The organism is Flavobacterium frigidimaris (genome assembly GCF_002217275.1).
GTDB classification, from domain to species: domain Bacteria; phylum Bacteroidota; class Bacteroidia; order Flavobacteriales; family Flavobacteriaceae; genus Flavobacterium; species Flavobacterium aquidurense.
In genome coordinates this window covers 1-115343 of record NZ_MUGV01000022.1, presented here as the reverse complement: position 1 = coordinate 115343, position 115343 = coordinate 1, and the positions used below count along the sequence as shown (strand labels likewise).

Annotated in this window: 102 protein-coding genes (1 of these 102 running past the window's edge); 34 read left to right on the top strand and 68 right to left on the bottom strand. The window is 33.5% G+C overall.

Features of this window, described 5'->3' with window-relative positions:
• Positions 1-451 carry the 5' portion of a DUF4198 domain-containing protein gene (locus B0A65_RS14110; protein ID WP_074656624.1) on the bottom strand. 275 nt of this gene lie to the left of the window's left edge, so the window shows 451 of its 726 coding nt (coding positions 1-451); its start codon is at positions 449-451; the stop codon falls past the left edge of the window.
• A 213-nt stretch (positions 452-664) separates the two neighbouring features.
• Between B0A65_RS14110 and B0A65_RS14105 the strand changes: the two genes are divergently transcribed.
• Complete coding sequence (locus tag B0A65_RS14105; RefSeq protein ID WP_074656628.1) at positions 665-1825, top strand: MFS transporter; 1161 nt, start codon at positions 665-667, stop codon at positions 1823-1825.
• Positions 1826-2021: 196 nt separating this feature from the next.
• Here B0A65_RS14105 and B0A65_RS14100 read toward each other — a convergent pair whose 3' ends face one another.
• The 15 genes from B0A65_RS14100 to B0A65_RS14025 all read right to left on the bottom strand — a co-directional run bounded on the left by B0A65_RS14100 (position 2022) and on the right by B0A65_RS14025 (position 13022).
• Positions 2022-2453, bottom strand: coding sequence for a hypothetical protein (locus tag B0A65_RS14100; protein WP_123890358.1), 432 nt, complete (start codon positions 2451-2453; stop codon positions 2022-2024).
• A 47-nt stretch (positions 2454-2500) separates the two neighbouring features.
• Complete coding sequence (locus B0A65_RS14095) at positions 2501-2977, bottom strand: DUF6265 family protein (RefSeq protein WP_074656632.1); 477 nt, start codon at positions 2975-2977, stop codon at positions 2501-2503.
• 111 nt (positions 2978-3088) lie between these two features.
• Positions 3089-5398 carry a type IA DNA topoisomerase gene (locus tag B0A65_RS14090; RefSeq protein ID WP_074656635.1) on the bottom strand — a complete coding sequence of 770 codons (2310 nt, stop codon included), beginning with the start codon at positions 5396-5398 and terminating at the stop codon, positions 3089-3091.
• A 106-nt stretch (positions 5399-5504) separates the two neighbouring features.
• Positions 5505-6584, bottom strand: a complete 1080-nt coding sequence (locus B0A65_RS14085; RefSeq protein WP_074656638.1) for an acyltransferase family protein — start codon at positions 6582-6584, stop codon at positions 5505-5507.
• Positions 6585-6679: 95 nt separating this feature from the next.
• Positions 6680-7111 (bottom strand): copper resistance protein NlpE N-terminal domain-containing protein, encoded by a 432-nt coding sequence (locus B0A65_RS14080; RefSeq protein ID WP_074656640.1) that lies wholly within the window; start codon positions 7109-7111, stop codon positions 6680-6682.
• Positions 7108-7551: a hypothetical protein gene (locus B0A65_RS14075; RefSeq protein ID WP_074656642.1), complete on the bottom strand. Its 444-nt coding sequence runs from the start codon at positions 7549-7551 to the stop codon at positions 7108-7110. The genes B0A65_RS14080 and B0A65_RS14075 overlap by 4 nt, the downstream gene beginning before the upstream one ends.
• Positions 7552-7580: 29 nt before the next feature.
• Complete coding sequence (locus B0A65_RS14070) at positions 7581-7967, bottom strand: hypothetical protein (RefSeq protein ID WP_083370353.1); 387 nt, start codon at positions 7965-7967, stop codon at positions 7581-7583.
• Position 7968: 1 nt separating this feature from the next.
• Entirely contained in the window at positions 7969-8832 is an 864-nt protein-coding gene (locus tag B0A65_RS14065; protein WP_074656643.1) for a hypothetical protein, read from the bottom strand.
• Positions 8833-8911: 79 nt separating this feature from the next.
• Positions 8912-9427, bottom strand: a complete 516-nt coding sequence (locus B0A65_RS14060; protein ID WP_074656645.1) for a hypothetical protein — start codon at positions 9425-9427, stop codon at positions 8912-8914.
• An 11-nt stretch (positions 9428-9438) separates the two neighbouring features.
• The gene (locus B0A65_RS14055; RefSeq protein WP_083370354.1) at positions 9439-9705 is read right to left on the bottom strand and encodes a hypothetical protein; all 267 of its coding nucleotides are present in this window, start codon (positions 9703-9705) and stop codon (positions 9439-9441) included.
• Positions 9706-9715: 10 nt separating this feature from the next.
• Positions 9716-10084: a hypothetical protein gene (locus B0A65_RS14050; protein WP_074656647.1), complete on the bottom strand. Its 369-nt coding sequence runs from the start codon at positions 10082-10084 to the stop codon at positions 9716-9718.
• Positions 10085-10730: 646 nt separating this feature from the next.
• Positions 10731-11048, bottom strand: coding sequence for a hypothetical protein (locus B0A65_RS14040; RefSeq protein WP_074656654.1), 318 nt, complete (start codon positions 11046-11048; stop codon positions 10731-10733).
• Complete coding sequence (locus B0A65_RS14035) at positions 11035-11583, bottom strand: REP-associated tyrosine transposase (protein ID WP_074656656.1); 549 nt, start codon at positions 11581-11583, stop codon at positions 11035-11037. Before B0A65_RS14035 ends, B0A65_RS14040 begins: the two co-directional genes overlap by 14 nt.
• 298 nt (positions 11584-11881) lie before the next feature.
• Entirely contained in the window at positions 11882-12244 is a 363-nt protein-coding gene (locus tag B0A65_RS14030; protein WP_074656659.1) for a lysozyme inhibitor LprI family protein, read from the bottom strand.
• Between the two features lie 229 nt (positions 12245-12473).
• Entirely contained in the window at positions 12474-13022 is a 549-nt protein-coding gene (locus B0A65_RS14025; protein ID WP_074658271.1) for an REP-associated tyrosine transposase, read from the bottom strand.
• A 794-nt stretch (positions 13023-13816) separates the two neighbouring features.
• On the opposite strand from B0A65_RS14025, the gene prfA reads away from it, so the two are divergent.
• The gene (gene prfA / locus B0A65_RS14015) at positions 13817-14893 is read left to right on the top strand and encodes a peptide chain release factor 1 (protein WP_026981929.1); all 1077 of its coding nucleotides are present in this window, start codon (positions 13817-13819) and stop codon (positions 14891-14893) included.
• An 818-nt stretch (positions 14894-15711) separates the two neighbouring features.
• On the opposite strand, the gene B0A65_RS14010 is transcribed toward prfA, so the two are convergent.
• From B0A65_RS14010 to B0A65_RS13965, 11 genes are all read right to left on the bottom strand, one after another.
• Positions 15712-16083 carry a hypothetical protein gene (locus B0A65_RS14010; RefSeq protein ID WP_074656664.1) on the bottom strand — a complete coding sequence of 124 codons (372 nt, stop codon included), beginning with the start codon at positions 16081-16083 and terminating at the stop codon, positions 15712-15714.
• Positions 16084-16098: 15 nt separating this feature from the next.
• On the bottom strand, positions 16099-16470 hold the full coding sequence (locus B0A65_RS14005) for a hypothetical protein (RefSeq protein ID WP_074656665.1): 372 nt from the start codon (positions 16468-16470) through the stop codon (positions 16099-16101).
• Positions 16471-16505: 35 nt separating this feature from the next.
• On the bottom strand, positions 16506-16790 hold the full coding sequence (locus B0A65_RS14000; protein ID WP_074656667.1) for a YtxH domain-containing protein: 285 nt from the start codon (positions 16788-16790) through the stop codon (positions 16506-16508).
• Positions 16791-16838: 48 nt separating this feature from the next.
• Positions 16839-16991 carry a lmo0937 family membrane protein gene (locus B0A65_RS23135; RefSeq protein ID WP_123890356.1) on the bottom strand — a complete coding sequence of 51 codons (153 nt, stop codon included), beginning with the start codon at positions 16989-16991 and terminating at the stop codon, positions 16839-16841.
• A gap of 31 nt (positions 16992-17022) precedes the next feature.
• The gene (locus B0A65_RS13995; protein WP_074656669.1) at positions 17023-17664 is read right to left on the bottom strand and encodes a porin family protein; all 642 of its coding nucleotides are present in this window, start codon (positions 17662-17664) and stop codon (positions 17023-17025) included.
• Between the two features lie 41 nt (positions 17665-17705).
• On the bottom strand, positions 17706-18272 hold the full coding sequence (locus B0A65_RS13990; protein WP_074656672.1) for a DUF4142 domain-containing protein: 567 nt from the start codon (positions 18270-18272) through the stop codon (positions 17706-17708).
• A 201-nt stretch (positions 18273-18473) separates the two neighbouring features.
• Positions 18474-20258 (bottom strand): sensor histidine kinase, encoded by a 1785-nt coding sequence (locus B0A65_RS13985; RefSeq protein ID WP_074656674.1) that lies wholly within the window; start codon positions 20256-20258, stop codon positions 18474-18476.
• Between the two features lie 12 nt (positions 20259-20270).
• Positions 20271-20720 carry a response regulator gene (locus B0A65_RS13980; RefSeq protein WP_074656675.1) on the bottom strand — a complete coding sequence of 150 codons (450 nt, stop codon included), beginning with the start codon at positions 20718-20720 and terminating at the stop codon, positions 20271-20273.
• A 20-nt stretch (positions 20721-20740) separates the two neighbouring features.
• A complete protein-coding gene (locus B0A65_RS13975) occupies positions 20741-21292 on the bottom strand; it encodes a helix-turn-helix domain-containing protein (protein ID WP_074656678.1) in 552 nt (183 codons plus the stop codon).
• Positions 21293-21450: 158 nt separating this feature from the next.
• Positions 21451-21636 (bottom strand): CsbD family protein, encoded by a 186-nt coding sequence (locus tag B0A65_RS13970; RefSeq protein ID WP_026981939.1) that lies wholly within the window; start codon positions 21634-21636, stop codon positions 21451-21453.
• Between the two features lie 108 nt (positions 21637-21744).
• Complete coding sequence (locus B0A65_RS13965; RefSeq protein WP_074656679.1) at positions 21745-22218, bottom strand: Dps family protein; 474 nt, start codon at positions 22216-22218, stop codon at positions 21745-21747.
• Between the two features lie 237 nt (positions 22219-22455).
• Between B0A65_RS13965 and pyrF the strand changes: the two genes are divergently transcribed.
• The 3 genes from pyrF to B0A65_RS23660 all read left to right on the top strand — a co-directional run bounded on the left by pyrF (position 22456) and on the right by B0A65_RS23660 (position 25003).
• Positions 22456-23283 (top strand): orotidine-5'-phosphate decarboxylase, encoded by an 828-nt coding sequence (gene pyrF, locus B0A65_RS13960; protein ID WP_074658272.1) that lies wholly within the window; start codon positions 22456-22458, stop codon positions 23281-23283.
• 179 nt (positions 23284-23462) lie between these two features.
• Positions 23463-24263 carry an ABC transporter substrate-binding protein gene (locus B0A65_RS13955; protein ID WP_074656681.1) on the top strand — a complete coding sequence of 267 codons (801 nt, stop codon included), beginning with the start codon at positions 23463-23465 and terminating at the stop codon, positions 24261-24263.
• 605 nt (positions 24264-24868) lie between these two features.
• Positions 24869-25003, top strand: a complete 135-nt coding sequence (locus tag B0A65_RS23660; RefSeq protein ID WP_394335685.1) for a hypothetical protein — start codon at positions 24869-24871, stop codon at positions 25001-25003.
• 762 nt (positions 25004-25765) lie between these two features.
• Here B0A65_RS23660 and purU read toward each other — a convergent pair.
• The 5 genes from purU to B0A65_RS13920 all read right to left on the bottom strand — a co-directional run bounded on the left by purU (position 25766) and on the right by B0A65_RS13920 (position 30292).
• Complete coding sequence (gene purU / locus B0A65_RS13940; protein WP_074656686.1) at positions 25766-26620, bottom strand: formyltetrahydrofolate deformylase; 855 nt, start codon at positions 26618-26620, stop codon at positions 25766-25768.
• Positions 26621-26722: 102 nt separating this feature from the next.
• Positions 26723-27442, bottom strand: coding sequence for a DUF4197 domain-containing protein (locus B0A65_RS13935; RefSeq protein WP_074656688.1), 720 nt, complete (start codon positions 27440-27442; stop codon positions 26723-26725).
• Positions 27443-27703: 261 nt separating this feature from the next.
• Positions 27704-28156 carry a hypothetical protein gene (locus tag B0A65_RS13930; protein ID WP_123890353.1) on the bottom strand — a complete coding sequence of 151 codons (453 nt, stop codon included), beginning with the start codon at positions 28154-28156 and terminating at the stop codon, positions 27704-27706.
• A 5-nt stretch (positions 28157-28161) separates the two neighbouring features.
• Entirely contained in the window at positions 28162-28581 is a 420-nt protein-coding gene (locus tag B0A65_RS13925; RefSeq protein WP_074656694.1) for a cytochrome c oxidase assembly factor Coa1 family protein, read from the bottom strand.
• A 106-nt stretch (positions 28582-28687) separates the two neighbouring features.
• Positions 28688-30292: a L,D-transpeptidase family protein gene (locus B0A65_RS13920; protein ID WP_074656696.1), complete on the bottom strand. Its 1605-nt coding sequence runs from the start codon at positions 30290-30292 to the stop codon at positions 28688-28690.
• Positions 30293-30589: 297 nt separating this feature from the next.
• Between B0A65_RS13920 and B0A65_RS13915 the strand changes: the two genes are divergently transcribed.
• The 3 genes from B0A65_RS13915 to B0A65_RS13905 all read left to right on the top strand — a co-directional run bounded on the left by B0A65_RS13915 (position 30590) and on the right by B0A65_RS13905 (position 37005).
• Positions 30590-34030: a methylmalonyl-CoA mutase family protein gene (locus B0A65_RS13915; protein WP_074656699.1), complete on the top strand. Its 3441-nt coding sequence runs from the start codon at positions 30590-30592 to the stop codon at positions 34028-34030.
• A gap of 526 nt (positions 34031-34556) precedes the next feature.
• The gene (locus B0A65_RS13910) at positions 34557-35174 is read left to right on the top strand and encodes a hypothetical protein (protein ID WP_123890351.1); all 618 of its coding nucleotides are present in this window, start codon (positions 34557-34559) and stop codon (positions 35172-35174) included.
• A gap of 631 nt (positions 35175-35805) precedes the next feature.
• On the top strand, positions 35806-37005 hold the full coding sequence (locus tag B0A65_RS13905; protein ID WP_123890349.1) for a hypothetical protein: 1200 nt from the start codon (positions 35806-35808) through the stop codon (positions 37003-37005).
• A 237-nt stretch (positions 37006-37242) separates the two neighbouring features.
• Here B0A65_RS13905 and B0A65_RS13900 read toward each other — a convergent pair whose 3' ends face one another.
• The 5 genes from B0A65_RS13900 to B0A65_RS13880 form a co-directional block, all read right to left on the bottom strand.
• Positions 37243-37623 (bottom strand): flagellar motor protein MotB, encoded by a 381-nt coding sequence (locus tag B0A65_RS13900; protein ID WP_074656709.1) that lies wholly within the window; start codon positions 37621-37623, stop codon positions 37243-37245.
• A gap of 226 nt (positions 37624-37849) precedes the next feature.
• The gene (locus B0A65_RS13895) at positions 37850-38236 is read right to left on the bottom strand and encodes a secretion protein (RefSeq protein ID WP_074658273.1); all 387 of its coding nucleotides are present in this window, start codon (positions 38234-38236) and stop codon (positions 37850-37852) included.
• Between the two features lie 380 nt (positions 38237-38616).
• Positions 38617-39024: a T9SS type A sorting domain-containing protein gene (locus B0A65_RS13890; protein ID WP_074656711.1), complete on the bottom strand. Its 408-nt coding sequence runs from the start codon at positions 39022-39024 to the stop codon at positions 38617-38619.
• A gap of 474 nt (positions 39025-39498) precedes the next feature.
• Positions 39499-39900 (bottom strand): secretion protein, encoded by a 402-nt coding sequence (locus tag B0A65_RS13885; RefSeq protein WP_074656714.1) that lies wholly within the window; start codon positions 39898-39900, stop codon positions 39499-39501.
• Positions 39901-40384: 484 nt separating this feature from the next.
• Positions 40385-40798: a T9SS type A sorting domain-containing protein gene (locus B0A65_RS13880; protein WP_074658274.1), complete on the bottom strand. Its 414-nt coding sequence runs from the start codon at positions 40796-40798 to the stop codon at positions 40385-40387.
• A gap of 450 nt (positions 40799-41248) precedes the next feature.
• Here B0A65_RS13880 and B0A65_RS13875 point away from each other — a divergent pair, with 450 nt between their 5' ends.
• The 4 genes from B0A65_RS13875 to B0A65_RS13860 all read left to right on the top strand — a co-directional run bounded on the left by B0A65_RS13875 (position 41249) and on the right by B0A65_RS13860 (position 46083).
• On the top strand, positions 41249-42121 hold the full coding sequence (locus B0A65_RS13875) for an AraC family transcriptional regulator (RefSeq protein WP_074656718.1): 873 nt from the start codon (positions 41249-41251) through the stop codon (positions 42119-42121).
• Between the two features lie 112 nt (positions 42122-42233).
• Entirely contained in the window at positions 42234-44270 is a 2037-nt protein-coding gene (locus tag B0A65_RS13870) for a M13 family metallopeptidase (protein ID WP_074656721.1), read from the top strand.
• 329 nt (positions 44271-44599) lie between these two features.
• On the top strand, positions 44600-45469 hold the full coding sequence (locus B0A65_RS13865) for an alpha/beta hydrolase (RefSeq protein WP_074656726.1): 870 nt from the start codon (positions 44600-44602) through the stop codon (positions 45467-45469).
• 92 nt (positions 45470-45561) lie between these two features.
• Positions 45562-46083, top strand: coding sequence for a hypothetical protein (locus B0A65_RS13860; protein WP_074658275.1), 522 nt, complete (start codon positions 45562-45564; stop codon positions 46081-46083).
• Between the two features lie 71 nt (positions 46084-46154).
• Here B0A65_RS13860 and B0A65_RS13855 read toward each other — a convergent pair whose 3' ends face one another.
• Positions 46155-47123 carry a TerC family protein gene (locus tag B0A65_RS13855; protein WP_074656729.1) on the bottom strand — a complete coding sequence of 323 codons (969 nt, stop codon included), beginning with the start codon at positions 47121-47123 and terminating at the stop codon, positions 46155-46157.
• A gap of 194 nt (positions 47124-47317) precedes the next feature.
• Complete coding sequence (locus B0A65_RS13850; protein ID WP_074656732.1) at positions 47318-48334, bottom strand: glutamine synthetase beta-grasp domain-containing protein; 1017 nt, start codon at positions 48332-48334, stop codon at positions 47318-47320.
• A gap of 427 nt (positions 48335-48761) precedes the next feature.
• On the opposite strand from B0A65_RS13850, the gene B0A65_RS13845 reads away from it, so the two are divergent.
• The 9 genes from B0A65_RS13845 to B0A65_RS13805 all read left to right on the top strand — a co-directional run bounded on the left by B0A65_RS13845 (position 48762) and on the right by B0A65_RS13805 (position 58677).
• Complete coding sequence (locus B0A65_RS13845; protein ID WP_074656735.1) at positions 48762-50951, top strand: glutamine synthetase III family protein; 2190 nt, start codon at positions 48762-48764, stop codon at positions 50949-50951.
• A gap of 391 nt (positions 50952-51342) precedes the next feature.
• A complete protein-coding gene (locus B0A65_RS13840) occupies positions 51343-51960 on the top strand; it encodes a hypothetical protein (RefSeq protein ID WP_074656737.1) in 618 nt (205 codons plus the stop codon).
• 65 nt (positions 51961-52025) lie between these two features.
• Positions 52026-52511 (top strand): hypothetical protein, encoded by a 486-nt coding sequence (locus B0A65_RS13835; protein WP_074656739.1) that lies wholly within the window; start codon positions 52026-52028, stop codon positions 52509-52511.
• A gap of 4 nt (positions 52512-52515) precedes the next feature.
• A complete protein-coding gene (locus B0A65_RS13830) occupies positions 52516-53250 on the top strand; it encodes a CsgE family curli-type amyloid fiber assembly protein (RefSeq protein WP_083370356.1) in 735 nt (244 codons plus the stop codon).
• Between the two features lie 69 nt (positions 53251-53319).
• Positions 53320-53796 (top strand): curli assembly protein CsgF, encoded by a 477-nt coding sequence (locus tag B0A65_RS13825; RefSeq protein ID WP_074656742.1) that lies wholly within the window; start codon positions 53320-53322, stop codon positions 53794-53796.
• Between the two features lie 54 nt (positions 53797-53850).
• Entirely contained in the window at positions 53851-55227 is a 1377-nt protein-coding gene (locus B0A65_RS13820; RefSeq protein WP_074656744.1) for a CsgG/HfaB family protein, read from the top strand.
• Between the two features lie 73 nt (positions 55228-55300).
• Entirely contained in the window at positions 55301-56803 is a 1503-nt protein-coding gene (locus tag B0A65_RS13815) for a carboxypeptidase-like regulatory domain-containing protein (RefSeq protein ID WP_242670286.1), read from the top strand.
• A 152-nt stretch (positions 56804-56955) separates the two neighbouring features.
• Positions 56956-58134 (top strand): AIR synthase related protein, encoded by a 1179-nt coding sequence (locus tag B0A65_RS13810; protein WP_074656748.1) that lies wholly within the window; start codon positions 56956-56958, stop codon positions 58132-58134.
• Positions 58135-58320: 186 nt separating this feature from the next.
• Positions 58321-58677, top strand: a complete 357-nt coding sequence (locus tag B0A65_RS13805) for a hypothetical protein (RefSeq protein ID WP_074658277.1) — start codon at positions 58321-58323, stop codon at positions 58675-58677.
• 161 nt (positions 58678-58838) lie between these two features.
• Here the strand turns inward: B0A65_RS13805 and B0A65_RS23295 are convergent, their stop codons facing one another.
• On the bottom strand, positions 58839-59003 hold the full coding sequence (locus B0A65_RS23295; protein ID WP_207556437.1) for a hypothetical protein: 165 nt from the start codon (positions 59001-59003) through the stop codon (positions 58839-58841).
• A 602-nt stretch (positions 59004-59605) separates the two neighbouring features.
• On the opposite strand from B0A65_RS23295, the gene B0A65_RS13795 reads away from it, so the two are divergent.
• Entirely contained in the window at positions 59606-60214 is a 609-nt protein-coding gene (locus B0A65_RS13795) for a GNAT family N-acetyltransferase (protein ID WP_074656753.1), read from the top strand.
• A gap of 277 nt (positions 60215-60491) precedes the next feature.
• Here the strand turns inward: B0A65_RS13795 and B0A65_RS13790 are convergent, their stop codons facing one another.
• On the bottom strand, positions 60492-61115 hold the full coding sequence (locus B0A65_RS13790; RefSeq protein WP_074656754.1) for a M949_RS01915 family surface polysaccharide biosynthesis protein: 624 nt from the start codon (positions 61113-61115) through the stop codon (positions 60492-60494).
• Between the two features lie 178 nt (positions 61116-61293).
• On the opposite strand from B0A65_RS13790, the gene B0A65_RS13785 reads away from it, so the two are divergent.
• Together B0A65_RS13785 and B0A65_RS13780 are read left to right on the top strand one after the other, a co-directional pair.
• The gene (locus B0A65_RS13785; protein WP_074656757.1) at positions 61294-63627 is read left to right on the top strand and encodes a GH92 family glycosyl hydrolase; all 2334 of its coding nucleotides are present in this window, start codon (positions 61294-61296) and stop codon (positions 63625-63627) included.
• A gap of 66 nt (positions 63628-63693) precedes the next feature.
• The gene (locus B0A65_RS13780) at positions 63694-64137 is read left to right on the top strand and encodes a hypothetical protein (RefSeq protein ID WP_074656760.1); all 444 of its coding nucleotides are present in this window, start codon (positions 63694-63696) and stop codon (positions 64135-64137) included.
• A gap of 158 nt (positions 64138-64295) precedes the next feature.
• Here B0A65_RS13780 and B0A65_RS13775 read toward each other — a convergent pair whose 3' ends face one another.
• The 14 genes from B0A65_RS13775 to B0A65_RS13710 form a co-directional block, all read right to left on the bottom strand.
• Positions 64296-66155, bottom strand: coding sequence for a M61 family metallopeptidase (locus B0A65_RS13775; RefSeq protein ID WP_074656763.1), 1860 nt, complete (start codon positions 66153-66155; stop codon positions 64296-64298).
• 98 nt (positions 66156-66253) lie between these two features.
• Positions 66254-66532 (bottom strand): DUF2805 domain-containing protein, encoded by a 279-nt coding sequence (locus B0A65_RS13770; RefSeq protein ID WP_042563191.1) that lies wholly within the window; start codon positions 66530-66532, stop codon positions 66254-66256.
• Between the two features lie 120 nt (positions 66533-66652).
• Positions 66653-67480: a sterol desaturase family protein gene (locus B0A65_RS13765; protein WP_074656764.1), complete on the bottom strand. Its 828-nt coding sequence runs from the start codon at positions 67478-67480 to the stop codon at positions 66653-66655.
• 110 nt (positions 67481-67590) lie between these two features.
• Positions 67591-68298, bottom strand: a complete 708-nt coding sequence (gene aqpZ / locus B0A65_RS13760; RefSeq protein WP_074656766.1) for an aquaporin Z — start codon at positions 68296-68298, stop codon at positions 67591-67593.
• A gap of 24 nt (positions 68299-68322) precedes the next feature.
• The gene (locus tag B0A65_RS13755) at positions 68323-68679 is read right to left on the bottom strand and encodes a DoxX family protein (protein WP_074656769.1); all 357 of its coding nucleotides are present in this window, start codon (positions 68677-68679) and stop codon (positions 68323-68325) included.
• An 86-nt stretch (positions 68680-68765) separates the two neighbouring features.
• The gene (locus B0A65_RS13750; protein WP_074656771.1) at positions 68766-69662 is read right to left on the bottom strand and encodes an EamA family transporter; all 897 of its coding nucleotides are present in this window, start codon (positions 69660-69662) and stop codon (positions 68766-68768) included.
• Positions 69663-69884: 222 nt separating this feature from the next.
• Positions 69885-71024, bottom strand: a complete 1140-nt coding sequence (locus B0A65_RS13745) for a peptidylprolyl isomerase (RefSeq protein ID WP_074656772.1) — start codon at positions 71022-71024, stop codon at positions 69885-69887.
• 40 nt (positions 71025-71064) lie between these two features.
• Positions 71065-72141 (bottom strand): peptidylprolyl isomerase, encoded by a 1077-nt coding sequence (locus tag B0A65_RS13740; protein WP_074656774.1) that lies wholly within the window; start codon positions 72139-72141, stop codon positions 71065-71067.
• Positions 72142-72156: 15 nt separating this feature from the next.
• Complete coding sequence (gene gldI / locus B0A65_RS13735) at positions 72157-72858, bottom strand: gliding motility-associated peptidyl-prolyl isomerase GldI (RefSeq protein WP_074656776.1); 702 nt, start codon at positions 72856-72858, stop codon at positions 72157-72159.
• Between the two features lie 6 nt (positions 72859-72864).
• Positions 72865-73869 (bottom strand): DHH family phosphoesterase, encoded by a 1005-nt coding sequence (locus tag B0A65_RS13730; protein ID WP_074656779.1) that lies wholly within the window; start codon positions 73867-73869, stop codon positions 72865-72867.
• Positions 73870-74000: 131 nt separating this feature from the next.
• A complete protein-coding gene (locus tag B0A65_RS13725) occupies positions 74001-75236 on the bottom strand; it encodes a voltage-gated chloride channel family protein (protein WP_074656781.1) in 1236 nt (411 codons plus the stop codon).
• A gap of 106 nt (positions 75237-75342) precedes the next feature.
• Positions 75343-75726: a RidA family protein gene (locus B0A65_RS13720; RefSeq protein WP_056186290.1), complete on the bottom strand. Its 384-nt coding sequence runs from the start codon at positions 75724-75726 to the stop codon at positions 75343-75345.
• A 165-nt stretch (positions 75727-75891) separates the two neighbouring features.
• Positions 75892-76197 carry a chaperone modulator CbpM gene (locus B0A65_RS13715; protein ID WP_083370357.1) on the bottom strand — a complete coding sequence of 102 codons (306 nt, stop codon included), beginning with the start codon at positions 76195-76197 and terminating at the stop codon, positions 75892-75894.
• The gene (locus B0A65_RS13710; protein WP_074656787.1) at positions 76190-77107 is read right to left on the bottom strand and encodes a DnaJ C-terminal domain-containing protein; all 918 of its coding nucleotides are present in this window, start codon (positions 77105-77107) and stop codon (positions 76190-76192) included. Before B0A65_RS13710 ends, B0A65_RS13715 begins: the two co-directional genes overlap by 8 nt.
• Before the next feature lie 324 nt (positions 77108-77431).
• Between B0A65_RS13710 and B0A65_RS13705 the strand changes: the two genes are divergently transcribed.
• Positions 77432-78145: a hypothetical protein gene (locus B0A65_RS13705; protein ID WP_074656789.1), complete on the top strand. Its 714-nt coding sequence runs from the start codon at positions 77432-77434 to the stop codon at positions 78143-78145.
• 54 nt (positions 78146-78199) lie between these two features.
• Here the strand turns inward: B0A65_RS13705 and B0A65_RS13700 are convergent, their stop codons facing one another.
• The 3 genes from B0A65_RS13700 to B0A65_RS13690 form a co-directional block, all read right to left on the bottom strand.
• A complete protein-coding gene (locus B0A65_RS13700) occupies positions 78200-79462 on the bottom strand; it encodes an MFS transporter (protein WP_074656791.1) in 1263 nt (420 codons plus the stop codon).
• Between the two features lie 151 nt (positions 79463-79613).
• The gene (locus B0A65_RS13695) at positions 79614-81350 is read right to left on the bottom strand and encodes a thiamine pyrophosphate-dependent enzyme (RefSeq protein WP_074656793.1); all 1737 of its coding nucleotides are present in this window, start codon (positions 81348-81350) and stop codon (positions 79614-79616) included.
• A gap of 345 nt (positions 81351-81695) precedes the next feature.
• Positions 81696-82223 (bottom strand): hypothetical protein, encoded by a 528-nt coding sequence (locus B0A65_RS13690; protein WP_074656795.1) that lies wholly within the window; start codon positions 82221-82223, stop codon positions 81696-81698.
• 236 nt (positions 82224-82459) lie between these two features.
• Between B0A65_RS13690 and guaA the strand changes: the two genes are divergently transcribed.
• The 4 genes from guaA to B0A65_RS13670 all read left to right on the top strand — a co-directional run bounded on the left by guaA (position 82460) and on the right by B0A65_RS13670 (position 88542).
• Positions 82460-83989 (top strand): glutamine-hydrolyzing GMP synthase, encoded by a 1530-nt coding sequence (gene guaA, locus B0A65_RS13685; RefSeq protein ID WP_026981989.1) that lies wholly within the window; start codon positions 82460-82462, stop codon positions 83987-83989.
• 61 nt (positions 83990-84050) lie between these two features.
• On the top strand, positions 84051-85970 hold the full coding sequence (locus B0A65_RS13680) for a LysM peptidoglycan-binding domain-containing protein (protein WP_074656798.1): 1920 nt from the start codon (positions 84051-84053) through the stop codon (positions 85968-85970).
• A gap of 92 nt (positions 85971-86062) precedes the next feature.
• Positions 86063-88141 carry a PBP1 and LysM peptidoglycan-binding domain-containing protein gene (locus B0A65_RS13675; RefSeq protein ID WP_074656800.1) on the top strand — a complete coding sequence of 693 codons (2079 nt, stop codon included), beginning with the start codon at positions 86063-86065 and terminating at the stop codon, positions 88139-88141.
• Positions 88141-88542 carry an OsmC family protein gene (locus B0A65_RS13670; protein WP_074656802.1) on the top strand — a complete coding sequence of 134 codons (402 nt, stop codon included), beginning with the start codon at positions 88141-88143 and terminating at the stop codon, positions 88540-88542. The genes B0A65_RS13675 and B0A65_RS13670 overlap by 1 nt, the downstream gene beginning before the upstream one ends.
• Before the next feature lie 60 nt (positions 88543-88602).
• Here B0A65_RS13670 and B0A65_RS13665 read toward each other — a convergent pair whose 3' ends face one another.
• The 9 genes from B0A65_RS13665 to B0A65_RS13625 form a co-directional block, all read right to left on the bottom strand.
• Positions 88603-90462 carry a glycoside hydrolase family 35 protein gene (locus tag B0A65_RS13665; RefSeq protein WP_074656804.1) on the bottom strand — a complete coding sequence of 620 codons (1860 nt, stop codon included), beginning with the start codon at positions 90460-90462 and terminating at the stop codon, positions 88603-88605.
• A gap of 86 nt (positions 90463-90548) precedes the next feature.
• Positions 90549-91871 (bottom strand): Gfo/Idh/MocA family protein, encoded by a 1323-nt coding sequence (locus tag B0A65_RS13660; protein ID WP_074656807.1) that lies wholly within the window; start codon positions 91869-91871, stop codon positions 90549-90551.
• Between the two features lie 289 nt (positions 91872-92160).
• On the bottom strand, positions 92161-94335 hold the full coding sequence (locus B0A65_RS13655) for a M1 family metallopeptidase (RefSeq protein WP_074656810.1): 2175 nt from the start codon (positions 94333-94335) through the stop codon (positions 92161-92163).
• Between the two features lie 37 nt (positions 94336-94372).
• Positions 94373-97468: a DUF5107 domain-containing protein gene (locus tag B0A65_RS13650; RefSeq protein WP_074656814.1), complete on the bottom strand. Its 3096-nt coding sequence runs from the start codon at positions 97466-97468 to the stop codon at positions 94373-94375.
• Positions 97469-97769: 301 nt separating this feature from the next.
• Positions 97770-100778 carry a glycoside hydrolase domain-containing protein gene (locus B0A65_RS13645; protein WP_242670284.1) on the bottom strand — a complete coding sequence of 1003 codons (3009 nt, stop codon included), beginning with the start codon at positions 100776-100778 and terminating at the stop codon, positions 97770-97772.
• Between the two features lie 42 nt (positions 100779-100820).
• Positions 100821-101810, bottom strand: coding sequence for a c-type cytochrome (locus B0A65_RS13640; RefSeq protein ID WP_074656817.1), 990 nt, complete (start codon positions 101808-101810; stop codon positions 100821-100823).
• A 99-nt stretch (positions 101811-101909) separates the two neighbouring features.
• Positions 101910-103319 carry an aryl-sulfate sulfotransferase gene (locus B0A65_RS13635; RefSeq protein ID WP_074656820.1) on the bottom strand — a complete coding sequence of 470 codons (1410 nt, stop codon included), beginning with the start codon at positions 103317-103319 and terminating at the stop codon, positions 101910-101912.
• Between the two features lie 99 nt (positions 103320-103418).
• Positions 103419-104930, bottom strand: a complete 1512-nt coding sequence (locus B0A65_RS13630) for a RagB/SusD family nutrient uptake outer membrane protein (RefSeq protein ID WP_074656823.1) — start codon at positions 104928-104930, stop codon at positions 103419-103421.
• 37 nt (positions 104931-104967) lie between these two features.
• Positions 104968-108069, bottom strand: coding sequence for a SusC/RagA family TonB-linked outer membrane protein (locus B0A65_RS13625; protein WP_074656825.1), 3102 nt, complete (start codon positions 108067-108069; stop codon positions 104968-104970).
• Positions 108070-108780: 711 nt separating this feature from the next.
• Here B0A65_RS13625 and B0A65_RS13620 point away from each other — a divergent pair.
• Entirely contained in the window at positions 108781-109419 is a 639-nt protein-coding gene (locus tag B0A65_RS13620) for a sugar-binding protein (RefSeq protein WP_074656828.1), read from the top strand.
• A 65-nt stretch (positions 109420-109484) separates the two neighbouring features.
• Here the strand turns inward: B0A65_RS13620 and B0A65_RS13615 are convergent, their stop codons facing one another.
• Positions 109485-110525 carry a LacI family DNA-binding transcriptional regulator gene (locus tag B0A65_RS13615; RefSeq protein WP_074656830.1) on the bottom strand — a complete coding sequence of 347 codons (1041 nt, stop codon included), beginning with the start codon at positions 110523-110525 and terminating at the stop codon, positions 109485-109487.
• 232 nt (positions 110526-110757) lie between these two features.
• Between B0A65_RS13615 and B0A65_RS13610 the strand changes: the two genes are divergently transcribed.
• From B0A65_RS13610 to nagB, 4 genes are all read left to right on the top strand, one after another.
• On the top strand, positions 110758-111849 hold the full coding sequence (locus tag B0A65_RS13610) for a mevalonate kinase family protein (RefSeq protein ID WP_074656834.1): 1092 nt from the start codon (positions 110758-110760) through the stop codon (positions 111847-111849).
• Between the two features lie 10 nt (positions 111850-111859).
• Positions 111860-112735 carry a sugar phosphate nucleotidyltransferase gene (locus B0A65_RS13605; RefSeq protein WP_074656837.1) on the top strand — a complete coding sequence of 292 codons (876 nt, stop codon included), beginning with the start codon at positions 111860-111862 and terminating at the stop codon, positions 112733-112735.
• A gap of 172 nt (positions 112736-112907) precedes the next feature.
• A complete protein-coding gene (locus B0A65_RS13600) occupies positions 112908-114281 on the top strand; it encodes a sugar MFS transporter (RefSeq protein WP_074656838.1) in 1374 nt (457 codons plus the stop codon).
• A 34-nt stretch (positions 114282-114315) separates the two neighbouring features.
• A partial coding sequence (gene nagB, locus B0A65_RS13595) for a glucosamine-6-phosphate deaminase (protein WP_089069636.1) occupies positions 114316-115343 on the top strand: 1028 nt, incomplete at its 3' end.

Sequence of the window (115343 nt, the reverse complement as noted above, 5' to 3'; positions counted from 1 at the left end):
TAGAAAATAAACTGATAATATTTGTGTTTGCAACAGCCTCATTTCCTTTTGCAGCATTACCAACAGTAACAGTTGCACTTGAATTATAATCTAAAACCATAGTTCCGTAAACATCTTTTACTTTATGGTGCATTACAATCGTATAGACTCCATCTTCTTCTGGTGTAAAAAAGGCTTGGTATTTATTGTCTAAAGCTTTTGATGAAAGTTTAGTTTCCTTTTTTGACGGACTAATCACAATCAATGAAAAATCTTTTAAATCCGAGAACCATTTGTCAGCTTTTGTGATATCATTATCTGAGAATTCTCCAAAATAGATTGAAATTTCCTGTGCTTTTCCTTTTGTTCCTGTTGCTTTAGTTTCAATCCAAAGGGCATGAGCGAATAATTGCGGACTTGCCACTAACATGAAAAGGAAAAAGGTGATTTTTTTTAAAGTATTTGATTTCATAAGATCAGGTTTAAATATTGTTAAGTATGATATTTTTACAAATCTAAAATTTATTTAGAATAATTAAAAATAAAACATTGAGAATTATAATTTTTTATTCTGATTTGAAATTAACTTTAAGTACATAATCAATGACTTGAAAATTTAAGAGATTATCGTAGAATAGAATATGTTTAAAAGCCTTAATTTTGCGTTCTGTTAAAAGAAAACTTCATGATTTTACCCTTCTTCAAGAAAATACAAAATACTCCACAAGGATTTCGTTTAGCTAACACTGTCTTTTTTTTCCTATCCGGATTTGGCTATTCTTCCTGGGTATCCCGAATTCCACATATACAGGCAGAATTACATTTATCCGAAGCGGAGTTTGGAGCCGTTTTATTTGCATTTCCAATTGGTTTAATGCTTACAATGCCTTTTACCGGAATGCTATTAAACAAATACAGTAGCCGCTATATTATGCTTTTAGGAGCAGTCCTGTTTAATATCGCTTTGTCTTTACCTGGTCTGGTTGCTTTTGTATGGCAGTTGGTAATTGTTCTTTTAATTTTTGGAGCTTCGCGTAATATTTTTAATTTATCTATTAATGCGCAATCGCTGGAGGTTCAAAAATTGTATCCGAAATCGATCATAACGCGTTTTCATGCGGTTTGGAGTATTGCTGTTTTTTCGGGAGCGGGTTTAGGTTATGTAATGGTGACACAACATATTGCACCATCATACCATTTATTGGGAGTGAGTGTTTTTATGATGGCTCTTACTTTCTGTTTTTATCCCATGAGTATTCATAATCAGCCGGTGCCTGTTAAGAAGAAGTTCTTTTCGATGCCGGAAAAAAATCTGGTGAAGTTTGCCCTGATCTGTTTTGTGTCTATGGCTTGCGAAAATACTATGTACGATTGGAGCGGAATTTATTTTAAAAATATATTGCATGCTTCTCCAAAGTTAACCAGTGCGGCCTTTGTATTTTTTGCAACAGCGGTAACTTTAGGACGTTTGTTTGGCGATTATGGTGTAATGAAATTTGGTACAAAACGAATTCTGTTTTATAGTGGTATTTTAATCACAGCAGGATTTGGTATCTGTTTTATTCTGCCTTATGCTTATCCCACTATTTTTGGTTATGTTTTGATTGGAGTAGGGGTTTCCTGTGTGGTTCCGCTAGTATTTGCTATTGCCGGCAGATCATCCAAATTAAGCAGCGGTTCTGCCTTAACTTCTATATCTACTGTTGGTTATCTTGGGTTTTTGCTTGTTCCGCCAATGGTGGGTTTTATTTCCGAATATCTAAGTATGAAATGGGCGTTTTTAATAATGGCGCTTTTAGGAATGATGATGATTTTTATGGTGAATAAGATTGGGGAGAATGAGTGATTTTTGAGTTGCTAAGATTCTAAGGTTCTGAGGTTCTAAGATTTTTGTTTCTGTGGCAATTTGTTAACGCTATTTTTCTAGACTGGACTGAAGTCCAGCCCTACAAAATAGATCGAACCGATGGTTCGTTTTTGATGTTTTAAAATTCTGGAGGAACGATATATTTTTTATATCTAATTTATTGATGTACAGTAGTTTATGTATGATATTCAAAGAGGTAGCTGAAAAATATTAAAACAGGTAATGCTAGCCAGCCTGTAAAAGCAAGTTCAATTCCGTTTTGACCATCGGAAACATAACATAGAGTATTCGCTTTTGTGAAAAGTAAACTAAGCCCAGCTTGAAGAAAAATATATTCAAACAGGTTAAAAAAAATCAGATTTGTTTTTATTTTTTCAGAAGTTTCGGTTTCTTTCTTCTTTAATTTTTTATAAAATAAAACTGGAAGAAGAATCATTCCAATCCAGGAAATCCCCCAAATTAATTTCCATGCATTTGTACAGTCAATTCCTATCTGAGTCAGGAACATCTGAATGCCAAGTAAGAGAATAGCAGTAAAGCCAGGAATAAAAACACCAACAATGCAAAAAATCATAGTAGATCTTATGTAGTTATATTTGTATTTCAAATTCTTAATTTTTTTACTTCTTACTTTTAACTGTTTACAAAAAAAATCTACTTCTTAGTCATAACAAACTTCTCCTTTGTCATCTTTCCTTGTAAATTCCCGGAAATTTCAGCAGTCAAAGTATTATTAGCGCCTTTTGAATACGTGATTTTTTGAGGATAATCGTGAGATGGATTTTCGAAAACCAATTTGTTTTCGCTTTCTGTAGTCGAACCAAAATCGATGGCTTTGTCATTGTTCTGACCATTTACTGCAGCACTGTACAATAACATTTCGCCTTTTTGTGCTAAGGTTATTTTTTCAGCATGCAAAGTGTCGTTGTTTTTAATGAAATAGGAAGTTGCTGTAAAAGTACTGTCGTTTAGTTTTTGCCAGTTTTCTGTCAAAACACCGTCTTCTGATTTATTTTCCCAGGTTCCAATAAGCCAGTCGGCCAGTTTGATTTTATCTTTTTCGACAGTTTCTTCTTTTTTACAGGAAACAATAGCCAATAAAACAAGTAGAAGAGTGGTTTTTTGAAACATATTTTTGGTTTTAGGTGTTAAATAGTACTACTAATGTAAGAATTAATTGTGAATGGTGAATTGTAAATTGTGAAATGTGAGTTGTGAAAATTTATTTAAAACATTTAACATCTAACTACATAAAATAGCATAAACCAACTCTTTGCTAGGTTTTTGATCTTTTAGTTTTGCTCTTACCTCATCAAAAGTAACTTTAAAATCACAACCCAATTTATAATCGCTGCAACCATAAGCCGTATTTCCTTTTAGCACTGTACCTTTTTTGCATTTAGGGCATGCTAATACATCTGATACTGTATTTGCTTTTGTTTCAGGTTTTGCTTTTGAAGCTGTTTTTTTTGCTTCTAATTTAAGCTTGTAGTTTTCTTCAAAACGAATTAAACCTTCTACGGCACCAGCTTCGGTTTTAAAGCCTTTTATGTTTACGGTTGAACCTTTTTGAAGCAATCGCATATATTGACTCTCCGTTATCTTTTTATCTGAAAAAACATAAGGCAATACAAAGTCACAACCCGATTTATATTCAGAACAGCCATAAGCCGATTTTCCTTTTATCAGATTTCCTTTTTTGCATTTCGGACAGGCTTCTGCCAAAATTCCGGCCGCTTTCTTTTGTTCTACTTTTACTGCTTCTTTCTGCACATTTCCTGCATGAGAAATATTGGCGTGCCGGGTTTCACTTCGCACTTCGGTGACCAAAGCTTCCACCATGCGTTTCATGTTTTTTATAAAGGCGCCAGCGGTGTAAGTTCCTTTTTCTATATCCTTCAATTGCTTTTCCCAGGAACCTGTCAATTCCGCCGATTTGATTAATTCATTCTGAATCGTTTCAATAAGCTGAATTCCGGTTGGCGTTGGCAAAACTTGTTTTTTGTTTCGAACGATGTACTGACGCTTAAAAAGTGTTTCAATAATATTCGCACGCGTTGACGGACGGCCAATTCCGTTTTCTTTCATTAATTCACGTAAATCTTCGTCGTCTACCTGTTTTCCGGCAGTTTCCATGGCACGCAGTAAAGTCGCTTCGGTAAACTGATTGGGTGGTTTGGTTTCCTTTTCTAAGAACGAAGGTTCATGTGGACCTCTTTCACCCACAACGAAACTTGGTAATATATCAGCTTCTTTTTCTTTCGCATTCGGATCTTCAAAAACTACGCGAAAACCTTTTTTCAAAATCTCTTTTCCAGTCGTTTTAAAGAGTACATCGGCTGCTTTTCCAACTACTGTCGTATTGGCAACCAGACAATCATCATAAAAAACAGCAATAAAACGTCTTGTAATAATATCGTAAACCTGTTGTTGATTGTATTGTAAATTGCTTTCTATTCCGGTTGGAATAATCGCATGGTGATCTGTAACTTTTTTATCATTGAAAACTTTAGGTGATTTTTTTATTTTTTTACCTAAAAGCGGCTGCGTTAATTGGGCATATTTACTTAATTTTTGCAGAATTCCCGGTACTTTCGGGTAAATATCATTGGGTAAAAACGTAGTATCAACTCTCGGATAAGTCACTACTTTTTGTTCGTACAAAGTTTGTACAATTTTTAGTGTTTCATCTGCCGAAAACCCAAATTTGGTATTGCAATAAACCTGTAAACCTGTTAAATCAAATAGTTTTGGAGCAAATTCGTTTCCGTTCTTTTTATCTACCGAAACAATTTCGAAGTCACTTTCTTTAACCTTATCCGCCAAAAGCTGTCCGTCTTCTTTATTCAAAAAGCGGCCTTCTTCATAACTAAAAAGTGTTTCTCTGTATAAAGTCTGCAATTCCCAATAGGGTTGGGGTTTAAAATTCTCAATTTCTTTAAAACGATCCACAACCATCGCTAAAGTTGGCGTTTGCACACGACCGATAGACAATACTTGTTTGTAACCGCCATGTTTTACGGTATACAAACGGGTGGCATTCATGCCGAGTAGCCAATCGCCAATCGCTCTTGAAAATCCGGCGTAGAATAAATTATCGTAGTTCGCAGATGGTTTTAAGTTGTCAAAACCTTCCTTTATGGCTTCTGTTGTTAAAGAGGAAATCCACAAACGCTGCACTTCTCCTTTATAATTGGCTTCGTTCATGACCCAACGCTGAATCAATTCTCCTTCTTGCCCGGCATCCCCGCAGTTTATGACTACTTCGGCTTTGTCGAATAAGCTTTTTACAATTTTAAATTGTTTTTGGATTCCCGAATTCTCCACTACTTTGGTCTCGAATTTCTCCGGAAGCATGGGCAGGTTGTTCAAATCCCAACTTTTCCAGTGTGGTTTGTAATCGTTGGGTTCTTTTAAGGTACATAAATGTCCAAAAGTATACGTCACCGCATAACCATTGCCTTCGTAATAGCCGTCGTGCTTGGTATTGGCTCCCAAAACGGATGCGATTTCACGTGCTACACTTGGTTTCTCGGCAATACAGACCTTCATTTTCTCTTTCTTATTTGAGAGCGAAATTAGTTATTTAGAAATTGGTATCGAAATTTTTTGCCACTAAGACACTAAGGCGCGAATTTTTTTTGTTTGTTCTCGCAGATTAAGCCTTCTTTCTTCTCTCCGTTAAATACTTTCGGATTGGAGTATCATAAAAAATCATTGTTAAATAAGCGAAACCAAGTAAAAGAAGTGTTCCGATTACGATGATAAGAGCCAATTGCCCCGTTGCCGGTTTGTATTTCGCATAATAGCCCGCGAATATCCACATCACGGCATAATGCGTCATGTATAACGGATACGATATTTTTCCGAAGAAGATGCACAGTTTTCTTAAACCTTGTGTTAGTGTAGCTCCCGCTCCCAATGCAATTAGTAACGGGAAATAAACTAGCACAACTAGAGGTTCTGTCAGCCAGTTCCAATCAGTAAAAGGCAATAAAAAAGCTAGCAACATTAATATAGATAAAGTAATAAAACCGAGTTTTGTTTTGATGACCCAATTAGAACGATAAATCAACATACCGGCTAAGAAAGAAAACGAGATACGACCGCATCCATCCCAAAAGGTTTCTCCACTCCATCCGCCCATTAAAGAACCTCCCGCACGATGGCTAACAAAACAAATTCCTGCTGCAGCAAAAAGGGTCAATACAAAGAGCGCACGACGACTCAGTTTGTGAAGGAAAAGGGCATAAAAAATATTGGCAATATATTCCCAAAACAGAGACCAGGCTGGCGCATTTAGACCAAAAATATTGAAATAACGATCGGGCATTGCCGGAAAAGGAATTAGAAGAAGTGTGCTCAAAATTATCAGAATCAATTTTCCGGTTTCATAACTTGCGGCATGATTGCTAAACGGATCAAAAAGAAAAGTCAGCAAGCCTAAGACCGAACCAAAAATGACCAACGGATGCAATCGAATTAATCGTAATTTAAAAAATTCAGTAAGGCTCATTTTCTCCATACGATCATGATAAGCGTAGGCAATAACAAATCCGGAGAGGCAAAAGAAAAAGTCAACAGCTAAAAAACCGTGAGCGATAAAATTTTCAGCAGGCGGATAAACGATTTCCATAAAATGGAAAACAACAATGGCTAAAGCGGCTATTCCTCTTAAACCGTCAAGGATTTCAAAATGTTGTTTTGGTTTTAAAACTTCGGTAGTGATAGTGGTCATTTGTAAATTCTGATTTTGAAGATGCAAAATAGGAATTTAGAAATTAGGAACGAAATTTTTTGTTGTTAAGGAGTTGGCATTAAGTCTTTTTATTTTCAGATTTTAAAAATATCAATTCTCTCCATCCAGAAGATTCCCGACTCCAAAAAAGTAAGTCTGGTTTTAACAATTTTGTCCGACTTATCTCTTGGATTTTTAGTTACAAATCTCGCCGTAGACTTATTAAAATCTAAAGTATATTTTTCATCAAAATCGTCTTGTTTATTTGAAGAAAAAGTAATCAGATTGTCTTTTGCAGTCCATTTTCCTTTTCCGTATTTATTTACTTCTGGTGGAACACCGCCATTAAGGTTTGAATAGGAATGAAACACAAATGTTCCGTCCTGATTTAAAGTCAATTTATATTCGATTACATGTTTATTTTGTGTGTCTTCAAGTTTGCGCTGATATTCGCCAGCAAATTGATTGGATTGCGCGAATAGAGTTAGACTGAAAATTAAAAACAGGAAAGTAAGGAGTCGTTTCATTTTACCATTTTTTTGTTTTGCTTTTTATAATATGGAAAAACCCATAAAGCGTATCCATCAGGAGCATAAGTAGAACATTTCTCTACTTTACATATTTTGAAGGAACGAATTACATTTTCATATGTAGTTTTTTTGCTAAATTTTAGATGAATACCTTTATTTGCATCCTCTTCCTTCATTATTTTTTGAATTTCAAACTGAAAACGATTTAGAATACTATCATCATATTTTTCATTTCCGTTAAGTTGCATAGTAATTATGGATTTTGTTTTTGCATATTCTTCAAAAGAAAACCCTAATTGCTTTTCAATGTCTTTATCCCGATAAGCGATAAACGTCGCTTTTTCTGAGAAAGTTTCATTTATTATCATCCATAAAAAACATGCAGCAATAAAAACGATAAAGAATCCTCCATACATATAAAAGGGTTTTGCCTTCATCTATAATGTTTTAGATCATAATATTGTAGTTACTCTATCTCGATATATTCAGATCTTCCTTTATCGTTTCCGTTTGTTAACCATTCCCAATCTAAACTCAATTTAATTTTGCCACTTTCTGATAAAGTAATTTTTGCTAATGCCTTACCGGCTTTTAATTCATTGTCTACGGTTAAACATTGATAGAGCATATGTAATTTATCCTCTTTTAAGTCGGCAATAATTTTTCCGTATTTTATTGTTCCGCCAAAATAGTCAGCCGTTACAAGATTGTCTTCTTGTTTGTACTTAAAAATAGTTTCGGTGTTTACTTGTCCGTTATCGGAATTTTGAATAACGGCAAATCTTTTATTATTGAAGTTGAATTTTGTCATTTCTACTTTTCGTTTGGTTATGTGATCCTTTTGATGAGACATTTTATTGAAATGTCTTCCATATTCTCGTTGTATCTCTCACAAATTTCAATTCCATTTTATCTTTTTTTAAAATAAACTCATTTTTGTTAAGTGAGATAAAATCTAATGTATCGGTTTTAATTTTCGGAATTAGTGCTGTTTCTTTTTCAACAGCATCAATTTCGTAACATATCATTTTGTTGTTATTGCTAATATACCAATCAAATATGTATTTATTTTTTCGTTTCCATTTTGAATAGATGTCAAAAACAGCTTCTTTTTCTATGAAATATTCTTTGTCGTTTTTTGTTGCCATTAATCCACCTCCTGTATACCCTAAATAGACATAATTTTCATTGTTTATGGACTTGTCGAAAATAGTGATGTTTCCGGTAGTTAACCAATAACCATCCTCAATAGAGTCGATTTTTTGTTGATTAATATCCTTATGATCTTCTGAAAAATAACTTAAGTGGTATTCTGTTTCTGTAAATAAATGTTTGTACGGTAACTCGCCCTCCTGAATGTCAAAATTGATCGCCCTGTAAATTTCCTTACCCTCGTCATTTGTGCTGATAATTGTAGGATAGTATTCAATATGAAACTTCTTTTCTAACTCGGCAACAGTTTTACATTTTGCGTTTTTATTAATAATTATAAAATTATAGCCCTCTTTTATTTCTTTCAAAAAAGCTTCATCTTTCAAAATATTTACTTTGGTTTCGTTGTCGTCGACAAATAAAATTACAGACTTAGAATAATTAAATTTTTCAATTTGAGAACAAGAAGGATTCGCTATAAATTCTGTTGGTACATGTTTACAGCTTATTAATACAATAAGTAATAAGGGAATTAATTTCTGTAAACTTTTATTTGGTCTTAACATTCTGTATTGTTTGGATAATTATCGATATTTTTATATTACTTGATTCTTTGGAAAGCTATGTAATTACGTTGTGGGTTTATTAATCGTATAATTCTCCGTTGTCGTCAACATGGATCAAATCATTATCTCTAAATTTCACTAAGTTTCCTTGTAAGGTTTTGTAATCGCCTTTGATGTCGACTGTTTTCTTAGTATTTAAATCAATTATTTTGACGCCAATATTTACTTTTTCACCAACAGCGAAGTAGGAATAATAAATGACGTATTTAAAATTTTTATTTGTAAAAGCCACATAATTCAAATCCATTCCTTCATTCATTTTTCCGCCACCACGCAAATAAAAGGAGTAAGTAAATTTCTTCCAGCTTTCTTTTGTTTTTTCTGGATATTCAAATTCAATTTTAGATTTTGTTCCAAATCTGTAAATCATATACTTGTCATTTTTATCTTTTGCCAAGATCATTTTTTTACCACTTTTTGTTTCAAATGAATAAAGATTTACTTCATTGGGTAACAAGTAATCCTGACTGTAAGATAAGCCAGAGAGTAACAGAAATAGAAACAGAATGACAGGTTTAAGATTTTTGATATTCATAGAATTATATTTTAAGAAAGTTTTACTAGTCTAATAATTTGATAAATAGCATGATTTTTTAAAGATAAAGAACGGGCAATTTCTGGAATGCTTTGCATGTTGGCTTCACATATATAACCAAATTCTAGTTCTGAAACAATCTTACAATGTTCTGCTATTATTTTGGCCAACTCTTCATCTGCTTTATAAAGTTCCAAATAAACCAAATACATACTATCGGAATACTCTTTTGGAGTACCAATGTTTGTGATGTATTGTTCGTAATCCATATTTTCCATTTGTTTGAAATTAATCTAACTTTTCTAAACCGAAATTTACATACTTTCCTTCAAACAAAGCCTTTCCTTTTGCTATATTCCCATTTATATTAAATATTTCGACAGACATCGTTCTTCCTATAAGCTCTGGTACAGGGCCTTTCGTAAAAATAAATTCATAAGTGCAATTTGATTTCCAAACGATTGTCCCTTGAATAACTTCTGGCGATTCTTTAATAGTTTCGGTTTGAGTGGTTTTGGTTCTGGTTACGGTTATGTCTGGAAGACCTTCGCTGGTATAGAGAAATTTTCCGATTTTGAATTTTTCGCAAATAGATTCCTGAGAAAAACCGATGTTAAAAAGTAAACCGAAGAAAAATAGTAGAGATGCTTTTTTCATAATGTGCTTTATTGTTTGTAATTGTGGAATGGAATTTACCTGTCGTTATTCTCTATTAATTTCAATACTATAGTTTTATTAGTCATTAAAACAAGCAGCCAAATTACTGGTAAGATTAAATTACGAATTGAGAAAACAGGTTCAAACTTTAAATTCTGACTAATGGAGAAATTTTGATTTTTTGCTATTTGATAAGAAACAATAAAGGAAATCACAATTAGAAATAGATAAGCGATTGTCAAACTTTTTGTAATAGAAATTAATTCTTTTTTCTGATTTAAGAACAGTATTACCAATGTTGTTAAAAAATTTAATCCGAATGTCAAATTATTCATTTTGAATGGGTAATAGTTATTATAAATAAGGAAATACCCTGTAACAACCATAATTAAACTAATGTTCAAATTCATTTTTTTAGAAATGTTTTTGGATTTCGAAAAAGTAAATATTGAAATGTTTAATACTAGTAAAAACAACTTTTTAAGAAGTGAACCACTCGTTAAATCAAAATCAGAGTAAATGTCTTTTTCTGATAATAAACTTATTGTCAGTGAGAGAATGTTTAATAATAAAAAAATTCTAAAATATTCTTTTTTGAAATTCATTTTATTTTTCTTTTATAAAAGCAGCATTTTTTTAAGCTGAATTATTTATTTAATTGATACAGATTTTCTAAAAATAATACCTTTTTAGCTTCATCCCAAATAGTGGAGTAAACAAGCAGATTTAAAAAATTATCTTTAGCAGAGCCGAATAGAAATACATTATCAAGTTTTCCATCATTGTATTTCCAAATGATGTATTCTGCTTCAGGATTCTCTTTGATCTTGTCGGTTTTGAGTTTGTTTTCTTTCATATAATCGGAATCCCAGGCATAAAATAATTTTACGTTTTCGAAACCAGATTTATCTCCGCTAGCGCGAGCGTCCCGCTCGTGCCCGCAATCAAAATCAATTGATGTCAATTTCTAAGACAGTTTGATCATCATTTCCATAATTTCTTGCCGAACTATATTTCCAATCTACTGGATTAGTTACAAAACCTGTTTCTAGTGGATTGTTATGGATGTAATTTAGTTTTTGCTCAAAAACTTTTAGTGACCAAATCTCAATAGGTTTATTATTTTGCTGCCAAAATTGCCTGAATTTTACATTGCTGTTTTTCTTTCCAGCTCGCTCAAACATCCATAACATCCATTCTTTTCTACTTTCTTGTGGATTCTCTTCAATTGATTTCAACATTTTTTTTGATGTAAATCCTTTAAAATCTCTTATTAGTCCAGAAGGATCTTTGTTTTCTGATCTAAAAATTAAATGGATATGGCTAGGCATAATACAATATCCGTAAATTTCCATTCCTTTATTTTTTCGACAATAGTCTAATGAGTCAATAATATTTCCAAAATACTCTTCTCTTGTAAAAACATCTATCCAATAGACTGTGGCAAAGCTGATAAAATATGCTCCAGCGATGTCATTAAATTTATATTTTCTGCTCATTATTATATTTTGAGCTAAAGTAAGAAAAAACCTGTATTTTGAAGCGAGATGTTTTGGGTACGCTTTCTTACGCTAGCGCGAGCGTCCCGCTCGTGCCCGCAAAGTTTTTTGTTTGTCTTTGTGTTGATATAGCTTGTGTTCACGAGCGGGACGCTCGCGCTAGCGGGGGAAAAGTAGAAATGTAATTTTTTTAATCATGGTTTTGGTTTGGATTTTTTTTAAAGATTGGTGGTCTAAAATTTTGGTCTCGTTTATACTGTATTCACCAGCATAACGTTCCCGTTAGTGACTGATTTCGTTATCTGTTTCGATCTTCTAAGTTTCTTTTAAGATCTTCAGTTCTATCTTCGGTACATTCAGCGAGGCAGGTATAATAAATTAAGGGCTGAATACTTCCTCCGTCATATTGTTGCTTTTCAAATTCACATTTTGCATCTCTAAATTTAATCCAGTTTTTCTGAGCTGTAATCAATAAATTTTTCTCTTTTTCATCTAATTTTTTCACAAGCTTTTTATAAACTTGGTTAAGTTCATTATCCGCTTTTGTAAAATTATCAATAGCAGTCTGATTCATTTCAGCTTGTGTCTGCGCAAGCAAATTAGTGCTAAAAATAAATAGAAATAATATCGAAAGATGTAGAAATGTAATTTTTTTGATCATGGTTTTGGTTCGGATTTGTTATATCGGCTGCAAATGGCTAATTTATAAAAACTGCTGATTAAACGATAAAAATCATTTCTCAAACATAATCTCTTTTAATTCCAAAACCTTACGGGAAGCCATAATTATAATATTTGAAGGAATTAGTAAAAAGTCAGGAGACTTTTGAGAGGTTTGAACCTTCTAAGAGCGAAAAAAAATACGCAAAGTCTCGTGCCCGCAATCAAAATCAATTGATGTCAATTTCTAAGACAGTTTGATCATCATCTCCATAATTTCTTACCGAACTATATTTCCAATCTATTGGATTAGTTACAAAACCTGTTTCTAGTGGATTGTTATGGATGTAATTTAGTTTTTGCTCAAAAATTTTTAGTGACCAAATCTCAATAGGTTTATTATTTTGCTGCCAAAATTGCCTGAATTTTACATTGCTGTTTTTCTTTCCAGCTCGCTCAAACATCCATAGCATCCATTCTTTTCTACTTTCTTGTGGATTCTCTTCAATTGACTTCAACATTTTTTTTGATGTAAATCCTTTAAAATCTCGTATTAGTCCAGAAGGATTTTTGTTTTCTGATCTAAAAATTAAATGGATATGACTAGGCATAATACAATATCCGTAAATTTCCATTCCTTTATTTTTTCGGCAATAATCTAATGATTCAACTATATTTCCAAAATATTCTTCTCTCGTAAACACATCTATCCAATAGACTGTGGCAAAACTGATAAAATATGCTCCAGCCTTGTCTTTAAATTTATATTTTCTGCTCATATTATATTTTGAACTAATATAAGAAAAAACTTTCATGTTTAGACAAGAACGCTTAATGAACAGTCCATTATGCTAGCGCGAGCGTCCCGCTCGTGCCCGCAAAGTATTTCATTGTTTTTATGTTGACATGGCTTGTGTTCACGAGCGGGACGCTCGCGTCAGCGGGGGGAGACGTTCGCAATAGCGGAGGTAATTTTACATTTTTAGCTTCCTAGGCTAGCGCGAGCGTCTCGCTCGTGCCCGCAAAGTATTTCATTGTTTTTATGTTGACATGGCTTGTGTTCACGAGCGGGACGCTCGCGCCAGCGGGGAGCTGGGAATTTGATTTATCTGCTAAAGTTTGGATTACAAAAAATAAATCAAAACTAAAAGACAAAGAATTGGAGATACTTCGGTTATATGCTCAGAAGTTGTGTTCACGAGCGGGACGATCGCGCTAGCGTGGGATTATTATTGATCTAAAGAGTAAATGTTTGTTTATTGAATCAAAAGTAACTGCTTTTAATTCAGAAAGTTTACGGAAATCCGTAAAGCCCTCTTTTGAAAACAATTCCCATAGCCCTGATAGCAGCGGCATCCTTTTTAGGCAAACGAAAAGATCTAATCCTAACGAAAATGTTCTGCCTAAAAAGATATAGCGGATAGACAGTCCCGATAGCTATCGGGATCCAAAAAAAACATCATAATTCCACCAAACAATCTTAAGAAACAAGCCCTAAAAAACTCAAAAAGTTAATGATAGAATTTTCAACAAAAATTTCGTAATTTTGCAGTCCAATAAAAAGGAATTAAAAATGTTAGATAGACTTCAAATAGTAAAACAACGTTTCGACGAGATTTCGGACTTAATTATCCAGCCGGATGTTATTTCTGATCAGAAACGTTATGTGCAATTGAATCAAGAGTACAAAAACTTAAAAGCATTGGCTGAAAAGCGTGATGAATATGTGCTTTTGATGGCTAATATAGATGAGGCAAACGAAATTATTGCGGATGGAAGTGATGCAGATATGACCGAAATGGCCAAAATGCAACTTGACGAAGCAAAAGAAAGATTGCCAGAACTGGAGGAAGAAATCAAGTTTATGCTGATCCCAAAAGATCCTGAAGATGCTAAAAACGTGATGGTCGAGATTCGTGCCGGAACGGGTGGGGATGAAGCGAGTATTTTTGCCGGAGATTTGTTCAGAATGTATACTAAATATTGTGAGAATCAAGGTTGGAGAACTTCGGTTGTCGATATGAACGAAGGAACTTCCGGAGGTTTTAAAGAGGTTATTTTTGAGGTTTCAGGAGAAGATGTTTACGGAACTTTGAAGTTTGAAGCGGGTGTTCACCGTGTACAACGTGTTCCTCAGACTGAAACACAAGGTCGTGTGCATACATCGGCAGCTACGGTTATGGTTTTACCAGAAGCGGAAGAATTTGATGTTCAAATCGATATGAACGATGTTCGTGTAGATTTCTTCTGTTCGTCTGGACCTGGTGGACAATCGGTTAATACAACGAAATCGGCTGTACGTTTAACGCACATTCCAACTGGTTTGGTGGCGCAATGTCAGGATCAGAAATCACAACATAAAAATAAAGATAAGGCGTTGAACGTTTTGCGTTCTCGTTTATACGAACAAGAATTGGCTAAGAAAGAAGCTGAAGATGCTACAAAACGTACTTCTCAGGTTAGTTCTGGTGACCGTTCGGCTAAGATTCGTACATACAACTACGCTCAGGGTCGTGTAACCGATCACAGAGTTGGTTTGACACTTTACGATCTAGGAAACATCATGAATGGAGATATTCAGAAAATTGTAGCTGAGCTTCAGTTGGTGAATAATATGGAGAAATTGAAGGAAGCGAGTGAAGTATTCTAAAATTAGAGCAAAAATATAGAATAAAGAGAATAGATTAGAGCCGAACTTACGTTCGGCTTTTTTTATGAATATAGCCCACGGTTTCAACCTTGGGAGACGTGTTGTGATCTAAGATGCTAAGATATTCAGATGTTGAGCCGATTTTTTTAAAATTAGTACAAAGAATAAAGAATAAAGAAAATAGAGAAAGCTGGACTACTTTGTGATTCGGCTTTTTTGTTTTTAATGCTATAGCCCGAGGTTTCAACCTTGGGGACGTTTTTTTTAGAGAATAGAAGCAAGAAGATAGAAGCAAGAAGATAGAAGCAAGAAGATAGAAGATAGAAGATAGAAGATAGAAGATAGAAGATAGAAGATAGAAGATAGAGAAAAGAATATTGAATATAGAATATTGAATATAGAAAAAGCTGGACTACTTTATGGTTCGGCTTTTTTGTCTTGTTGGCATAGAGTCTTAGCAACTTATCATCTCAGAAACTTAGTATCTTAAAAAGTAAAAAGTAAAAAGTAAAAAGTAAAAAGAGACTATTTCACCAATGTGAAATAGTCTCTTTTGTTTAAAGTTTAGGTTTTACCTAGGAATTTAGAACCAAAAAAAAACTTAGCATCTTAGTCCCTTAGCACCTCAGAACCTTAAGATATATAGTGAAGTATTAACTGTTTAACCGTTGTTAAAGTAAAAACGTATAAACGAGTTAGATACCTAGAAATACTCTCGTAAATTCAAAACATTTATATAGATTAGAGTACATGTACACACCATTTTTTATAATTATTTCTTCTATCTTTTCCATAATACATAATATTAAGTTAGACAATTACTCTTCTGACGATTCGTGTTGTGATGATTCCTGCGATGAAGATTCATGATGTGGTTTTGAAACTATAGTGGTTACAGCAAGTTGTAATAGAGATCCGAGGATATTTTTGAATACCGAATCTGTTTTTCCTATTACTAATTTCTTTGCTAGGAACCCAATTCCGATACTGATCGCTGATTGCGCCAGATCGCTTTTAAAACCAACTGTTTCATTGATTTCTTCAACCGTATTTCGAATAAGATTAAGAGGTTTTAAATTCTCTTTAATTTCATCGATTTCATCTTTAATTGCAATCCATTCCGCATCTTGTTGTGCTTCTAATTGCCTTATTTTCTGATCTAATGCATCAATAGTATAAACAGCTTCCATAACAGTATTTATTTATTAATTAGTTAAATCAGTTTTTGTTTCTTTTAATATACTGGAAACAATCATGTTTCCGATAGGCGTTTTAATCAGTTTATGTTGTGCTGTGTGTAAAACAATAGCAACAATAAGATAAAACAGCGCCATGATAAAAAAGCCATAGTAATACTCACCAAGTTCTTTTCCAATCCATAAACTAAGTCCGATATTCAGGAACAAAGTAAAAAATGCAACAACAGCGCCAATCGCAATTTTGGATGTTAGTGATGATAAAACATCTGCTGATGCGGATACTGTTTTCAGCTTGATTAACTCAAGGCTGGTTTTAGTATAGTTCTCAGCTTTTTCATACATATTAAGATTCTCGGTAGTTGTTGCATTTGGTTCCATGATAGGGTATTTTTATGGTTGAAAAATTTCACTATTTAGTAGTTCGTTTTTACAGTTTTAGCTTCATCTTTAATTGCATTGTAATCTTCTTTAACCTGATTGAATTTTGCTTTTCCTTCATCAATGATGTCTTTTCCATTTGAAGAAATTGTGCTTAAAATTCCATCTACTTTACCTTTTAGGTTATCTCCGTAATCTTTTGATTTATCTGAGATTTTTTTTCTTGTGTTTGATCCTTTATCCGGTGCAAATAATACACCTAAAAATGCTCCTGCCGCTGCAGCTCCTAAAATTCCTAAAATTGTGTTACTCGTTTTCATAATATTTGATTTAGTGATTAATATAAATTTGTATAATTTTTAATATTTTTAAATTTCTCGACCTTTAATAAGTCTGAATATGATTGCGATAATTGCAATTACTAATAAGATGTGTATAAGACCTCCGGCGCTATAGTAAAAGAACCCAAGAGCCCATAGAATTACTAAAATAACTGCGATTGTGTACAATAAATTTGACATGGTTTTTATTATTTAGTGGGTTAATATTCTTTTAATTTAACTTATATGATAAGTATAAAGTTAAGTTGCTGTTTTTTGCATCTGGAAAAGTATAAGTTGTTCCTGCAACAGTTCTTTCTTTACCAACAGTTGTTAAACCGTAATTGTAACGTAATCCAACACTAATTGGGCTAAAATCTACTCCAATACCAGCTGCAAGACCGGCATCAAATTTGTTTAAATCGTCAGTATCAACTGTGTCATCAAAATTAATATCTCCGTCACCAGTAACTTTTGAACTTACCAGGTAAGATGCGTATCCACCTGCGTGAACATTAAAGTTTTTGGTGATGTTAACTCTAACTAACAAAGGAACTTCGATGTAATTTAATTTGAATTTCGCATTTCCGTCTACAAAAGCGTTGTTGTAATCTAGTTCGGCTCCTTTTGTAGTAAACAAAATCTCTGGCTGAATTGCGATAAAGTCTGAAACTGGTAAAGTAGCATAAACACCGGCATTGAATCCGTAAATTACGTTGTTATCATCAGCTTCACTTTGATATAAGTTAGACATGTTGAATCCTCCTTTTACACCAAACTCGGTATTTACATTATTGTCCTGAGCGTGTAGCATTCCAAATGAAGCTGTCATAAAAAGGGTTAAGGCGCATAAAAAATTTGATTGCATTTTCATTGTTAAAAATTTTAGTTGTTAAAAAATAGATATAAAGGCATTTAATTAAATTCACTCTTAATTTGTTCTGTTTCTCGTAAAAGTTGGTATTGTTCCGGCAAATACTGAAGGACTAATTTTAAAATCAACTGATCATTTGTTCTTTTTGAAATTTGTTCAAATAATTTGATTTGTTGGTCCAGTGCTGTTGTCATCGAACTTAAATAAGCTTTATTAAAACTGGAACCATTTGTATTATTCAATTCTAATAACTCATCTTTATGAGCTGCGCTGATGTCAGTAATGATAATGAGCTTTTTATTGGCCATTTCGTTTACCTGCAGCAATAATTGATTTTGATGATCCGCAATTTTTTTGCTTACTTCCACTATTTTACTTTCAGAACTTTTTTGTTGTGCAATTTGACTTTGTGAAATCATTGAATTCATTGCGTTTCCCATTTCTATAAAAAAGGAAGTTTCGATTTCTTCATTTTTACTTTTATTAAAAGCTTCTTTTTTAGAATTTTCCCGTTTGCTTTTTTCTCCACAAGAAGAAAAAGAAACTGTAAAAATCAATAAAAAAAGAACTTTAAAAATTGCTGCTTTTATAGGGGGCATTGTTTTCATTATTACTTCATAAAGTATTACATTACAAAGATGCTAACGAATAGAAGGTTTTGCTTTACAGCATAAAAAAGAAACGTTATATAATTCCCATAACGGCTTTATACAACGTTTTTTAAGGAGTTTTCAGGAAATAAAAAAGCGTTTACTGCAAATGAAATCATATCATTTTTCAGTAAACGCTCTCTTACATAATAGTGTGTCTTATTCGGGTAGAAAAACACTAAAAACAGATCCAATATCAGGAGTACTGTCGGCAAGAATATGTCCTTTATGATTTTCAACAATCTTTTTGCAAATGGCTAAACCAATTCCGGTTCCTGGATAATCTGTTTTAGAATGCAAACGTTGAAAAAGTATAAAAATGGTTTCTTTAAATTGAGGATCAAATCCCATTCCGTTATCTCTAAAAGTTATTTTATGGAATTTTTTAACCGATTGTTCTAAAAGATCAGGATAATCTGCGGATGATACTTTTTCACTTTCAATAAAAATTTCAGGTACAATTCCAGGTTTGTTATATTTTAAAGAATTTCCAATCAGGTTGATGAAAAGCTGTTCGATCTGATAAGGAATAACATTAAGTTTAGGCAATTTTGAAGCTGTAATAACCGCCTTTTTTTCCTGAATTACTTCAGCTAATTCAGTTTCGGCATTTTCAAGCAATTCATTTAAATTCAATTTTATAAACTCTTTTTTCGTAGTGTTTGTTCTCGAGAATAAAAGTAAGTCATCAATTAAAACACGCATCCTTTTTGCTGAAACCGCTATTTTAGACAGATAATCACGTCCGCTTTCAGACATCACAGCTCTGTCTGCCTCAGAAACCCTTGAAATAAAAGTTTGAATTTTTCTCAGTGGTTCCTGTAAATCATGGCTGGCCACATGGTTGAAAGAAGCTAATTCTTTATTGCTTTTTTCTAATTCGTTATTTCGTTCCTTTAATTCAATATTAAGTAAATGCTCATCGGTAATATCAAAATTAATTCCGAGTAAAATTTTACCTCCTTGCTGATCTGTCAATAATTTTCCGGTCGATTTAAAATATCGGATTTCATTATTTGGACGTACAATTTTATAATATATAAAAGGAAGGTTTTTTTTCTCGACTATTTTGTCCATCGAATTAGAAACAGCTTGTTTGTCATCAGGATGAACAAAATCTAGAAAAGTTTCTCTGACTGGTACAAAAGAATTTGGCGGAACTCCTAATAATCGAAACTGATTATCAGAATAGGAAATTTTATTAGAATCTAATTCCCATTGCCAGGTGCTGAATTTTCCAATAATTTCAGATTCGGCCATTAGACCACCGGAAATTAAAAGTTGCTTATTAAATACTTTCAAACGCTGAAAATCACGACTGATTTGTCTGTAGGCCAATAAAATAAAAAGTAAAGCAGTTAGAAACAGAGAAATGGAAAAAAGGGGGCTAAGTGAAATCTCCTGATCGTAAATTTGCAGTCTGTTTTTGAGATAATTTTTTTCGATATCATTCATTTTATCCACCTGAAAACGTATGTTTTCCATTAATATACGCCCGCCAAACATATGATTGTCCAGTTTTCGTTTATCGTATGTTTTTGGTTCGCTGTACTTCAGGCAATTTTCAAATGAAACAAATCGCTGAATAATTAATTTGAATAAATTTTCGAGATTTTTCTGCTGAACAGGATTGTCAGCAGTTAATTTTTTGAGAGTAACAAAGGAAGCATTTACTTTATCACGCGAATAAAGATACGGAGTCAAAAACCTGTTGTTTCGTGTGATAATGTATCCACGCTGGCCAGTTTCCGCATCTTTAATCGCCGACATTAATCGTTCTAATTGTATGTTGATTTCATACGTATGCATTACCACCTTACTGGATTCGTTTAAATCCTGATTGTGTTTGTAAGCAATAGAAGACAGAAATAACAGAATGAAAACTGCGATGACAAAAATAACTCTCAAAGAGTTTGAAGAATTAAAATTTGGTATCCATTTCATTTAGCATGCGTATTATTTTAGTCGTAACAAAAAGTTATCACGATTTAAACCTGATGTATGATAGTGCCAGTTGACTGTCACGACTTCGTTGATAATTTTTTTAAGCGTATTAAAATCGCTTGGTTTTTTTATGTAAATATTAGCTCCTTGTACAAATGTATCTTCAATATCTTCTTCAGATGATGAAGTGGAGTAAATGGCAATAATAATGTTTTTTAGATGATCTGTTTTTTTAATTTCGATCAAACATTCCTTACCTGTTTTTTTTGGCATATTCAAATCCAGAAACAATATATCCGGCAATTTGTTTTCAGGATCCAATAAATGATCCATTAACTGCATTCCATCATGAACAAATTGTACTTTGGTTTGAATTTTGATTTCTTCAAATGCGTCTTTGAAAAAAAGACGATCATCTTCATCATCATCAGCCAATAAAATATTTAATGCGTTTTTTTGCATTTTAGTATAGTATTTAGGTTTTATTTTAAATTTTCTCTTCGTTTTTTAATGATTCTCTGAAAAGCCGATGGCGTAATTCCGGTAGTGTTTTTAAATTGTGTACTTAAATGCGCAACACTTGAGTAATTTAGTAAAAAAGCAATTTCCGTCAAACTCATTTCATTAATAATAATTAATTGTTTGGCTCTTTCAATTTTTTGTAAAATGATAAAATTTTCGATAGACGAATACGTTACTTCCGAAAAAACATTCGATAAGTAACCGTAACTATGGTTTAGTTTCTCAGCTAAAAACACAGAACTTTTATAATTATTGCTGTCTTCAAGGAAAACAAGCTCAATTATGGCATCCTTAATTTTTTGTACTAAAACACTTTTTTGATTTTCAACAACTTCAAAACCATGAGGAGCTAAATTTTCTTTTAAGGCTTCAAGTGCTTGAACGTTCAGATTATCTTCAATTTCGATCTCACCAAAACCTAAAGTTTTAAAGTTTACATTTTGTTCGTCCAGATTTTGCTTTAAATAAAGAGAACAAATGGTGTTTATGTCGAACTTTATAAATAGTTTCATTTTATAAAAATTTGGTTAAAGATAATTAATTTATTTTTGGTTCCGGGCTTAATATCTATCGGACACTTCAAGTAATTCATGAATATACTAAAAAAAATCAAAAAAATACCGTCTAATGTTTTTTTTATTAGACGGTATCCTGGCTGACCTTGAAAATTTTACAAATCTGAAATGATTTGTTGAACCTCTTCTTTGGTCTTGCCTAATTTTTGTTGAACTTTTCCATAAAGTTCATCTTCTTTTCCTTCTTCGTAAAGCAAATCATCATCTGTAAGATCTGCGTATTGTTGTTTAAGTTTTCCTTTCAGCTCGTTCCAGTTCCCTTTTATTTGAGTCGTATTCATGATATTTTTATTTGTAAAATTAATAGTAATGTAAAATTGCAAATTATCGCTTAGGTTTTTGTTACATTAATTCTGCCGCCTGTTGTATAATTCACATATGTTTAATTTTTATGCGTGATAGCGTCTTAAAACCCACGCCATTTTTTCGTGTTGTTGCAATAAACCAGTAATAAAATCTGCAGATCCTATATCGTGGTTATCATTCTCGAAAACCGGAATATAATCTCTAAATTCTGTTACCAATTGCTCGTGATTTTCTAAAAGTTCCTCCAGCATATTTTTTTGTGATGCGTATTCTTTTGGAGATTCTTTTAAGGTAGAATTTTCAATAAATTCATTCATTGTCCCAATTGTTTTTTCTCCAAGCTGACTAATGCGTTCTGCAACTTCATCAATATTAGCTTCCAAAATTCGGTATTGCTCTTCAAACAATTTATGTAATTCCATAAAGCTGTTTCCTGAAATATTCCAATGAAATTTTCGGGTCTTAACATACAAAGTCATTTCGTTAGACAAAATTGTGGCTAATATGTTCGTGCTCTTTTTTAAATTCTTTGGACTAATTCCGATATTTGGGCTCATAATTGCTTGATTTAAGGTTGTTTTACAAAAATAGTTCAGGAGTCTATTTTTTCTCTTATATAATTTTGGGAAGATGTTATAGGAATTCAATGTTTAAAGAAATTGAAGACAAAACGAATCGGTATAATTTCAAATATGATCAATTTTGAATGATTTAATTCGTGAATGTTCATGGTAGAAAATCATTCGAAAACCAATAATATTATTTGTAATTTTGCTGCACTAGTAAAATACAATATGACAACACAACAACTACACAATCAAATTCTTCAAAAAAAATCATTTTTATGCGTTGGCTTAGATCCTGATTTAGCCAAAATACCGCCTCATTTATTAGAAACAGAAGATCCCATTTTCGAATTCAATAAAGCTATAATTGACGCGACACACGATTTGGCTGTTGGATACAAACCAAACACCGCTTTCTTCGAGGCATATGGAATAAAAGGGTGGATGTCATTGCAAAAGACAATCAATTATATCAATGAAAATTTTCCTGAAATGTTTACAATTGCCGATGCAAAACGTGGTGACATTGGGAATACCTCAAGTATGTATGCGAAAGCTTTTTTTGAGGATTTAAATTTTGACAGTGTAACCGTTGCACCTTATATGGGAAAAGATTCAGTTGAACCTTTTCTGGCTTTCGAAAATAAACACACCATTATGTTAGCCTTAACGTCTAACGAAGGAGCATTTGATTTTCAAACCTTAACTACAAACGGAACAGAATTATACAAACAAGTTTTAGAAACCTCTAAAACATGGAAAAATAGTGAAAATTTGATGTACGTTGTAGGCGCTACCAAAGCCGAATATTTTGCAGACATCAGAAAAATTGTGCCGGATAGTTTCTTATTAGTTCCTGGAATTGGTGCTCAGGGCGGAAGTTTATCTGAAGTATGCAAATACGGAATGAACGATAACGTTGGTTTATTGGTAAACTCAGCGAGAGCGATTATCTATGCCTCAAAAGGAACAGATTTTGCTGAAAAGGCCAGAGAGGAAGCATTGAAAGTGCAACAGGAAATGGAAGAGATTTTAAATTCCAGGTTTCAGGTTTAAAGTTTCACGTTGCCTTACTTTGAACATAATTTAACCGCAAAGTTCGCAAAGTTTTTTCGCAAGGCTCGCAAAGGGAATAACTTTGCGTTCATAGCGTAAACCTTAGCGAACTTTGCGGTTAATAAACATTCCAACAAAACTTGAAACCTGAAACAAAGAAAACCTGAAACAAAAATAAAATGAAACAATTAAAAGATCAGCTTGGTACTTTACATTCTTTTGAGACGGCTCCAAAGCGTATTATTTCGTTGGTTCCTTCTCAAACCGAATTATTATTTGATTTAGGTTTAGAAGAAAAAATCATCGGGATCACGAAGTTTTGTGTGCATCCTTATCATTTAAAATCTACGAAAAAAATTATTGGTGGCACCAAGAAGATACATTTTGAGAAAATAAAATTATTGCAGCCCGATATTATCATTTGCAATAAAGAAGAAAACACACTCGAAATCGTGGAGCAATTAAGTACAATTTGTCCGGTTTGGGTAACGAACATTATTTCTGTTGAAGATAACTTTCAGATGATTTCAGATTTTGGTCAATTGTTTAATTGCAGAACAGATGCCCAAAAATGGAATGACAAATTAAATTTTGCCCTGAGCGATTTCAAAAAATACGTTCAGGATATTCCACCAAAAAAAGCAGCTTATTTTATCTGGAAGAATCCATACATGGTAGCAGGAAAAGATACTTATATTAATGAGTTATTAAAGTTGAATCATTTTGAGAATATCTACGAAGAGAAAGGACGTTATCCTGAAATCGAACTAAAAAAAATGCGATTGGAAGGCGACCCTGATTTGGTTTTCCTTTCATCAGAACCGTATCCTTTTAAAGAAGAAGACGCTTTCGAAATAGGTCGCTTCACCCATCACGCCAAAACCGTTTTCGTCGACGGAGAAATGTTCTCCTGGCACGGCAGCCGACTTTTAAAAGCCTTTCCATACTTCAAATTACTCCACGAAAGATTGAGAAGTTAGTTTTAGGCTGGCTTGCTTTGTGTATAATTTTACCACAGAGATACACAAAGGTTTTCGCAAAGTTTCGCAAAGTTTTTTTAAAATAAGCTTTGTAAACTTACTGTTTCAAACAAACTATTTAAATTCTTTGTGTATCTCTGTGAATAACTTTGTGTGCCTCTGTGGTACAATTAATTTATTCAAAAGTGCACAAAAAAAGAATGCCGGCATCTCGAAGACGCCGGCATCATTTAACTAACCAAAACCAAAATAATAAATAACCAGTTTATTACACTACAAAGATCCAACATATATCAATGTTTTGCTGTTAAGGTTTTGTTATTACTTTGTTGGACATAAGTTAAGATTTTTTAAGAGCTCATTTTGAGTATTTTATTGCTATATGTTGTTTTTGATTATTAAAATATAATAACAATCAATTTTGCTTATCAATATCATAACCATTAGTTTGTATACTTAAAAAATATTAAATATCAATAAGATAGATTTGAGCAAAAAATTAACAACCGCAACCGGAACTCCTGTCCCAGACAATCAAAACATGACGAGAAAAAGCAATTATTGTTTAAAATTCGGCCGGACAAGTACGAGGTGCTCAGAAATTTATTCAGGTTCGTCATATTCGAAATTGCTGTAAAGCCGATCCCGACTACGGAGAAGGAGTAGCAAATGCCCTAGTATTAACAATGGAGCAAGTTAATAACTTCGATGATCCAAGATTGTTAATAGTGGTTAGGTAAGGTTTTGAGATACTAAGGTACTAAGCTTTTTTTCTGAAGCAAACATATAAACCCGACAGGTTTTAAAACCTGTCGGGTTTATATGTTTTTATGTAACACAATTTAATTTACTATTAAATATTCTATTAGACTGGATTAAAGTCCAGCCCTACAATATAATTTGTTCCTCCGGAACTTTTGAAGAACTTTTGGTTTATGTTTTATAGGCGAATTTCGTTGCTGTTAAATTTTCTATAGACAAAGCTTTGCGAACTTTATAAAGTTTCAGTAAAGACAAAGAAAAATAACCTTAGCGCACTTTGCGATTAAAAATCTTACCGCAAAGAACGCAAAGGGATACGCAAAGCTCGCAAAGTTATAACACGCAGCTTTGCGAACTTAATAAAGACAAACACAAACACAAAGAAAAAAAAATCTTTGTGCTCTTTGCGGTAAAAAATCTTGCGGTAAAAAACTTAGAACCTTTGGATCATGGTTATGAGCAGATTTCATGCGGTTTAATTTCTATAGACAAAGCTTTGCGAACTTTATAAAGTTTCAGTAAAGACAAAGAAAAATAACTTTAGCGCACTTTGCGATTAAAAATCTTACCGCAGAGAACGCAAAGGGATACGCAAAGCTCGCAAAGTTATAACACGCAGCTTTGCGAACTTAATAAAGACAACCACAAACACAAAGAAAAAAAAATCTTTGCGCTCTTTGCGGTAAAAAATCTTGCGGTAAAAAAACCTTAGTACCGCTAGTATATTAGTACCTCAGCACCTAAGAAAAAACAACCGTCTTATTACTATAAACCATAGTCTTACGTTCAGCATGCAATTTAATAGCGCGAGCCAAAACAATACGCTCCAAATCACGTCCTTTCATAATAAAATCATCTACGGAGTGGATATGAGAAACTCTTGCAATATCCTGCTCAATGATAGGACCTTCGTCTAATTCGGCAGTAACATAATGACTTGTTGCACCAATAATTTTAACTCCACGCTTAAAAGCAGAGTGATAAGGTTTGGCACCCGGAAAAGCCGGTAAAAACGAATGGTGAATATTAATGATTTTATTTTCGTAAAGTGAAATCAATTTTGGCGTAACGATCTGCATGTAGCGAGCCAACACAATAAAATTGATCTGATATCTTTTAAGGAGTTCAATTTGTTTCGCTTCACCTTCTTCTTTATTCTCTTTTGTAAAAGGCACACAGTGATACGGAATATCAAAGCGTTCTGCAATCGATCTTAAATCATTATGATTACTGATGATTACCGGAATTTCGACATTCAATTCTCCGGCACTGTAACGCCCCAAAATATCAAACAAACAATGATCATACTTAGATACAAAAAGTGCCATTTTTGGTTTTTGTTCCTGATTGTATAAATCCCATGACATAGTAAAGTCTGATGCAATAGTTTGGTCGAAATCAGTTTTTAGTCCATCAATAGTGATATGGTTATTGGTTAATTCACATTCCAATCGCATAAAAAACACATTTTGCTCTACATCAACATGCTGGTCGATATAGGTAATATTTCCTTCTACTTTGGCGATAAAAGTCGTTACTGCTGCTATAATTCCTTTTTGGTCTTTACAGTGAATCAGAATGGTGATTTTTTGCATTTTTTGGTTGGTTTTTTGGTTAGTGACAAAGTTGCAAAGGCTCAAAGTAACAAAGGTTCACTCTGCACCTTGTTACTTTGTCCCTATGAACCTTCAAAAAAATTATTTTCCGTCCTGCATTGCAAAAACACTTTTTAACAAAGGTGTTGTTCTTGCATTGATATTATTTCGGATGTCTTTTTCTTCAACGGCAATCATTTTGAAAACACCAGACAAGGCTTGTGTTGTCGTATAGTCAGTCAAATCAGGATTAACCTTTTTTACTAACGGAATTGTATTGTATTTTGTAATAATCTTTGTCCAGACAACATCGGCACCTACTTTTTCAAACGAATTTTTAATCACTGGATTAAATTTTCCGTATAAAGCTGTTGTTGTGCTGTTTTGCAAATAACTTGTTGCAGCGCTGTCGTTGCCTAACAAAATATTTTTAGCATCTGTAAAAGTCATATTCTTTACAGCCGAAACAAATATTGGAGTGGCTTCTTTTACTGCATCTTCAGCAGCACGATTCAGCATTTTAACACCCTCATCGGCCAATGAACTAAGACCTATTTTTCGTAAAGTAGCATCTACTTTTTGTAATTCGGCCGGCATTAAAATTTTTACAGCCTCATTTTTATAAAAACCATCAACAGCAGTTAATTTACTAACTTGTTGAGTAATTCCTTTATTTAGAGCTTCTTTTAATCCAGAAGCAATATCTACACCACCCACTCCTGGTATTTGCGAAGATAATTGTGGTAACTGATTTAATGTTTGTTGTACCTGAGCACAAGAGGTTAGAGAAAATGTAACGGCTAATAATAAAATCTTTTTCATGTTTGGGGTTTTACAAGTTTCAAAAATACTACTTATTCAAAAACAAAGCCACAATTTTATTTTAGGTGCAGAAACAATTTGTTTCATTATTAACTTTTTTTGAGTTGCGGAGATTCTGATTTGCGGAGATTCTCAAATTTTTTAGAATATAGAGGAAAGAAGAAAGAATATAGAAGTAAGATTCAAGGATAACTTATATAGCTTTGCGGAGATTATCCGTTTAGTATAATGAAAAATGAGAAAAATAGAAAGTTCTAAAGATCAATTTTTCCTTTTTCGCCATTCCTGAATTGCGCGTTCAAAAAATAATTTGATTTCTTTTTTTTTACCTTCTACATTAAGCTTAAAGGTATTTCCATTTTTTGTTGTAACAAGAAGGTAGGGGCAATAGGTTGCTCCAGCTTTATAAATGGTGTCAATTTTTGAAATATCGCGATAGTAAGCAAAGACTATTTCATTTTTTGTTGGATCTCTTTTATCAATCCAATAAGATGCCAGTCTTTTATTAGTAAAGAAATTTCCAGCATATTTTATTTTAAATTCACTATAGAATTGATAGATAGTTTCATTATCATCAAGTATTTTCAGGCTTTTTATATATTGAATATCTTCTTTACTTAATGTTCTGTGATTTTCAATCTTGTTACAAGAGAAGAATAGGAATACGATAATAAACAAAAATTTTGGCATAACTTTATTTTTTAAAATCGTCACACAAATCACTTCGATATCAATTCAATTTGCTCATCCGTTGCGTCAACGTGAACAGATATTTCGCGGTATTTCCATTCTCCTTTTTTTTCTGCAACCACAAATAAAGTGGCTTTTCCTTTAGGGCCTTTGATCGGAATTTGTAAATCACAGTTTCCAACCTCATTGTTTATACTGATATTTCCACTCACCAGTCCGTCATTCTCAATAGGACTTCCTAGAATTTTATTCATGTATTTATCGTTTTGCACTATGGTCATCGCGCCTTTATAGGAATCAGAATCTTTCATCATCGAAGTGGCTCCAAAGAATATTGCGGCTATAAATAATCCAAAAAGCACTAAAAGGCTTAAACATCCGGTTGGCACAAACCATTTCCAGTTTCTGTCCCACCAATTTTTTTTAATTTCCTGGTAATTATCGTCCATAAAAAAGGGTAATTTTAGATTTGATTTTAGGTTAGAAAGATATTGTTTTTCTTTCAAATTCTAAATCAAAATTCTAAAATTACCCTGAGTCTAAAAAAGTTTTTTATTAATTGCTTACTACCGTTTCATCAGGAAGAAGACTTTTATTTAAATCACCATCTCTGTCATAAACATCCTGAAAAAAGCTTACTTGACCTGATTCGTTTACCCATGTTGTAAAATAAGTAATGTAAATTGGCACTTTGCTAGGCAATTTAAAAGTTGTTTCCGCGCTACCATCCATCGCCTGATCAATTCTGTCAGTTGTCCATTCCGGATAATCTTTCAGCATTGCAATAGCAAGTTCTTTTGCTTTGTTAACATTAATACAACCGTGGCTAAAAGTTCTTTGTTCAAAATCAAACAAGGTTTTTGCAGGCGTATCGTGCATGTAAATATCATCTGGATTTGGAAAAATAAATTTTACTAAACCTAATGAGTTATCAGGACCTGGTTTTTGTCTTACCTGACCATTTACCATTTCCATATTGTGTTCTGCCAAATAATTAGGATCAGAAGCTATTTTCATTTTCAATTCATTTTCAACAATACTTTGAGGAACTGTCCAATAAGGGCTAAAAACTACTTTATCAATATTTCCACTGAAAATTTTAGTTTTAGTTAAAGGAGCTCCAACAAAAACTTTTGACACCAATTCGATTTTTCCATTTTTAACATAAACTAATTCGAAAGAAGGAACATTAACCATAATATATTCTGTGTCGGTTAATAGCGTTGGATAAATCTCTTTGCAACGTTCCATGTTAAGGCTGATCTTTTTAATTTTTTCCTGTATCGATTCGTTCATGTCTTTAATGTTGGCTTCAGAAATAATGTAATTTGGTTTTAAACCATTACGTAGTTTATATTTCATTACGCCATCCATAAGTTCCTGATCATAAAAATCACTTTTCGAGTCATTTTGTAAATCTCCCATCACAAATAACCTATTTCTAATCTGAGCAACTGTAACTGATTTTGCATCAGGTCTAATATTTTTATAAGGAGTTTCTACAGTTATAGGTGTCCAGGTATTATCTTGTTCTATTTTTTTATATTTTTTGAGAACATCCTGAAGCTTGTTGTATTGATCAAATTTTACGACTTTATTTTTATCCATTATAGGTTTTGCCACTGTAGAAGAAGATAAAGTGTCGCCAGAAACTTTTTTCTTAGGCAACAACCATTCTGATCTTTTAACTGTTTCAATATCAACTCCATTAAAAGCCTTATTGGCATATATAATGTAAGCTGCACTCAATAACATATCAGAATCGGTTTTTGAAGGTTTTTCTGTAGTTTGTTTATTGAAAATCTGATCAATTTCATTTTTATACGGAAACTCAATTTGTATGCCTTCATAACCAGCGTTATTCAATTTTGAATACAATAAAAGTCCGTATTGCGTTATTTTTCCATTTTCATACCAGATAGTTCCGTACGATCTGTTTTTGTACAAAGAGATAACATCACTTTGATATTTTTTCAAGTCAGCATATCTTTTGAAAAAATCGGTTAAAAGTTCACTGTCTACTACATCATCATTTTTAGCAGAAGTGTAATTATTAGACAAAGTTTCCTTTTTGTTTAAATCATTTTTGTCAAGGCTATTAAAAGATGAAATAAAGAAACTTGTAACTAAAATTATGGCGATTGGATATAATGTTTTCATTTTATTTTAAATTTTTACGTTATTGCTTGAATAAGTAAGTTTTGGTAAAAATTTGGGGCTTTTCTACGATGTAAAATTACTTTAGGATGCTGGTAAACACGTTGTTAGATTATATTTTAATGTTGCGAAATTGCCATGTCTTGTAGGTTTATATATACTATATCAGTCAGGGACTCAAATTGTTACCCTATTCTATTAAAAAAAACTATTCTTTTTTTTGTTAACATAAAGCCAGGGAGAGAATCAAATATTAAAATAATTTGTAAATTGCTCCCTTAAAATTATCATATTCATAAAATGGAACAACAAATACCATATATTCCTAAAAATAAAGTAAGAATTGTTACTGCAGCTTCTCTTTTTGACGGACACGATGCCGCAATTAATATTATGCGTCGAATTATTCAGTCAACAGGCGTGGAGGTAATTCATTTAGGTCACGACAGAAGCGTTGAAGAAGTGGTAAATACCGCTATTCAGGAAGATGCAAATGCCATTGCAATGACATCATATCAGGGTGGGCATAATGAATACTTTAAATATATGTATGACTTGCTTCACGAAAAAGGAGCGGGACACATCAAGATTTTTGGTGGAGGTGGAGGAGTAATTCTGCCAAGCGAAATTTCTGAATTACATGAATATGGTATTACCAGAATTTATTCTCCGGATGATGGCCGTTCTTTAGGTTTGCAGGGAATGATTAATGATTTAGTACAACGTGCCGATTATCCAATAGGAGATAAATTAAATGGAGAAATTGACCATATCGAAAATAAAGTTCCAACAGCAATTGCACGTTTGATATCGGCTGCTGAAAATTTTCCGGAGATTGCAAAACCGGTTTTCGATCAGATTCATACTAATAATGCCAATTCTAAAATTCCGGTTCTTGGAATTACAGGAACTGGTGGTGCCGGAAAATCATCTTTGGTTGACGAGTTAGTTCGTCGATTTTTGATTGATTTCCCGGAAAAAACAATCGGATTGATTTCTGTCGATCCTTCCAAAAGAAAAACCGGAGGAGCACTTTTAGGAGACAGAATCCGTATGAATGCGATTAATAATCCTCGTGTTTATATGCGTTCATTGGCTACACGTCAGTCGAATTTGGCTTTATCTAAATATGTTGCCGAAGCGATTCAGGTTTTAAAAGCTGCAAAATACGATTTGATTATTCTTGAAACTTCAGGAATTGGGCAGTCTGATACCGAGATTATGGATCATTCTGACGTATCCTTATATGTAATGACACCAGAGTTTGGAGCTGCAACACAATTAGAGAAAATCGACATGCTTGATTTTGCTGATTTGGTGGCTTTGAATAAGTTTGATAAAAGAGGCGCTTTAGACGCGATCCGTGACGTTAAGAAACAATACCAGCGCAATCATAATTTATGGGATAAAAATCCGGATGAAATGCCAGTTTTCGGAACCATTGCTTCACAGTTTAATGATCCGGGAATGAACACGCTTTATAAAGCGATCATGGATAAAATTGTCGAAAAAACGGATTCAGATTTAAAATCGACTTTCGAAATTACGCGCGAAATGAGCGAGAAAATCTTCGTGATTCCGCCACACAGAACGCGTTATTTATCTGAAATTGCAGAGAGCAACAGAAGTTATGATGAAATCGCACTTTCGCAACAAAAAGTAGCACAGAAACTATACGGAATCTTCAAAACGATAGAATCCGTTTCTGGGAAAATTCCACAAATCAATAAAGCAGGAATCGATGATTCGACTGTTTTACCAAGCGGAATTCAGGAATACGACGAAAACAGAATCTTTTTAAACCTTTTACTAAATCAGTTTGATAAAGTAAAAATGGACTTAGATCCTTACAATTGGGAAATTATCCTGAATTGGGATGATAAAGTAAACAAATACAAAAATCCGGTTTACTCGTTTAAAGTTCGTGACAAAGAAATTAAAATTGCGACACATACAGAGAGTTTATCGCATTTGCAAATTCCAAAAATAGCTTTACCTAAATACGAAGCCTGGGGTGATATTTTACGTTGGAGTTTACAGGAAAATGTTCCTGGAGAATTTCCGTTCGCTTCAGGATTATATCCTTTTAAACGTGAAGGCGAAGATCCGTCAAGAATGTTTGCTGGAGAAGGCGGACCAGAAAGAACCAACAAGCGTTTTCATTATGTGAGCGCAGGATTGCCGGCAAAACGTCTTTCGACGGCTTTTGACAGTGTTACTTTATACGGAAATGATCCAGATTTACGTCCGGATATTTACGGAAAAATTGGAAATGCAGGAGTTTCGATTTGTTGTCTTGATGATGCTAAAAAACTGTATTCAGGTTTCGACCTAGTTCATGCTTTAACATCTGTAAGTATGACCATCAATGGACCGGCGCCAATGTTGCTAGGTTTCTTTATGAATGCGGCGATTGATCAACAATGTGAATATTACATCAAATCAAACGATTTAGAAAAAGAAGTTGAAGCTAAAATCAACAAAATATACAAAGAAAAAGGAACGGAACGCCCGAAATACCAAGGCGATTTGCCGGAAGGAAACAACGGTTTAGGATTAATGCTTTTGGGTGTTACCGGAGACGAAGTTTTGCCTTTGGATGTTTATAACGAAATTAAAGTCAAAACATTATCGCAAGTTCGTGGTACAGTTCAGGCCGATATTTTAAAAGAAGATCAGGCGCAAAACACTTGTATTTTCTCAACCGAATTTGCTTTGAGATTAATGGGAGACGTTCAGGAATATTTTATTACCAAAAACGTTCGTAATTTCTATTCTGTTTCGATTTCTGGTTATCATATTGCAGAGGCGGGAGCGAACCCAATTACGCAATTGGCTTTCACGCTTTCTAATGGTTTCACTTACGTGGAATATTATTTGAGCCGTGGAATGAGCATCAACGATTTTGGACCGAATTTATCGTTCTTTTTCTCGAATGGAGTAGATCCTGAATATTCAGTAATTGGTCGTGTGGCGCGTAAAATTTGGGCGAAAGCCATGAAAAATAAATACGGAGCCAATGAAAGAGCACAGATGTTGAAATACCATATTCAGACTTCCGGACGTTCATTACACGCTCAGGAAATTGATTTCAATGATATTAGAACGACTTTACAGGCTTTATATGCGATTTACGATAACTGTAATTCATTGCATACGAATGCTTACGATGAAGCTATTACAACACCAACAGAGGAGTCAGTACGTCGTGCCATGGCGATTCAGTTGATCATCAATAAAGAATTAGGTTTGGCGAAAAACGAAAACCCAATTCAGGGATCGTTTATTATCGAAGAACTAACAGATTTGGTAGAAGCAGCTGTTTTACAGGAATTTGACAGAATCACAGAAAGAGGTGGAGTTTTAGGTGCCATGGAAACCATGTACCAACGTTCTAAAATTCAGGAAGAAAGTTTGTATTACGAAACCTTAAAACACAACGGAGATTTCCCAATTGTGGGTGTAAATACGTTCTTGAGTTCAAAAGGTTCTCCAACGGTAATTCCGGCAGAAGTAATTCGCGCCACCGAAGAAGAAAAACAATATCAAATTACGATGCTGGATAACTTACACCAATTCCACGAAGCAAAAGTAAACGAGCATTTAAACAAACTACAGGAAGCAGCCATTAAAAACGAAAACTTATTCGATCATTTAATGGAAGCTACTAAGGTTTGTTCTTTGGGTCAGATTACTTCAGCTTTGTTTGAAGTGGGTGGGCAGTATAGAAGGAATATGTAGAATCTTTTGGATTTTATTTTATGGAAAAACCTCTCAGAAATGAGAGGTTTTTTTGTGGGGTAAATTAAATTTTAAAATTATTGTTTTCCATTAGAAAACTTATATTTTGAAATAGTTTTTTGTAATATTTTCCCCCGCTAGCGCGAGCGTCCCGCTCGTGCCCACAAAGTAATGCACGAGCGGGACGCTCGCGCCAGCCAATGGGATTTAGGTCAGGATATAAGAAATATGAGTACTCCAAGCGGAGTGAGTAAAAATATAACTAAAGGGAATGCCTCCGCTAGCGCGAGCGTCCCGCTCGTGCCCACAAAGTAATGCACGAGCGAGACGCTCGCGCCAGCCAATGGCGGCGTTTGCTTCAGGCTGAAAAAGATAAAATCGAATATTTAGAAAAGTTGCTCAAAGGAAAATAATTTCCTCCAGAAGTTTATTCATAAAAAGCATCAGCCACGGTTGGTGCTTTTCTATTTTAATGCAAATGTTTCAGAGCATTATTGTATATTTAAAATCAAATCGTGAAGTTATAATGAGTATTGTACTGGAAAATAAAGGAATCCAAACAGATTATTTTTATGTGCCGCCTTTTGTTTTACAAGAAGGTGAAGTTGTTGTTTTGTTTTTATATAATGGAGGTTATTATTATGATACAGAGGTATTTCTCAGGGATATTTTTTGCGGTAAAATCAAGCACGAAAATGTGATCCTGAATCGAAAAATGAGTTTTGTTGATTATTTTCGAAGATCATACTTTAGAGATACTTTTTTTCCTCTAACAGTTGGAAGATATCTTAAGAAAAATGCAGATCTTAAAAGTCCTTTTTCTAATAAAATATATGAAGATGAATGTATTAAAAAAGAAACCAAAATAGAGAAGTTGCCCGGAACTCTAAGAAAGCTTTTAAGTTTATATGTGACGCTTTCAAAAACAAAAGATATAGTATTTGACTTAGCAGGACTTGATCCGCAAGGAGCTGAGTTTACTTTTAAGATAGTAAAAGATGCAGTAAAAGAAGGAGGTTCAGCGATTCTGCTCGATCATTTTGAGGATATGAAAGATCATGCATCAAAATACATTGAGGTAGAATGGAATAAGGATATGTTACCTCCTCTAAAAGAATTTAAATTAAACTTATACAAAAAATAATTAGAGACTGCTTCGGTTTAAGGTTGATGGACAATATAGAAGTAACATGTGAATTTTACTATTTTATAGATTTAGAAAACCTCTCAGAAATGAGAGGTTTTTTTGTTTAAAAATTTAAGTAATAAAATATAAATCAACATTCATACTTGAGATTTCCAAGAGTATTTAAACTGCTTAGAGTTATAATAAAAAAGTTAGTATTAAAATGTCTGATATTAATGTTTTTTTAGTCTTTTGGTGTTAGGTGTTTGTTTTGTAGAGTGATAAATTGGTTTTAATTCTAGGATAAAATAAAATTGTATTTATGGAAATGGTAATAATAGATGATTTTAATATTATGTTATTTATATGGCAGATATTATGTCTTATATTTTGGATAGCAGTAATATATTTATTGTATAAAATTTATAAAAAAAATAAATAGATTTTAACTTAAAAAAATGGGAATGCACTTTCCCATTTTTGCTTTTACTTATTGCAATTAAAATGTTATTTCATTAGACTTTCTCCCGATTGCGCGAGCGTCCGCTCGTGCACGCAAAGTTTGGAATATAGAAAAAACATGCAATTTTTATTTTTTAATTATATAGAAAACCTCTCAGCAATGAGAGGTTTTTTCTATTTTAGTGTCATGAAAAATACCATCTATTCTATTCTGTTTCTTTTTGTTACGGTTTTTGGTTATACTCAGGATAAGGTATTACAAACGGGAGTTATTATAGATTCGATTAAAATTGCAAATACTCCAACAGAATCCTATGCAATATATTTTCCTAAAAAATATGATGGTAAAACCTCTTTGGCAGTGGTATTTATTTTTGAACCAGCCGGTAGAGGTAAAAAAGGAATAGCACCCTTTATTCTGGCTGCAGAAATGTATAATTATATTTTGGTATGCTCGAATACTTCAAGAAATGGATCAACCCAAACTAATGTTGCTATTGCCAATAGATTATTTGATGATGTATTGCAAACCTGTGCTATTGATAGTTCACAACTTTATATAGCAGGTTTTTCAGGTGGTGCAAGATTAGCAAGTTTTTTTGGGATATCAACTGGCGTTTTCCAGGGAGTTATTGCTTGTGGCGCTTCTTTTAATGGTATGGATAAGTTTATACCTCCTGCTAATAATTTCTCCTATCTAGGTATGATTGGAAATAAGGATATGAATTACCTGGAAATGATCGAAAATAAACATTGGCTGGATAACGCGAAGATTGTAAACACACTATTTATTTCGCATGAAAACCATGTCTGGCCTAAACAATCTGAAATGCTTCGGGCATTTGACTGGTTGGAAATTCAGGCCTATAGAAAAAACATAAGGCCAAAGAACGATACAATTCTTAAAAGAATTTACAATACCAATTTACGAATAGCCGATAGTTTAAAAGCGAATAAAGAAATGGTTCTTTCGGTAAATGCCTGTGAAAAGGGAATTACTTTTTTTAATACAAATGAAGACAATCTTCTAAGAGCTAAGATTGCCGAAATCAAAAAATCGAAAGAATATAAAGATGAAATAGGAAAAATGGAGAAGATAAAGGTTTTGGAAAATGAACTTTTAGATAAACTATCGCTTCGCTTTGACCAGGAATTAAAATCGGCAAAGAGTACTAGTAACTTTAAGTTTTGGAAATCTGAAATTAAGAATCTGAAAGTTATGAAATTAGATGACAAAAATCCTTTAGCCCAAAATATGGCGATTAGGGTATTAGATTGGTTTCAGGTTTCGGTTTATGAAACTGGGCAGGAATATAAAAGAAACCAGCAAAATGACAAATTTACTTATTGCGAAGAATTGTATAAAATTGTTACTGAAACAAACTAAGATAAAAAACTCCTTCTGAACTACCGTTTGGACATAAATATTGCAAATCAATTTTAAACACAAATTTCACCGATTTGCATCAATTTTAATAGTTGGCGTAGTTTATGAAATTAATTTCGCAACCGAAAATTAGTGCCAATTAGTGGAATTAGTGTTTGTTTTATACTTGTGTGCAGACGTTAGCGTTCTGAGAGCTGTTTTTTACAGACATAAAAACATGTCAATATTGTAGATTGTTTATTTCTTCTTAGGTAGTATTTTAGATTTTCGTTTTAGACTTTCAATCAGCGCATCGGCTTTTTCATTTTGAGAAATAAATCGCAAAGATTCTGCATAACGGTAATAATACATCGGTTCAAGATCGTATGTCATAGCAAACAACTCGCCATACCATTTTGCTGCTTTATCCAGATTACAAATTGCATACGATGAATTTCCAAGTTTCTGAAACAGATCTATGGACTTATAACCTTTTGCGGCAACTTTTTCATAAGTTTTTGTTACATCAACATAAGCGTATTTCTCGCCTATTTTATCGGTTACGTAGTTTTCATTTTGAGCAGAAAGCTCTAAACAAAAAATAGTTAAGAGTAATAAAATGGCCTGTTTTTTTTTCATGCGCCTATGAGATTATAAATAACGTAGTGGTACAAATGTATTTAAAACTATTGATGTTTTATTTGTTTAACGGTTAAACGTGAATTTAACTATCATAATAACAGTTTGTTATGATGGTAATAACAAAACGTAAAAATCGTATTATATTGTGTAGGTAAAATAAAATAACAAAAAAAAAGCAGCTCCTGGAACGAGCTGCTTTTAACTTTTTGGGCAAAAAGAGTGATTAACGACGAAATGCAGGACTTTCGTTTACAGATTCATCTAATGCAATTTTCTTTACTTTCTTAGCTACAACTTTTATTTCATGTTTAGCAACTTTACCGCTTTCTTTTACTTCTAAAACGTAAGTTCCGGCTGGAAAACCTTCTAAACTTATTGTTTTTGAAATTTCTAATTTGTCTGCAGCAGAATCTCCACTGTATACCAAATTATTACTTTCATCATAAATAGAAAAAATTGATTTTTCTACGGTGTTTAAAGTAAAACTAACTACTTTTCCGTTTCCGGTAATTATATTTAAAATATAATCTCCTTTTCCATCAATTGCGTAGGTAAAAATTGTTGTTAGAAATAAGGCAACAACTAAGCCCATTTGGGTAAATTTTGTCATGTCTTTTTTAATTGTTTTTAAATTGTTTAATACTAAATAGTGGAACGGTAAAACTAGCAAAAAAATTTAATTTTGTGCAAAAAAATACCGTTTTCAAACGGATAAGTTGCTGAATTAAAGATGTTTCTATGTTTTTCTTAAACTATGTACGTAAAAACCTAAAGATTGGATGTTTTTTTGCTGCTTTTTTTAAAAGTGTAAAAACCAGACTTTTAAAATTATTAAGAATAGTTTTTCAAAAATATCAGAGAAAGGAATTTTTCTAAAAATAAGGCACAAAAAAACAGCTCAATAACCACAAAGAGCTGTTTTAAAACAATTACGTTTTTATTTTTCTAACTATCTAACCTCATTTTTATACTTTATAATAGTATAACTTTTTAGCGTGTTGCAACGCTTGTATTTTTGTTGTAGAAACCTGCTTTGTAAACTGATGAAACTGCTTTTTTTGATAAAACAGAAGTTTCATCAGTAATAATAATTTCATGTTTTACTTTTTTTACATTATCTTCAACTTCCAGATAGTAAGTTCCTTCCGGAAATTCTTCTAAGCTAAAAGTTCTCAAAATTCCATCTTTACCTGAAGCATTTTCAGAATAAATTAGATTACCATCTTTGTCATAAATAGCCAAGCTTGCCTTTTTCACCTGATTAAGGGCAAATGTGATCAGCTTTCCATTTGTTTTTAAAACATGAAGGTTAAAATCTTCATTCCCGTCGATTGCATAAGTACTCATTCCTGTGAAAAGCACCGCACATACTAAACTTAATTTTAAAATCTTTTTCATGGCATTAGTTTTTAAATTAATAGTTCTAATTCTCTGATGCTAAATTACTTAAGTTGTAGGGTTTTTTACACAACTCTATTCTCCAATTTAGATGCTGTATTCTCATTTACGAAACCGTTATAGGTTAAAAATTGAATTATTTTTATCGTTTTAGTTAATTCACTTATTATTTTTTAATGTTTTTCCTTCTTTAACTAAATGTAAAATCTTCTGTATTTCTTACAAAAAGTTACTTTAAAATTAACCGCAAGGAATGCCAGGTTTTTATATTTCAAGCTTTATAAAAACGAAAAAGTTTGCAAAGCTTTATCAATAAAACTTTGCGAACTTTGCATAATTCTTTGCGAACTTTGCGTTAAGTAGGAAACAAAAAAAACAGCTCAATAACCACAAAGAGCTGTTTATAAACAATCACGTTTTTACTTTACTAACTATCTAACCTCATTTTTATACTTTATGAGAGTATAAACTTTTTTAGCGTACTGCTACGCTTGTATTTTTTGCAGCATCTTTATATACTGATGAAATTGCTTTTGATGATAAAACCGAAGCATCATCAGTAATTGTAATTTCATGTCTCACTTTTTTCACACTGTCTTCTACTTCTAAGATGTAAGTTCCTTCTGGAAATTCTTCGAAGCTGAAAGTTCTTAAGATTCCATCTTTACCAGAAGCATTTTCAGAATATAGTACAGAACCATCTTTGTCATAAATAGTTAGAGTTGCTTTCTTAACCTGGTTAAGTGCAAAAGTCACTAGTTTTCCATTTCCTTTTAATACATGAAGGTTAAAATCTTCATTCCCGTCAATTGCATAAGTACTCATTCCTGTGAAAAGCACTGCACATACTAAACTCAATTTTAAAATCTTTTTCATGGCATTAGTTTTTTAATTAATAGTTCTAATTCTCTGATGCTAAATTACTTCTCATTTACGTTTTTCAGCACAACTCTATTTTCCAATTTCGATGCTGTATTCTCATTTACGAAACCGTTATAGGTTAAAATTTGAATTATTTTTAGCGTTTTAGCAAAATAGCCTATTATTTTTCAACGTTTTGTAGTGTTTAATAAAATGTAAAATTATCTGTATTTCTTACAAAAAGGTTGGCTTTGAGATTTAACTGCAAAGTGCGCAAGGTTTTTTTTATATACCGGATTTTATACAAACGAAAAGTTCGCAAAGCTTTATCAATAAAACTTTGCGAACTTTGAGTAACTCTTTGCGAACTTTGCGGTTAAGTACGAAACAAAAAAAAACAGCTCAATAACCACAAAGAGCTGTTTTTAAAACTTTTCAGTTTTTAAACTTTACTAACTATCTAACCTCATTTTTATACTTTATGAGAGTATAAACTTTTTTAGCGTACTGCTACGCTTGTATTTTTTGCAGAAGAATCTGCTTTATAAACTGATGAAACTGCTTTTGATGATAAAAATGAAGAATCATCAGTAACTGTAATTTCATGTTTTACTTTTTTTGAATTGTCTTCAACTTCTAAGATATAAGTTCCAGCTGGAAATTCTTCGAAGCTAAAAGTTCTTAAAATTCCATCTTGACCTGTAGCTTTTTCAAAATAAAGTACAGAACCATCTTTATCATATATAGTTAAACTTGCTTTTTTAACCTGGTTAAGAGCAAAAGTTACTGTTTTACCGTTTCCGTTTCCTTTTAATACATGAAGGTTTAAATCGTCATTACCATCAATTGCATAAGTGCTCATTCCTGTAAAAAGTACTGCACATACTAAACTTAATTTTAAAATCTTTTTCATAATCATTATTGCTTTAAATTATTAGTTCCTTTTTCTGATGCTAAATTACTTCAGTGGTTGCTTTTTTTTCACAACTCTATTTGCCGATTTATGTGCTATATTCTCATTTACGAAACCGTTATAGGTTAAAATTTGAATTATTAGAGGTGTTTTGGTTAATTCGGTCGTTATTTTTCAATGATTTTTTATTTTTTAACATTTTTCAAATATTCTAACATTCTTACAAAAATGCTTTATACATATAAAAACAGGAGATTAAATACGATATATTGAAAAAATCTGTCATAAAAATACGGGTCTGAAAAAAAATAGCGAAATCAGCACTTTTTTGACTTACAAGCAGAGTAGGAAATCGTGATAAATTCTCAGTTGCGAAACCGTTATAGGTTAAAATATGAATTATTTTAGGTATTTTTGTTAAATTTGCTATTATAATTTAAAGATATTATCATGAAGACTATAGCCCCAGCTCTTGAAGTGATATCAAACTCATACGGAAGTTCTTTTACCTACACTAAACACGCCGAAAAGACCAATAGTAAAGCTCATTTATGGCATTATCATCCCGAAATTGAGTTGGTTTATATTAACGGTGGGGCAGGAAAAAGACAGATAGGAAGCCATGTTTCTTATTATACGAATGGTAGTTTGATGCTGATAGGTGCTAATTTACCTCATTGCGGTTTTACCAATGAGTTGACAGGAAATATAAATGAAACTGTTATTCATATTAAACCTGAATTTTTAGGGAATGACTTTTTTGTAGCTCCGGAGATGCGAAGAGTTCAAAATATTTTGACACAGTCTAAAGGAGGAATTGCTTTTGGAGGTAAAACTAAAAAGCAAATTGGAGAGAAAATTGAAAAGATGGAAAACCAGCTTCCGTTTCAACGTTTGCTAACTCTTTTAAGTATTTTAGATGAACTTGAAGCATCAGAAGAATACACGGTTCTTAATGCAGATGGTTTCTCACTAGAATTGAACACGCAGGATAATGACCGAATGAAAATGATTTTTAATTTTGTGAAAGATCATTTTCAGGAATCAATTGCTATCGATGAAGTTTCTAGCATGGTTAGTATGACGACACCATCATTTTGCAGGTATTTCAAGAAAATTTCGAATAAAACATTTACTGAATTTGTCAATGAATATCGTTTGGTGCATGCTTCTAAACTTTTGGCAGAGAAACCAATTAGTATTAATGAGGTTTGTTACGAAAGTGGTTTCAATAATTTCAGCCATTTTAGTAAATCATTTAAACAATATACTGGTGTAAGTGCGTCGCAATACCGTCACGAACACAAGATTATAATTAGTTAAGCCATTCTTTTATAAGGTTAAAAAACATATATTTACGTTGTTATTAGTTGCGAATTGTACTAATAATATCGTAAATATTTGCTTTTAATATAACCACCAAATTTATAACTGAATGAATTTATTTAAAAAACCTGCCGTATTTCTTATCATTGGAATTACCTTTTTAAGCTGCACCAAAAAAGAAGCAGCATTTTCAGATCCGTTAATTACGAATCGTGATACTACAATTAGTCCGGCAACGGATTTTTTTAATTATGCCAATAATGGCTGGTTTAAAAAACATCCAATTGCAAATACAGACAGTAGTAATGGTATCATGAGAAATGTTGTTGATACAATCAACGCACAAATTAAAAGTATTTGCGAAAAAGCAGCAAAAGATGAATCTGCCGTCAAAGGAAGCAACAAGCAAAAAATTGGTGATTTTTATGCTTCAGGAATGGATACTGTTGCCATTGAAAAAGCAGGTTTGTCTCCACTAAATTCCGAAATCCAAAAAATAAATGAAATTACCAATGTGGATGGCATTGTAAATACAATTGCCCATCTACATACGGTAGGATTAACTCCGGTTTTTTCATTTGATGTTTATCAGGATGATAAAATAAGTACAAAATATGCATTGTACTTTTCACAAGATGGTCTTGGTATGGGACAGCGGGATTTTTACCTCGAATCAGATAAAAGAAACACAGAAATAAGAACAGCTTATACATCACATCTTAAAACGATGATGCGATTTATGGGAGAAGATGAATCGGTTGCGGGAAAAAGCGCAGCAACTGTTCTAAAATTGGAAACTGAATTAGCAAAATCATCGAGAAAATTAGAATTGCTTCGTGATCCTGCAAAGAACTACAACAAACTTACAGTTGATCAGTTTAATGCACTTACACCAAATATTGACTGGAAAAAAGTGCTTCCTATTTTAGGAATAGCAAAAGCTGATACTGTTATTGTTGGTCAGCCGGAATTTTTTAAGGCATTTAACAGCACTTTAAAAAATTACACAATCGAGGAATGGAAGACCTATTTAAAATGGAATCTCATCAATTCTTATGCGCCATATTTAAATGCCGCAATAGAAAAAGAGAATTTCAAATTTTATTCTACTGTAATGATTGGTGTCTCAACTCAAAAGCCTCGATGGAAAAGAGTAGTGGGAAAAACAGATCAGTATCTGGGAGAATTGGTTGGTCAGGTTTATGTTACTGATTATATGCCAAAAGGTGTGAAAGAAAAACTATTGGAAGTTGGTAATAATATTCGCGATGTATTCGCTTCTCACATCAAAAAATTAGATTGGATGAGTGAAGCCACTAAGCAAAAGGCATTGCATAAACTGAGTAAAATTGTAATGAAATTAGGCTATCCTGATAAATGGAAAGACATGAGTTCCTTAGTAATAGACAGAAAATCGTATTGTAGAAATGTAATGCAAACCAAAATTTGGGAATATAAATATATGATTAACAAATTTGGCAAACCTGTTGACAGAAACGAATGGATCATGCAGCCACAAACGTATAATGCCTATTATAATCCGAGTAATAATGAAATTGTTATTCCGGCTTGTAATATTATAGTGCCAGGTTATGAAGGTCGTTTACCAGACGATGCTATATTATATGGTGTAATTGGTGGTTCTTTCTTCGGACATGAAATTACACACGGATTTGATGATCAGGGAAGTCAATATGATGAAAAAGGAAATCTGAATAATTGGTGGACAGCAGAAGATTTGAAAAAATTTAAAGCTAAAACCAAATTGATTGTTTCGCAATACAATAAATTTACAATTCTTGGTAAAAATGTAAACGGAGAAGCTACTCAGGGTGAAAATATTGCCGATTTAGGTGGAGTGGTTATGGGCTACGAAGCGTTTCAAAAAACCGAGCAATATAAAAAGAATGAAAAAATAAGTGGACTAACTCCTGATCAGCGTTATTTTCTGGCGTATGCTTATTCGTGGATGGTAAACAGAAGAGATGAATCAAAAATTAATCTAATTACAACCGATGTCCATTCTCCGGAACAATTTAGAGTAAACGGACCAGTAAGTAATATTCCTGAATTTTACAAAGCATTCAATGTCAAAGAGGGAGATAAAATGTATCAGCCAGATAATTTGCGTGTCACAATCTGGTAGAAAAATAAATATTCATAAAGTAAAAACCATTCGTGACAGCGAATGGTTTTTTATTGCCACAGATTTTAACTGTTTTTTGCCATGAATTTCATTAATTAATTTTAGTATCGTCTGAGATAAAAAAGATACAGATTTGAAATGATTGTAAAGATTAAGTAAAACAATTTAATTCGTGAAAATTCGTGGAAACCTTTAATAATCTATATAATCATTTTTATCTGTGGCAAAAAAAATATAGGTAATAGTACCAATAAAAAACGGGTCGGATTTTTCATATAATTTATTCGGAAAAAAGTATATTTACAATCCCTAATCAAAAAAAGATCAATATGAAAAACCTTAAAATTTTAGTATTTACAGCTTTTTTGTGTATCTCGTCTCTGAGTTATGCGGCAAAAGTTGATACTTTACAAATTGCCAGTACAGCGATGAGCAAAACCTACAAAGCTGCAGTTGTATTGCCAAATTCTTATGCAAAAAGCAAATCGGCATTTCCTGTTATGTATTTGCTTCACGGTGCTTATGGGCATTTTAGTGATTGGTTGAAAAACACACCCAATAAAAAATTAGTTCAGGGATTATCTGATCAATACAATATAATTATTGTAATGCCTGAAGGCGAGACTTTTAGTTTTTATCTGGATAGTCCGGTAAATAAAGAAAGTCAGTTTGAGACATTCATTACACAAGAAGTTATTCAGAAAGTAGATAAAACATACAGAACAATTAGCAATAGAAACGGAAGAGTAATTACCGGCCTTTCGATGGGTGGACACGGTGCACTTTATTTATCAGCCAAGCATCCGGATTTATTTTGTGCGGCCGGAAGCATGAGCGGAGCAGTAGATATGAGTACAATGTTAAATCGCGAATCATCAGCCCAGGTTGTCAAATTAATGCAGCCTGTTTTTGGAGATAAAAGCGACAGCTCAGAAATGTATGCAAAATATGCTGTTATGAATATGCTAGATAGAATAAAGGAAAATAAATTGCCTTTAATTATCGATTGTGGTGTTGATGATTTTTTAATAGAGCCAAATCGTGAATTGCACCGAAGATTAGTTTATAATAAAGTAGAACACGATTATACGGAACGCCCAGGAGCGCATACATGGGATTATTGGGAGAACTCGCTTCCGTATCATGCCTTATTTTTTAATAAAATACTCCTTAAAAATCAGCTTGTTGCTAAAAAATAATTATTTTTTTTGCAAAGAGAAGACCAAATTATTTTTTTGGTTTGGTTTTTGGGAGTACCTTTATATATAAAACCTTTAAAAATAAAATTGTTATGAAAAAGATACTTACCCTTTTTGCACTTGTTGGATTAATTGTATTTTCAAGCTGTGAAGGACCAGAAGGGCCTCCGGGACAAGATGGATTACTGGCAGAAGCTTTTGAAATTAAAAATGTTAATTTGACTAGAATTACAAATACTCATTATGAGTATGCTAATAACTTTAAACCATTTGTTGGAGGTAATTTGTTTGATGATGAAACTGTTTTAATCTATAGATTAACAGATTTAACTAACTCAGGTGCTCCAGTCTGGCAGCTAATACCAAAAACAACTAATTATGACAATGGAGATGTTGCTGATTATTTCTTTGATTTTAGTAAAGAGGATTTTGTGATTTCAGTTATAGCTTCTTTTAATTTGGCTACACAAACAGATTTGATAAATAATCAAACTTACAGAGTTGTAATTATTCCTTCGGCTTTAGCTAAATCAGTTACTAATAAGAATAATTATTTAGAAGTGATGAACACTTTGAAATTAAATGAAAGTGAAATAAAAACAGTTAAGTTCTAATCTTAGAAATAAGTAATAAAAAAAGGAGATCATTTGATCTCCTTTTTTTTATTACTATATGTTCCGAAAAATTAATCCAGATCTAAATCTGTAAGTTCTTTCTCTTTTCCAAATTTAAGAGAAACCAAAATCCCCACTAAAAGCGAAAGTGCAATAAATCCTAATGAAGCCCATTCAGGAACAATAAAGAAATCGTGTAGAAGCATTTTTAATCCAACAAAGGCTAAAATAGCAACTAAGCTGTATTCTAAATAGCTGAATTTTGCCAGCATATTGGCAAGGAAAAAGTACATAGAACGTAATCCAAGAATCGCAAAAATATTAGAACTAAAAACTAAAAACGGATCAGAAGTAATTGCCAGAATTGCCGGAACACTGTCTACAGCAAAAAGCACATCCATAACCTCAATAACAATTAAAGCTACAAATAAAGGCGTTGCGGCTCTTTTTGCAGTTTTGGTTGAAATGAAAAAATTCTCTCCATCCATTTCAGCTGTAATCGGAATAACTTTTCCTAATGCTTTGTATACGAAAGAATCTTTTGGATGAAAATCTTCATCTTCGCCAGAAAACAACATTTTTACAGCGGTAAAAAGAAGGAATAAACCAAATATATAAGTAGTCCAGGTGAATTTATTGATTAACATTACTCCAAAGAAAATCATTAAACCACGGAAAACGATTGCTCCTAAAATTCCCCAGAATAAAACGCGATGCTGGTATTTTTGCGGAATCTTAAACGAAGCAAAAATAATAGCGATCACAAATATATTATCAACACTCAATGAAAGTTCAATTAAATAACCTGTGATAAACTTCATGGAAGCAACAGCAGGTTTCAATTGATCCGGATTTGCGATATAATCTGTAGTATATAGCCAATAAATAACTCCTGAAAATGCAAATGATAGTGTCACCCAAATCAAGGTCCATTTACTTGCTTCTTTGGTACTTATAATGTGAGGTGTTTTGTTAAAAACGCCCAAATCTAAAGCAAGAATAATTATGACGGCTAATAAAAATAAAATCCAGACCATTATGATATTTTTTAAATGATTTACAAAGATAAGTTTTGCAGTTTAACTTAAAAATTAAATTATTAGAAAATTACCTTCAAAATTTAGAAACCTAACAGGTTTTAAAAACCTGTTAGGTTTGAGTTAGTCATAATATTATTATATAAAAAAAGTGCCATCAATAAAGATGGCACTTTGAATATAATTTGAGCTTTGAATTATATCGCTGATTTTACAGTTTTGATAATTCTAGCAGCAATTTTGTATGGATCACCGTTTGAAGCTGGTCTTCTGTCTTCAAGATATCCTTTCCATCCTTTTTGAACGGTATATAAAGGAATTCTGATTGAAGCTCCTCTATCAGATACTCCATAAGAGAAATCGTGAATAGAAGCAGTTTCATGTTTACCAGTTAAACGTTGGTCGTTGTAAGCTCCGTAAACTGCAATGTGTTCTGCAACAACAGGACGGAAAGCTTCGCATATTTTTTCGTAAGTTTCTTTAGAACCACATGTTCTTAAGATCTCGTTAGAGAAGTTAGCATGCATACCAGAACCATTCCAGTCTGTATCACCAAGTGGTTTTGGGTGATATTCTATATAGTAACCATATTTTTCAGTCAAACGATCTAATAAGTAACGAGCAACCCAAATTTCGTCTCCGGCTTTTTTAGCACCTTTAGCGAATAATTGGAATTCCCATTGTCCGCAAGCAACCTCTTGGTTAATACCCTCAAAGTTAAGTCCGGCAGCGATACATAAGTCAGCATGTTCTTCTACTAATTTTCTTCCGTGAGTGTTTTTTCCACCTACAGAGCAGTAGTACATACCTTGTGGAGCAGGATATCCTCCAACAGGGAAACCTAATGGCAATAAAGTTTTAGTATCCATGATGAAATATTCTTGTTCGAAACCAAACCAAAAATCATCATTATCATCATCAATTGTAGCTCTACCGTTAGAAGGATGTGGTGTTCCGTCAGCATACATAACTTCTGACATTACAATGTAACCGTTGATACGAGTTGGATCTGGGTAAATCGCAACAGGAACCAATAGACAGTCTGAAGATCCACCTTCAGCTTGTTTTGTTGACGAACCATCAAATGACCAATTTCCAAGTTCTTCTAATGTTCCTTTGAAATTTTCGTGCTCTTCAACTTTAGTTTTACTTCTAAGATTTTGAGTTGGTTCATATCCATCTAACCAAATGTACTCTAACTTAATTTTAGCCATAATAATATAAATTTATTTTTTTGTTTTTTTCGCTGGGTCAAATATAGATTTATTTTTTTAGTCCTAAAAATTAGGGGGCTATTTTGTTTTACGGACTATTATTTTTTAGAGAAGCGCAATTTAGATGGGGGTATATTTTTAAAAAAGCAATTTTTAACACTATAAAAAAATAAATTCGTAATAATTACGGAAGTTTTTTGAATTTATGAGTTAAGGAATTATGAAAAAATGTTTATTTAATGAATAATACCGGGGTATTTTGTTACATTTCTTTAAAATGAATTAATTATTCTTTGAAAAAACGACCTTCTATTGAAATATTACCACATAAATTTCTAAAATATATCTTTTAAACAGGCTGTTTTATTGTTTATATTTGTTCCTCTTTTTTTAATGAAAATTAGTACGAATCTTTAAACTTATATACATGTCAACATTACGTTTCCAAGCTTTAAAAGAAGCTTCTACAAGAAAGCCAGTACATTTTGAAGAAATTGATAGAAAGTCTAACATTTTTGGTTCAAATGTATTTAATGAGAAAGCAATGAAGCAGTACTTAACTTCAGATGCTTTAAAAGGAGTTAGAGATGCCATCCAGCACGGAACTAAAATAGACAGAAAATTGGCAGATTATATCGCCATGGGAATGAAAGAATGGGCTTTGGCCAAAGGTGTTACACATTATACGCACTGGTTTCAGCCACTTACAGGAACAACAGCAGAAAAACATGATGCTTTTTTTGAAACATCTTATGACGGAAGTGATCCTGTAGAAAAATTTGGCGGAGCACAATTGGTTCAACAGGAGCCTGATGCATCAAGTTTCCCAAATGGCGGAATCAGAAATACTTTTGAAGCCAGAGGTTATACGGCCTGGGATCCAACATCTCCAGCGTTTATATATGGTACAACTTTATGTATTCCAACCGTTTTTATTGCTTACACAGGCGAAGCTTTAGATAATAAAATTCCGTTATTAAGAGCATTATCTGCAATGGATGAAGCAGCGACGGAAGTATGTCGCTATTTTGATAAAAATGTAAAAAAGGTAACCGCAACTTTGGGTTGGGAACAAGAATACTTTCTTATTGATAAAGCCTTGGCTAATTCGCGTCCGGATTTAATGATGACAGGAAGAACCTTATTAGGACACACCTCTGCAAAAGGACAACAATTAGATGATCATTATTTTGGATCTATTCCTACTCGTGCTCTAACATATATGAGAGATTTAGAGCAGGAATGTATGTTATTGGGAATCCCGGTGAAAACACGTCATAATGAGGTAGCACCAAACCAATTTGAGTTAGCTCCCATTTTTGAAGAAACAAATCTTGCTGTAGATCATAATTCCTTATTAATGGATGTGATGCAAAGAGTAGCAGAACGTCATGATTTTAAAGTGTTATTCCACGAAAAGCCTTTTAAAGGTGTAAACGGTTCAGGAAAACACAACAACTGGTCACTGGCAACCGATACTGGAGTTAATTTATTGAGTCCGAGTAAAACACCAATGAGTAATTTACAATTCTTGACTTTCTTTATTAATACCATTAAAGCGGTTAACGATTACGAAACTTTGTTAAGAGCTTCTATCGCAACAGCAAGTAATGATCACAGGTTAGGAGCCAATGAGGCGCCGCCGGCTATTATTTCTGTTTTTATTGGAGCACAATTAACTAAGGTTTTATCAGAATTAGAAAGTGTAACAACAGGAAAATTATCTCCTGAAGAAAAAACCGATTTAAAACTGAATGTTGTGGGGAAAATTCCGGACGTTCTTTTAGACAATACAGACAGAAACAGAACTTCGCCTTTTGCTTTTACAGGAAATAAATTTGAGTTCAGAGCGGTTGGTTCCAATGCAAACTGTTCTAATGCAATGACTACTTTAAACGCAATTGTCGCTAAACAATTGAAAGATTTTAAAATAGAAGTTGATAATTTGATTGACTCTAAAGACATGAAAAAAGATGACGCCATCTTTAATGTTTTGAGAGAATATATCAAACAATCTAAAAAAATACTTTTTGAAGGTGACGGTTATAGCGATGCCTGGGAAAAAGAAGCAGCGAAAAGAGGTTTGAGTAATTTTAAAACTACACCTGAAGCTATTAAAGCGAAAGTTTCTAAACAAGCATTGGATTTATTCGCCGAAATGGGAATTCTAAATCATGTTGAAGCTGAAGCGCGTTATGAGATAGAATTAGAGGAATATACGAAGAAGATTCAGATTGAGGGAAGAGTTTTAGGAGACATTGCCAGAAATCATGTTATTCCGACAGCGATTCGTTACCAAAATACATTAATCGAAAACGTAAAAGGTTTAAAAGAAATCTTCGGAAAAGAATTCGAAACCATTGCCAAAGAGCAAATTGTTTTGATTAAAGAAATTTCAGGTCATATTGAAGGAATCAATTCTAAAGTATTGGCGATGACAAATGAAAGAAAGAAAGCCAATCAATTGACTGATGCTCAAAAAATGGCAGAAGTTTACTGTAATAATGTAAAACCTTATTTTGAAGATATTCGTAATCACTGCGATAAATTAGAATTATTAGTTGACGACGAAAGCTGGACATTAACTAAATACAGAGAATTGTTATTTACAAAGTAACATTTACAAAACATTCAATTAAAGCCTGTCTCAAAAAGACGGGCTTTTTTTGTGATTATGTTAAAATAAGCGTTCTGCTGTACCAATTTTAACAATTGTTTGGCTTTAAATGTAAGGAAATTGTAAGAAGTAGTTTTTTTCTTACTATCAAAAAAAACGAAACAAGCAGTTCATCGAGATAGTTTCACATTTCATCGAAAAGACATTAAGATCTTGTAAAATAGGTATTTATACCTGATTCGAATTTCGATAAGTTTTCTAATTTTGAATATGAAATTGAGAAAATAAGGAAAGATTTTTATTTTCAAATGATAATTAAGGCCCCAGCTTTTTCCCCAAATTGCGAACCTACATAATAACTTGTATTAATAACCAATTAAATATATTTATTATGAAAAAAGTAATTTTGAGCATCTCCGCGATGCTGTTTGTAGGTGTAGCTTTGGCACAAAACACTAGTAATGTAGACCAAACAGGTTTATTAAATGGAGCATTAGTGGTTCAGGTTGGATCAAATGATTCAGATGTTAACCAAGACGGTTTTTTCAATTCAGCAACTGTTCTTCAAATAGGTGTTGATAATGAATCAACTATTGATCAATTAGGTATTGCAAACTCTGCTTCAGTTACACAAATTGGATGGGGAAATACTTCTGATATTGACCAAGGTCCACTATTAGGAAATAGTGCTACAGTTTTTCAATTTGGAATTGGCAATGATGCTGATCTAACACAAATCGGATTCTTTAATAGTTCTAGTGCAACTCAGGTAGGTTGGGGCAACGATGCTACTGCTTATCAATTTGGTTGGGGCAACGAATCTGAAACTTATCAAGAAGGATTATTCAATTCAGCTTCAACACTTCAAATTGGAATTGGAAACTCTTCTAGTATCGATCAATACGGAGTTGCTAACAATGCTTTGACAGCACAATTAGGATGGGGAAATGTTAGTACAGTTACTCAGTCTGGGTTCTTAAATAACAGCGTAGTGCTACAGGCAAACTAAAAAAAAACCAAGGAAAGGAAGAACTAGATATATCAGTTCTTCCTTTTTTTATTATTAAAAAAATTATGAAAGGTATTGTTATAATCATTTTATTTCTAAGTATTGGAAATATGTTCTCGCAATCTATTGATGGGAATGTAAATGATTATGTTTTAGCCTCAAATGAAATAAACAGCCGCAATCAAAACCAGAATACAAATCAATATATTATAAGTCATAATATAGTCAAAATTGCACAAATTGGAAATTATAATCAAGCCAATTTGACGATTATTAGCCCTAACGCCTATGTAACTGCACAGCAAACGGGTAATAATAACTACATGAATGTCTACAAAAATGCAGACGAAATAAACCAATCCTATATACAGTCAGGTAATAATAATTATATAAGTGATGTTTCATTGTATTCGCGTAATGCAGAATCAATGAAGATCAATCAGGAAGGCAATAATTTAACGGTTTTCAGCTCAGGATCAAATTCAATATCAAAGGATATGATCATTAATCAATCTGGAAATTCAGGAATAATATACGTATTCAATCGCTAAGATTATGAAAAAGTATTTAAACATAATTGTTGTATGTTTTTTTGTTTTTTTTTCTGAAAATGGTTTTTCGCAAGCCGTCTACAAAGAGGTAAAAGCGAAAATTGAAGTTAAAGAAGTAGAGAATTTATTATTAATAACCGGAACTGTAGAAAATTTAAAATCAGAGTTTAAGAATATTTCATACAAACTGAGTGTATTCAAAAAAAACAAATCAAATTCAAATAAATCAACTAATGCGCAAGATGGCAGAGTAACATTAGAACCCATTCAAAAAGTTGAATTGTCTAAAACGCAGGTCAATTATTCAAAAACGGATGAAGTTATAATAATGCTGTTGATTTACGATGAAAGTAATGCCATAATAGGTAAAGACCGAATTGTTTTTGGAGAAGAAACAGAATCAAACGAAGGGAAATCTGTCCCTGTTGACGGAATCGAAATGATTGGTATTGTGGCTAATGATACTAAGACGAAACTGGGAAATGATTACTATGATATGTTTTATGCTCAATATTCTAAACTAAAAATTCATACTTCTAAAATTGTAACCGTTCAGGAAGAATTGACTTTTGGACGTACAACAAAAATTACAATTTTAGTCGATAGTGATATTATAGAGGAGTTTATTTCACGTCCTGACGAAGATTTTTTAAAATACATGGCTGAATCAGCCTCATCAAAGTTATTCAAGTATTTTAAAGACCTCGAAAAGCAAAATAAAATAATTACTCAATATTGAAATTCAAATTGAGTATATTTTTTCGGTAAGAAGTTTTACTATTTTAATTTTTTAAATAAAGATATCTATATGAAAACTATAGCGTTACTCGTTTGCCTATTTGGTTTTAGCACAATATCATTATCGCAAAACCTTACTTATAAAGCTGCAAATCCAAATTTTGGAGGAGATACTTTCAATTATCCGTGGCTCCTTAGCTCAGCTCAGGCACAGAATGATTACAAGGATACTTCGAATACAGGCTATAAGCAACAAACAGATTTAGAGCGTTTTAAAAGCAATTTGAATAATCAATTGCTAAATAGACTCTCAAATTCATTGTTTGGTGATCAATTTGGAAACGGTACAGGAAGCACTGGTACAGGAACAGGAACAGGCACAGGAACCGGCACAGGCACAGGAACCGGCAACGGCACACTTACACCGGGAACGTATGTTTTTGGAAGTTTATCAGTTGATATCTACCATTCTAATTTAGGATTGGTGGTTGATGTACTTGATACAGACACAGGTGAGCAAACACAAGTAATTTTACCAGGTCAATAGATTTGATGTTTTATAGTAGTTAGGTTCATGTATTATTGTAAATAATTTAGAATTATGAATAAAAGTCCCCTTTTTCTATTATTAGTAACTTTCCTTTTTACAGGATGTGGAGCTTATTTCAATCAGCCTGTTGGGGTGCAGAAAGCGGTATATGGAGAACATACTCCTGCAACCACAGCATTGGTAGAAATGCCAAAACCCAAAGAACAGGTAGTCGTAGGTGTTTATAAATTTAAAGATCAGACCGGACAGTATAAACCTACTGAACTGGGAAGTACATTTAGTACCGCCGTTACACAAGGTGCAACATCTATTTTAATAAAAGCTTTGCAGGACTCAAAATGGTTTATACCTATAGAACGTGAAAATTTGGGTAACCTTTTAAATGAACGAAATATTATTCGTTCTACACGTCAGGAGTATGCGGCAAAAACAGAACCTAATGAAGCTGTTTTAACCCCTCTTTTATTTGCAGGAGTTTTATTGGAGGGTGGAATTATCTCTTACGATACCAATATTATTACAGGTGGTTTTGGAGCAAGGTATTTTGGAGCAGGAGGCTCAACACAATACAGACAAGACCGTGTTACTGTTTATTTAAGATTGGTGTCAACTTCAAACGGAAAAATATTGAATACTGTGTATGTTTCTAAAACTATTTTATCGCAAAGTGTCGACGCTAGTTTGTTTCGTTATGTAAACTTAAATAGACTTTTGGAAGTTGAAACTGGTTTTACCAGAAATGAACCTATTCAGATGGCTGTAACAGAAGCGATAGAAAAAGCTGTTGAAGGGCTTATCGTAGATGGAATCAAGGATAAGCTGTGGGAAGTAAACGCACCGCAAAAACAAATTGATGATTTTGTAGCTGAATATGATAAAGAAAAAAACGAGGCAGATTTAGCACAACTATACAACCGAAATTTAAGTGAAAACAGAAGAGCCAGATTTGGTATAGAAGCTTCTGGAGGAACTGCCATAATGCAGGGCGATTATCCAAATCCGGAGCCTATGCCAATGATAAGAGGAGCATTGAAGTTTTTTTTCTCACCCACCTTTAACTTAAGTGCCTCATCAAACGCTTTTCAAGTGGCAAACAAAAACAAAATGGATTTGGGCTATTTGTCTTTAGATTTAAATCTGGAATGCACGATACTGCCCCGTGACGTATTTTCTCCTTTCGTTTTTGTAGGGACAGGTTTTGAATTCGATCATCACCGGGAAAATTTTCACACTAAAGTTCAGGGCGGAGCAGGACTCGAATATCTAGTTTCACCTCATGTCGGAATAAAATTGTACGGAGAGTTTAATGCAGCTTTTAGTGATAATGTCGATCATTTGGAGGCTGGAATACGCGATGATTATTATTATCGGATTGGTTTAGGAATGACATACTATTTCCCAAAAGAAGTTAAAATCAAGAAAAAATAGGCAGCCTTTTAGTCTTAAAGAAAAACGTTTACAGGATCAAGTTCAATATAAGTTTAATAAAATCAAGTCTCAAATGAAAATAGGATTAAAAATTTTGGCGTGCTTTATTCTTTTAATTTCTTGTAGCGAAGAACAACTTGACGAATCAGGTACAGGATCATTGAAAGGAAGAGTTGTTGATGTTCGAACATATAAAGGAATAGAAAATGCCCGCGTATCTTCAAATCCCACAACGAGCACTGTTTATACAGATAAAGATGGATACTTTAAGATTGACAAAGTACCTACAGGAAAATATGCTTTTCAAGCTCAAAAAGATGGTTTTATTGCCAGATTTGTGCCCGCTACAATTGAAAAAGATATTGAAATTGAAGTTATTTTTGAGTTAGAAATCTCAACAGCGACTAACAAACCACCAGAAGTTCCGGTATTAACTGCACCAGCGGACAATGCGGTTGGCCAGGCCTTAAGTCTCAATTTAACCTGGACTGCTAATGACCCGGAAGGTGACCCTCTTACGTATACAGTTATCGTAAAAAACGGAACAACCGACGAAATTAAAACATACTCTGATCTTAAAACAACAAGTTTAACGATTTCGGATTTAAGTTTTAGTACGAAATATTATTGGCAGGTTGCTGTTAATGACGGAATTAATAAACCAATCAATAGTGTAACAAATTCGTTTACGACATTGGCTTTTCCAAATCCAAGATACATGTACGTTAAAAAGATCAAAAACAACAATGTGATTTTTACAGCAGATGACGCAGGAAACGAGCTTCAATTATCTTCAGCTGAGGTCAATAGTTACAGACCCAGAAAAAACTTAAGCATAAACAGAATTGCTTATATTAGTTCTGACGGATCACTAAATCAAATCTTTAGTATGAATCCAGATGGTACAGATGTGAAAAAAATTACAAATTTTGTACCTATAGCTGGTTTTAATATGGATAATGTGAGTTATAGCTGGAGCACAAACGGAAAACAAATTATTTATCCCAATTTTGACAAACTCTACCGCATAGATTCTGATGGATCAGGTTTAATTCAACTGTTTAAAACGCCAAATGGCAAATTTATTTCAGAATGCGAATGGAGCAGAGATGGAAATCAGATTATCCTGAAAGTAAATGATGTTTCTGGTTATAATGTTGAAATTTATGCAATAGATATGGGTGGAAATGTTTTATATCAAGTACTTTCCGGAGTTACGGGCGGTGCAAGCGGAATTGATATTTCTATTGATAATAAACGTGTTGTATATACCAGAGATGTTTCAGGATTTGAAAATGCAACTTACAGACGATTAGATTCAAGAATATTCATTTATACCGTAGCGACTAATACCTCTGCAGAATTAGACACTCAAAAAGAAAATGGTTTTAACGATTTAGATGTCAAATTCTCGCCAAATGAGGCAAAAGTAATTTTTGTAAACACCTCTAATGATGGTTTGTCTGCCAAGAATATTCAAACAGCCAGTACAACTACAAGTACAGGAACAGGCGGTACAACAACTTCTACAAGAACAACTTTATTTCAAAACGCGTCAATGCCAGATTGGAAATAATATAGAATACAGCAATTTCCAAACAAATTAATTTAAAAAAATCAGTGGCACTTATAAAGCTGCTGATTTTTTTTGTGAATCAGGTATACGAATCAATCAAAGAATTAAAAAAAGGGATTATCTTTGCACCACATCAACACAAACTAATTTTCATGAGTTCAGATTCTAGCAAAAGGTACGCACAAAGAGGTGTTTCAGCATCTAAGGAAGACGTACACAACGCCATAAAAAATATTGATAAAGGTTTATTTCCACAGGCATTCTGTAAAATTGTCCCTGATTATTTAACTCAGGATTCAGATCACTGCTTAATTATGCATGCTGACGGAGCCGGTACAAAATCGTCTTTGGCATATATGTATTGGAAAGAAACTGGTGATATTTCAGTTTGGAAAGGAATTGCTCAGGACGCTTTAATCATGAATATTGATGATTTATTATGCGTTGGTGCAACAGATAATATATTGCTTTCTTCTACTATAGGAAGAAATAAAAATCTAATTCCTGCTGAAGTTATTTCGGCGATCATCAATGGAACGGAAGAATTAATCAACGAATTAAAATCTTTTGGTGTAACCATTCATTCAACTGGTGGAGAAACTGCCGACGTTGGAGATGTCGTTCGTACTATTATTGTAGATTCTACCGTAACAGCTCGTATGAAACGCAGCGATGTTGTTGATAATGCTAATATTAAAGCGGGTGATGTTATTGTTGGACTTGCTTCATTTGGTCAGGCAACTTACGAAAAAAGCTATAATGGCGGAATGGGAAGTAATGGCTTAACATCTGCTCGTCATGATGTTTTCGGAAAATATTTAGCTAAAAAATATCCTGAAAGCTTTGATGCTCTTGTTCCGGAAGAATTAATTTATTCAGGTCAGGTAAATTTAACAGATGAGGTTGAAAACAGTCCAATAAATGCTGGTCAGCTGGTACTTTCTCCAACAAGAACTTATGCCCCAATTATCAAGAAAATTTTAGATACTTATACACCAAACGAGATTCACGGAATGGTGCATTGCAGTGGAGGAGCACAAACTAAAATTCTTCATTTCGTTCAGAATTTACACATTATAAAAGACAATTTATTTCCGGTTCCACCATTGTTTAAGTTAATTCAGGAGCAATCAAAAACAGACTGGAAAGAAATGTACCAGGTTTTCAATTGCGGTCACCGTATGGAAATCTATGTTCCTGAAAACATTGCGCAAGATATTATCGCTATTTCAAAATCATTTAATGTTGATGCCCAAATTGTGGGTAGAGTAGAAGCGGCAGATACAAAGAAATTGACAATTAGCAGCGAATACGGAACATTCGAATATTAATTTTTAAGTTACAAAGATCGAGAGGTTCTGAGTTGCAAAGGTTTTTATACTGGAGTTTCAACAGGACCTTTTTTATTAATAATTAGTTTTTTTAGGAGCTAATCCCGCTATCCGTTACAATCTTTTGTGCCGAACCCCGGCACAAAAGGATTTCCACTGCTATCGGGGCTAAAAACAACCAGAGTTATGTACGAGTTACTTTTTTGGAGATATTTAGATGAGGTTTATTTAAATCATCACGAAGTTTACGAAGCACTTCTTGAAAAAGAAGAAGTTCAAGGATTAGAAACACTTCCTGTTGAGGTAATCTTTAATAGAATAGCTTCTGTATTTTCAACATGGGAAAAAGTAGATGAAAACAGCTGGCAAAACACTAAAGGAAAAGGTGCATTCCAGGTTATTTCAACACCACAAAGCATCAAAATTGACTGCTATGGAACCGAAGGAAAAACCATGAATAAATTGGTTGAAGTGATGGAAGAGTTTAAATGTCCCTTGTACGATCCACAAGTACCGGAACGTTATGATGAAATGAGTGAATAAACGAAGACCGACTAAATAAACAAGCCTCTAATTTTAGAGGCTTGTTTATTTAATAAAAGAGGAATAGTTTACCTATTGTTCAACTATTTCCAAATAATATCGTTTTTCATGATTATTAATTTTGATATTTAAAATTACAAATTTAAATAGTAGTTCAGTTTTTAGATAATGTTAAAGTTTTCGCCTGAATCAAAACGTCCATTTTTGATTGTATTTTTTACATCTGTGTATTTTTGTACATGCACTAATCTTCTTCCACTTTTAGAATGCGTACAATCAATTTGTAATTCCAGATATTCTTTTTTTCCGTCCCAGAGGTCTTTCAAATCTTCGTCAATTAACATTTGAACACAATGATCGTGAATCTCCTTGTTTTTCCTCCATTTACCAGGAATATTTTTAAAATCGTATCGTTTTAGTTTTAATTCCTTCCCAATAAAATTTTACCGCTTCCATGAATATAATCTTCGATAAGCAAAATACTTATAGATACATTTTCGATATCGGAATACGTCTTGTTTATAAATTTAAGATACTATCTAATTTTAGTTGCATTCTCAAAAGTTTCAACTTCTTTGCAAAGAATACTACATGTTTTAATATTGGGTTTAAATATGCGAGGTGTTAAATAAAATATTAAGAAAGATAAAACCCCAGTAAATAAGGCAATTAATAAGTCATACCAAAAAGTTTCTGTAAAATCTTTTTTTTGCTAATTGTACGGCTAATAAAATATTCAAAATCATAATTTATAAAAATTGCAAGAACACAAATAAAGAAGAATAGTCTTATGTTTTTTATTGAATTCTAAAAGCTTATTTATGAATCGACGCTATTTTTTTTCTCAATTATTTTTTTTCAAATATCTTTACAAATCTCAACTAAGAAGATAAAAAAAATATAGAGAATTTCAAAAGAATATAAAAAAATGAATCAGGAATATAATTTCAGTTTTTCAGACAATACTATTTTAGAAGACGATTTGGTTTTATTGCGTCCTTTGCAGGAATCAGATGTCGACAATTTATTAGAAATATCCATCAACGAGCCAGAAACCTGGAAATACTCTTTAGTTGGAGCAGACGGAAAAGAAAACCTGATTAATTATATTCAATCGGCAATAAAAGCAAGAGGTGAAAAGAGAGAATTCCCATTTATCGTTTTTGATAAAAAATCTCAAAAATACGCTGGTTCGACTCGTTTTTATGATATTCAGCTTCCCTATAAAACTTTACAATTAGGCTACACCTGGTACGGTTCTGCCTTTAGAGGAACTGGTCTTAACAAACATTGTAAATTTTTATTACTTCAGTTTGCTTTCGAAACCTTAGGAATGGAGCGTGTAGAATTCCGCGCTGATAATAACAACGAAAGAAGTATCGCTGCAATGAAAAGCATCGGCTGCAAAGTCGAAGGCGTTTTAAGAAGCCATATGCCAACTGCAGAAAACGAGGTTCGTCGTGATTCTATTGTTTTAAGTATCCTGAGAAACGAATGGTTTGAAGAAGTAAAAGAAAATCTAAAACAAAAGCTATAAAAAAGAGCCATAGGATCTAAAGATATTGTAGGGCTGGACTTCAGTCCAGTTTAAACGAGTAGGAAAAACAGAAGAAAATCTAAAGCAAAAGCTGAAAAAAAGAGCCAAAGGCTCTAAAAATATTGTAGGGCTGGACTTCAGTCCAGTTTAAACGAGTAGGAAAAATAGAAGAAAAGCAAAAGCTGAAAAAAAGAGCCATAGGCTCTAAAGATATTGTAGGGCTGGACTTCAGTCCAGTCTGGGCAGTAAATTGAATTTACCATTACCATTACGTTAGTTAACCATCTTTCAATATTAAATCTTGTTCCTTTCTAATTTTGCTTACCAATTGATCAACATATGTTTTTACTTTCTGCGGAAGCGTATTCCAGTTGGCATCTTTCTTAAAACTTCTGCAATAGTCTAAATCGCATTCGACAGCGCGAATCACATATTTTTTGTTTTTATAAACGGTAATGATTTTAACCCGACTTATTTCATCATTTTCATTTCTTGTTCCGTAAATGATAATAGGTTCAATATAGCCATCTCCATCAAGATCTTTCGTACTGCAATATTTTGTCCAAAACCAGATATTGGTTTCTTTCGGTTCCGTAATTTCAAGCAAATCATTTACGCGCCACTTTTCAAGAAAACCACCATGGTCATTTATGGTGCAAATGGCTTGGATTTTAGTATTTAAAGTATCTTTTTTACTAATTGTCTTTTGATTTTCGCATAAAAGCAATTCATAAACACCGCCTTTATCACTATACTCAAACGCTTTATAGATTGGAAAATCTGAAATGCCGTCCAGTTCTCGTTCTATAATTTGTTCTTTTGTAAGTCTGTAACATTCTACTTTTTGAGCGTAAATAAATGTCGTAGAAAAAAGAAGAAGAGTGAAAATATAATTTTTCATGAATGGATTACATTTTTAGTAATTCAAAGATATTTAAAACCTTTTTAGCTCAGTCCAATTTATATTTTTTAAAAAGCATATTTTATTGTATTTTTCTGACCTAAAAGTATTGATAAAACGTTTTAGTAAATACCTGATATTGTTTTATCCAAAAAATAATGATTAAATAAAATACCTGATGACTATAATAAATTGTAAAAACATTCTTTTTGGATTTTCATTTATATTGCTTGGTTACACCAGTAATGCGCAGAAAAAAGGAAATGAAAAACGAAATTTAATTCAGTACGTAGATCCGATGATTGGTACTGCCAAAATGGGGCATACGTATCCTGGTGCAACAGTTCCGTTTGGGAGTGTGCAATTGAGCCCGGAAACCGATACGATTGCTTATGGTTTAAACGGAAAATATAATGGAGATGTTTATAAATATTGTGCAGGTTATCAATATGATGACAAAACAATTGTCGGTTTTAGTCATACCCATTTCAGCGGAACAGGTCATTCTGATTTAGGTGATTTTCTGATTATGCCAACAACAGGTAAATTGCAATTGAATCCCGGAGTGGCTTCAAAACCACATTCAGGCTATCGTTCTGCATTTTCTCATAACACCGAAAAAGCAGAACCGGCATATTACAGTGTTCTTTTGGAAGATCATAATATCAAAGCAGAATTAACAGCAACAACACGTGTTGGAATGCATCAATACACTTTTCCAAAGTCAGATGAAGCACATATTATTCTGGATTTAACTTCAGGAATTTACAATTACGATAAAAAGAATGTCTGGACATTTGTTCGTGTTGAAAACGATACTTTGATTACCGGATACAGACAAACCAACGGATGGGCGAGAACGAGAACAGTGTATTTTGCTATGTCTTTCAGTAAACCAATTAAGACTTACGGACAGGCAGCACAGGAAAAAAGTGTCTACAGAGGTTTTTGGGGACGATTTGATCAAGCCAAAAATTTCCCGGAAATGGCAGGGCAGAACCTGAAATTATTTTTTGATTTTAATACCGAAGAAGGCGAAAAAATCAAAATTAAAATGGCTCTTTCACCGGTAAGTTCTGCCGGAGCATTAGAAAACATGAAGAAAGAAGTGCCAGGCTGGGATTTTGAAAAAGTAAAAAAACAAAGTCAGGAAATTTGGAACAACGAGCTGAATAAAATTCAGATAGAAGCCATTCAAAAAGAAGATTATGTGAATTTCTATACCGCAATGTATCACGCCTTTTTAGGTCCAACAGAATACATGGATTTAGATGGAAATTATAAAGGTTTGGATATGAACGTTCATAAAGCTGAAAACTTTAAAAACTATACCAGCTATTCGTTATGGGATACTTATCGGGCTTTGCACCCTTTCTTTAATATTGTGCAACCAACAAGAAACTCAGATATGGTGAGTTCGATGTTGGCACATTCAGATCAAAGTGTGCATAAAATGTTGCCAATCTGGTCACATTATGCAAATGAAAACTGGTGTATGATTGGGTATCATTCCGTTTCTGTAGTGGCCGATGCCATTGTAAAAGGTAATACTGGCTTCGATCCGGAAAAAGCACTTCAAGCCTGCGTAAATACAGCAAAAGTACCCTATTATGATGGATTGGAATATTATATGAAAATGGGTTATGTTCCGGAAGATAAAAATGGCTCTTCGGTTTCAAAAACATTAGAATATGCTTATGATGATTGGGCGATTGCGCAGGCCGCTAAAAAACTAGGAAAAACAGAAATTTATAAAGAGTTCATCGAAAGATCCAAAAACTACAAAAACGTTTATGATGCCAAATCAGGTTTCATGCGACCTAAGCTAAACGACGGAACTTTCAAAAAAGAATTTGATCCTTTAGACACACACGGACAAGGTTTTATTGAAGGAAATTCGTGGAATTATAGCTTATATGTACCACAAGATTCTGCTGAAATGATTAAAATGATGGGCGGAAATGACAAGTTTAATGTGAGATTAGATTCGTTATTTAATATGCATTTGCCGGACAAATATTTTGAAAATACAGAAGATATTACAAGAGAAGGAATTATAGGGAATTATGTGCACGGAAATGAGCCATCGCATCATGTGGTTTATTTGTACAATTGGACCAATTCCCCTTGGAAAGCTCAGGATAAAATAAGAATGATTCTGAAAAAAATGTACCGAAATGGAGCAGACGGTTTAGGTGGAAATGATGATTTTGGACAAATGAGTGCCTGGTATATTTTTAGCAGTTTAGGATTTTATCCTGTCGCACCTGGCTCTGATGAATATGCTTTGGGAAGTCCGCTGGTAAAAAATGCTGTTTTTAATTTAGAAAACGGGAAGAAATTTGAACTAGAGACGGTAAATCAATCAGTTAAAAATGTTTTTGTGAGCAAAGTGCTTTTAAACGGAAAAGAACTTTCTAAACCTTTCTTAAAACATGCTGATGTCATGAATGGAGGAAAAATTACGTTTTATATGAGTGCAAAGCCAAATAAGAAGAATTATCAAAATTAATAAAAAGCCAAACGTGACATAGTTTGCAAAAACTTCACGAAATTTGCACTTTAAATAAAAGTAAATATGAAAATAAATCTAAAATCTGGAATTGACAAATTGCTTTTCGGAATGAAACAGAATGATGTTACAGCTGTTTTTGGCAAACCTGATAAAAACTATAAAGATGAAGATGACAATGTGATTTTCGTTTACAATTCACATAAAATCAGATTGACATTTTATGAAGAAGAAGAACTGAAATTAGGTTATTTAGTAGCGTCAAGCAATGATTTAGAAGTTTTTGGATTCAAAGTAATTGGAAGAAAAATTGCTGATGTAAAGAAAGATTTCGCAACAAAAGGTATCACAAAATACACTCAGGAAACTTTTGATACTTTCGAAAACTATTTCAATGAAGACAATTGGTTCATACTTCAAACTGAATTTGATGAAGTAGTGAAGTTTGAAATTGGTGCAATTATAAATGAAAAAGACGAATTTGCCTGGAAGTTTCCGGTAAAGAAATAAACTTAATATTGTCATTGCTAGGAACGAAGCAACCGCACTATGATAAGAAAATTTTCTAATAAAAAATATGCGAAATGAGATTGCTTCGTTCCTCGCAATGACAAACAAAAAAAACCGACAATCACTTGTCGGTTTTTTTTGTTTTCAATCAAAAAGAATTATCCTTTCAACCATGCATTTTTAAGTTTCTCTTTTGAAGCATCTGTTGCTTTAAAAGTTTCTGATTCTTCAAATGGTATTTTAACCGTTCCTTTGATAGTTTGTTCAACACCAGCACGTTTTATTTTAACTGTAATTGGGTCATTTTCTTTCCAGTTTTCACTTTCTCCAATTAAATCATAAATGTTGTCTAAGTTGTAAGCTTTATCGTTAATAGAAACAATTCCGTCACCAGCTTTAAGATTTAAATTAGTAAAGAAAACATTTAAGTCAACATCAGGACGAACACTTATTGCTTTAGTTGCTTTGTCAATACCAATATAAGGAGTTTGTCCTTTGATGAAAATGGAACCTGGTTTTTTCTCAGATGTTTTTGTTACACCTACTTTTGCTAAATAAAAATCATAAGGAATTGGCGTTGTTCCTGCCACATATTTAGTTAAAAATTCACCAACTTCAGGATAAGTCAATTGTGTGATTTTTGCAAAAAGTTCATTATCATTAAATGGTTTTTCGATACCATATTCATCAGATAATTTATGCATTAGATCTAAAATACCTCTTTCTCCATTGCTTTTTTCTCTGATAATAATATCAATACACATCCCAATTAAGGCACCTTTTTGATATACATTTAAATATTGATCTTTATAAGGCTCTTGTAAAACATTGGCACTCATTTTTGTAAAAGACATTGTGTCATTTAATTTTTTTGCCTGTTCAATTTTATCAGCAATTCGGGTGTAAAATTCACCTTCATTAATTAATCCCTGATTGATTTGAAACAGATTAGCAAAATATTCTGTTACACCCTCATACATCCATAAATGTTCAGACATTTTGGGATCATTATAATCAAAAAACTGAATTTCTTTTGAGTGAATTGTCAAAGGTGTTACAATATGGAAAAATTCGTGAGAAACAACATCTTTCATTGATTCCACTAATTTTTCTTTTGGCATAGATTCCGGTAAAACAACCGTAGTTGCGGTTGGATGTTCTAATGCCCCAAAACCATGTGCGTCATCTTTAGCCATACTTGATAAATACAATAGAACAGTATATTTTTTAGTAGAATTTACTTTTCCTAAAAAGGTTTTCTGAGCTGTCATCATTGTTTTCATCTCCGGAGTAATGCTTTCTGCAGTAAATTTTCCTGTTGGAGAATATACGGCAATCAAAATATCCATTCCGTTAACGTTGAATGTAGTGTAGTCTGGTTTTGAATACATAATTGGATTTTCTACCAAAACAGCATAACGAGAAGTTTTAAAAACGTCACTTGTTTTGCTTGCATCTTCGTCTGTCATTGAAGTTGCTCCCCATAAGGTTTCAGGGTGCGTAATTGTAACGTTATACGGTACATCTAGCTTATCTTTAAAATAACCTACAAAACCATGTGTATTTACCATGAAATTAATTCCGGCATTAATGTTAGTTCCAGCTGGTGAAAAAACGTCTCCACCTCCAAAACCAGCTCCTTTTTCAGTATCGAAAGTATCTCCAACTAAATAAGTAATCTTTTTTAATGTTTTTGCATTTGAAATAGACCAGGAATTATCATCAATTCTTTTTACCGTTAGTTCATTTCCTTTAGCATCAAAAGCTTTGAAGCCATCTGAATATTTTCCATAATTATCCGTAGAATAAGTTCCCGGAACTGTTTTTGGAATACTATAGATAATTTCGTCTGTTTTAATTGCAGGAGGAGTTACAGTTACCAAAACTTTGTCGTCTTTTACATCGACAAGATTGATGTTTACATCTACAGTGTTGCTTTTTGCAGCACCTGATGTACTACCGGTTTTACAGCTCCAGAATGTTACAGCAAGAGCTAAGGTGTAAATTATTTTTTTCATTTGTTCGCGTTTAGTTATGTATTTGACTGATAAAATAGAAAATTGTTACAATACTTGTATAAATATAAAAAAACTCCTGAATTTTCAGGAGTTTTATGTTAGTCGAGTTTATTCTTTATATAATATTTACCATCTAAATCTTCATCAAAATCATCTATTTTAACGGGTTTTGGTTTTGGCTTATTCGCAATAGCCTTCTTTTTCCACATTTCAAATTTTTCAAGCGGCATTTTCTTTTTCATGATTTCCAAAACTTCTTTTTCTGCCAATCCAAATTCTTTTTTAATAATTTCAAATGGATTTCTTTCTTCCAAGGCTAGCGAAACAAGTTTTTCTGTTTGTTCCCAGCTCAACTCTTTGCGGTTACTCTTTTTCATCACGTGAAAATTAATTCAAAATAGGGGTTAATGATTAATAGATTGATTTTCAATTTAAGTATCAATATTAATAAAAAAAATAATTAGTTGGTTCGTTCAGGGATATTTTTTTTAATGATTTTAACTGTTTTTAACTGATCTTGATTTTTGAAAGGGAATTTGCAACAAATTTTTCAATTTGTTGTGCTCTTCGGGCGCCATATGTGTGTCAACTCCATAAATTAATTCTTCTTTAGGTAAAGTGGTAAAAGTGCCAAAAAGCCGGTCCCACACAGAAAAAATATTACCATAATTACTATCTGTGTACGGTAGGACATAGTGATGATGTACTTTATGCATGTTTGGAGACACAATAAAATAACTTAGAAAGACATCTAATTTATTAGGTAACGAAATATTGGCATGATTGAACTGAGAAGCTACAACAGATAAAGATTGGTATAGGAAAACCATCCACATCGGGCTTCCCACAATTAAAACACCTGCAGTGGTAAATAAAAAACGAATGATACTCTCGCCAGGATGATGCCTGTTTGCTGTTGTAGTGTCAATCCAGGTATCAGTATGATGGATAAGATGAAAGCGCCAAAGAAATTTCACTTTATGCTGAACAAAATGTGCCAGATAAGCTCCAATTAAGTCCAAAAGAAGCAATCCAACAATAGTGTACAACCAAATTGGAATTTCGGGTAGCCACTCTAGTATTCCAAAATGATTCTCAGTCGTCCAGCTTGCCGTTTTAATTAAAATAAAAGCCAAAACAAAATTGACAATAATCGTAGTAAACGTCAGGAAAAAATTGATTCCGGCATGATGCCATTTTCGGTATTGCATTTGAAATAACGGAAACGTATTCTCAATTAACCAAAAAAGCGTAATTCCTCCAACCAAAATTAAACTTCGGTGCGAAGACGGAATTGTACCGAAATAAGCAATAATATCATTCATGATAATATATTTTTTAGAAGATCATTCATCAAAATAGAGCAATAAAAAAGAGAAAATCAAGTATAAATATATCTGATTTTCTCTTAAACTTTTATAATGGAGTAAAAAAATTACGCTGCGTCGTGATTCTGAAGCAATGACTTATAAATAAAACCAGCCACGATGGCACCTAAAATTGGTGCAACCCAAAATAACCAAACCTGAGATAATGGCTCTCCGCCAACAAAAACAGCCTGTGATAATGATCTTGCAGGATTTACAGAAGTATTGGTAATTGGAATACTTATTAAGTGAATTAAAGTTAAACCTAAACCGATTGCGATACCGGCGAATCTTCCGTTTGCAAATTTATCAGTTGCTCCTAAAATTATCAATAAGAAGAAAAGGGTTAATACAAATTCAGCAATAAAAGCTGATTGCAGAGAATATCCCTCAGGAGAAAATGCACCAAAACCATTGGATGCAAAAGCGCCTGCTTTAGTATTATCAATTGCAAAACCTGCTTTGCCTGATGCGATAGTGTAGAGCGTTCCTGCTGCTGCGATTGCTCCAATACATTGTGCAATAATATAGGGCAACAGGTCTTTTGCAGGAAATCTTCCTCCAGCCCATAAACCAAAAGATACGGCAGGATTAAAATGTCCGCCCGATATATGTCCAACAGCATAAGCCATTGTTAGTACAGTTAAACCAAATGCTAATGCAACACCCGCAAACCCAATTCCTAATTCAGGTATTCCGGCAGCAAATATTGCGCTTCCGCAACCTCCAAATACCAGCCAATAGGTTCCAAAAAATTCTGCAAATAATTTTTTCATAATTTAATAATTTAATGGTTAATGTTAGAATGTATATTGGTAAGCCCAGTAAATCAAAACGATTTGCAAGGGCAACCGTAAAAATAAAATCCACTTTGGTAAACCGAAACTTGCCTTTTTATTTTGCAACATGAATAAATTGGCTGGAAATATAGCAATCAGAAGCACTATAATTCCCCATGCTGCAAATTTTCTGGTAAAAGGAAGAGTCAGTAGAATGCCTAAAAGTATTTCGGCAGCTCCACTTAAAGTATTAATTAATTTGGGGTTTTTAAATGCGGGAGGAATGATTCGGATGTACATTCCGGGACTTCTAAAATGATTAATTCCGGCAATTATATACAGAAAAGCCATTAAATATAAATGCCAGGGTAAATTCATGATATCGTATTGTTTATCACGAATTTATAAAAAAATTAACAATTATTGCATTACAAGAGGCTTTTTTTTAATAGTATTTAAAACGACTAATTTTTTCGTTTAAAATTTACATTCATAATAATTATAGCCAAAATAATCAGAACAATCCCGACCCACTGAGAAAAGATCACTTTTTCGTTTAAAAGTACATAAGCCATCATTACAGAAACAGGTAATTCTAAGGCAGAAACAATACTTCCTAAGCCAATTCCGGTTAACGGGAAACCAGCATTCATAAGCATAGGAGGGATGATAGTTCCGAACAAAGACAAAACAATTCCCCACTTCATAAAAATTTCAAGATTAAATGGTGTTACCTGAGTAACAAAGGCAAAAGAAAATACAATAACAGCGCCGCCTAATAACATATATAAACTTCTTTGTGCAGATGAAATTTCAGTAGCAACACGATTTGCAGTGAACATGGTTGTAGTAAAAGAGGCTGCAGCCATAATTCCCCAGGCAAGTCCTCTCCAATCTAATTTTATATCGTTATTGACGATATTGGTTGCCAAAACAGTTCCGATAAGGACTATGAAAACTGCAATTACTTTTTGTTTTGAAGGTAGTTTTTTTTCCAAAATCATCTCCAGTAAAACACCCATCCAAACGGTTTGCATCAATAAAACGATACCAATAGAAACCGGAATGTATTTTACAGCCAGATAGTAAAATAAACTTGTCATTCCTAAAGATGTTCCGGCAAGCATTAAACTAAAAATGTTTTTTGGAGTAGCTTTTACAACTTTGTCCTTGTGCTTTATTTTTTGGAAAGCGTTAATTAATAAAATTCCAATGATCCCCAAAACAAATTGAGAAGTGGTTACTTCGGCAGTGGTATATCCTTCAGAATAAGCCATTTTTACAAAAGTGGCTAACATTCCGTAAGTTGTAGCTCCTAAAGCAACTAAAAATACTCCTTTTAATACATTGTTTTGTGACATCTGAATTTATTTTTTAAAAAATTAAAGCCGGCAAAGGTAAGTTATTTTGTTTAAGATTTAGCAGAAAATCGTTGAAAACAGTATTATTGCTGTTGTTTCGAAAACGTATTTCTTTTGTAAATTGAAGATTTCTCAGAATATTGAAAAACACGTAAAATAAAAAAGCCATCAAATGCTGTGATTTGATGGCTTCGTATTTCTACTTAAAATAATCTGATTGAATTACTTTACAGGTTGATTTTGATACGTTTCAATTTCAAAGATTAAAGTAGCGTTTGGCGGAATTACACCTCCCGCACCTTTTTCGCCGTAAGCTAAATTAGATGGCAGGAAGAAAATAGCTTTTTCTCCATCTGTCATCATGTCAAGAGCTTCAATGAAACCAGGAATCATTCCATCTTTTTTTCCTACTGTAAAAGGAAAAGCCTTGTAACCACCTTGCGCATCTCTATTCGCATCGTATTTGCCATAAGCTTTCGCTACACTTGGCATACTACTGTCAAAAAGAGTTCCATCTTCAAAATAACCAGCATAATGAAAATAAATATTAGAACCTTCAGCGCCTTTTACGCCAGTTCCTTTTTGTGTTACCAAATATTTTAAGCCAGAAGCTGTTGTAGTAGCTTTCGCTTTTGTTGCTGCAAAATAAGCCACTTTATCTTTAATAACCTTTTGAGCTTCTAATTTTTTGGCTTCGTCTTTTTTAGCATCATCAGCTAAAACTTTTACTGCATCAAATTTTTTAGCAGCAGCACCTTTGCGTGTAATGGTAATTTTTGTCATGATATCATCCTGAACAATTTTGTTTACATTGTCCATTCCTGAAACTACATGTCCAAAAATAGTATGTTTTCCATTTAACCACGGAGTTTCTTTGTGCGTGATGAAGAATTGGCTTCCGTTTGTTGCCGGGCCAGAATTTGCCATTGCCAAGATACCTCCTTTGTCAAATTTTAATTCTTCTCTAAATTCATCTTTAAAAGAATATCCGGGACCTCCTGAACCATTTCCATCAGGATCTCCACCCTGAATCATGAAATCATTAATAACTCTGTGAAATTTTAATCCGTCGTAAAATGGTTTTCCTTTTAGTTTTTCCACTTTTACATTAGGATTTTTACCTTCTGCCAAAGAAATAAAGTTAGCAACCGTAACAGGAGCTTTTACATATTCTAAAGAAACAACAATGTCTCCTTTTGTTGTAGAAATAGTGGCAAAAATACCATCATTTGGATCTGCTTTGGGAGCTACTTTTGCTGTAGTTTGTGCTTTTGCTGCAGGTTTTGCTGCTGGCTTTTTTGTAGCTTGTGCCTGGATATTTATAACCGCGAGGCAAAATAAAAATAGAAATTTAAATTTCATCGTATTCTGAATTTAAGTCTATGATAAGTTTTAAAATATATTATTGTGGTTTTTCTAATAATTGAATTTCGAAAACAATATTAGCGTTTGGCGGGATAACATTACCAGCTCCTGTAGCTCCGTAAGCCAAATGAGACGGAATAAAAATAACCGCTTTATCTCCAAATGAAAGTTGTTCAATTCCTTCAATAAAACCAGGAATCAGACCTGATTTACTTCCTGCTGTGAAAGGAATTGGCTGATATTGTTTTGCTTCAGCTCTTGCCGGATCAAATTTTCCAAAAGTTTTAGCAACTTCTTCTATACTTGAATCAAAAAGAGTTCCGTTTTCTAAGAAACCTGCATAATGAATATATACCTGAGTTCCGTTTGCAGGTTTTTTACCTGTTCCTTTTTCAGTAATAACGTATTCTAATCCTGTACTTGTTTTTGTAGCTTTTGCTTTTAAAGCTGCAAGTGCTTCAACTTTTTCTTTTTGAACTCCTGCATATTTACTTTGTTCTTTTGCTATTTCAGAAAAGTAATCGTGAAATACTTTTACAGCATCAAACTTTTTAGCTTCTTCACCATTTCTAATGATTGTTACCCTTACAATTTTATCATCTTGTTTTACCTGATTTACTACTTCTTGTCCTTTTTCAACTACATGACCAAAAACAGTATGTTTTCCGTCTAACCATGGAGTTTCAACATGCGTGATAAAAAATTGGCTGCTGTTAGTTCCCGGACCGTTATTTGCCATAGCCAGAACCCCTGCTTTGTCAAATTTTAAATCGGTGATTTCATCTTTAAATTTATATCCGGTGTCTCCAGAACCAGTTCCCTCAGGATCTCCGGTTTGAATCATAAAGTCTTCAATTACTCTGTGAAATTTTAACCCATCATAAAAAGGTTTTCCTTTAAGATATTCTTTGGTTACAAATTCGTTTTTACCTTCTGCTAAGGTTACAAAATTTGCTACCGTGATTGGTGCTTTTTTATAATCCAATTCAACAATAATGTGTCCTTTGTTCGTTTCAATGTCAGCATACAAACCATCAGGCAAATTGCTATGTTCGTCTTTACAAGAATAAAATGAGGTAACGGCTAATAGTAATAATAAAATACTTTTTTTCATTTTTAAAATGTTGTTTTATGGGTTTATTGTATCTTTTTTAGGCTGAACTGCTGGTTTTACTGTTGCAGGCTTTGCTGTTGCAGGTTTTGGAGTTTGTCCGGCTGCAGTTGGAGTAACAGTTTGTCCTGCCGCAGCTTGTGCTGGTGGAGGTGCTGTTTGCGGAGCATTTGGATCCGGCACAAAATTGCGCAATGTAACGGTACAAATTAAAGACTCATTAGGTCCAATTTTTTTGTTATCACCATGATATCCGTAAGCAATATGAGATGGAAACAAGAAAGTTGCTGTTTCATTTTTACGCATTAACTTGATACCATCACGCAATCCCATCATGATTTCTTGTTTGTCAACACGATACGTTTGTGGGCCAAGATCTGCTTCTGAATAGATTACATTGCCTTTGATATCTTTTATTTCTAAATTGAAATAAGCAATATCTCCTTTTCGGGGCGTTTGCGTTTCGTTTAGATTTCTTTCTTCATAAGAAAGCCAATACCCTTTTCGGGTAGCGTAGTATTTTACTTTCGGATTACTTTTTATAATCTTCTTAATAACATTTTCTTCGTCTGCTATTAATTTCTTGTTACGATCAACTGATTTTTTCATAAAAGATCCCGAAGCTCTTGAAATAGGTCTTCTGGCATCTTCATGTTGTTTACAGCTAACCAATAAAACAGCAAAAAGGAGCGTGTAAATGCTTAGTTTTATGTAGTTCATAGTAGGTTATATTTTTAGTTTAGTTACTAAATCTTCAAATTTTTTCAAGGTTTCTTCCATCGAAACATCAGATCTTCCACCAGCAGCATTACTATGTCCTCCGCCATTAAAATGATCTCTTGCAAACTGATTTACATCAAATCCACCTTGTGAACGGAAAGAAATTTTGATAATTTTCTCATCTTTATTTTCGATAAAAATAGCAGTAAAAACAATACCTTTTATGCTTAGCCCGTAATTTACAATTCCTTCAGTGTCGCCTTTTACATAATTAAAGGAGTCAAGTTCGTCCTGAGTAAGCGAAGTGTAGGATGTTTTATGTTCTTCAAACACTTTCATGTTCTGTAAAGCGCGCCCTAATAATTGTAAACGACTGTACGAACTATTATCAAATAATAAGACAGGAATCTGAGTATTTTCAACACCTAAATCAATCAATTCTGCAATAATTCTGTGTGTGTTTCCGGTAGTTCCAGGAAAACGAAACGAACCTGAATCGGTTAAAATTCCGGTATAAATACAAGTTGCAATGGTTTTATCTAAATCTTCTTTTTTGTTTAGGAAAGAAATAAAATTATAAATCATTTCACAAGTTGAACCAAAGGAGGTATCAGAGTAGGTATAAGCAGCGTAATCATCAGGTTTTTGATGATGATCAATCATAATAAAAGGAGCAGTTAGTTTTACTAAAGTATGTTCCATTTCGCCTGTACGATGAAAAGCATTAAAGTCGAGTGTAAAAATCAACTCTGCTTCTTCTAATATTTTGGTACAGTTTTCAGTATCTTTTTCAAATATTTTTACTGTTTCAGAACCCGGAAGCCAGGCCAGAAAATCAGGAAAATCATTAGGAGCAATAACCGTTGGCTGATGCTTGTTTTTTAGTAAAAAATGGTATAGTGCTAAAGTAGAACCCATAGCATCGCCATCTGGTCCTCTGTGCGGTATAATTGCAATTTTCTTTGGAGTTGCAAGCAACAATTGTATTGCCTGAATATCTTGTATTTTCATAGTGTGCGAATTTACATTTTTTTAATGTAATGTTGAAAACATTTTGGAGATTAACACACTTTTATTAGTTGTCAGTTTTCTGTCACAGTTTTCAGCGTTAACTGCGACCGAAAACTGTGACTGCGACTACATTAAAGCCATTTCTGATATAACTTATACTTAGCGCCTTTTACGATCTGTGATTTATAAATTCCAACAGAACCTGAAGAAAAATAAGCAATGGTACAGGCGATTGCGATGAAAATTCCGGGTTGAATTCCAAATAGTTCCATTCCCATAATCGTGCAGGCGATAGGAGTGTGGGTCGCACCCGAAAATACCGCAACAAATCCTATTCCGGCTAAAAGTGCAATTGGCATTGGGATAATGGCTGATAGGGCACTTCCTAAAGTTGCTCCCACAAAGAACAACGGTGTTACTTCTCCGCCTTTAAAACCAGCTCCCAAAGTGAAACTTGTAAATACTATTTTAAGCAAAAAATCATACCATTGACTTTGGTTTGAGAAGGATTCTACAATAACAGGAACACCTAAACCAGAGAATTTTGTAAAGCCAAAACCAGCAATTGCAATGGCTAAAACAATTCCGCCAACAAATGGTCGTAATGGAGGATATTTGATATTTTTAGAAAAAAGAGAACCCCAAAAATGAGTACTTCTTGAGAACAATAAAGCGGCAAAGCCGGATAAAACACCAACAATAGCAGTATATACGATATTGTGCACATTGATTTCAGGAATATCGGGAATGCTATAATGGGTATGTTTTACCTGCCAGAATTCGACAGTAAAGTATGCTGCGTAGGCCACTAAAAAAGATAAAATAATGCTTTTGATATTAATTTTGCTGAAGTACAAAACTTCTATAGCAAAAATAGCGCCTGCCAAAGGAGTTCCGAAAACAGAGGCAAATCCGGCACTGATTCCGAGTACGATCAATATTTTTCTTTCGGAATTATCTAAGTTGAAAAGTTTGGTGAATTGATCTGCGATGGCGCCTCCCATTTGTACAGCAGTTCCTTCACGACCTGCAGAACCTCCGAACAAATGTGTGATTAAAGTTCCTAAAAGTACCAAAGGAGCCATTTTAAACGGAATAACTTTCTTGGGACTATCGTATTCTTCGAGCAATAAATTATTGCCTTTTACAACAAATTCTCCCCAATAATAATAAGTGAATCCGACTATTAATCCCCCAAAAGGCAAAAGCCACACGATCCAGTTGTGGTGAATTCTAAATTGCGTAACCCATTCCAGTGAAACTAAAAAAAATGCCGAAGCTGATCCAGATAAAATACCTATCAAAAAACAGATCAAAATCCATTTGAAAGTAGTTAGGGATATTTCGTTTAGTTTTTGAGAGATCATCAATTTAAGATGGGCAGGTTTTTCGCCACGAATTCACGAATTTAGAAAAAAATATCTGTTTTGATCTTTTTACAATATTAATTCGTGAATTCGTGGCTAATAAATATTACTGAACAACAGCTGTAAATTCAATTTCAACCAGATATTCAGGAGCAACCAGTTTGCTGATTTCATAAAAACCGGTTGTAGGTTTTACGTCTTTAAAGAAAGCAGAGTGTGCTCTGGCAACTTCTTCAAAAGTCGAAATATTAGTAGTGAAAATCCTTGTTCTGATTACATCTTTCATTCCAACATTCAAATCTTCCAGTACTTTTTCAACACGTTCTAAAATATTATAAGTTTGAGCATAAGCATCATCGGCTTTTACTTTATCGCCGTCAACAATAGCCACAGTGCCTGAAACTTCAATAATATTACCAATTCGTACTGCACGGCAATATCCCATTTTGTCTTCCCATGGTGATCCTGTCAAGATGTTTTCTCTTTTCATTTCTTCTTATTTTTTGAATTATTTTTTATCAATTTTTAAAATAATTCTGGTTAGTTAATACGGTTGCAATTTATAAAATATGTAACTGAAAAGAGTATAGATTTATTTGAAATCAATCTGTAAAATATTCTTTTTTGTGATATTTAAAGATCAAATTTACAGTACTTAGTCAACTTCATAATGTTCAAAAAGACGAAGTTTATTTTGTGTTGCTGTTAAGTTTTGCTGCAAAGCTTCAATTTTATTTAATAAATGATAAATAGCATCGATTCCCTCTAAATTTATTTTGAGGTCATAATGCATACGAATCATTTTTTCTAAAGCGGGCAATTGTTCTTGCTGTAAATACTCGTCTTCTTCCTGGATAATAATTTCAACTAAACCATAATTATTTAGCTCCGTTATAAAGGTATTTTCAATTTCATGATACACACAAAATTGTTTTATCTCGATTAAGTTTTTACTACTCATGATTTCTTAGTTTAGCTAATTCTTCAAATAATTCTTTCTCTTTTTGAGATAATTTGGTTGGCGTTTTGACATTATAAGTAATGAATAAATCCCCAAACTGATTCTCTTTTTTGTACACCGGAAATCCTTTTCCTTTCAATTTAACCTTCGTTCCGGTTTGAGTTTCGGCGGGAACTTTCACTTTTACTTTTCCATCAAAAGTATTTACCAAAACTTCGCCTCCTAAAAGAGCAGTATACAAATCAAGATCAATATCAGAATACAAATTATTTCCTTCCCGCTTAAAGTCTGAATTGTTTTCTATCGTAAAAGTGATAAATAAATCGCCACTTGGTCCACCATTTGCACCAGGTCCGCCATGTCCGGGAATTTTTATAATCTGACCGTTTTCAACTCCGGCCGGAATTGTAATTCGGATATTTTTACCATTTACGGTTAAACTTTGTTTGTGTGTGGTATAAGCCGAAGCTAAATCCAGTTGTAATTCGGCATTAAAATCCTGTCCACGATATTTAGATTGCGATCTTGAACTTCTTCCTCCGCCATACATCGAATTAAAGAACTCAGAAAAATCACTTCCGGAAAAATCTCCGCCAAAACCAGAAAAATCTTGATTTCCGCTTTGTTGTTGCTTCGAATATTGTTGTTGATTGGGATCGTAGCCTGCTTTTTCAAATTCGTCTGCCTGTTTCCAGTCTTTTCCGTATTTGTCATACTTTTTTCGATTCTCCGGATTACTCAAAACTTCGTTAGCTTCATTGATTTCCTTGAATTTTTTCTCCGCCTCTTTGTCATTCGGATTCAAATCAGGATGGTATTTTCTGGCTGCCTTTCGATATGCTTTTTTGATTTCGGCTTCAGTAGCTGATTTTGTTATGTCTAATATTTTATAGTAATCGATATAATCCATTTTATATGTTTTTAATAAAATTAAATTAAAGTCTTGAAGTTAGGAATAAGTCGGTAATTATCAAAATGATGTAATTCTTTTTAAATAAAAAATAACGTATTGTTATTATATTAGTTTAATTAGTTTGGAATTTGGAATTTTAAAATTTGGAATTTAATTTGAAAGGTATAATGATTTTTGGCAGGTTTTTTGTTTCCAAAATTTAGCCTAATATAGTGTTATAAAAGTCTTAAAGTTAAAGCGGGTAATTAAATTATGCTATTTTTGCTTTGCTATACTATTATTTTATAAAATTATAAAAGCCGATTCGATAAAACTTTTTCAATGAAGCACATTTTATTTTTCATATTATTTTTTACTGCTGTAACGGTATCAGCCCAAACCGAATTTGGAACTAAATTCAAGAGTATTCCTGCTCCAAAGTTTAGTGCAAAACCAAAAAAAATCCCACAGCCTGAAACATTAGATCCTTCCGCTCCAAAAGCAGATGTACCTAGTATAAAAACTCCAAATGTTTATGATAATAATACTATTACAACTAAATCTAAATTTCAGGTAGGAGAACAAAAAAGTAAATTTACCATGTCTACCGAAACTGAATTTGCCAATCCCGGCGATCGTTATGTAGCTAAAATGGAAAAAGATCTGGATAAAGCCCTAAAAGATGCAGGTTTAAGAGAAGGACGAGGAACTTTGGTTAAAAAAAATATTTCTTTGGGAGATTTCAGAACCAAATCAGCTTATTTTATTGTAAAGTTGCGTGACTTTGGTGCAATCGATGGTGATTTAGTAAAAGTTTCTTCAAATGATCAGGTGATACAATCTCAGATTTTTTTAGATTCTAATTTTAAAGATATTAAAATTAATCTGGTAGCCGGTTTTAATAAACTTGATTTTGAAGCATTAAACATTGGTTCTTTAGGAGGAAATACTGCCGAAATTCAGGTGTATGATGATAAAGGTGCACTTGTTACCAATGATTATTGGGATAATCTTGCTGCAGGATTTAAAGCTTCGATTATTGTTACAAAAGAATAAATAAGATAAGATCACTATTTTCTGATCCTATCTTACCTAATTTTTATTTTCTACTTATATAGTACTCTTTTCAGTACCCGGTTCTTTTTCTTCGCCTGTTTCTTTCAGCAGAAAACTTACTAAAATGGCTATCGAAATTCCGATAATCCAAAACAAACCTGCATGTTGAAAATGGACTGCTTTATCTGTTGTGTCATTTAGCGTTTTTCCAAATAAATGACTAAATAACGGACTCAAAAGTGTTGTTACTCCAAATGTTATAAAATTAATGGCTCCCGTCGCACTTCCTTTTACATTATCCGGATTGGCTTCTTTAATAATAGAATAAGGAATCATGGCTGCTCCTGAAGCAACACCCAGTAGAAACATACTTATTTTTGTGGGAAGCAATTCTGGAAAAAATAATAACTGCACTAAACTTGCAATCATCAAAAAGGCGCCTATTATTAAAACTGGTTTTCGTTTGTTGATTTTATCTGTAATATATCCTAATAACGGACATCCAAAAACCCATCCAAAAGCTACCATGGCACTGGAAATTGTTGCAGTATGAAAGTCGAAAGCACGATCTTTTTGAAAAAAGTCAACTGCCCACGTCATAGCAAATATAGTGGTTGGAGCAAATAATAACCCTGAAACAATACCACACATCCAGGATTGAGGATTGCTGAAAACAATTTTATAAGGCTCTAGCAAACTTTGTTTCTTTGGGCTAGATTCTGTTTTTTGTTCTGTATGGTTGGCCGGAGTTATAAACCAAAGTCCAAAAGCAACTATTATGGTAAATATACCAACGTAAAGCCAGAAAGTACTAATGTTCATTCCTTTTTCAATTAAAGGTCCTACAACAAATTGTCCTGCCGAACCGCCAAGCATTCCAATACATTGGGTAAAGCCTATTGCTGTTGCGAGTGATTTTGCCGAAAAACCTTTACTGGCAAGATACACACAACCCGGAAATGCAAAAGCACAACCGGCACCCTGAAATAAGCGTCCTGTAACGCCGCTAAACTGACTTGAAATTAGAAATAATAAACAACCAATTCCTAAAATCAGTGCCCCAATAAAGAGTGAATATTTGGCTCCGTACCTGTCCAGAGCAATTCCGGCAATCAAGCTACAGGTCGAATACGTGTAGTAATACATGCCAATAATTTCAACTAATCTGATATCATTAACAGAAAAATTTTGCGAAAGTTCCGGAAACATTACTGCGGGTGCAGAACGTATTACATAATCTAAAAAATAGAAAACCAAACCAAATACCCATGCTATGACATAGTATTTGGTATACGATTTAGTAGTATTGATGTCCATAAAATGTTTTTCTTTTGTTTGAAAGTTCTATGAACACGAATTGCACGAATTAGCACTAATTCATTTGATGAAATTGATTTAACAAAGTAATATACCCATTACAATTTGTACTAATTCGTGCAATTTGTGTTTGTTTTTTTTGAAATCTGTTTTAAATGCCTTCTTTCAAATGTTTGTAGTTAGATTTAATAGTATCTAAAACTTCTTCCATCTTGCCCCCAAGCATTAATCTTGTCATGGATTTTGCCATACCTGTAACTTGTTGCCAGTCTACTTTTGGTGGCATTGCAAGTGCATTTGGATTTGTAAAAACGTTGAGTAAAACCGGACCATTATGGCGGAAAGCGTTTTCAATTGCTGCTTCAACTTCTTCAGGTTTGTGAACATTAACACCCTGAAATCCCATTGCCTGGGCAATTAAACCAAAGTCTGGATTGACCATATCTGTTTCGTTATCAGGCAGGCCATTTACTTCCATTTCAAGTTTTACCATACCCAAAGCACGATTATTAAAAACAATAATCTTAATTGGGATATTGTATTGATGAATGGTTGCCAGGTCGCCTAGAAGCATTGATAAACCACCATCACCGCACATGGCGATAACCTGCTTCTCCGGATGTGCCAGCGCTGCTCCAATTGCCATTGGCATTGCATTGGCCATCGATCCGTGGTTAAAAGAACCTAACATTTTGCGTTCTCCGGTTCCTTTTATAAAACGGGCTCCCCAAACGCAGGACATCCCGGTATCGACTGTAAAAATGGCGTCTTTATTAGCTAATTTATCAATAATATGCGCAAGATATTCCGGTTGAATAGTGTCTTCACCGCCATTATCATTGATGTAAATATTCATGTTTTCTTTTACAGTGTCGTAGAATTTAAGCTGCGCTTGTAAAAAACTATCATCAGTTTTAGTTTCCAATAATGGAAGTAGTGCTTCAATTGTATCAGCTACGTCACCACATAAGCCCATAAAAAGATTGGCTCGTCGTCCTAAACGTTCGGTACTGGTATCAATCTGAATAATTTTATTATTTCCCGGCATGAATTTATCATATGGAAAATCTGTTCCTAATAATAAAACCAAATCAGATTCGTGCATGCTATGATAAGCCGATGGCTGACCCAATAAACCCGTCATTCCTATTTCATTAGGATTATTCGGTTGAATACTCATTTTTCCGCGGAAAGAATATCCCACAGGAGCTTTAATATGTTGCGATAATTGTACTACCTGATCGTGTGCTTTTTCTGCACCAATACCACAATATACTGTTATTTTTTTGCTTTCATTTATGACTTTTGCCAATTGCTGTAATTCATTATCTGAAGGACGAATTACGGGATTACAATGAAAATATTGAGTTGATATATTGCTTTCAACCGCTTTTAATTCTGACACATCTCCAGGCAAACCAATAACGGCAACGCCCTTTTTACCTAAAGCATGTTGTATGGCAGTTTGTATAATTCGGGGTGCTTGCTCTGCTGTCATAATCATCTGATTATAAACACTGCAATCATCAAAAAGTTTAATTGTATTGGTTTCCTGAAAATAATCCATTCCCATTTCACCAGTATTGATTGTAGACGCAATAGCTAACAATGGCACGTGCGAACGATGCGCATCATACAAGCCATTAATTAAATGTACATGTCCCGGGCCGCAACTTCCCGCACAGACTGCAAAACCATCCAATTCGGCTTCCGCAGCGGCAGCATAGGCACCCACTTCTTCATGGCGCACATGAATCCATTTTATTTTGCCATTTCTTCGGATAGCATCGTTAAAATAATTTAAACTATCGCCGGTCACTGCATAAACGCGTTTTACTCCGGCTTCTACCAACATTTCTACTAATTGTTCTGCAACTATTTTACTCATTGCTTTGTTTTTTTTAAAATTAATATTCAGACTAGTATAAACATTGGTTATGGTTTACTTTCTTAATGATTAAATTTTAAATACACTTGTGTGCTGTAAAATCTATTTGGTATGGTTTTATAAATTTAGGAAAAAGAATTGGTTTGAGGAAGGTTCAAAGTGACAAAGGTTCAAAGTGGCAAAGTTTTTTTTAAGGAAGAGACTAAGATTATAAGGTTCTGAGTTGCTAAGGTTTTTTATAAAATAGTAAAGGTTCAGAGGGAAGAAAGTTTTTAAACTTCACTTCCCTCTGAACCTTTAATGAAATCTTAGAGTCTTAGTAACTTAGAACCTTAGCACCTTAGCCTAAAATGGATCTGCAGTAACCTTAAACTTCATCTCAGCTTTTACAGTTACATCTTTTGTCACCGTTTCTTTTAATGTAACCTGAGTTCTAATTTTATATTTGTCGGCTTTTATGTATTGATCTAGTTTTTTATCGGTACAAATTAAATCAATCTTATTTGTTGTTGACGTAATATTGTCCTGATAAGCCAATTCTACTTCATTAGAATCTGTAGTCGAAATATATAAATGAATCGATTTTAAAAATGTAAAAGTTTTATCTGCAGGATCAGCGATTGATAATTGAAGTGATCTCAATTTTACATCTTTTACCAGACTTGCTTTTGTTTTGTTGTTTTGAAATTCAGCTGATGAATTGGTTGTAACATCAGGCATAACAATTTCTGTAGGCAAATTGACAGGAGAAGTACTCTTTATTTTGATTGCTGTTTCATTTGAAATATTAAAGGTTAATAAGTCCTCAACAGCATCACAAGAGGTTAAAAATAAAGATAAAAAAAGAGAGAGGGCAATAAGTTTTAATTTCATGTTTAAATGGGTTTTCCTTAAATACGTTGTTTAAGGAGAGTTGGTTTTTGTTGTTTAGGTTCAAAGGGACAAAGATTCAAAGGAACAAGGAAAAGAACCAATAAAATTGAAAATTCTCAAAACCTTTGAACCTTTGTTGCTCTGAACCTTTGAACCTAAAATCGGAACAATAAAAAAAAAATATTTTTTTTATTGTTCCGATTTTTCATTTTGGAATATAAAAAGTATTTTTGCGCATGCAACACAACGTACTTATTTTAGATTTCGGATCGCAATATACTCAGCTTATTGCGCGTAGAGTTCGCGAATTAAATATATTCTGCGAAATTTTCCCTTACAATCACTTTCCTAGTGATTTATCACCTTATAAAGCCGTAATTTTAGGAGGAAGTCCTTTTTCTGTTCGTGCAGAAGATGCTCCACATCCTGATTTATCTCAAATTCGAGGCAAGCTTCCTATGTTGGCAGTTTGTTACGGAGCACAATACTTAGCTCACTTTAGTGGAGGAGAAGTAGCGGCTTCAAACACCAGAGAATACGGTAGAGCAAATTTATCTTATATTAAGGAGAATGAAGTTTTCTTTAACGACGTTTCAGAAAACAGCCAGGTTTGGATGAGCCACAGTGATAGTATCAAAGCTTTGCCAACAAATGCAGTAAAATTAGCAAGCACGCATGACGTAGAATATGCTGCTTACAAAATTGAAGGCGAAACTACTTATGCTATTCAATATCACCCGGAAGTTTTCCATTCTACTGATGGATCAAAAATGCTTAAAAACTTTTTAGTAGATATAGCTGAAGTTCCTCAAAACTTTACACCAAATGCTTTCGTAGAAGAGATGGTGGGAGAGTTAAAAGAGAAATTAGGAAATGATAAAGTAGTTTTAGGATTATCCGGAGGAGTAGATTCTACTGTAGCGGCAGTTTTATTGCACCAGGCAATTGGTAAAAACCTATACTGTATTTTCGTAAATAACGGCTTGCTTCGTAAAAACGAATTCCAAAATGTATTAGATCAATACAAAGGAATGGGATTGAACGTAAAAGGAGTAGATGCAGGAGATCGTTTTCTTGGTGAATTAGCCGGAATCAGCGATCCTGAAACCAAACGTAAAACAATTGGTCGTGTATTTATTGAAGTTTTTGATGATGAATCACATTTGATCGAAGATGTAAAATGGCTGGCGCAAGGAACTATTTATCCTGACGTTATCGAATCGGTTTCTGTAAAAGGGCCATCGGCAACTATTAAATCGCACCATAATGTTGGTGGATTGCCAGATTATATGAAATTAAAAATTGTAGAACCACTTAGAATGTTGTTTAAAGACGAAGTTCGAAGAGTTGGTGCTACTTTAGGAATAGATCCTGAATTGTTAGGAAGACACCCTTTCCCGGGACCAGGATTATCAATCAGAATTTTAGGTGATATTACTCCTGAGAAAGTTCAGATTTTACAAGATGTTGACGCTGTTTTTATTGACGGATTAAAATCTTGGGGATTATACGATAAAGTTTGGCAGGCTGGAGCAATCTTGCTTCCGGTAAATTCTGTTGGTGTGATGGGCGATGAGCGTACTTACGAAAAAGTAGTAGCACTTAGAGCTGTTGAATCTACAGATGGTATGACTGCTGACTGGGTTCATTTGCCTTACGACTTCTTGATGAAAGTGTCAAATGACATTATAAACAAGGTAAAAGGCGTGAATCGCGTTGTTTACGATATAAGTTCAAAACCACCTGCAACAATTGAGTGGGAATAGTACTATTTTTCAAATTAAGGCGTTACATTTGTAACGCCTTAATTTTTTAAACCTACTATTTATGAGAGAACTTTTAACGATTTCTCTTGTCTTTATTTTGTCTTTTAACAAAATAACTGCACAAGATTCAATTATTGAACACAAAATTCAAAAAGGGGAAACGGCCTATTTTATTGCCCAAAAATACAAGGTTTCTGTTGATGAAATTTACAAACTCAACCCTGAATCACAAAGCGGAATCCAAGATAATCAAGTTCTTAAAATTCCGGTTCATTCTACAGAAAAACAAAATCAAAAGCAACAAATTACCCATGTTGTTGCTGCAAAAGAAACACTTTACGGCATTTCAAAACAATACAAAGTTACCGTTGATGCCCTTCAGAATGCCAATATTGAAATTCTGGCCAGTGGACTTCAAATGGGGCAGGAATTAGTTATTCCGCAAAACGGCGAAAATTTTCCAAAAACTGAAATTGCAACCTCTTCAAAAGTAAGCCATCAGGTAGTTGCTAAAGAATCGTTGTTTAGTATAGCCAGGCAATACAATGTTTCGGTTCAGGATCTTGAAACCTTGAATAAAGAATTACTTCAAAACGGATTGCAAATTGGTCAGACCATTGCGATTCCAAACAAAAGAAAAACATTAGACGGAAGAGTTCGTGTAATTAATAATGAAACCATTTTTCACGTTGTTGAAGCCAAAGAAACTAAATTTTCGATTGCTAAAAAATATGGAATTTCTATCGATCAGTTAGAATCTCAAAATCCTGAAATTGTAAACGGATTGGTTGTTGGTAATAAATTAGCGATCAATACTACAGCAATTAAAGCCACAAACGAAAGTGAAGAATTGATGTTGGCTCTTGCCGAAAAACAAGTTGTGGTGGAAAAAACAAAAGCTAAAACAGTTGAGATTGATGATTTAAAAGACAGGCTTGTTGTTCAGAAAGAAATGAATCAAAAGATCATCAAGATTAATGATTTGAAAGTCAATCTGAATGATATGAATGGTTCTAAAGAAAATTCGGTTGAAAAACTGCGTTTAGTTTTAGAAGCTAATAAAAATGTGCAGGATATTTTGATGGCCAAATTAGATTCGTTAGTTAATACGATGAATAATGATTTGGTTGATTTGAAAAGAATGGATGTTTTGAATGTTGATGAATCAAAAAGATTAGAAAAACAATCCTATGAAAGTATTGGGAAAACAAGTGAATTGTCTTCTCAATTAAAAAAGGAATTGGCTGAAAACAGAAAAGCATATGCCGGTTTAATGAATAAAGTGGAGCGAATTGCTGTTGAAGAAAATCAGGAATACAAGAAGAAAATCCGCGAAAGCGAAAAGACTAAACCATCCACTTCATTGCAAAAACGTCTTTTTTTAGAAGAAATTAAACATTATAAAATAGGACAGGAACAAGGTGATGCACAAAATCAGCTTTTAATTGCTAAAATTGATTCCTTAGATACTCAGAAAAAAATTGAGGTAAAACGTCATATCAGCATGGCGAATTATTACAGTATAGAAGCCCGACAATTTGATGATAAGCTGGCTTTGATAAAATTGAAAAAATATCAGGATGATGCTTTAAAAAATCAAAACAAAACCGATTCTAATGAAGCTTCAAAAGCAATTTCTCTGGAAGAAATGAAGAGAGAATTAAAGGAAAATCCTCTTAAAAACGATAAAACAATAAAAGTAGAAGTTTTTGATAATCTTAAAGAAGTTTCAAATGGCTATTACTTAGTTTTAGGTATATTTACAGATGCGACACCGAGAGATAAGTTTATTATGAAACTTATTGATTCTGGGGATTTTAACGCTAGTTTTTTCTTTAATATAAACAGTCTTTCGTATTATGTTTACTCAGACAGATACCAAAATATGGAAGAAGTTTTATATAAATGCAAGAAAAAAGAAGAAGATGAGTTATATAAAGACATCATTATTGCTAAGGCCGAAATTGACCTTAGGGAATAATTGGAAAAAAATTAACAAGTGGCCTGAATCTTGCTTTGAACAAAATTAGTATCTTGTTTTTGAATTAAAAATTAAATTGTTTAAGCCATATTATGAAGTATTATTTTGCCTTATTATCCCTAGTATTTTTTGTTACTTGTTCTGCCTTTTCGCAGGAAAAAGTGGTAAAATATACCGTTTCCAGTGGAGAAACTATTAATCAGATTGCCCTGAAATTTAAGGTAACACCTTATGATATTTATGCATTAAATCCGGATGCCAGAAGTGGTGTGAAACCAAACACTGTTTTATTAATCCCGACTACTGTGAGTAAAAATGGAGCTGCTAAAACCGAAGTACCTAAAGCGAACGTAGTTTCTAATTCAAAAGAAATAATTTATGAAGTTCAGCCAAAAGAGACTTTTTATAGCTTAGAAAAGAAATTTGGTGTTTCTGACGAAGCGCTAAAGGCAGCAAATCCTGGTCTTGAAAAAACGGGTGTTCAGATTGGTCAGAAATTAGTAATTCCTGCAAAAGGAGCTGCTCCAAAAACTAATTCAGCGGTTGCAAAAGCAACTAAAGAAAAAGGAGCGGAAAAATATGTTTATCATGATGTTGTTGCAAAAGAAACTAAATTTTCGATTGCGAAAGAATATAATACTACGATAGCCGATTTAGAAAAACGCAATCCGGAAATTGTGTCTAACTTACCAGTTGGATACCGTTTGACTATAAAAGGAACAGCGCCTAAAACGGAAAATTCAGCACCAGTGGCTCATGTTGCCAAACCTGCCGAAGCTCCAAAAAAAGTTACTACTTATATGGAATATCAGGTAAAACCTAAAGAGACTTTTTATAGTTTAGGAAGAACGTTTCATATTACTCAGGAGGAATTGACAGAGTTGAATCCGTCACTTTCTGAAGGAGTAAAAGAAGGAATGGTTTTAAAAGTACCGTCGGGATATTTAGCACCAACGCCTATTATTGCGCAAGCAGTACCAGTTGAAAAGGCAGCTGAGAAACCAATTGCTAATGCAGGTAGTGGTGGTATTTCAGTTTTAGAAAAAGTAAAATCGGAAACGGTTTCTGCAGATCCTGAAGTGATTGAGCTGACAAAAAAGAAAGGGCAAACGGACCGTAAAAAAATGGTTTTATTATTGCCTTTTAATTTAGCTAAAATGCAAAATGATACAACGAGCACAGCAAATCGTATTAAAAATGATAAATTTTTGAACATGACACTTGATTTTTATTCAGGTGCGATGATGGCAATCGATTCGGCTAAAACTTTAAAATTGCCAATTGATGTTTCTATTTATGATTCTGGTGAAACCAAAACAGCATCAAATGTTTCGGGTTTAATTGCTCAGAATAAATTGCAGGATGCAAGCGCGGTTATAGGGCCCTTTTATCAAACTAATGCAGAAACAACAGCTAATTCATTACGTTTGTATAACGTACCGGTAATTTCTCCATTGTCAAAAGATACGGCAAATCCAATCGATAATTTGTACCAGTCTATACCAACAAATGATGTGGTAAAAAATGCTGTTTTTGATTATATGCGTGCTAAAAATGGAAATATTGTAGCTGTTGTAGATAAGAAAAAAGAATCGGTAATCAGTTATATCAAACAAAATCAAAAAGGGGTTGTATTTGCTGCTTTAAGCGAAACCGGAGGTTTAGATGTTGCCAATTTAAAAAGCTTGTTATTACCAAACCGAATGAATTATGTGGTGATGGAAACCGGAAATACGGCGATGGTTAAAACGACTATAAAAGCCTTGCTTGATGCGCAAAAATCTTGTCAGGTACAGTTGGTAATTTTAGAACCAAACAGTACACTTGATACGGACGAAATTAGTTTTGAAAACCTGATTAAACTGAAATTAATGTATCCGTCAGTAACACGTGAAAGTGATGAACAAGGTGTTTTGATTTTTGAAAAAGAATATCGCCTTAAAAACAAGGTAAATCCAAATACGTACGCAACAAGAGGATTTGATGTTACTTTTGATACCATGATGCGTTTGGTTCAGGGGAAAACCTATCAGGAAACAGCAGATTTAATGACAACCGAACAAGTTGACAATAAATTTCAATATTACAAAAAAGAAGATGGAGGACACGCCAACAAAGGGGTGTACATTTTATATTACGATTCAGATTTAACTTTAAAAGTAGCAAACTAATGACATCAAAAGTAACCTATTTAGGTGATTTAAGAACACAATCAATTCATGTGCAATCAGGAAGCGAAATCATTTCAGATGCACCACTAGATAATAACGGAAAAGGAGAAGCTTTTTCTCCAACCGATACTGTTGCCAATGCTTTAGCAAGTTGTATGATGACTATTATGGGAATCAAAGCACGCGATTTGAACTCAGATTTCGTAGGTTCGACCGCTGAAGTAACAAAAATTATGAATGCTGAGCCAAGACGAATTGGTGCAATTGAAATTGTTTTTGATATGCAAGGTGTTGAGGACACAAAAAGCCGCACAATTTTGGAACGTGCAGCAATGACTTGTCCTGTATTTTTAAGTTTAAGTTCGGAAATTGAAAAACGAATTACTTTTAACTGGAAGTAATTTGAATTTATAGCGTAAAAAAGCCATTCACATGAATGGCTTTTTGTTTTTGTACCAATTCTATTGAGTCGTTTCTGTTTTTAACTCTTCGAGAATTGGCGTTGCAATAGTTTTGATTTCTTTTTGAATGGTTTCGTTTTTTTGCTCAAAAACTACAATATTATTTTTGCCTTTTTTAAGCCAGCATCCTGGAACATAAAGCGTTTGTTGCGGTCCAATGCTCCAATAGCGTCCAAGATTGATTCCGTTGATAAATACGATTCCTTTGCCCCAGACGCGCATGTCTAAAAATGTATCTCCAGTTTTATTCAAAGTAAAAGTTCCCTGATATAAAGTTGGGCGGTTTGCTTTTCCTGAATTTTTATAAGATGCTAAATCTGGTTCTTTATTCATCGGTAACGAATACATTTCCCAGTTTCCGGTGATCGTTTGACCATTGATAATTACCGGACTTATGATTCCTTTCGTATTGGCGTTAATTTGAGAGCCGTAATTAATGCGTCCCATATTTTCAACCACTATATCTAAAGTTGCATTAAACGGAACTTCAATTTCACAACTGTAGTTTTTATAATATCGGTTTAGTTCGGCAACTTTTTTTCCGTTTACGTATACGATCGCATAATCGCGTAAACCATTTAATTCTAGTTTTCCACTGATGGGTTGTGTGAATTTTTTGCTGTACCAAACATAACCATCACCTTGATTCAATTGCTCAAATGTTTGTGGATTATCTTCAATTACCGGATTAATTTTAGCTTTTAAATCGGCTAAATCAACAGCTTTGGTTAAGGCGATATTCGGAATTGTAATTACCGGTATTTTGGGTGGAATGGCAGGAGTTTCGGTTGTTTTTAATAATTCTCTTAAAGCATTATATTTGGGAGTTGCCCAGCCAGCTTCACTAATGGGTGCATCATAATCATAAGAAGTCATATCAGGCTGAATGTCGTGTTCTTTGTCATAATTGGCTCCCGAAGTAAAACCAAAATTTGTTCCGCCATGAACCATATAATAATTAAATGAAATCTGATTGTCGAGATATTTTTGAGTCTGACGAACGGTTTGCTCCGGTTTCTGAATTGGGAATGGTTCTGCCCAATGATCCAGCCAACCCGGATAAAATTCGGCTACCATATAAGGCCCTTGATTGTTATTAAATTGATTCACTACTGCTTTTAGCTTTACAACATCATCTTCACCATTGGCAGTCGGTAAAGCACCAGGTAAAGCGCCGCCTTCAAAAAGCCAGCTTCCATCTGAAGTAAAAAACGGAACTTCAAAACCAACATCTTTTAATTGTTGAAATACGGCTGAACTATATTTTTTGTGTTCTTCAAGCGAAACATCTTTGCGCTGCGCTACATAAGAACCAAATTCGTTTTCGCCCTGAACCATAATAATGGGCCCGCCTTTGGTAATCTGTAAGTCTTTGACCTGATTGTATAACTCTGTAAAATAAGCTTTTGTAGCTGCCAGATATGCTTCGTTATGACCACGGATAACCATATTTGGAACGTTTTGCAAAAACCACGGATAACCACCAAATTCCCATTCGGCACATACATAGGGACCCGGACGAAGAATAACAAATAATCCTTCTTCCTGTGCTGTTTTGATATATTCGGCTAAATTTTTATTGCCTGTTTTAAAATCCCAAACTCCGGGAGATGTTTCATGATAATTCCAAAATACATAGGTTGCCACCGCATTTAAACCCATTGCTTTCATCATTTGTAAACGATGACGCCAGTAAGGTTGCGGAATTCGCGAATAATGCATTTCACCCGAATGAATTTGGATGGGTTTGCCGTTTAATAAAAAATTTCCATCACGTATAGCAAAAGTCTGTTTTTGTTGCGCTGCTATTGAAGCTACCAGAAGCAAGGAAAATAAGAGAGTAATATAATTTTTTTTCATTTGTTTTAATTTAAGAGAGGTAAACAAACAAGAGAGCACTATATTAATTGTGCTCTCTTGCTTTCACCTAACTAACCAATAAATTTTTATTCTGAAAACTCTAATTTTTGTAATTTGTTCCAGCCACCACGAGTGAAATCAGGAATTTCGACCGGCACAGAGCCTTTATCAAGCGAAATTTCAGTTAATGGACCTAAACAAGACCACTCTGCCAGGTCATAAACATCCATATCTAACGGAAGTCCTTTTTGCAGGCAATGAATCAACCGATAATCCATGATAAAATCCATTCCGCCATGGCCACCCACTTTTTTGGCTTGCTCTTCGATATTTTTCACCATTGGATGTTTGTATTTTTCCATTAATGCTTTTTTTACTTCTTCGGGAACAAAGGAATGTGCACTTAATTTTTCGTGATTTGGTTTTACATCATCACCTAATTCTTTCCCGTCTAAAGCATAACCTTCTAAAGGATACTTGTTTGCAAAACCTTTTGTTCCGCTCAACTGATACATTCTGCTATAAGGACGTGGAGAAGTTACATCATGCTGAATTTGAATTGTTTTTCCGTTTTCGGTACGGATCATGGTCATCGTATGATCTCCATTTCTAAAATCTTTAATTTCCTGACCTGATTTTTCTTTGATATAAGCAGGATTTCCAACCGCTTTTGTATCTATAGAAACCAGAAAATTCATTTTGTCACCACGATGAATATTCAATGCCTGACACGCTGGCCCCATACCATGTGTCGCATAAACATCGCCACGGTGTTTGATATTATAATCCATTCTCCAGTTGTTCCAGTATTCTCCCCAGAAAGGCTGTAAACCGTGAATGTAAGATCCTTCAGCATGAAGAATTTCTCCAAATAAACCTTGTTGTGCCATATTTAAAGTGGTAAGCTCAAAGAAATCGTAAACGCAATTTTCAAGTTGCATACAATGTTTTCTGGTTTTTTCAGAAGTATCAATCAGTTCCCAAATTTCTTTCATAGTCAAAGCACCCGGAACTTCAATTGCGACATGTTTGCCATCTTTCATAGCCTGTACACCAATGAGTGCATGATGTTTCCAGTCTGTCGCAACGTAAACTAAATCAACATTAGGTAATGCTGTAACTTTTTTCCATGCATTTTCGTCTCCAAAAAATTCCTGTGCTTTAGGAAGCCCGGCTTTGGTTAAAATTTCATTAGCCGATTGTGTATTTTTTTCCAACATATCGCATAGCGCAACAATTTCTACTCCTGGAATATGTGTCATTCTTTCTACAGCTCCGGGACCGCGCATTCCAAGTCCGATGAAAGCGATACGAACTGTTGGGATAGGGGCGGTAGCCAAACGTAAAACATCCTGTTGATTTTTCGGACGTGTTGGTGTTTTGGTTTTAATCATTTGTGCCGATGTCATCGTCCATGCGAACAAAAGAATAAAGACAATCGTATGTTTTAAAAAAGTAGTTTTCATAAATGTTTTTATTTTTGAAATAGGGCTTTTACGGTAATCTTTAAAGTCGATTTCTGGTTTTTTTGTTATGGATAATTAGTTTGTTTTGAAATACCTCTCTAATGAACCAGATTAGAGAGGCTTCAAAAACAAACAATTCTAAATAATTAAAATTTTTGAATTGAAATTCAAGTGCATACTAATTACTAACTTTTAGAATATAAGATTTGATTGCTTAAAAAAATAAACTGTATTATTTGCTTAATCTTTTAATCAATGCTGTAACATGTTTTTTAGTGTCTTCGTCCAATGTTGATAACGCTTTGTCGCCTTCTGTTGGTGCATATTTGGTCAGACCAATTATACCACCTGAAATCACATTGTAAGATTGATTTTTGATACTTTCTTCCATTAATGCCTTATAAGATACATCACCAGTTGAAGCCAATTTTATAAGGGCAGTCGCTCTGCAAATAGTCTTTTTATCATTTTTAGCAATATCAACCAAGGTTTTAATTGCTTCCTCTTTGATTTGATTATCTCCCAAATCAATTGCTTTAATACTAAGAACTTGCAAATCGTCCTGCTGATCTTTTAAACCAGCTAACAGAATAAGTTGCGCTTCATGACTTTTATCTTTAGTTGCAAATTTTATAGCTTCAATTCGGTTATAATACGTTGGTACATTTTTGTATTGATACAAATAATCAGCTATTTTTTTATTGTCTCTAACTTCACCTACTAAGATTTTATCAGGATCAAGATCTACGAAAGTAGGTTGAGATGGAATGTCAAAACTGAAATTTTGTTCTCTTTGATCAATTACAATTTCTTTTCTGATTTTTGTTCCGTTTACATAATAATCCACTTTTAGAGGAAGACTAAACGTCTGAACTGCAATTTCCTGAACTTGTTTTACTGCAATAGTAGCTTTGCCGTTTGCATATCCGTATTCGATATTCAAAATTGGGTTTCCGCCCTGATAATACCATTGGTTAAAATAAGGGCTCCAGTCTTTTCCTGTAACTTCTTCCATTGCCAAACGCAATTGATGCGTCTCACCGGATTTATAAGCATTTGCAGTCAAATACAAATTCAATGATTTGAAAAATGCTTCATCACCCATTTGATTTTTGATCGCATACAAAATAATAGACCCTTTTGAGTAACTGATATTATCAAACAAATCATCTTTATTTTTATAATGAAAACGAGCTAAGATTTCGCTGTTGCCATTTTTCTGAGAGCGTAAATAGTTTTGCAATTTTTCATAGCGTGAGCGGTCTTCTCCATCTTGTCCGGCGTCATGTCCGTGCCAAAGAACTTCTCCAAAAGTGGCGAAAGATTCGTTCATGGTTAAATTGGACCAGGATTCGGCAGTCACTAAATCACCAAACCATTGGTGAAAAAGTTCGTGGGCAATAGTACTTTCCTGATTGTCGTCAAGTAATTCTCTTTCTGTTTTTTGAACATATTCTCCATGAACCGTGGCAGAAGTATTTTCCATTGCACCTCCAAAATAATCTTTACAAACAATTTGAGAGTACTTTGGCCACGGATATTCAACTCCTAACATTTTGCTGTAAAAGTCCATCATATCTGGCGTTTTCCAAAAAATCTGTTTGGCATAAGGCGCATATTTTGGTTCTAAATAATAACTTACTTCTTTACCTTTATAAGTGTCTTTGTAGATTTTAAAATCTCCAACTGCCATCATAAACAAGTACGGCGCATTGGGTTGATCCATTTTCCATGTATCGGTTCTCGTTCCGTTTTTATTGTCTTTTTGAGAAGTCAATTTTCCGTTTGACAATGTGGTATATTTTGAATCTACAGTTATTGCAATTTCAGAAGTTGTCTTCTGATTTGGTTTGTCAATAGTCGGAAACCATGCCGAAGATGCTTCTGTTTCACCTTGTGTCCAAATCTGTATCGGTTTGTCTTCTTTTCCATCAGGATTTATAAAATACAATCCTTTTGAATCGGTCATAGATTCACCGCCTTTTGTTTTTAGTTCATTAGGTTTTGCTATATAATTTATATAAACAATATATTTTTCAGTGCTTTTATATTTCCTGTTTAAAGTGATAAAAACCTGTTCGCTGTCCTGGGTATATTGCAACGGAATAGTTTTTTTGCCATCAATAATGGCAATTTCTTTAAATTCCATTCCTTTGGCATCTAAAGTAAGCTGATCCGTTTCGTAAAAATGTGGTTTTAAAGTAATCCAGGCTTTTCCATTTAAATGACGTTTTCCGTAATCAAAGGAAACATCTAGTTTGGTATGTACCAAATCATGGACTTTTAATGCCGTAACTCTGTAAGCAGTTAATTCATCAGTTTTTTGATCTGTAGTTTGTGCTTCTATTTTTTGTCCCATCAGTACGATAAGGCTAAAAAGGCTATATTTTAGAATTAGTTTATTCATCTTTGGTTGTTTATAATTTTTTTTTTTGATGATGCTATTATAATTTTTCTATAATTCTAACTTCACCATCTTTTTCATCTTCCGTTAAAATTGTAGCTTGTTTTTTGGTATACATTTCCAAACTCCATTGCACAATTTTATTTGTCGGATATAATTCTGCCTGATGTTTCAGCCACTCTTCTGCTTGTTTTTGAGAGGAAGTTTTCTCGATAGCCCACGCCGAAACCAATTGATTGGCCGGTAAGAAATTCATAACTGTATTATCAATTTTTGGATTGAAGGCAACAATTTTTTGTAATGATTTTTTCGCCGTTTCAGTATCGCCAAGGCTAGTATAACATTGATAATCTAACCAGTTTTCCAGTCTTTCATCAATATTTTCATCGTATGGTTTTCCAACACCCAGATTTTCTGGCCATAGTTTTGCTTGTTCAATTAATGTTAAAGCTTTTTTATATTGCTTATTTTTCATTTGTGCCAAAGCCTGCATCAATTTAGCTTCATGATACAATTGTCTTCCACTTGTTGCACCTTCAAATGGAAGGATTTTCAATTTGGTTAAAAAGGCATCCGCTTCAGCGTATTTTTTATTCAATAAAAGCGTTTTACCATACAACATTCCCACTACATAATTTTCAGTATGGCGTTTGTAAAATGGTGCTATAGTAGCCAAAGCTTTATCATTTTGTTTTTCGATAATGTAATGTTCAGTCAATAATTTTGGATACCTCCAGCTTTGAGCATCTAATTTGATTGCTTGCTGAAGACTCGTTACAACCAATTGAGAATCATCTTTGAACAACGAAGCTTTAGCAGCATAAAAAGCAGGATCGTTTGGTTTTGTACCACATTGTAAAAACAATTCTTTTGCTTTTGAAATGTTGTTGCGATTCCATTCGATCAAAGCCAAATGATATTTCAATTGCCATTGCTCATTGTTTTTTGTCAAACTTTCAAGAATTTCGGCAGTTTCACCACGGAAAGGAAAACTAATTCCGGGTTGAATTTTGTTCAAATCAACTGCTTTGTTTTCTAAAAATGATTTCCAATATATAATTTCAGCACTTGGAGCCGCCACCGTAAAAACTTTTACAGCTTCGTCCGTAAGGCCCAGATGCTGATACCAAATACCTAATTCAAGATAAGTCTGCTCTGGCATTTCATTTTGAATTAACGAAGTGAAATCTGATTTTGAAGCATTTGAATTGTTCCAAAGGAATTTTTCAAAGCCAACAAAATGATTTAAAGGATCGACTTCATTAATTTTATCTAAGATCGAATGTGCTTTTTCAGATTTGTTTTGAATACGATAGATCACCGCTAACAATTGTAATCCTTCCAAATTATTCTGATTGTTTAACAAGCTTTTTTCAGCATATTCAATTGCTTTTGCCTGATCATTTTCTGCAAAATAAATTTTACTCAACGCAGTGTAGGCAGAGCTGCGATATTCAACACTTGCAGCAGCAATATCTAAACCATCTTTTGCATCCGTTGTATTTCCTAAATGAAGATTGGCAAGACCGTAGTAATAATTGGCAGCAGGATTATACGTATCGATTGCTAATGCTTTGCTTGCAGTTGCAACTGCTTCTTTGTATTCTAATTTTCTAATTTGTAAACCTGCTAAATCAGAAAGGGCAGGAGCGTAATTTGGATCTTTTTTAAGACAGGCCGTTAAGAATTCTTCGGCTTTTATATAATCTTTAAAACTGACATAATTTTTTCCCTGTAGATATAATCCGTAAACCGAATTACTATCAAAATCTTTCGGAACTTCTAATGGTCGTGCCAAATTGCCATCTTCCGGAGCAGAATTCCAAACCAGTTTATTAGCGCCCAAAACCAGTTTTAATTTGTTTGGATCGACAGTAACGGGAATCGAATCTTTGAATAATTGCAACGTATTTAAGGCAATATCCTTAGAATACACTTTCTTGCCATTATCAAAAACTTCTAATTTTTCATTTAGTTTTTGAAGTGGAGAAAGATAGATTTTAAGCCAGCCATTTTCATTTTTAACATTAACAGCACCATAATTGTTTGCTTTTACAAAACCTTTTGTCTGTTTTACGGGAAACCAATATTCTGTCCAGGCATCTGTTTGATAAGGAGCGAAAGAGCGTTGTTTAAAAGGAGTTAAATTGCTGCCTTCACTTGCCTGATTAAATAATCTTCCGCTTTGTACTTCAACATATTGTCCATCTGTATCGGTCAATAATTTTTCCCAAATCATGCCTTGTTGCGACAATCCCCAAATCCATATTTTTTTACCAGGTTTATCATCATGATTGCCATATCTTCCCATTCCGAAATCTTCGTCATGATAGTATCCTCCAAAAAAATCATTGTATTTGCCAAAAACATGATAGGATTTATAACCACCAAAATCATTGTTTTTATAAAAGGATAAATCTTTACTGTTTTCTTTGTCAATTGGCCACGCATTATGTTCGCCATTATGTCCAATATATCTTTGTCCCGGATAAATAAATTGTAAACTTTGTGATGCCTTAATTCCCGTATTCATCCAGGTATAGTAAGGCTGTTCAAATTCAGTTGAGTTAAACCAAAAGGAGTTTGTGGTAAAATAGGCTTTGTCTTTGGGTAAATTGATGTCCAATTTCCATGAAGTGCGGGTTAGTAAATCTAAAACACCAATTACACAGCTGATACTTCCATCTTCTCGTGTTATAATTTTGTAATCAACAGGAGTTGCGCAATTAGGAGTATGTCCAATAATTCCGTAATTCCCTTCAACACCGCCACTTGTCCAGGGACCGCGCATGGCAATATCTCTAAATTTGATAACGTGATTGTTGTAAATAAAATCTTTTCCGGTTGATTTTTCAACGGCTGACCAAACTTTTCCACCAATTTCAGGAATAATCATCAGTTTAATATAATCGTTTTCTATCTCGATTACTTTCCATTCTTTTTGAACCGGTTTATCTGTAAAGCCATCAAAACGGAAATAAGGATAAACCTTTGTATCGGGTTTTGGAATAGGATCAGGATCTGAAAACGGGTAGGTTGTAAAGACTTTTTTATATTCCTTAAAGGTTGGTTTATTTTGTGCGGTGACAAACAGGCTTCCAAAGAGTAAAATTGATAAGAAAGGTTTAAGTTTCATATGGAGAGCTATTTTTTGAGGTTATTTTTTGCCACAGATTTCACAGATTAAAAGATTTTAATTTGGGTAATGTGTGATTAATTAATTTAACTATATTACATATATCGATTAAAATGTGCCTTTAGGCACTAAATATTGGTAGAAAATTTTGTATTAGAATAATATAGCGTGCCGTAGGTACGCAATAATTATCTTTTTGTTGGTACCTACGGCACGCCAACGAATTTTGGAAAATTTTCTACCAATATTCCGTGCCTAACGGCACAAAAAAACTAATTTCAATTCTTGATTTGCACTATTATTACTTAACAATCAACAACCATCCTTTTCCTTTACTTACTGGTAATTCATCTTTAGCAGTAAACTTTTGTGCAGGTTGGAAATTTGCCACTTCTGGAGCTGTAATTGTTGCTTTTGAAGGATCGATTCCTAGTTTTTTCCAGTCGATGCTTAGTTTTACTTGTACATCAGTATCAGCCCAGCTTGCAATTGAAATTAAAGTTGAACCGTTCTTTTTGTAAACGGTTGCCAATACTTTGTCGTTATTTGTTTTTACCGGACAGTTTTCACTCCAATATCCAATCATTTCAGAACCTGTTATTCCGAAAGTATCCCATAATTTCCAGATCGCTCTGGGATCAGCATTATGGCTCCAAGGCATTCTGTTTGTCATTCCGTAAACCATTCCTCTCCACGGATTTCCGCCATCTTGCAGCATTTCGCCCATTAATCCGAAAGGAATTCCGCTTACTTCAGTTAAGAAAAAGTCAGGCTGATTTTTTTCGTAATCAAAATATTCTCCAAACCATAATTTATTGATGTACGGGAAATGCTCCATGTATAAGTTCGCACTGTTATTAAATCCGTCACTTTTATTATACTGATTAGCACTGTGCAAATCGATTATTCCAGGATGACCGTCTTTGGTCAAAACTCTTTTTACACGTTTCATAGTGATACGGTCAAAAGCAACATCATCAAGATAAATACCGTCGATACCAACATTTTGAGTTAACCAATTCATTCCTTCAACATAATAATTGTGCCAACGGTTCATACCGCTATTAACGATTGCAGCATCTTTAATTTCAGGTACAAACCAAGCCGCGATATAATCGTCGCCAACATGCTCCTGCAACCATGAGAAACCACCACCTTTTCCTGGAGAATAAATTTCATGACCTAAACTTCTTAGAGCAAATGTTTCGTAAGCTTTGTTTGAAACTTCTCTAACGGTATTGTAAATTTTTACTTTTAATCCTTTTTCATGTGCTTCGTTGATATAACTTTTCATCTTTTTAAATTCAACAAAAGGATAATTGATATAAGGATTAATTGCATTTGCATGGTGAATATTAATTACCGTGGCACCCGTTTTGGCAATGGTATCAATTGGACTGTATTTGTGATAGAATTTAGTATTCCATTGAAAGTCTGTGTTTAATGCGTGGAAAGGTGTAATTAATAAATTGAAGTTATAATATAAAATATCTCCTTTTTTAACGTTACGTGCTCCACTGTAAGCATTGACCAAAACCGATTTTTGGTTTGGCGTTATTGTGATTCCACCTTTATTATCATTACCCCATGAAGTTGGTAATAATAATGGTTTCTGTAAATAGAAATTGGTGTTTAACGGACGGCTGTATTTCTCATCTCTCAAAGAAAATTGCAAACCGGAATTTACATTTCCAATCCAGGCACCATCTTGGTTTTTATGAGCAACATCCCATTTCCAGTCAAAATTTTCAGGACGATTTCCGCCTTTTTGACCTAATCCCATCATATATTTTGCTGATGAAGACTGCATTGGTAAATGAATATTGATATCATTAAAAGAAGCATCTTCAAGAGCTGTAATTTTAACGCTATAATGGACAAAACCATCAAATTCAATAGAGGCATTTACATCCATTTGAAGCGATTTAGATGTCGAAGCACTTTCCCATGCTACAGTTCCGGCTTCTTTTTTAAGGAATTTAACGCCGGTATTTTTCCATTGTAATGATTCTTTTCCGGCAGCATCTACAAAATGAAAAGTAATTGGAGCGCTCAAAATATCATTTGCTTTTGTACCGATAACAGTCATTTCAGGTGTAAAGAAAGTCTGAATTTGAGAAGGGAAACCATCAGTTCCTAAAATTAGTTTTCTTCCTAATAAAGAGATTTCAGAATCTTTTATTGTTAATGGAGTATAAGGCGCAATAACCGTATTTTCCTGAGCTAAAGTGGAATTTAACCATTTCAAACGCGTCATTTTTTCAGGACTGTCGATTCCGCCATTTTTAGTAACTTCATTTGTTATTTTTATCTGAAGTGTAATTTCTTTTGATTTTCCATCAGCAATAACCGTAGCTTTTCCTGTGTAAGTTCCAGCCGAAGCCATTTCCGGAACATCAACTCCACACCACATTGCCTGAACTTTTCCTTTTGAAACAGAAACAGTTGCAGCAAAAGGCGATCCGTCATAACGAACCCCATCAGTATTGATACAATTAATGTTTTTTGAGGAAATTACAGCGCCACTTTCATTTTTTAAATCTGAAAATTGAACTTTTACATTGCTTAAATTTTCTAAGGCATAAACACCCAATTGAAAAGCTAAATATTCACCTTTCATAGCAGTATCAGCAAAACTATTTTGAACTCCTTTTTGAATCCATCTTTGTGGCAAATCATTTTTCATTCGGATAGAATATATTCTGTCTTCAGGAAAAACTAAAAAGGAATTACCGCTGTTTTTTGCAATGATGTCTTTTGTTTCGGCTGCAGTTGCAATGACTTCCATCGGGTAAAAACTATTGAAAGCATTTACACTCTGAATTTCTTTAACTGTGCAATTGTCTTTTAAATTCGTTTTGATTTTAGACAACCATGCAGCGTCCGTTTTATTTTCTGGTTTTGCATAAACTCCTTTCGGGTAATTAGCATCTCCTTCATCAATATAAGGCATATAGTAAACATAATACGTTCCTTTTCCTGAAACAGGCTCAAAGAAAATCGTACCGTTTTCTCTATTGATATTTTCTGTTTTTGTGTTTAGAATTTCCTTTCCATTTGCATCCTGAACAATTATTCTTTTAAGTTCCGGATTTTCATCTCTTCTACGCCATTCAATAATAGTTTTAGCAACATTATCTTTTCCGGTAAATTCAACAACAACGCGATGATTTCCTAACAAATTAGGATTCCAGCTGTCATTTCCATCGGTATATTTTATTTGTTGCGCAGCCAACGGCATACTGAAAATGCAAAGGCAGACAATCAATATTTTACTTAAAAGTGGTCTGTTTTTTAGGTTTAGTTTCATTTTTTTGATGTTCAGGTTAAAAGGGTATGCGTAATTAATAATTTAGTAAACTGCTTTCCATCCATTTTTTTTCCAGTAAGCAATAATGGGTTTGTAAGGCCCGTATTTGTGTTGTTCTTCGGTAAAATTGTCCTGAAAAGGACTATGTGAGTAATCAATGGGCTTACCCATTTTATTAGGATAATCAAATGTTTTTGGATTTGGTCTTTTATGAATTGCATCATCATTTACAAAAGCAGCAATATCCAATGCTTGTTGATCTGTTAAATAAGGTTTCCCGATTGTAACTTTATCATACGGCATGTTGCTTTTTAACCATTGTGCCTGTTTGATAACGCGGTGCATACTTGAACCTGGCTGATAGCCGTATTCACCCCAAAGCGGTGGATAAGTATAACCTGATTTATCTGCGTTATAAACTCCTTCGCCATTATTTCCGTGGCAACGGACACAATTTTCTACAAACAGTGCTTTTCCTCTTTCCGGACTTGCAGCTACATCTGGGAATTCAATTTCCAGGTTTTTTGCTCCTTTAAAATCGCCGTCTTTCGGAACAAATTTGCTAATCCATTTAAAGTAAGATAAAAAAGCCACCATTTCGTCGCTGTCAAGCGGAAGCGGTTTTCCGGAATGAGGACGCATAATGCAATTATTTACACGTTCGGCAAGTGTAAGTACTTTGTTTTCACGTCCGCGGTATTGTGGATAATTGTCATGAGAAGACATTAAATTGAAAGCATGAGGTTTTGTACCGGCGTCCTGATGACAATTGGTACAATTCATTTTATTGCCTAAATATTTTCCTTTGACTCCATTTGGGCCTATATAATAAGCGGTTTTTAGCATTAATTCTCTTCCATAACGAACGGATTCTCCAAATTGATCATCCGGAATTTTGGAAGTGTCAATAGTAATGTATGCCTCATCTTCGGAAGTTTTTTCTGCCAAAGTTTGAGAATTTGAAGTATTGCAAGAATTGAAAACAACAATTGGCAATGCTGAAAAGATACCAATAAGAATTATTTTTTTCATGTCTAAAATTTTTATCCTAACGGGTTTTTAAAACCTGTTAGGTATTTATTATAAATTATACCTACAAGGTTTGAAAAACCTTGCAGAAAATCAATATTTTTAATTGAGAAGAAAAGGTTTCATATTTTCTTCCGGAATAAACTGCGTACGATACGGAGGAATTTCAGACTCTAAAGCCCAAAGTAATACTCCTTTTTTGTTCGTTAAAACCGTTATATGTCTTTTTGAACAACAAACTAAAATGGTGTTTTTATCAATCATATAAGCACTTCCCATTCTGTCATTGTAAATATCTCTTGGTAAATTGATATGGAAATCCAATTTTGCTGATTTGCCTTTTTCATCTATTTTAAGAGCAAAAACTGATGATTGTTTTTTATCCACACCATTATCAAAAAACATTAAACTTCCATCTGGGTTAATGTGTGCGGCATGAGCCTGAGAGAAATTAGTATTTGCAGCCATTTTTATATTACCATCTTTTCCTAATTTCCAGATTACTTTTCCAGTTTTTGAATCTACTTTCCAAATTTGACCGTTGTTGTAAAATGAAATTAAAAAGTTTCCATCTTTATCATAATTCAGGCTGTTGGCATGAGTCCAGTCTTTTTTGGTTTTAAGTAACGCTTTATCTTTCATAGGATCTAAATCATCAAAAACGCTCCATTTCCACAGTTGTTTTCCTTTTTTATCCATGATCAAAATTCCGTCTCCGTTTATGGTGTCGTTCTTTTTTCCTCCAATAGAAGTTAAATCCATTATTTTTTGATCTACGGTTATCGTAACAATTTCGTTAGCCGATTTTTTCAGAATTTCATGATGAATGGTTTGTTTAAAATCGCCCTGTCCTTTTTTGACATGTGTTAAAGTGTCGCCCTGTAAATTGATTTCCAGGATTTCACTTCCGTAACTTGTTGGTTCATCATTTGTACCTAAAATGGAAAGAATGGTTTGGTCTTTTGTAAAATGAGTTACTTTAAATCCGGTTCCTTCAACGGTATGATACCATCTTAAATTTCCTTTGTAATCAACAATATAGGCAACTCCGGGTGTTTCTCTTTTGGCTACAAGCATAAAACCTTTTTTGAAATTTGCAGGTAAAAGTTCTGGTTTTGGGCAATTTGCCTTAAATTGTTTTTGCAACCATTCAGGTAATTTTCTAGACTTGAAAGTGTATAATTTGCCAGTATTGGTATTCTCGCCCTGAATAGTAACCAACTGAAAACTATAATTGGTTTCGGGCGTAATATTGCAAAGTACTAGTGAATGTTTAAGACCAGCTTTTGAAATTGGAGAGGTTATTTTGTTTTTTATTCCTTTTTTATCAGACCAATATTCGGCATATACCTGAACATTGTCACTCGTAGTAACATCGATTTGAATTTTCAATTCGTTGTTACTATGCGTCCCAATATTGATATTTGTGATACGACCCTGATTTTTAGAACAACTTGCCAACGCAAGTAATGTAAAAATAAAACTCCCTTTTACTATTAATTTTTTGATCATCTTGAAGGCTTCTTTAATGAAACAGCAAAGTACTTATTTTGTATAAAAATCAGGAATAGACAGACAATTAAATGCCTATTCCTGATTGGACCTCTTTTATTATTGTCTGTCGGCGTTACTTAATTTTGGGTTAAGATCAACCTGACTTTGTGGGTATGTATAATATTTGTTTTGTGGCATTTTGATTTGTGCTGGTTCTCCAACTCTTAGGTGATAGGCATTTACCAAAACATCATATTTGTTCATTCTGATCAAATCCGAACGACGTTTTCCTTCGTAGAAAAATTCCCATCCTCTTTCCTGTAAGATTGCATCTCTTAAAGTGCTTTGATTATAATTAGCCAAAACCAATAGTTTTGCATGAGATCTTGCTTTAACTTTGTTTATAAGATCTATAGCTTCTGTGGTTGGGCCACTAATTTCATTTAATGCTTCAGCTCTGCTCAATAATACATCGGCATAACGAAGAATGTTTACACTATGACCATCATAATAAGTCGTAGTTTCATCATCAGCATACTTTCTTGTTGAAACGTCTGGCATATAAAATTCGCCTGCTGGTGGTTGCGCACCTAATGATGGCGCTTGTTTGTGTAATAAACCATCAACACCTTCAAATTCAGGGAAGAAACATTGTTTTCTTTCGTCTTCATTACCAAAAGTATTATAGAAATCCCAGTTAACCGTGTAATATTGCCATCTGTTTTGAACCACCGGATGATCAATTGGTCCAAAGTGATTCAACAATTCTGTTCCGTTTGTATTGGCGTCACTTAATGAAGAGAAGATATTTTCACTACACCATTTGTTACTTTCTTTAAACAAGCCTAAGTAAGAAGGATAAAGAGTGTATTCGTTTAGGTTCATTACCTGTTGTGTCAATGTCGCTACTTTTTGCCAATCGTGGCTGCGTAGGTATAATTTTGCCATTAAAGTAAGTGCAGCACCTTTTGTGGCACGCCCTACATCATTAGTACCATAAATGTCATTATTTTTATAATTAACAGGCAATACATTGGCAGCTTCAGTTAATTCTTTTACCAGAAAAGCATCAATTTCTTCTACAGATGAAGGAGGAGTCTGATCTAAATAATTTGGATTTCCCAAATTAGCTTCTGTAATTAGAATCACCGGACCCCATGAGTCTGTTAAATCCATATAAGCAGAAGCTCTTAAAAACTTAGCTTCAGCTATAAATTGTGCTTTTTCTGCAGCAGTAATTCCAGCCATTGGAGTAATGTTAAAAATAGCAAAGTTGGCGTTTGCAATTAATTTATACATGGCATTCCAATCTTCTTTAAGCAAACCATTTGTCGAACTCCAGGTTCCTAGCGATAATTGTCCCGGATCTCCTCCATATTGGCAGTGTCCTAAATCTGTAGCAATGTCAGTCAAGGCGAAGTGTCTCGTTGCCCAATACGAAAAGTTGTCCCCTACAGATGGTCCTTTTAACCGACCATAAATAGAATTGATAGACGCTATAGCATCAGACTTTGTAGTAAAGCCATTCGTATTGGTTAAATTACTATATACCGTAGGATCAAGATCCTGGTTGCACGAAAATTGTGCTCCCGCGGTAAGTAAAAGTAGTAATAGTGTATATTTTTTCATTTTAATAAATTTAATGTTACTAAAAAAGCTTTTTAGACTAGTGAATTGCGACTTTGATACCTAAAATAAATGTTCTTGAAGCCGGGAATGAGTTGAAATCGATTCCTCCACCTAAGTTTTGCTTCGAAGCATTATCTGGAGTAAAATGTCCGTTTACTTCAGGATCGTTTCCAGAATAATTTGTAATAGTCAGTAAATTTTGACCTATAGCATACAATCTGATACTATCTATAAATTTAGCTTGTTTTAATACACTCTCAGGAATAGAATATCCGATAGAAACATTTTTTAAACGAACATAAGATGCATCTTCAACAAATTTTGAATTTACATAACTACCGTATTTACTTTTATAATATCCGTCTCTTGGTATTTCAGTATTTTCATTTGTACCGGCAACCCAACGATTTAGAGCGTCTGTACTTGTAGATGATTCACCTACCATTTTTGTCATATTATAAACAGAATAATCAAAAGCACCCTGGAAAAAGATGTTCATGTCAAAATTTCCATATTTAAAATCATTGTTTAAACCTGCAGTATAATGGGGTGTAGAATTTCCTAAATACGTTCTGTCATCAGCATTAATTACTCCATCGCCGTTAACATCAACATATTTTGGATCTCCAGCTACAGATAATGGCTGAGGAGCATAAGTTTCTCCTGTTTTTACAACTCCGGCATATTTATATCCATATAATTCACTCATTTCTTTTCCGGGAACGAGTCTTGTGAATTCCTGTCCTGAAACCGTACCACTTGGATTAGAAGTGTTAGTACTGATGATTTTTACATTATCAGCAAGCGATATTATTTCTTGTTTGTTGTAAGCAACATTTAATGATGTTGTCCAGCTAAATTTATCATTTCTAAAATTTGTGCTGCTGATTCCTAGTTCAATTCCTCGATTTCGGATAACTCCTGAGTTAATTCTTTGAACATCAAATCCCCACCATCCTCCAACAGGAACATTTAAAAGGGCATCAGTAGTTCTTTTTTCGTATACATCAATTGTTGCGCTAAGTTTATCATTAAAAAAGCCCATATCTAAACCAATATTGGTTTGCGCAGTTTGCTCCCACTTTAAGTTAGGATTTGATAAATTATTTGGTTCAGTACCACCAACAAAATTGCCATCACCAATAGTTACTCCCCAAGAAGTTAGTCTGTTCATGTATTGATAATCTCCAATACCATCATTTCCTGTAATACCATAACTGGCTCTTAACTTAAGTTCAGAAAAAGTATTTAAATTTTGAATAAAGGACTCATTAGACATTTTCCAGGCAATAGCTCCGGAAGGGAAAATTCCGAATTTGTTATTTGGACCAAAACGAGAAGATCCATCTTTTCTAATCGTAAAAGAAACCAGGTATTTATCATTGTAAGAATAATTCAAACGGCTAAAGTAAGAAGTCAGTTTAGTTTCTGTTTTCTCCGTTTCTGGTTTCAAATATACTGCCGCTCCCTGAAGATTATAATAAGTTAAGACATCATTAGAAAAACCAGATCCAGATGCTTTCATTCTCTCATAAGTATCTTTTTGATTAGAAGTTCCAACCATTGCTGTAACAGCATGCTCATTAATATTAAACTTATAAGTCAAATATTGCTCCGTGCTCCATCTAAAATAAGTTTTGTTTTCTTCTGATCCTGTTCCTTTCAAGGCAGCTCCCGCCACTAATGTGCTTGGAGTATATTTTCCCTGAATATTTTCCTGCCATTCTGCGCCGGCACCAAAGTGATAAGTTAGATTTTTGATGATTTCATAATCTAAAAACATATTTCCGTTTACTAATCTGTTGATGGTGTGGTCTGTTGGCTCTAATAATAGAGCTAATGCGTTGTCTTTTCCCTGATATTTATAATATGAGCCATCAGCATTATAGATCGGAATAGTCGGTGGTGCAGTTTGAATTGAAAACATAGGTGATAAAATATTATCTCCAAAATCACTGTTATTTCCTTCGCTTGAAGCACCGTAAACATTGGTACCCATATTCAATTTTTCATTAAATCTTTTCTCACCACCCATTCTAACACTGTACCTTTCAAAGTCTGTGTTTACAATAGCTCCTGTTTGTTTAATGTAATTTCCGGACAAGAAAAATTTAGATGTTTTATCGCTTCCACTAAAAGTAAGTGTTCTGTTCAATACTTCTCCTGTACGTGTTGCAGCGTCAAACCAGTTGGTATTGGCAATAGGAAAACTTGCCGGGAAAACCGGTGGTCTTCCGTTTTCTTTTGCAATAGCATTTTGAATATCAGCATATTGTTGTCCGTTTAGCAAAGAAGGTTCTTTAATGATGTTTTGAAAACCATCTGAGATTTCAGCTTCAACCTGCATTTTTCCTAATTTTCCTTTTTTAGTAGTAATCAAAATTACCCCATTTCCACCTCTGGCACCGTAAATTGCTGTAGAAGAAGCATCTTTTAATACCTGAATGTTTTCGATATCATTTGGGCTAATAGAAGCTCCGGTACTTGTAATAAATCCATCAACTACATATAATGGCGCATTAGAAGTATTAATTGAGTTTCCTCCTCTAATTACGATTGAAGGACTAGTTCCTGGCGCATAACTATTTTGTTGTACCTGAACTCCTGACGCACGTCCTTGTAATGCTTGTCCAACATTTGAAATAGTTCCGCCTAAGTTTAAATTGTCTTTTCCAATCGAACTTACAGAACCGGTAAGGTCTTTTTTCTTTGCTTTTCCGTATCCAACAACTACTTCATCTAGTTTTTGTCCCGCTTCTTTCATGACAATTTTAAGTGGAGCGCCTGATATGGTAACTTCCTGATCTTCCATACCAATATAAGTTATGATAAGTTTTGTAGCATTATCAGGAACCGTAATCGCAAAACTTCCGTCAACATCTGTTTGAACACCTGTTTTAGAACCTTTTACTGTTACGTTTACACCTGGTAACGGAAGTCCGTTTTGATCTGTTATTGTACCTTTTACAGTTTTTTCAAAAAATAACACCGTATTGTTTTTGTGTGATGTATCTATTGTTGAAACAGCCGAAGCCTGAAATGTAAAAACTAATAACGAAAGAACGGTTAGTTTGATTTCTTTTCCGGATAAATTGTTAATCCGAAAATCTCTTGGCTTTTTTTGGGTTAATAATTTCATACTTAAAATTGGTTTTGGTTAATGTTTAATTGTTTTTTATTGATTGTAAGTTTTAGACTTCTTTTTTTGATTCAGGAATACATTTTTGGTTTTCTATTTGAATTTTTTTTGAAGTATTTCTTTTTGAGATATTCACTTCAATTTCCAATCTCAAAACGGGTTATTTTATCCGTTTTTATTATTTTTTAAAGCATCAAAATCGACTAAAATTTTACTGAATTAACTTAGTTTTAAGATTATTGTCTGACGAAACTATAGATTATATTTTTATAAAACAAGAAAAAACACAAAAAATGTGCTCGAACACACAAAATTTATGTTCTCGAGCACATAAAATTGTGCGAAACGTTTTTTTTGACTTAAAATGATGTGATTATTCTAAATTATTTTGGAAATAAACGGACTTCTTTATTTGACCTTTTTTTATGCGAAATTGTTGTTTAGATGAATAATATTTGATGTTTTTGCAAAATCTTATGAATTTCGCAATAGAGATATTGAATAGATACTAATTAAACAGGATTTTCTTATTGTTTTATTTAGTAAGAAAATTGACTTTATCGCATTTTTATTTAAATCTGCGAAGGAGTTTTTTTACTAATTTTTTAGAGTATATTGGTCATCTTAAAAAAGCCCAAAATTGCAACTCTGAAATGGAACAATTTTAGGGTTTTTAAAAATTAAAGATTATAAAATTTAAGAGTTATAAAGGTGAAAGAATATCAATTAGTATTTATAGATAAAAATCAAAAAAGCGGAACTGATTTTCCAGTTTTATCATCTTGGAAAAAAGCAAATTGTTTAACGGATTTTTCCTCCCCATGGAAAGAGGATGCCATTTCTAAAATTGAATTTAGAGCACTTTGGGATTTAGAAAATCTCTATTTCAAGTTTATTGTTTTCGATACTGATATTTATATTGATGAAAAAGATAATAGTTTTGATAGTATTGGAAATTCTGATAGAGTAGAGCTCTTTTTTAGAAAAAATGAGGCTATAGATCCTTATTATTGTCTCGAAATGGATACTTCGGCCAGAATAATGGATTTTAAGGCAAAGCCAAATAAAGATTTTGATTTTAAATGGAAATGGCCCAAAGAAGATTTAAAAGTAATCTCTTTAAAAGACAAGAATTCTTTTACTGTTGAGGGAAGAATCAGTATTGCTTCTTTGAAAGAATTGAATTTAATTCAAAACAATATAATTGAAGCGGGAGTCTATAGGGCAAAATTTTCTTTAGCTGAAAATCTGCAATACGATGCAACCTGGATTTCCTGGGTAAATCCAAATACACCGGAACCCAATTTTCATATTGCTTCTTCGTTCGGAAAATTTATTTTAATGAAGTAATCTGCCACAAAGGCGCTAAGTCGCAAAGAAATATAAACTTAGTGCCTTTGTGACTTCGTGGCAAACTAGCTAACGTAAAAAGAGGCATTCTCTACATTAATAATATCTATAGGAAGCAAAATAGTTTCCGGAATTTCTTTTCGGAATAAAAAATGTTCGACTAAAGTGCTGACTCCTAAATAAGCCTGTCTTTTTTGATTTTGATGAATTAAAAAATGAACCAATCCCTGATTTAGGAAATTTACATTTTTCTCAATTAAGTCGTAACCAATAAGTGCAATTTTTCGATTTTCTATAGAAGATAAAACAGAAGCAATCTGATAGGCTTTTGAAGTGGTAATGAAAATGCCACGTAAATTTGGATTTTCTTCTACAAAGGCAGGAAACTTAGTTTCAATGTTCGAATATTTTAATTTTAAGGTAGTCAACGAAAAATCAGAAAGCTTTTTTTCATCAAAGTAGTTTCTGAAGCCTTTTTCTTTTTCCTGCATGTGAACTGCATTTTTTAAACTTTCATCAATATGAATAATGGCAATTTGCCCATCTGTCAAAATTAAATTCATTAAACTAGCGGCAACGCGGCCACTTTTATATAAATCCTGTCCGACAAAGCTTTTTATAGACGAAGATTCAACCTGGTTATTAAAAGTATTAACTATAATTTCTAATTCATCATACTGTTTAATAATTTCGACAGTTTCCTTATGGAATAAAGGAGCGATCAAAACGGCATCCGGCGATTGCCTGATTATTTTTTCATTTGTACTTAAAAACGATTTAGTACTTTCAGGATTAAAATAATAAGTTTCTATAATAACACTATAAGCCTTAAATTCGGTTATAGCATCCTGTATTCCGTTAACACAGGGGAGCCAGTAAGTATCAATTTCAGGATCCGGAAGTAAAACGCAAATGCGATATACTTTTGTGTTTTTTAAATTTCGGGCAATTAAATTGGGTTCATAATTAATGACATTCAATACCTCATTGATTTTCTCCAATGCGGTCGGAGAAACTTTTCCTCTGTTATGCAAAACACGATCTACAGTTCCTTTAGAAACTCCGGCCATTTTTGCAATATCCTTAATTGTGTACTTTTTATCCATATAAGCAAATATAGAAACTTTGATTTAATTATAGTAAAATTTTTTAAAGGAATTACGTTGTGTGCTCGAGAACATTTTTTTAGTGTGTTCGAGCACATTTTTTGTTTTTTTCTTGTTTTATAAAAATATAATATATAGTTTCGTAGAATCAAAACCGAAATTATAAAATAAATTCATAACCAAATAACGTTGTAATTATTTGAATTGCAGTGTTTTAATGTAAAATTTTCAAGTGAGAAAAATTACTTCATTAGCCCCGGGTCGAACATGTCTCTTTGGAGATCATCAAGATTATTTAGGATTGCCCGTTATAGCGTGTGCTATTAACCGGGATATACAGTTAACTGCAGAAGAAAACCAGACCAATACGTTTGTTCTTAATATGATCGATATTAATGAAATTCGGGTAATAGATATTCATGCAACGTTCGAAAAATTAGAACCTCGCGATTATTTTGCTTCATCACTGCGCGTTTTACGCAGACATGGTTGTATTCCCACTGTTGGATATAATATTACTATAACCGGAGATATTCCAATCAATTCCGGAACCTCTAGTTCTTCCGCTTTGTTAATGGCCTGGATTCAGTTTTTAATTACAGCTTTTGGAGTTGATGATGAAGTGACCCCTGAATTTATTGCCAAAATAGGATATGCTTCTGAAGTTTTAGAACATGGAGAACCAGGCGGAATGATGGATCATTTTAGTATTGGAGTTGGAAATATCGTATATATTAATACAAAAGATCCTTTTTCGTATAAGATTATCGGAACCAATTTGAAAGGATTAATTACCGGAGTTTCTGGAGTTCCTAAAGAAACAATTGGGTTAATTGGAGAATTGAAAGGAAATGCCTTAATGGCAATTGATATTGTAAAACAGAACTTCCCAAATTTTGATTTGAATACTTCCGAAATTCGGGATATTGATCGTTATCGCAATTGCTTACCAGATCGATTAATTCCGTTTTTTGAAGCGGCTTTAAAGAATTACCATTATACAAAAGAAGCGCTAAAAGAGTTCGAAAAACCAGTTTTGGATCTTAGAAAAATTGGTGAATTAATGAATCAGCATCATGAAGTTTTGCGTGATTTATTAAAAATTACAGTTCCAAGAATTGATGATATGATCAATGCAGCGCTGCGTGCCGGCGCTTACGGAGCTAAAATTGTAGGCTCTGGAGGCGGCGGTAGTATCGTTGTTATTGCTGACCCTGAAAAAGAAAATTTTGTTATCGATGCTATTTTAAAAGCCGGAGCTTTAGAAGCTTATTCGGTTAGCGTAGATCCCGGAGTGAGAATAATTGAAAATATTGAAATTTAAAACATAAATAATGCACAACAATTTAGTTATTCTTGCGGGTGGAGCATCTTCCCGTATGAAAAAAGAAGCCGTTTTAGATAATTTATCGCCAGAAGAAATCGCGCAGGCCAACGAAAGAAGCAAAGGTTTAATTGGAGTGGGAGCAAGTGGGAGACCTTTGTTGGATTATCTTTTATTAAATGCAAAAAAAGCGGGATACAAAAATATCTATATTATTATTGGAGAACAAGGTGAGTTGTTTAAAGAGTTTTATGGAAACCAGAATGAAAACAATAATTTTCATGGATTAAACATATCATTTGCCATTCAATATATTCCTGAAGGACGAGTAAAACCTTTTGGTACTGCAGATGCCTTGTTTCAGGCTGTAGAACAGTTTCCGGAATTAAACACACAAGAATATTCGGTTTGCAATAGTGATAATTTGTATTCAGCAAAAGCGTTGCTAGCGTTGAGAGAAACACAAAGCCCCAATGCTTTTATCAGCTATGATCGTGATGCTTTGGAATTTCCTTCTGAAAGAATTTCGCGTTTTGCGATCGCCAAATTAGATCAAAACAATCAATTATTGGACATTTTAGAGAAGCCTACAGCAGACGATTTGGAGCATTATAAAGATGTTGATGGGAAAATAAGAGTGAGTATGAATGCTTTCAAGTTCAATGGAAGCACTTTGTATACGCATCTTAAAAATTGTCCCGTAAATCCGGAAAGAGATGAAAAAGAATTGCCGACAGTACTTTTAAATTCGGTTCAGGCGAATCCGAATACAACAGTGGGAATTCCATTTTCAGAACATGTTCCAGATTTAACTGCAAAAGAAGATATTGCTGACGTTAAGGAGTATCTTAAGAAACATTATCCTGTTTTAGACTGGAATGTTTAACAAATATTAACAAAAAAATGATATCTAATGTAGTGCTTATTACTTTACTTTTGTTTTACTTTGCAAAAAAAACGCAAAATAGCGTTTTGTAAATGCAAAATTATTGCAATCGTGTTGGTGCTATTTTAGATTCATAAAACAATAATCTATTAACAATCAACCCAAAAGTATTATGTCAAACATTGAAAGTATCATACAAGTAGAAAAAAGGAGTGCAATTCTTCCGATGGTTATCCTGACCGCATTATTTTTTATTCTCGGATTTGTAACCTGGCTAAACGGTCCTTTAATTCCATTTTTTGAATTGGCTTGTGAGCTTTCTTCTTCACAGGCTTACTTTGTAACTTTTGCCTTTTACATTGCCTATTTTGTAATGGCAATTCCATCATCCTGGGTGATCGAAAAAGTGGGATACAAAAACGGTATCTCTTTAGGATTATTGATCATTGCATTTGGCGCATTCATGTTTTATCCTGCCGCCGGAAGCCGTACGTTTTTACTGTTCTTAATAGCACTTTTTGTTATGGGAACTGGTTTGGCAATTTTACAAACGGCTGCGAATCCTTATGTAGTTGTTATTGGTCCAAGAGAAAGTGCTGCAGCCAGAATTAGTGTTTTGGGAATTGCCAATAAACTAGCGGGTTTTGTGGCGCCAATCATATTGACAGCATTGGTTTTGTCTAATATGCAGGAGTTTACAGCAGATAAAATTGCAATGCTGGATTCCGTTTCAAAAGCAAATGCTTTAAATTCCCTTGCATTACAATTGCAAAGGCCTTATCTTTATATGGGATTGATTATTATGGTGTTAGCTTTGTTTGTGAAGCTTTCTCCACTCCCGGAAATTGATTTGGATGAAGAAGGTAATATTTCAAATTTAAGTATTTTAAAACAAATAAAAAACGCATTCAGACGTCCTCAATTGGTTTTGGGAGTTATCACTTTAATGTTATATCTGGCTGCTGAAGTTTTAGCCGGAGATTCAATTGGAGGCTTCGGAAAACAATTGGGAGTTTATGGAGATGAAGGAAATTTTTATTTGAAATTAACTTCGTTTACGATGTCAGCAATGGTTGTGGGATATATTTTAGGAATAACGTTAATTCCAAAATACCTTTCGCAGGTAACGGCTTTAAAAGGTTCAGGGATTTTAGGAATCATTTTGGTTATAGCAATTGTTATTATTTCACCTAAAGTAATGCTTCAGTTGCCTGGAATTCCAAATTTGCCAATTGTAATTCTGTTAGTAGCATTACTTGGTTTGGCAAATGCACTTTGCTGGCCGGCAATTTGGCCAATGGCTCTTCAAGATTTGGGTGGATATACTAAAATTGGAAGCGCCATTTTAATTATGGGAATTATTGGCGGTGCTATATTTCCTCTATTGTATGGATTAATTACAGAAACTATAAACACCTCAAATATTGCAGCCGGAAGTCAGGACGTTTCAAGAAGCGGAAATCAGCTTGCGTATTTAATGTTATTACCATCTTATATAATGATACTTTTTTACGCAGTAAAAGGTCATAAATACCGAAAATGGTAGAATAAACTCGAGAAATTAAAAAAAAAACTATATCATGTTAAAAAGTAAAATCGACAAAGCAACAGGATTCGAAAAACGATTCGAAAACATCAATACAGTTGTTTTTGAAAATTCTTCTGATGCATCTAAAGCAGTTGCTCAGGAAATTGCAGCTTTAATTAAATCCAAACAAGAAGAAAATCAGCCTTGTATTTTGGGTCTTGCAACTGGTTCTTCTCCAAAAGGACTGTATGCTGAATTAGTTCGTTTGCATAAAGAAGAAGGATTGAGTTTTAAGAATGTAATCAGTTTCAATCTGGATGAATATTATCCGATGGAACCCAACTCTATCAACAGTTATGTTCGTTTTATGAAAGAATTACTGTTTGACCATGTCGATATTTTACCTGAAAATGCCCACGTTCCCGACGGTCTTTTAACAAAAGAACAAATTGCAGATTATTGTCATGATTATGAAGCTAAAATTGAAGCTTTGGGTGGCATTGATTTGCAGATTTTAGGAATTGGAGGAAACGGACATATCGGTTTTAACGAATCAGGTTCACTTCAAAACTCTAAAACCCGTTTGGTAGCTTTAGACCATATTACAAGAGTGGCGGCAAGCAAGGATTTCTTCGGATTAAGCAATACACCAAGAACTGCGATTACACTTGGAGTAAAGAAAATCATGGAAGCTAAACAAGTTATTTTGATGGCTTGGGGTGAAGGAAAATCAAATATTGTAAAAAAATCTGTTGAAGATGAAGTTACGAACCGCGTACCTGCTTCATTTTTGCAGGAACATAATAATGCGGTTTTTATATTAGATAAAGAAGCTTCTTCAAAACTAACCAGAATCAACAAACCTTGGCTCGTAGAAAAAGTAGTCTGGACAGATAAATTAATTAGAAAAGCAGTTTTAGGATTGGCACTTCAGCTTAAAAAACCAATTTTAATGTTGACTGATGCCGATTATATCGAACACGGAATGAGCGATTTATTGGCAGATTCAGGACCGGCTTATGATATCAATATTAAAATTTTTAATAAGCTTCAAAATACCATCACGGGATGGCCAGGCGG

Coding starts and splice junctions, on each gene's coding strand:
- B0A65_RS14105 (WP_074656628.1), top strand. CDS start 665: ATGATTTTACCCTTCTTCAAGAAAATACAAAATACTCCACAAGGATTT.
- B0A65_RS14095 (WP_074656632.1), bottom strand. CDS start 2,977: ATGTTTCAAAAAACCACTCTTCTACTTGTTTTATTGGCTATTGTTTCC.
- B0A65_RS14090 (WP_074656635.1), bottom strand. CDS start 5,398: ATGAAGGTCTGTATTGCCGAGAAACCAAGTGTAGCACGTGAAATCGCA.
- B0A65_RS14085 (WP_074656638.1), bottom strand. CDS start 6,584: ATGACCACTATCACTACCGAAGTTTTAAAACCAAAACAACATTTTGAA.
- B0A65_RS14080 (WP_074656640.1), bottom strand. CDS start 7,111: ATGAAACGACTCCTTACTTTCCTGTTTTTAATTTTCAGTCTAACTCTA.
- B0A65_RS14075 (WP_074656642.1), bottom strand. CDS start 7,551: ATGAAGGCAAAACCCTTTTATATGTATGGAGGATTCTTTATCGTTTTT.
- B0A65_RS14070 (WP_083370353.1), bottom strand. CDS start 7,967: ATGTCTCATCAAAAGGATCACATAACCAAACGAAAAGTAGAAATGACA.
- B0A65_RS14065 (WP_074656643.1), bottom strand. CDS start 8,832: ATGTTAAGACCAAATAAAAGTTTACAGAAATTAATTCCCTTATTACTT.
- B0A65_RS14060 (WP_074656645.1), bottom strand. CDS start 9,427: ATGAATATCAAAAATCTTAAACCTGTCATTCTGTTTCTATTTCTGTTA.
- B0A65_RS14055 (WP_083370354.1), bottom strand. CDS start 9,705: ATGGAAAATATGGATTACGAACAATACATCACAAACATTGGTACTCCA.
- B0A65_RS14050 (WP_074656647.1), bottom strand. CDS start 10,084: ATGAAAAAAGCATCTCTACTATTTTTCTTCGGTTTACTTTTTAACATC.
- B0A65_RS14035 (WP_074656656.1), bottom strand. CDS start 11,583: ATGAGCAGAAAATATAAATTTAATGACATCGCTGGAGCATATTTTATC.
- B0A65_RS14030 (WP_074656659.1), bottom strand. CDS start 12,244: ATGATCAAAAAAATTACATTTCTACATCTTTCGATATTATTTCTATTT.
- B0A65_RS14025 (WP_074658271.1), bottom strand. CDS start 13,022: ATGAGCAGAAAATATAAATTTAAAGACAAGGCTGGAGCATATTTTATC.
- prfA (WP_026981929.1), top strand. CDS start 13,817: ATGTTAGATAGACTTCAAATAGTAAAACAACGTTTCGACGAGATTTCG.
- B0A65_RS14010 (WP_074656664.1), bottom strand. CDS start 16,083: ATGGAAGCTGTTTATACTATTGATGCATTAGATCAGAAAATAAGGCAA.
- B0A65_RS14005 (WP_074656665.1), bottom strand. CDS start 16,470: ATGGAACCAAATGCAACAACTACCGAGAATCTTAATATGTATGAAAAA.
- B0A65_RS14000 (WP_074656667.1), bottom strand. CDS start 16,790: ATGAAAACGAGTAACACAATTTTAGGAATTTTAGGAGCTGCAGCGGCA.
- B0A65_RS23135 (WP_123890356.1), bottom strand. CDS start 16,991: ATGTCAAATTTATTGTACACAATCGCAGTTATTTTAGTAATTCTATGG.
- B0A65_RS13995 (WP_074656669.1), bottom strand. CDS start 17,664: ATGAAAATGCAATCAAATTTTTTATGCGCCTTAACCCTTTTTATGACA.
- B0A65_RS13990 (WP_074656672.1), bottom strand. CDS start 18,272: ATGAAAACAATGCCCCCTATAAAAGCAGCAATTTTTAAAGTTCTTTTT.
- B0A65_RS13985 (WP_074656674.1), bottom strand. CDS start 20,258: ATGAAATGGATACCAAATTTTAATTCTTCAAACTCTTTGAGAGTTATT.
- B0A65_RS13980 (WP_074656675.1), bottom strand. CDS start 20,720: ATGCAAAAAAACGCATTAAATATTTTATTGGCTGATGATGATGAAGAT.
- B0A65_RS13975 (WP_074656678.1), bottom strand. CDS start 21,292: ATGAAACTATTTATAAAGTTCGACATAAACACCATTTGTTCTCTTTAT.
- B0A65_RS13970 (WP_026981939.1), bottom strand. CDS start 21,636: ATGAATACGACTCAAATAAAAGGGAACTGGAACGAGCTGAAAGGAAAA.
- B0A65_RS13965 (WP_074656679.1), bottom strand. CDS start 22,218: ATGAGCCCAAATATCGGAATTAGTCCAAAGAATTTAAAAAAGAGCACG.
- pyrF (WP_074658272.1), top strand. CDS start 22,456: ATGACAACACAACAACTACACAATCAAATTCTTCAAAAAAAATCATTT.
- B0A65_RS13955 (WP_074656681.1), top strand. CDS start 23,463: ATGAAACAATTAAAAGATCAGCTTGGTACTTTACATTCTTTTGAGACG.
- purU (WP_074656686.1), bottom strand. CDS start 26,620: ATGCAAAAAATCACCATTCTGATTCACTGTAAAGACCAAAAAGGAATT.
- B0A65_RS13935 (WP_074656688.1), bottom strand. CDS start 27,442: ATGAAAAAGATTTTATTATTAGCCGTTACATTTTCTCTAACCTCTTGT.
- B0A65_RS13925 (WP_074656694.1), bottom strand. CDS start 28,581: ATGGACGATAATTACCAGGAAATTAAAAAAAATTGGTGGGACAGAAAC.
- B0A65_RS13920 (WP_074656696.1), bottom strand. CDS start 30,292: ATGAAAACATTATATCCAATCGCCATAATTTTAGTTACAAGTTTCTTT.
- B0A65_RS13915 (WP_074656699.1), top strand. CDS start 30,590: ATGGAACAACAAATACCATATATTCCTAAAAATAAAGTAAGAATTGTT.
- B0A65_RS13910 (WP_123890351.1), top strand. CDS start 34,557: ATGAGTATTGTACTGGAAAATAAAGGAATCCAAACAGATTATTTTTAT.
- B0A65_RS13905 (WP_123890349.1), top strand. CDS start 35,806: ATGAAAAATACCATCTATTCTATTCTGTTTCTTTTTGTTACGGTTTTT.
- B0A65_RS13900 (WP_074656709.1), bottom strand. CDS start 37,623: ATGAAAAAAAAACAGGCCATTTTATTACTCTTAACTATTTTTTGTTTA.
- B0A65_RS13895 (WP_074658273.1), bottom strand. CDS start 38,236: ATGACAAAATTTACCCAAATGGGCTTAGTTGTTGCCTTATTTCTAACA.
- B0A65_RS13890 (WP_074656711.1), bottom strand. CDS start 39,024: ATGAAAAAGATTTTAAAATTAAGTTTAGTATGTGCGGTGCTTTTCACA.
- B0A65_RS13885 (WP_074656714.1), bottom strand. CDS start 39,900: ATGAAAAAGATTTTAAAATTGAGTTTAGTATGTGCAGTGCTTTTCACA.
- B0A65_RS13880 (WP_074658274.1), bottom strand. CDS start 40,798: ATGAAAAAGATTTTAAAATTAAGTTTAGTATGTGCAGTACTTTTTACA.
- B0A65_RS13875 (WP_074656718.1), top strand. CDS start 41,249: ATGAAGACTATAGCCCCAGCTCTTGAAGTGATATCAAACTCATACGGA.
- B0A65_RS13870 (WP_074656721.1), top strand. CDS start 42,234: ATGAATTTATTTAAAAAACCTGCCGTATTTCTTATCATTGGAATTACC.
- B0A65_RS13865 (WP_074656726.1), top strand. CDS start 44,600: ATGAAAAACCTTAAAATTTTAGTATTTACAGCTTTTTTGTGTATCTCG.
- B0A65_RS13860 (WP_074658275.1), top strand. CDS start 45,562: ATGAAAAAGATACTTACCCTTTTTGCACTTGTTGGATTAATTGTATTT.
- B0A65_RS13850 (WP_074656732.1), bottom strand. CDS start 48,334: ATGGCTAAAATTAAGTTAGAGTACATTTGGTTAGATGGATATGAACCA.
- B0A65_RS13845 (WP_074656735.1), top strand. CDS start 48,762: ATGTCAACATTACGTTTCCAAGCTTTAAAAGAAGCTTCTACAAGAAAG.
- B0A65_RS13840 (WP_074656737.1), top strand. CDS start 51,343: ATGAAAAAAGTAATTTTGAGCATCTCCGCGATGCTGTTTGTAGGTGTA.
- B0A65_RS13835 (WP_074656739.1), top strand. CDS start 52,026: ATGAAAGGTATTGTTATAATCATTTTATTTCTAAGTATTGGAAATATG.
- B0A65_RS13830 (WP_083370356.1), top strand. CDS start 52,516: ATGAAAAAGTATTTAAACATAATTGTTGTATGTTTTTTTGTTTTTTTT.
- B0A65_RS13825 (WP_074656742.1), top strand. CDS start 53,320: ATGAAAACTATAGCGTTACTCGTTTGCCTATTTGGTTTTAGCACAATA.
- B0A65_RS13820 (WP_074656744.1), top strand. CDS start 53,851: ATGAATAAAAGTCCCCTTTTTCTATTATTAGTAACTTTCCTTTTTACA.
- B0A65_RS13815 (WP_242670286.1), top strand. CDS start 55,301: ATGAAAATAGGATTAAAAATTTTGGCGTGCTTTATTCTTTTAATTTCT.
- B0A65_RS13810 (WP_074656748.1), top strand. CDS start 56,956: ATGAGTTCAGATTCTAGCAAAAGGTACGCACAAAGAGGTGTTTCAGCA.
- B0A65_RS13805 (WP_074658277.1), top strand. CDS start 58,321: ATGTACGAGTTACTTTTTTGGAGATATTTAGATGAGGTTTATTTAAAT.
- B0A65_RS13795 (WP_074656753.1), top strand. CDS start 59,606: ATGAATCAGGAATATAATTTCAGTTTTTCAGACAATACTATTTTAGAA.
- B0A65_RS13790 (WP_074656754.1), bottom strand. CDS start 61,115: ATGAAAAATTATATTTTCACTCTTCTTCTTTTTTCTACGACATTTATT.
- B0A65_RS13785 (WP_074656757.1), top strand. CDS start 61,294: ATGACTATAATAAATTGTAAAAACATTCTTTTTGGATTTTCATTTATA.
- B0A65_RS13780 (WP_074656760.1), top strand. CDS start 63,694: ATGAAAATAAATCTAAAATCTGGAATTGACAAATTGCTTTTCGGAATG.
- B0A65_RS13775 (WP_074656763.1), bottom strand. CDS start 66,155: ATGAAAAAAATAATTTACACCTTAGCTCTTGCTGTAACATTCTGGAGC.
- B0A65_RS13770 (WP_042563191.1), bottom strand. CDS start 66,532: ATGAAAAAGAGTAACCGCAAAGAGTTGAGCTGGGAACAAACAGAAAAA.
- B0A65_RS13765 (WP_074656764.1), bottom strand. CDS start 67,480: ATGAATGATATTATTGCTTATTTCGGTACAATTCCGTCTTCGCACCGA.
- aqpZ (WP_074656766.1), bottom strand. CDS start 68,298: ATGAAAAAATTATTTGCAGAATTTTTTGGAACCTATTGGCTGGTATTT.
- B0A65_RS13755 (WP_074656769.1), bottom strand. CDS start 68,679: ATGAATTTACCCTGGCATTTATATTTAATGGCTTTTCTGTATATAATT.
- B0A65_RS13750 (WP_074656771.1), bottom strand. CDS start 69,662: ATGTCACAAAACAATGTATTAAAAGGAGTATTTTTAGTTGCTTTAGGA.
- B0A65_RS13745 (WP_074656772.1), bottom strand. CDS start 71,024: ATGAAATTTAAATTTCTATTTTTATTTTGCCTCGCGGTTATAAATATC.
- B0A65_RS13740 (WP_074656774.1), bottom strand. CDS start 72,141: ATGAAAAAAAGTATTTTATTATTACTATTAGCCGTTACCTCATTTTAT.
- gldI (WP_074656776.1), bottom strand. CDS start 72,858: ATGAACTACATAAAACTAAGCATTTACACGCTCCTTTTTGCTGTTTTA.
- B0A65_RS13730 (WP_074656779.1), bottom strand. CDS start 73,869: ATGAAAATACAAGATATTCAGGCAATACAATTGTTGCTTGCAACTCCA.
- B0A65_RS13725 (WP_074656781.1), bottom strand. CDS start 75,236: ATGATCTCTCAAAAACTAAACGAAATATCCCTAACTACTTTCAAATGG.
- B0A65_RS13720 (WP_056186290.1), bottom strand. CDS start 75,726: ATGAAAAGAGAAAACATCTTGACAGGATCACCATGGGAAGACAAAATG.
- B0A65_RS13715 (WP_083370357.1), bottom strand. CDS start 76,197: ATGAGTAGTAAAAACTTAATCGAGATAAAACAATTTTGTGTGTATCAT.
- B0A65_RS13710 (WP_074656787.1), bottom strand. CDS start 77,107: ATGGATTATATCGATTACTATAAAATATTAGACATAACAAAATCAGCT.
- B0A65_RS13705 (WP_074656789.1), top strand. CDS start 77,432: ATGAAGCACATTTTATTTTTCATATTATTTTTTACTGCTGTAACGGTA.
- B0A65_RS13700 (WP_074656791.1), bottom strand. CDS start 79,462: ATGGACATCAATACTACTAAATCGTATACCAAATACTATGTCATAGCA.
- B0A65_RS13695 (WP_074656793.1), bottom strand. CDS start 81,350: ATGAGTAAAATAGTTGCAGAACAATTAGTAGAAATGTTGGTAGAAGCC.
- B0A65_RS13690 (WP_074656795.1), bottom strand. CDS start 82,223: ATGAAATTAAAACTTATTGCCCTCTCTCTTTTTTTATCTTTATTTTTA.
- guaA (WP_026981989.1), top strand. CDS start 82,460: ATGCAACACAACGTACTTATTTTAGATTTCGGATCGCAATATACTCAG.
- B0A65_RS13680 (WP_074656798.1), top strand. CDS start 84,051: ATGAGAGAACTTTTAACGATTTCTCTTGTCTTTATTTTGTCTTTTAAC.
- B0A65_RS13675 (WP_074656800.1), top strand. CDS start 86,063: ATGAAGTATTATTTTGCCTTATTATCCCTAGTATTTTTTGTTACTTGT.
- B0A65_RS13670 (WP_074656802.1), top strand. CDS start 88,141: ATGACATCAAAAGTAACCTATTTAGGTGATTTAAGAACACAATCAATT.
- B0A65_RS13665 (WP_074656804.1), bottom strand. CDS start 90,462: ATGAAAAAAAATTATATTACTCTCTTATTTTCCTTGCTTCTGGTAGCT.
- B0A65_RS13660 (WP_074656807.1), bottom strand. CDS start 91,871: ATGACATCGGCACAAATGATTAAAACCAAAACACCAACACGTCCGAAA.
- B0A65_RS13655 (WP_074656810.1), bottom strand. CDS start 94,335: ATGAATAAACTAATTCTAAAATATAGCCTTTTTAGCCTTATCGTACTG.
- B0A65_RS13650 (WP_074656814.1), bottom strand. CDS start 97,468: ATGAAACTTAAACCTTTCTTATCAATTTTACTCTTTGGAAGCCTGTTT.
- B0A65_RS13645 (WP_242670284.1), bottom strand. CDS start 100,778: ATGAAACTAAACCTAAAAAACAGACCACTTTTAAGTAAAATATTGATT.
- B0A65_RS13640 (WP_074656817.1), bottom strand. CDS start 101,810: ATGAAAAAAATAATTCTTATTGGTATCTTTTCAGCATTGCCAATTGTT.
- B0A65_RS13635 (WP_074656820.1), bottom strand. CDS start 103,319: ATGATCAAAAAATTAATAGTAAAAGGGAGTTTTATTTTTACATTACTT.
- B0A65_RS13630 (WP_074656823.1), bottom strand. CDS start 104,930: ATGAAAAAATATACACTATTACTACTTTTACTTACCGCGGGAGCACAA.
- B0A65_RS13625 (WP_074656825.1), bottom strand. CDS start 108,069: ATGAAATTATTAACCCAAAAAAAGCCAAGAGATTTTCGGATTAACAAT.
- B0A65_RS13615 (WP_074656830.1), bottom strand. CDS start 110,525: ATGGATAAAAAGTACACAATTAAGGATATTGCAAAAATGGCCGGAGTT.
- B0A65_RS13605 (WP_074656837.1), top strand. CDS start 111,860: ATGCACAACAATTTAGTTATTCTTGCGGGTGGAGCATCTTCCCGTATG.
- B0A65_RS13600 (WP_074656838.1), top strand. CDS start 112,908: ATGTCAAACATTGAAAGTATCATACAAGTAGAAAAAAGGAGTGCAATT.